Genomic DNA, 89,814 nt, shown 5'->3' with positions numbered 1-89,814 from the left:
AGACACCTCATGCACCGCACAGGAGACGCCAATGGTGACCACAACCAGCTAACCGCCTGACCTCAAACACAGAACTGAATACCGAGCCGAAAGCACAAACGGCTACACCACTACACGGGACTTGACCGTCCATGACAGCAGTAGGAACGAGTGCTGATAACGCCTTGGCAGAATCGTTTAACGCCACTTTAAAGCGGGAAGTGCTGCGTGATAGGAAAGTTTTTGACGATCCGATGACCTGCCGGCAGGATGTCTTCCGGTGGTGCATGCGCTTGTAACACGCGTCGGCGGCACTCCTGGTGCAACCTTGTAGCCCCTGATGTCTTTGAAACCGAGACTTCAGCTACATGGACCAAAGCAGCATAGCTAGCCCCCGATGTGTCCACTTTTCGGGGGTCAGGCCCTTGCTTTAAAGCGAAGAAAGCTGTCGCTTGTGACAAAAACTCATTATCCATCTTGGCTTCTGCAAGCTCACGACGCAGATGAGCATTCTCGGGACGAAGATCCGCCTGGCTGAGCCCATCCGGGGCCCTCGCCGTTCGCGCTCATTTTTTACCCATCGGCCTAAAAGACCAGGTGCGACACCAATTTCTTTCGCTACATGAGCAATCGGGCGCTGCGATTCGATTACTAGGTTAGCCGCTTCACGCCGGTACTCCGGTGTGTACTTCTGGCGTTGTTGACTCATAATGAACATCCTCTCTTACGGACACACGATCCGCACTCATCGGGTGTCCACCAAACGAGGGTAACCTCAGAACTTCTAGATCTGGCCGCCAGGATCAAAGAAAAGCTGGAAGGGGCGAATTCTAGTGTTCAGCCGGCCGCACGCGGGCGACGGCAACGCTTTGGTCAGCGCGGCCCTCGTGTTCGATATTTACTCCAGCGATCTGCTTTCCCGTGGGGCAGACCACCGGGGTAATCAGGTTGATGCCGCGTTCGCGCAGCTTCTCTGCCTCTACCGCGATGATGGGGGTCCCGGCGCGGACGACATCGCCCTTAGCCGCGAGCTTGGTAAAGCCCTCCCCCTTCAGTTCAACGGTATCGATACCGATGTGAATGAGCAGGTCAAGGCCCTCTTCGGTCCGCATGCCGAAGGCATGGCCGGTCTTAAAGACCATGGTGATGGTGCCATCGACCGGGGCGCAGACATCGAAGGCATCGATCACGGTAGGAATAACGGCAAAGCCTTCGCCCACCATGCCCTGGGCAAAGGACTCATCGGGGACCTGAGAAAGCGGCACGACAGCGCCTTCGAACGGTGCATGGAGCTCTATATCGGTGCCGATCTTCTCTGCAGGGCGAACATTCATGCCAGGCTTCGCCGACTTCGTAGCTACCGTTGCGGAGCCGGTGCGCAGCTGGTGGTTGACCTCATCAAACATGAACTGTACGGAGGGCCCCACGATGACCTGCACGTTCTTTTCGGAAGGGTGGATGACGCCGGAAATGCCGGCGCTTTTGATAGTGGGGTCATCGACAAGCGCGCGATCCTTCACGCCCACGCGCAGGCGGGTGGTGCAGTAATCCAGCGAATCGATATTGTCCTTGCCGCCGAGACCCTCGATGATGCAAGCGGCGGAACCGGCGGTCTTATCATCGCCCGTGGCGGCATCGTCTTCTTCAGGCGCGTCCTCGTCCTCACCGCGGCCCGGGGTCTTCAGGTTAAACCAGCCGATGAGGTAGTAGAAGAGGACGAAGTAGAGGGCGAAGAAAATAACGCCCATGAGGAGCAACATGTACCACTTATTGGCCAGCGGGTTTTGCGAGGACAGCAGCATGTCCACAAAACCTGCGGAGAACCCGAAACCCGCGGTCCATTCCAACGCGGCGGCGATAAACACCGAGAGACCGGTCAGCAGCGCGTGCACCACGTAGAGCAGCGGGGCAACGAACATGAAGGAGAACTCCAGCGGCTCAGTCACGCCGGTAAAGAAGGAAGCCAGGGCACCAGCGGCCATGAGGGAGCCGATGACCTTGCGCCGGCCCTTATCCGCGCGCAGGTACATGGCCAGGGCGGCACCTGGCAGGCCGAACATCATGACCGGGAAGAATCCGGCCTGGTAGCGTCCTACCACGCCGTCCACGGTGCACTGTCCGTTCTCCCAGGTGCCGGGGCACTCTGCGGCAGTGGTGGCCGTGGCGGCAGCGTCGAGGGTGGACTGGCCGGATTGGAAGTTACCGATGTCGTTGATGCCGATGACATCAAACCAGAAGACGGAGTTCAGCGCGTGGTGCAGGCCCGTCGGGATGAGCAGGCGGTTGGCCACGCCGTAGATGCCCGCTCCCGCGGCGCCGAGGCCCTGGATGGAGGTACCGAAGTTGAAGAGCGCGTGGTAGATGAAGGGCCATACAAAGTAGAGGATGGCGGAGACCACGATGGCAAAAAGCGCGGTGAGGATGGGAACGAGGCGGCGACCGGAGAAGAAGGCCAGGAAGTCCGGCAGCTTGGTGCCGTGGAAGCGGTTATAGACCATCGCGGCGATGATGCCGGCGAGGATGCCGAAAAGGACGTTGCCGTCACCGACCGCATTCCAGCCCTCGGCGGCCCATTCCACGGCGTCATCGCCAGTAAGCGCTGCGGGGTCTTCGATGCCACGGTAACCGGCAACGGCATCGGGGCCCAAGAGCTTCATGAAGGTGGCATAGGCGAGGAAGCCGGACAGCGCGGAGGCGCCATTAGAGTCCTTGGCCAGGCCGAAGGCAATAGCGACGGCGAAGATCCAGCCCAGGTTATCCAGCACGGCACCGCCGGAGCTAATCAGTAGCTGCGCGACCACGTTATCTTGGCCGGCAACGCTAGCTATCCAGTAGCCAACGCCGCCGAGGATTGCTGCTACAGGCAGAACTGCCACGGCGCCCATCAGCGCCTTTCCGAGCCGCTGCAGCGGGCCCATAATAGAGAGTTTCACGTCAGGAGTCCTCCAAAGGTGTAAAGAAGTAAAGAGCGATTTAGCGCGGGCGATGCTCATCCACGAAGCGGTAGTACTCGTTATCCTCCAGCTGCGAAGCGGCGTCTTCATCGAGAATCACCGTAGCCCGCGGGTGTAGCTGGAGGATCGAGGCCGGGCAGTGTGCAGATAGCGGGCCCTCCACCATGTTGCGGACCGCGGTGGCCTTTCCGGCCCCGGTGGCCAGTAGCAATAAGTGGCGGGCCTCGCTGATGGTGGCGAGCCCCTGGGTCAGCGCATAGCGGGGGACGCTGTCCGTGTTCTCGAAAAAGCGGGCATTATCGTGCACCGTCCGTGGGTGTAGCGTTTGCCGGCGGGTGCGCGATTGTAAGGAACTAGAGGGCTCGTTAAAGCCGATGTGCCCATTGCCTCCGATACCCAGCAACTGGATGTCGATCCCACCGGCATGGCGAATGGCCTGGTCATAGGAGGCTGCGGCACAGTCCGGATCCGCAGCATCGCCCTCTGGGCTCTGCACTAACTCATCGTTGAAGTCGACGTGGCTGGTAAATACGCGCCGGATGGTGGAGTAATACGACTGCTCATGGGTGCGGTCTAGCCCCACATATTCATCCAAGAGAAAGGCGCGGCTGCGAGCAAAACTCACCTCCCCGCGCTCGCAGCGAGCAACAAGTTCTTGATACAGCGGTACCGGAGTAGAACCCGTGGCTAGGCCCAACGTCGCCCCAGCATTGGCATAGCGGACAAAGATATCGGCAGCGGCAGCAGCCACCTCTGCTGGTGTGGAACGGATGAGGATGTCCATACAGTATTTCCTAATGTGAATCAGTGTCTATCGCGGCAGTTATGTCGATACCGTCAGCGATGACGCGCACGGGCTCGAAGTGCGTATTCAAACCCACAAGATTGGCACGCTTGCCGGGAGCCAAACGGCCGACGTCCTTATCGCCCAGCACGTCCGCGGCCGTGGTGGAGGTAAACCGAACGGCCTCCTCTGCGCCATGGCGCGCGGCGAAGCGCGCGAATTGCTGCGCCAAGGTGGAGGTTCCACCGGCGATGGCGCCATTGCCCACCCGCGCCACGCCATCGGTCACGGTAACGGGCAGGGAACCTAGTTCGTAGGAGCCATCGACCATGCCGGCAGCAGCCATTGCATCGGTGACGGCAAACGCGCAGCGGTTATAGGCCATGTCCACGGTGCCATCGGCAAGATGTACGCCATCGGCAATGAGCTCTACTCCCACATCGCCCGCTTTCGCACCGGCAAGCAAAGCAGCCACCGTGCCGGGGGCACGGTGATGGATGGGTGGCATGGCGTTAAAGAGGTGGGTGCCGGTCACGGTGACTCCCAAGTCCTGGGCCTGCCCCATGACCTGCAGCGTGGTCTCATAATCAGCCTCGGTATGGCCCAAGCTGGCGATAATATCGTGCTCAGCGCAGACCTCGAGGAGCTCCGCAGTAGCCCGGGTTTCTGGGGCGAAGGTAATGGAGCGCAGGTGGCCACGAGCGGCATCGATCACCGCGCGGAAAAAGTCAGGGTCCCCCGGCACGATGCGCGATGGATCTTGTGCACCACATTTGGCCGCGGCGATAAACGGACCTTCCATGTGGATGCCGGCAATCTCCCCTTCTTCCGCCAGCGTGGCGAGCAGCTCCGCTCGCGTGCACAGCTCCGCCCGCGTTCCAGAGACCATGCTGGCTATCAGCGTGGTGGTGCCATGGGCGCGATGGAAACGGGCGGCAGCGCGGCACTGGTCATAATCACCATTGGGGAAGCTTCCGCCATAGCCACCGTGGTTGTGCAGGTCCACAAAACCTGGGACCCACAGCAACACGTCTGGATCACCGGATTGCCAGGCCGCCTGCGCTGCGGGGACATCACCACACGAGATGTCTTCAATGCGCCCGCCAAAGTTAAGCGCACCAGCACGCAACTCGACATTTTCGTCGATGTATAGGCCTTCTACACGGCCCTTCGTCTGTGTCTGCATATGTCATTCACTTTTCTTTTGTCCGGGCAGGCACCGTCCCAAAAAGCGCCGATATCCCAGCACAACACTATGTTATAACCTATCGGTACCATAGTTCGGTGTCAACGATGTCACGTTCGCTTTTTTATGTGAGATAGTCGAGTAAGCCGAGCTATCTGCCCCTCGCTGAGGCATAAATCGCGCCACCTTCACTGGACTAGAATGAGCGCAACCCGCACCAGGCCCTGCCTTGGACATGGCGGATCCTCATTTCAAGGAGCACATCGTGACCAGTCGTTTACCCGCACCGCCGCGGCACCGGTCCCAGTACGTTTTCTTGGCCGGCTTAGCCGTCTCGGTGGCCTATGCCGCCGTCCATATCGCGTTTTCTGATCCTGCCCTGATTGAAGGCACTGCCCCAGTGCGCCTGTCTTTGCGCAATTACCTTGGCCCAGTGCTGGGCTCTGGCATGGTGTGGACACTATTTGCCTACCTCATGGGCAAGGCGTGCGCCCACCGGCGAACCACGGCGTCTTTCGCAGGAGCCGGCATACTCCTGCTCATGTTGGCGGTGCACTACGCGCTGCTTTTCGGCTTTGGTATCTACGACTGGCAGACGGCTTTTTCCTCCAATGCCGCGTGGTTCCTCTTTGCCCTTATCGCCGGGCCACTTTTCGGCGTGGCGGGGGCTTTTTCCCACAGGTTCGGCTGGCTAGATTACGTTACCGTGCTCGGTTTCGTGCTGGAGCCACTAGTCACCGGCCTCATCCCTGGCAGCAGTATCGAGCCGCAGACCACAACGACCCCCGGATATTGTGCCGCAGTAACGCTGTGGATGATCGGTGCGGTATTCCTCTACTGCGAACGCCGGGCTCCCATTAAGGCGTAGTTGCACTTTCAGCGGCCCACCATCCGGGCATGCCATGGACGCCGGCTCCGGGCGCGGTGGAACCCGATGCCATGAATATTCCCGGCGCGAGCCGGTGCGGGTGCGCGGAGAGGCACGGGCGCAGCACGGTCTGCAGCCCGGCCATCGCACCACCGGCGATATCGCCACCCACCAGGTTGGGGTTCCAGCGCTCCAGGTCAGCTGGGCTCGTCGCGCGGGTGGCCAGGATGGTATCACGAAAACCTGGCGCGAAACGCTCAATCTGCCGCGCAATGAGGCCGGTCACCTCCCCCGGAAAGCGCTCCTCATAGCCGTGCGGCACATGCGCATAAGCCCATAGCACCAGCCCACGCGATGGGTCGGCCACGTACTGTTGGCACACCATGACCAGGGGACGCTCGGGCATGCGGCGCTTGCCGATGTCCCTTTCCGCCCCACCGATCTCCTCCACGCTGCCGCCCACGTGGACGGTGCCGGCTTGGCCCACGCGAGGGTCGGCCCACGGCACGGGTTCGCTTAAGTGAAAGTCCACCTTGTAGACCGCGCTGCCATAGCGCCAACGCCGCAGGGATCGCCGGGTCCGTGCAGGAAGGTCGAGCCCGCCCAGCCTGAGGATCTGGCGCGGGGTGAGGTTGAGGATAAGGGCATCGGCGCGCGGCAGGGTGCGCACATCGGTGATGTCGGCGCCGGTGTGGATGCTGGCGTTGTGGGAGCGGAGGAGGGAGACTAGGGCATCGGCAAGCGCCTGCGTACCGCCTTCGGCTACTGGCCAGCCGCGGGTCATGCCGAGCGCGCCGAAGAGCAGGCCAAATGCGGAGGTAAATCCCCTGGTAGGTGAGGTGATGGTGTGGACCGCGCTGCCGGCGAATAAGGCGCGGGCCTGCGGGGAAGAAAATGCCGCCCGCGCGAGCGCGCTCGCCGGAAGCATGCCCGGCGCGCCGAACTGCGCCAGGCGGACCGGGTGCTCGGGCCAGCGCACCAGCGGGGTGAGCGCGTTGTTCACGTGTGAGTCGATATTGCGCACCACGTAGCCGTGCAGGCGGGTCCACGCCCGGGCATCGGTGCCAAGCCCCGCGGCGGTCTCCTCTAAGGAATTGTGAAGAATGCCCGCCGGCGCGCCCTCCAGCGGATGGGCCATGGGATACGGCGCATGGCGCCAGCGCAGGCCGTGCGATTCCAGATCGAGCGCGCGGAAGGCCGGGCTCGCGATGCCAAAGGGGTGACCGGCCGCGCCAAGATCGACGATGGTGTCCGGGAAGATCTCCGTCGACGATGCCGCCGCCCCACCGGGATGGGTGGCGCGCTCATACACCTCCACACGCCAGCCGGCAGTGGCGAGGCGGGCCGCGGCGGTGAGCCCATTGGGCCCTGCGCCGACGATCACAGCGTGCGGTTGTTTATCCACAGTCCTCCTTGTGCAGGTCAGTGGCCCTAATCTACCTATTCGCCCACACGATGGGTAGAAAGTTATCCACAGGCTGTGAAAGAAACCTGTGGAGTATTTATTTCACAGACTTATCCCCACCCTGTGGATAACTATTTTCACGGGCTTTCACAGGTGACTTTTCGGCCGTTGATACCGTTATAACCTGCATGATCAGGGAAAACTCCGGAAAAGCGTTCGGTAAATTACAAGAATGTGGTTATCCACAATGTGGATAACTATTGTGGATTTCTTTCGCACACCCATTCCGGTGATTAAATTCCACAGTTATCCCCAAACCCCAGCTCGCAGCCCCAATAACACAATGATGACCGCACCGGTGAGAGCGACACCCACCTAGCGCACGGATTTGTTTCGATAAAAGAGGAAGAAGCTCAAGATGACTCCGGTACACAACCCGCCAAGGTGTCCCCACAGTGAAACCCCTCCGCAACGAAGGTATAGCCCACATTGATCAATACGAGGACGATGGGCGCGCGCAGATCCATCCCGCGTTGCCGGAAGACGCCCACCAGCATGCCCATCAGCGCAAAGATCGCACCGGAGGCCCCTACCGTGGGCGTGCTGCCATCGAACCACAGCACCATAGCGGAAGCACCCAAGCAAGAAACCAGGTAGGCGGCAACATATAAACCAGTATCGAGGGCACGCTCTACTTCCCTACCGATGAGCAGGAGCATCACCATATTGACCGCGAGGTGCCCGCCGTCTAAATGCATAAACTCCGAAGACAGCGCCGTGAGCGGCGCATGGGCGTAGTGCGGGCCCCACAGGGCCCAGTCTTGGCTAAGCGTTGAGAAAAAGAAGGTCTCGCCCAATGTTCGAGCTTGTATCGCGGTAATTGACCAGGCGATGATGCAGATCAAAGCAATGACCGAAGTCACGGGGGCGGTTCGCAAATAATTTTTCACCATGGCCTGAAAGCTGACCCTTTTACTGACAATCGGATAAAACTAAACGAGCCCGGCACCACAGGAAGGAGTGTGGTGCCGGGCACGGAGCGAGGAAAACGCTTAGGCAATATCGATAGACTCGATGACAACGTCCTCATGCGGACGGTCCATGCGGTCAGTGTCGACCTTGCCAATCTTGGAGACGACCTCTTGCGACGCCGGATCCGTAACCTCACCGAAGATGGTGTGGTGGTTGTTTAGATGCGGAGTCGGCGCCACGGTGATGAAGAACTGAGAGCCGTTGGTGCCTGGGCCAGCATTCGCCATGGCCAGCAGGAATGGACGGTCGAACTGCAGCTCTGGGTGGAACTCATCCTGGAACTGGTAGCCTGGGCCACCACGGCCGGTGCCGGTGGGGTCGCCGCCCTGGATCATGAAGTTATCGATGATGCGGTGGAAGATGGCTCCATCGTAGAACGGGCCGGACTGCTCGCCCTGTGCGTTCTGGGTGGAGTAGTCCTTTTCGCCCTTAGCCAGGCCGATGAAGTTTTCAACGGTTACCGGTGCGTGGTTACCAAAGAGATCGATAACAATATCGCCGTAGTTAGTATGCATCGTTGCAGTAGCGGTCTTCTGAGTCATGCCAGCCATTGTAAAGAATTTACTGCCTCTCCGCCGTGCAGGACATAACGCTCTCAGCGATCGCGCTACCATTGTCCCCCCTAATCGGCGGACAGGGGTTGTCCCCCAAAGAGCCAGCTAACCACGAGGGCGCCAGGATCGATGATTCCCTTGCTGCGATCGCCCAGGTAAGACGCGCGCCCTTTCTTAGCCGCGATCTTTCCAGTTTCCTCCACGCCTTCACGCGCGGCCTCATAAAGAGTCTTGAGGGTTTGTTCGTCTGGGTGCTCTGCGCCGATTTCTTGCGCCTTTTCCGCGGCCGGAATGAGCGCATCGAGCATGGTGCAATCCCCGCGCTGCGCGCCGCCCAGTTCTTGAATGAACTCTGCCGCGCTGCTTAAACCTTCCGCTAAGCTCTGTGCACGGGCCATGTCGGTGAAGAAGCTGCCAAAGACCGCGCCCGAAGTGCCGCCCGCCAGGACGAGGAAGCGCTTGGCCAGGCCGTTGAAAATCTCAGCATCCGTTCCGCGCAGCGGCAGTTCGATGCTTTCAAGCGCCGCCTCCATATTGGTACCGAAGTCCCCATCGCCAGCCTTACGGTCGAGCTCAGTCAACTCCTCTATAGAGGATTGCACACGATCGACGAAGTCACTCAACCACTCGTTGTCTTCGCCTTCAACAGGCAGCTCATCCTCGAAGGTAATCCGCGCCGATTCCACCTGCTTTACACCGGCCAAGGCACGGGGCCAAGCGGGGGCTTGGGTTGGGGCATCAATAAGCTCCAGCAGCTCATCATCTGCCTTGAGCAGCGTGATGGAGGCGCCGTGCATATTGACCGCGGTGACAAAATTGCCCACCATGGAACGCACTACGGTAATTCCTTGCTCCGCTAACTGCGCGGAAGCCTCACCGAAGACCAGGCTAAGCTCCAAAAGCGTGGTGCCGCCCAAGCCGTTAACCAGGCACACCACCCTATCGCCGCTGCTGATAACAAGGGCAGCACCCAGCTTTTCTAGCACGGTGGCGACGATGGCATGGGCATCCTTGACCTTTTCCGTATGCGTGCCCGGCTCGCCGTGGATTCCTACACCGACTTCCATATGCCCATCATCCAAATCAAAGGTCTCGCGCCCCGTGGTGGGCAAAAAGCCGGATCCCAGTGCCACGGACATGCTGCGAGAATTATCCGCGGTCCGCTTCGCTAGCTCCGTTACTTGATCCAGATCATCACCGCGATACGCCGCGGCACCGGCGACCTTTTCCACCAAAATCGTGGCGCCGGTACCGCGCCGACCGGGGCCCTCGCCGGTGCCTTCGGTAGCAATATCATCCGCGACCAAGACGAAACGCGTATCTACGGCCTCTGCAGCATTGCGCGCCACGGTGAAATTCATGACATCACCGGTGTAGTTCTTCACAATGTGTAATACTCCCCTGCCCTGGTCGGCCCACTGCGTAGCTTCAGAGACCTGGACCGCATTCGGGGAGGTAAAGAGCAGACCCGGGCAGGCTGCAGCGAGCATGCCTTGCCCGATAAAGCCGGCGTGCATGGGCTCGTGCCCGGATCCACCACCGGAGATTACTGCGACCGCCGGTTTATCATCCGCCGTGCGCAGCGGGGTGCTACGCCCAATGAAACCCGCATCGTGCCAAGCGGCATCGGGATGCTGGGCGATGAAACCAGCCAGGGAATCAGGCAGGAAGGATTCTTGGCTATTGCGAAATGCTGAGTGCTTCATAGCGCCTACGGTAATACGAATCAGGCCACGGCGTCTTGGGTAGGTACATGATCACGAAAACGCTATGCAGACCGGCTGCATAGCGTTTTTAAGAACCCGGAAGTCCTCAAATTCTATTAGAGGGCGTTGCGCACCACATCGCGGGCTTCCACCATATTGCGCAGGGAGGTTTCAGTCTCTTCGTAACCGCGGGTCTTTAGACCGCAGTCCGGGTTAACCCACAGGCGATCCAGCGGCACGTTCTTCAGCGCGGCGCGGATAAGCTCTGCCATTTCCTCCACGGAAGGCACGCGCGGGGAGTGAATATCGTAGATGCCAGGTCCAATCTCAGAGTGGAACGTGTCGTCGATATCCTCCAGCAGTTCCATGCGAGAGCGCGCCGCCTCGATGGAGGTAACATCCGCATCGAGACCGGCGACGGCGTCGATGATCTGGCCAAACTCCGAATAGCACAGGTGGGTATGTATCTGGGTGGTGGGCTTGGCCTCGAGGGCTACTAGGCGGAAAGAACGCACTGCCCAATCCAGATAGGCTTTGCGGTCCTGCTCGCGCAACGGCAGCAGCTCACGCAGGGCCGGCTCATCGATCTGAATGATATCGATGCCAGCTTCCTCCAGGTCGCGGACCTCATCTGCTAATGCGACGCCCAGTTGATCTGCGGATACGGACTGGTGCACGTCATCGCGGACGAAAGACCACGCCAGGATGGTGACCGGGCCGGTCAGCATGCCCTTAACGTGCTTTTCCGAAAGCGACTGTGCAAACTTCGACCATTCGATGGTCATGGCAGCCGGGCGGGAAATGTCACCTACCACGATTGGCGGACGGGTGCAGCGAGAACCGTAGGACTGTACCCAGCCATTTTCAGTGGTAACGAAGCCATCGAGCAACTCAGCGAAGTACTGCACCATGTCATTGCGCTCTGGCTCACCGTGGACCAAGACGTCCAGGCCGAGGCGTTCCTGCAGTTCGATGACGGACTTGACCTCGTCCTTGAGGGCGGAGTTGTAGTCAGCATCAGAAAGCTCGCCCTTGCGGTGTGCGGCACGCGCCTGGCGGATTTCCTTGGTCTGTGGGAAGGAACCGATGGTGGTGGTCGGCAGCTCCGACAGGCCGAGCTCCTTTTGTGCTTCCTTGCGCTCATTGAAGGCCGGCGCGCGCTTAACCTCGCCTTCCGGCAGCTGAGAGATGCGCTCCTGCACGGCGGCGTTGTTGATGCGCTCGGACTCGGCGCGGGTGCGAACTGCGCGGTCGCTGACGCTGTAGGCCTCTTCGGCTGCCTCGGGACCCTGGACTAGGGCGACGACTTCCTTGACCTTTTCATTAGCGAAGGAGAACCACGGCGCGACATCGGCAGGCAGCTTGGATTCTGCCGCCACGGAATGCGGCACGTGCTGCAAGGACACGGAGGTGGATACGGACAGCTCATCGATGCTGCCGGCCAGGTTCTCGTACTTGGAGCGCAGGTCGCGCAGGTTGGCGGCCCAGACATTGCGGCCATCGACGAGGCCGGCAACGACGTGGGTGTTCAGGTTCTTTACACGCTCGAGGTAGCCCTCATCCAGGGCCAGGGTGCCGACAGCGAGGTCTACCTGGACGGCCTCTGGCTTGAGCTCTGCGATCACATCGAGGCCCTTGCGGGCGGAGCCGTACGGGGTGGTTAGGTAAACCTGCGGGCGCTTTTCTGCACCCAAGATGACGGAGTATGCCTGCTGGGTATATGCAGCCAAGTCCTCATCGCTAGCATTGGCCAGATCCGCAACGAGAGCAGGTTCTGCCAACTGGATCCACTCCACGCCGGCCTGGTGCAGCTCCGCCAGGACCTCCTGGTAGGCAGCAACGGCATCATCTAGGCGCTCGAGCGGGGCTTTAGCTGCGCCCTCGGCCTGCTTGGACAGGGCCAACAGGGTGACCGGGCCAACGAGGTACGGACGCACGGTATGGCCTGCTTCGCGGGCTTCTTCTACCAGCTTGATAATGCGCTGTGGGTGTGCCTTAAAAGCGTGTTCATCAGCGATTTCCGGCACAATATAGTGGTAGTTGGTATCGAACCACTTGGTCATCTCTAGCGGTGCGGTGTCCTTATTACCTCGGGCCAGGGTGAACTCATCATCCAGGGTTTCACCGGCAACGGCACCAACGGTCAGTGCAGTTTCGAGAACCTGATCGTAATAAGCGACGTCTGCCGGAATGGCATAGTCCTCGGTGAGTCCGAGGTCACGCAGCCGGTGGTAAGTATCCAGGCGCAGCGAGTGTGCAGCGGACTCGAAGGTTTGCGCATCAATGCGGCCGGCCCAGTAGGACTCAAGAGCGCGCTTCAACTCGCGGTTGGCGCCGATGCGGGGATAGCCCTCAACTGTCGCCTTGGGGAAATTAGCGTTGGTCATTATCTACTCCGATTCGGGTTAGTAGGTCGTGAGTATTGTCGGGGTTATTGTGGGTATATATATGGAGCCCGCTCGCCCCACCAGCCACGATGTCGCGAGCTAGTTCAGCGGTCAGTTCCATGCCGGTTTCGTATTCTTCTTCTGGGGTTGTCGCTGCCGCGAGCGCCGACCGCACCCTTTCGGGCACGGCGAGCCCGGACAGCTCTCCCATTCGCTCCACCCGGCGTAGACTGGTCATGGGCATGATTCCCGGTATGAGGGGAATATGCACCCCGGCTAATCGGGCCTTTTGGGAAAAGCGCAGGAAATCCTGCGCATCGAAAAATAACTGGGTGATGGCGAAGTCCGCGCCGAGGCGTTGCTTTTTCAGCAAGACGTCAAAATCTTCGTCTTCATTTTTGGATTCAACGTGCCCGCTGGGATAGCACGCGACACCGACAGCCAAGCGGCCCGCGGCGAACCGCGCTGCTTGCTGCCTCTCTAATTGCCGGATGAGGCTTATCAATTCATCGGCATGTTGTGGATAGTGCTCCGGCAAACCTTCCTCTGGTAGGTCTCCGCGCAGCGCCAGCAGGCCGCGGACACCGGCATCGACCAAGCGATTGGTCCAGCCGATAAGTTCTGTGCGCGAACCGGCAGTACACGCCAGGTGCGCCAATGGGCGCATCGAGGTGGTGCGCGAAATCCGCTCAATAAAGTTTGTCGTCCCTGCGAGCCAACCGGACCGTTGGGAACTTGTCACGGCAATATAATCCGGATGGTAGCTTTCCAAGGCTTCCAGCAAACGGTCGATTTTAGCTTCATCGGCATCATGCCGCGGCGGAATTACCTCGAAAGACAACGCTAAACGCTCCGGCACCATCAGTTCTTCTTCACTCATGGAATCCAACGGTGCTGACGCTGAAAATCGCGGGCTCATAGTCACCTCCTTTTCCCGATTTCGAATGATCTCTGGGAAAAACGTACCAAGCTGTTCAGTTCGCTGGATAGCGAGCGGTTAATGGTATTACCTTTGCAGGCCCATAAACAGCGCGGTTAGCCAAAAGTGGAGTGAATATTAATCCTCTATTCTGAACCAAGCGGTCTATTTTATGGTTGGTCCCGGCCCCGGATCACCCGCCACAACAGTGGTGGGGTATTAGGCTGGCCACTATGCTGGATGAGAACGAACAGACAAATTATATTTAAGGAGCACCTGCACCCAATGAACCCCATCGCAATCAATATGGCGTTGAAGACCGGTTCCAATCTGTGGAAGCACATTCGCAATCACCGGCAAGAAAAATCCCGCGAATCTTATACTGCCCTCGAAAAGGCTACCCAGCAGATGCAAAAGGAAGACAATAGCACCTTCGACGAAGCCCGCAAGCAAGCAGGCTCCGTTACCCAGGCCGCGCATTCTCGCCTCGAGCGCGCTCTAGAGGAATTCAATAACTACCGCGAAGACGCAGTTGATCGTTTTGATGAGGCCAAGAAGGAAGCCACCACGAAGGCAAAGAAGGCCCGCAAGCAGGCCACGAAGAAGGCCACCAAGGCTACAAAAAAGCAGACCAAGAAGGACAATAAGTCTTCCAAGTTGTGGACCGTTGCAGGAATTATATCCCTGCTCGCTGCGGCAACCGGTGCGATCTATTACTGGCTGCGCTCCAATGACAAGCCCTCCCAGACCCCACCGCGGGTAGATGACTACCGCGGTGGCACCAAGAACACAGCGCCAGAATCGACCTTGGTATACACCTCCACCAGCGAGAATAAGCCCGAATCCGATTCTGATCTTGCTGAAGAGGGTGCCGTGCGCGATGAGGAGCTTTTGGGTTCCATCGATAAACAGCTGGCTAAACACCGCGAGGAAGAAGAGGCTGCTGCTGCTGAAGAAGCAGATACCAGCCGCATCACCGATGACCACCAGAGCGAGGGTAAGCACCGCCTGCAGTCTGACGACCAGTAGTTCCTTTCGCACCCCCGCCGTGGGGGTGCAGTAGGCGTTGTTTAGATCTCATTGCTTTGCCTGTTCAAAAATCTCCTGCTTGAATTCTCTTTTTAAGGCTTTCTATAAGGAGATAAACAATGAGCTTTGAGTCTCTCACCGTCAAGCTCAAAGACGGTTCAACGTACTATTTCCCCGCAGGCCCAGTAACCGGTGATCCTTCCCCGCGCGTGGATAACCTCCGCTTTGCCATCGATAACGGCACCACCTTCCGCTCCGTCGACGAATCCGGTGAAATGCGCGAATTCAACGGCGCGGACGTGCACAACTATCACCTGGCTTAACCAGCCCAACGCATTGTTCATATATCCTGGGGATTATGGAAATTTGCGCGACCCAAGAATCCGATCGCACTTATATAGCTCGCCTTAACTTTCTGACCGATACCTTCGGTGATGAACGGGGCGAGCTTTCTTCCAGTTTTGCTGAAGATTTTTCCTTTTACGTGGAAAATTGGGAGCCTAACCAGGGAGGTTTCATTGCCTGGGAAGACCTCGTGCCCGCCGGCGGGGTATGGCTCAATTGGGGCACCGAGGACAATCACGGTTACGGATTCATCGAACCTGCTATCCCAGAACTTGCCATCGCGGTGGAAGGCCGCTACGCAGGCCAGGGCATTGCCACTGCGCTTATGGATGCCGCCATTTCCCTCGCCCGGACCCTCAAAGCGCCCGGCATTTCCCTGGCCGTCCACCCCGATAATCCGCGTGCGCAGGGGCTGTATGAACGCTTGGGCTTCGAGCATGTAGGTGTGTATGCCGAGCATTACATCATGGTCAAGCGCTTTTCCTAGCCCTATGCATGACTAAAGTCCGGATTCTTTGACCAGAATCCGGACTTTTCCTGTGGAGCATAGGAGAATCGAACTCCTGACCTTCTGCTTGCAAAGCAGATGCTCTACCAATTGAGCTAATGCCCCAGTAGCTCGTACTCTACTACTGCAGTCATGTATTCCAAAAATGCCAAAGAAAACTGCAGCACGGTGATTTACTTCTATCACATTTATCACACGCAATTAATCCCGTCATTCCCGCTGTAGTGGAGTAGGCTGGCTGACTATACCCATCTGTCCTCGTACCTAGGAAAAGTATGCGTCGTCTCCTTACCTCCGCGCTCGCCGTGCTCGCCACCGCTGCCCTTCCTGCCTGCGCCAATGCGCAATTCTTTGAAGGCACCCCGAAAGCAGCCAGGTCCTCAGAACCTAATATCGAATCCGCAGTTTCTGAGATTCAGACCGACATTCAACGGCGCATCGATAGCACCCGTGCCCAAGCACAGGAACTTGTCACCACGATGGTGCCAGGAGACGAACCGCAGAATGAAGCTGCACCCGCACCACAACCAGCCCCGCAGCCCCAGGCCAACGTCCTCGATTGCTCAAATTGTGTGGCCCTTACCTTTGACGATGGCCCCAGCCCTTATACCAACCAGCTCTTGGACACCTTCAAGGCTAAAAACGCCCACGCCAGCTTTATGGTGCTAGCAGATCTTGCCTACCAGTACCCCCAAGCGCTCCAGCGTATGCAGGCAGAAGGTCACACCATTGGTAATCACACCAAGACCCATCGCCAGCTCAACCAATTAGCTTACGGCGATATTGCCCAGGAAATCGACGCTGGCAATGCAGCAATCCGCAATGCCACCGGGCAGAATCCGCAATGGCTGCGCCCGCCCTACGGTGCCACCAACGAGACGGTTGACCAGGTAGTCAGGGATAAGGGCCTGTCGCAAGCACTATGGAACGTGGATACCTTGGATTGGAAGATCCGCGACTCGCAGCACGTCTGCAATGCCGCCGTCCAGGATGCTAACCCAGGCTCTATTGTCTTGATGCACGATATTCACCCGACCACCGTAAACGCCGCCGAGTGCATTATCGATGGCCTGCGGGCCAAAGGCCTAGAGCCGGTCAGTCTTGATGAGTTGCTGCCCACCCCGGAAGATGGAATGCGCTACTACTCCCGTTAATGATTGATTTTTCCCACAGTGCTGATGTTGTAGCCCCGCAACTCCTCGGCTGCATCATCACGCACTCTGGGGTGAGCATTCGCCTCACGGAAGTCGAGGCTTACTTGGGTACAGACGATGCCGCCGCTCACACCTTCCGCGGAAAAACCCCGCGTAATGCCGCCATGTTCGGCCCGCCCGGTCGGCTTTATGTATATGCCTCCTACGGCATCCACCGCAATATCAATATCGTGTGCGCACCCGAAGGCGTGGGCCAAGGGTGCCTACTACGCGGCGGTGAGGTGCTATCCGGGATCGATACCGCCTTCGCGCGTCGCGGCACCAGCGATTTTTACAACCTCGCCCGCGGACCCGGGAACCTCGGAAAAGCTCTGGGAGCAACGCTGGCAGATAACCACCTGCCAGTGCAGCTGTCGAACCGCGACTTTGAACCAGAATGGGTGCGCGGCCCCCGCATTGGCATTTCCAAGAACCAGGAAGCGGCCCTGCGGTTTTGGATTCCCTTCGATAAGACTGTCTCTGGCCGCCGGGGCTATCCCAAAAAGTAATTAATAACGGCCACCGTAGCGCTCATCGGCTTCGATTGCTTTAATGATGCGCTCATTAATTTGGGTCATCTGCTGGATCTGAGCACGAGTCAGGTTATCGATAACGGACCGACGGGCTTGTTTAGCGTGGCCCGGGGCGGTTTCTACTACCTTGTCCCAGCCGCTGTCCGTAAGGTGCGCCATCGTCGTCCGCCCATCATTCGGGCAAGGACGCCGAACGACCCACCCTTGTCGCTCCAGGCGGGTGACAACTTGGCTCAAGCGGGACAGGGAACCATTTGCGGTTATCGCAAGATCCCGCATGCGCATCTCATGGTTCTCTGCCTCTGATAACCGTGAGAGCACCGTATATTCGAAAAAACTTAGCTTGGCATCATCGCGTAACTGCGCGTCCAGAATATTGGTGAGCCGGACATTCACGCTCATCAAGGACATGAATGCTGCTAGTTCATCCTCTTCCAGCCAAAAGTCGTCCCGCTCGGTCATGAGGATAATTTTAGCAACTGGACTTAATTTCTAAAATAACCCCAAGTAGCCGGAGTCCCATACCCGTTATCCAGAATTGGTCTGATCCACCTAGTGGCCGGTCGGTTTCAAGCGCGCTGGGTCCAATTCAATGATGCCCAAATGAGGTTGTGGATGAGCGTATCGAATTGTTTGTGTACAGGATTGAATTATAGGTATTTGTCGAAGCGGTCAGGAACGGCCACGGCCATGTGGCTGATGGCTTGGTTCCAGCCGGATACGCGCGCTCCTTAAACGAGCCTGCTGGCTGTAGCCGAGGCTCGTTTGCCTTGTTTCGCCCGCTTGATAGCTCGTTTGTCTTTAATGTTGCAGATCATCAACCACAACGTTTTGACCCACAGCCGACCCGGTAACAGGCCGACCAGCCTTCTACGACAACGCTATCCCAACCGAATACTCACACTCCATAGGACTCAGAAAAGGACCCATGAAACGACAAAAGGCGCCCAACCGACGACACGCCCACCAGACACACATTTTGCTACTTAACCCTACTTAACCCGCTTAAGCCATATCCCACATATACAAAATCCGGCTCCCTAAGGAAACCGGACTGATGCTGTGGAGCATAGGAGAATCGAACTCCTGACCTTCTGCTTGCAAAGCAGATGCTCTACCAATTGAGCTAATGCCCCATTGTTCCGTGGTGGGCCTAGCTGGAATCGAACCAGCGACCTCATCGTTATCAGCGATGCGCTCTAACCGACTGAGCTATAGGCCCTTTAGCGGAACGAAAAGTAACTTTACATACTATCCCTGAAAGAACACAAATCAGCAGCTCAATGTGGTTTTCAAAGACGTTTTTCGTAGACCTAATAAGTACACCATATAGCGCTGAAGACCAGAAAATGCCGACACTGTTTGCTGCCGGCATTTTCTCCTACTCACAGTGGTCTAGATGTCATTCAAACTAACCTTTAGCCCGCCGACGACATCCACGATGGCGTTATAGATTACGGCCATCAACGGTGCAAGCAAGGTGAACAGAACGGCGAAAATAACGCCAATGACTGCGCTAGCTGCGATCACTACGGGAAAAGTAACCTCAAAGCCACCGCCGATGCCACCAACGAGGCTATTGAAGGACTCCCATATGCCCACCTGGTGCATACCAATGTACAACAGGCACACAGCCAACAACCACGCGATGAGTCCGACGAGTGACAGGGCGAAACCAACGCGAAACGCCGAGGTGGGCGAAATATGATGGATGGATACGTCTCGTCGTTCCACGTCCTACTCCTCGTCCTTGGAGGCATCGCTAGCCTTGTGCTGCTCTTGCTGGACCTCATCGACAGTTTTTTCGCCCTTGGCCACAGCCTGCGCGTCTTCCTCACCATCTTCTTCAACATTGCGGTCAATGGCAAGCAATTGGACATTATCGGCAAGGTCAACCAAGCGCACGCCCATCGTAGCGCGGGAAGAAGGACGAATCTGGTTTACTTCGGTGCGAATAACCCCACCGGCGGAGGTAATGGCGAAGATTTCGTCGTCTTTGTCAACGGAAATGGCGCCAATAAGCTTGCCGCGCTTCGGGGTGTACTTGAAGGTCATCACGCCCAAGCCACCGCGGCCCTGCGGAGTGTATTCCTCAATGGCGGTGCGCTTGCCGTAGCCCCCCGAGGTAGCAACGAGGAGGAATTCGCCGTCGTGGACGACAGACATCGCCAGCAGCTGGTCATCGCCGCGGAAACGCATCCCCTTGACGCCGGCAGTGGCGCGGCCCATGGGGCGCAGCTGGTCGTCATCGGCCGTAAAGCGGATAGCTTGGCCCTGCTCTGAGGTCAGCAGGATGTCATCGCCCTCACAAGCGAGCTGGGCACCGATGAGTGCATCGCCCTCGTTAAGGTTGATGGCGATGAGGCCCGCAGAACGAGCGGACTCGTAATCAGTCAAGCGCGACTTCTTCACGCGGCCTTGCTGGGTGGCCAGCACCAGGTACGGCGCATCCTCGTAGGACTGGATCTGAATGACCTGGGCAATCTTTTCTTCTGGCTGAAATTCCAGCAGGTTGGCCACGTGCTGGCCACGGGCAGCCCGGCCGCTCTCTGGCAGCTCGTAGGCCTTCAGGCGATACACGCGGCCAAAGTTAGTAAAGAACAGGATCCAGTCGTGCGTGGAGCAGACGAAGAAGTTTTTAACAATGTCATCTTGCTTCAACTCTGCACCGCGCACGCCCTTGCCTCCGCGCTTTTGTGACTTGTAGGTATCAACCTTGGTGCGCTTGGCATAACCCGTGGCGGTAATAGTAACCACGACGTTTTCTTGGGCAATGAGATCTTCATCCGTGACCTCGCCGGAGGCAGGCAGAATCTTGGTGCGGCGCTCGTCGCCATACTTGTCGACGATCGCCTCCAGCTCATCGTGGACGATCTGGCGCTGGCGTTCCTCGTGGGAGAGGATATGCTTAAGGTCGGCGATTTCTTCTTCGATTTCTGCCAATTCATCAACAATCTTTTGGCGTTCTAGGGCAGCCAGGCGGCGCAGCTGCATCGCCAAGATAGCATCGGCCTGGATGTCATCGACATCGAGAAGCTCCTTCAAGCCTTCGCGCGCCTCATCAACGGTAGGAGACCGGCGGATCAGGGCGATGACCTCATCTAGCATATCCAGCGCCTTGACCAAGCCACGCAAGATATGCGCGCGCTTTTCGGCCTCATCCAGGCGATACTGGGTGCGGCGAACGATGACCTCGATCTGGTGCGCAACATAATTGTTCAGCATCTGATCTAAACGCAGGGTGCGCGGCACGCCATCAACAATGGAAAGCATGTTGGCGCCGAAAGAGGTCTGCAACTGGGAGTGCTTATACAGGTTATTGAGCACCACGCGGGCGACGGCATCGCGCTTTAGGGTCACAACAATGCGCATACCCACGCGGTCAGAGGACTCATCTTCAATCTTGGAGATACCGGCGATCTTGCCGTTAGCTACGGACTCCGCGATATTAGAAATAAGGTTATCGGGGTTAACCTGGAACGGCAGCTCCGTAATCACGATGGTCTGTCGGGAGCCGGATTCCTCAATGGAGGTCACACCGCGCATGCGGATGGAGCCGCGGCCGGTGGTATATGCATCTTTGATACCCTGATCGCCCACGATAAGGCCCGCAGTGGGGAAATCCGGACCCTTCACGCGTTCCATGCAGGCTGCGAGTGCGGCATCCTCGTCCGCGTCTGGGTTTTCCAAGAGCCAGTAGATGGCCGAGGCCAGCTCATTCAGGTTATGTGGCGGGATATTGGTGGCCATGCCCACGGCAATGCCGCCGGAGCCATTCATCAAAAGGTTGGGCACGCGAGACGGCAGGACATCCGGCTCACTGGTCTTACCATCGTAGTTAGGCGAGAAATCCACGGTATTTTCGCGGATATCGCGAACCATTTCCATGGCCAACGGGGTTAGCTTGCACTCGGTATAACGCATCGCGGCAGGGCCGTCATTACCGCGGGAACCGAAGTTACCCTGGCCATCAACAAGCGGGTAGCGCATGTTCCAGGACTGCGCCAATCGCACCAAGGTGTCATAGATAGCCGAGTCACCATGTGGGTGGAATTGGCCCATGGTGTCAGAAACCGGACGGGCGGACTTCACGTAGCCACGCTCGGGGCGGTAGCCCGAATCGAACATGGCGTAGAGAATGCGACGGTGCACCGGCTTCAGGCCATCGCGCACCTCAGGCAACGCGCGGCCCACAATGACGGACATGGCGTAGTCGATATAACTCGATTCCATCTCCTCATTAATGTCAATGGGAAATATCCGATCAAAAAGATCATCGTTATTATCACTCATGAGGCCAAATTCTACCTTCTCCGGCTCTTAGCGGCTTTATTTGCCATATCGGTGGTATCACTGTGGTATCACAGTGATATGGCTATGACGTTACGGCTAACCGCAGAACAAGATCACGCCCTCACCCTCTTGGCCTCCGCGCAAGGGACCTCGAAGCACGAGGCGGTGGTGCGTGCTATCGTGACGGCGGCCTCGCGCACGCTTGCTGATGCCCACGTGCAATCCACCGCCCGCAAACTTCTCCCCGGCCGCGCAGAGCTGGAGGCCGAAATCCGCAGGACAAGGAAAGCACAGTAATGAGCAGCGAACAGCTGTATATATTGGCCCGAGAATTTTGTGCCCGCTTTAGGCTCCGCATCATCAACTATTCGGCCTTGGTGGCCGCTGCGGCTGCCAGCACTGCGCGACTGGAAGGCATAGTCATTCACGGCGATGAACAGCAGGCAGCTCAAGCTATGGCGGAGGTTTTAGAAAAAGTGCCAGCATTAAATGCTGGAAATCACACTTTTGCACAGTACTGTGCGCACGTCTATATGACCACGAAACTAGCGTAGAGTAGTGACCTATGGTTCATCTTTCTACCTTGATGTCCGGATCCACCCGCACCGAGTTCATTGCTGAATGCGCGGATCTCGTTGAAAAAGTAGCCTCTGTTCAATCCGGCATTTCCGGCATGGCCATTAAAGGCGGATTGGCCGCCGCCAAAAAAGCCGACGCTAACGTGGTCCCCAAAGGGCTAGAGCAGATTATCCCGGATGTTCTCGATGCCCTCGATCCGCGGTGGCAAGACTTTGCAGATAGCGGCGAGGACGATTTCGGTGCTTTCCTTAAACCGCACCAGGATAAGGTCAGCGATGAGATCATGAAAATCGCAGATAAGCACGTGGAAAAGGTGAACTCCGCCGCACTGCGCAAACCCTATAATTCCCTGCGCGGCAAGGCCACCAAAATCTTAAGCCCGGAAGTTCCTGCATTCGGCCGCATAGTACAAAAGCACATGTAAATAAATAGTTTCCACCAGTTTTCCTGCGGTTGAAGGTTGTCTGGGCTGCGGAGTATAAGTGTGGAAGTGACTTATTCCCCGCATCATAAATCGTCGGCATCAGAAGCAAACTGTACCGACTACCCCGCCGGCCAAGACCCCGCCCGCTGGCGGGTTCTTATTATTGTGCTGGTCACGGTGTTTATGTCACTCATTAGCGTGTCCATCGTGAACGTGGCGCTGCCGTCGATCCAGTCTGGGCTTGGTGCCACAGATTCGGATGTGCAATGGGTCCTATCTGGTTATGCGCTTACCTTCGGCGTGGTCCTCGTCGCCGCTGGGCGCGCCGGCGATCTCGTGGGGCGCGGAGGCATCTTTCTCCTCGGCATCGCCGTCTACACCATCAGCGCCACCGTGGCAGGTTTCGCGCCGAATACGCATTCTCTGAACATCGCGCGCTTTGTGCAGGGTGTTGGCGCCGGATTGCTGAACCCTCAGGGCGTGGGAATGGTCCAGCAATACTTCCGCGGGGAAGAGCGTGGCCGCGCCTTTGGATACTTTGGAGCCACCGTGGGAATCGCCGTGGCTATCGGGCCGGTATTGGGAGGCTTCCTCATTAAGATCGGCGGACCTGACCATGGATGGCGGCTGACTATGCTGGTCAATGCCCCTATCGGCCTGCTGGCCATCATCTTAGGCCTCATGTGGTTTCCACGCCCGCTATTTTCCCGCGTCCGCGATGCCGCGGGCAATAAGCTGGGCATCTTCAAGGCGCTGTCCACCCTGGATCCCATCGGCGCACTCATTCTCGGCGCTGCGGTATGGTGCATCCTCTTCCCCTTCATGGACTCCACCGGCTCCCCTGCCGTGTGGTGGCTGCTTCTCGCGGGTGCCGTGCTTATTGGCGTGTGGGTGCTGTGGGAGCGCCACCACAAGTCCACCGGCCACCCGCCAATGGTGGATCTCACAATCTTTGCCACCTCGAGCTTCCGCAACGGCACCATCATCGCCACGTTGTGGTTTATGGGTATGACCAGCATCTGGGTGCTCGTTGCGTTGTACTTCCAAAATGGCCTGGGTTACTCCGCCCTAGCGGCCGGCTCGGTGGGCATCCCTTCCGCACTCCTCAACTCCATTACCGCCACCATCGCTGGCCGCAAGATCTCGCGGTATGGACGCATAGTGGTCATCATCGGCATGCTGACCACTATCTTCGGCCTCTTCACCACGGTCGTCTTTATTTGGGGCACCACCCATTGGGGAATGAGCGAATGGTGGCTCATCCTTTCCTTGGCATTTATCGGGCTGGGCCAGGGTGCCGTGGTCTCCCCAAACCAAACCCTGACCTTGGCACAGGTCCCAGACAACTACGCCGGTTCCTCCGGCGCAGTCCTGCAAACCGGCCAGCGCATCGGCACCGCCATCGGCCTGGCTGTCATTACCGCCATTTTCTTTGCCATGCTCCAAAGCACCTCCGGAGATTGGCCCGTATCCATCATGACCGGTTTCGGTGTCATCATCGCCGTTTGCCTGGTGTCCTTGAGCTTTGGGTTTGCAGATCAGCGCACTTCCCGCAGCTAATACCTCTCCCCATAGTTTGAGCCCACCGTTGAACTATCTACGGTGGGCTCTGACTTTTCCCCAGCCCCTGTACGCAGGGGACTAGGCCAACGGTTTAGATATCCAGGAAGCGGACATCCTTCGCACGGCGGGTGATAAAGGAGCGGCGGGCGGCCACATCATCGCCCATGAGAATGGAAAACAGCTCATCGGCGCGCTGCGCATCTTCCAGATCCACCCGGCGCAGGAGGCGCGTTGCAGGATCCAAGGTGGTCTCCCAGAGCTCGGAGGCGTTCATCTCGCCCAAACCCTTGTAACGCTGGATACCGTCATCCTTGTTAATTTTGCGGTTTTGCTCCAGGCCTTCCGCCAGCAGCTTATCGCGCTCATCATCAGAGAAGGCATAGCCCGGCGTGCCCTTTGACCACTTCAGCTTGTAGAGCGGCGGGTTAGCCAGATACACGTGGCCATCCTCTACCAGCTGTGGCATAAAGCGGAAAAGCAAGGTCAACAACAGCGTGGCGATGTGCTGACCATCGACATCGGCATCAGCCATCAGCACGATCTTGTCGTACCGCAGTTTCTTGATATCGAATTCCTCGTGGATTCCGGTACCCAGTGCGGTGATGATGGCCTGGACCTCGGCGTTTTTTAAGACCTTATCCATGCGGGCCTTTTCCACGTTTAGGATTTTGCCACGCAAGGGCAAGATGGCCTGGAACATGGAATCACGGCCAGCCTTGGCGGAACCGCCTGCGGAGTCACCCTCCACGATATAAAGCTCCGAAATCTTGGGATCCTTGGAGCGACAATCCGCGAGTTTGCCAGGCAACCCGCCCAGATCGGTAGCGGACTTGCGACGCACCATCTCGCGCGCCTTGCGTGCTGCCATGCGGGCGTGCGCTGAGGATACCGCCTTATTGATGATGGCCTTTGCCTCTGCCGGGTTGGCATCAAACCAGTCATTGACGTACTCGTTAACCGAGCGCTGCACAAAGCCCTTTATCTCCGAGTTGCCCAGCTTAGTCTTGGTTTGGCCCTCAAACTGCGGATCGCCCACCTTGACCGAAATGACGGCGGCCAAGCCCTCGCGGCAGTCATCGCCAGACAGGTTGCCGTCCTTGTCCTTGATAAGCTTATGCTCCCTGGCATAGCGGTTCATCAAGGAGGTCAAAGCCGCGCGAAAGCCTTCTTCGTGCGTGCCACCTTCGTGGGTATTGATGGTATTAGCAAAGGTATGCACGGACTGCTTGTAGCCCTGGCTCCACTGCAACGCTACCTCAACTTCGTGTTCCTCACCCTTTGCTTCAAAGGACACGATGGTGGGGTGAATTGTGCTCTTGGACTTATTAAGAAATTTTACGTAGTCAGTCAGACCGTCCGGGTAGTGGAAGGTGATCTTTTTGCGGCGTTTCTTATCGGCCGTGATGGCATTAGTAGAGTCATCTTCCTCGCTAAAGGTATCGCCGGCATCGGGGACATCATCAAAAGACGTTTCATCACCGCGTGATTCGCCGGATTCCGCTTCCGCGATTTCCTCAAGTTCGATCTGCTCTTGGGTCACGCGTTCATCAATAAGCTCGATGGTCAGGCCCTTATTCAAAAAGGCCATTTCCTGCAGACGGCGCGCAATGGTGTCGTAATCGTACTCGGTGGTTTCAAAGATCTCTGGGTCTGCCCAAAAACGAATCTTGGTACCGGTGCCGCGGGCGTTACCACCTTCCACAAGATCATCCGGAATGGCGTTCTGGAAGTTTTGGTACCAATGCTTGCCCTCCCGCTTGATCTCCGCCTCCACGCGGGTAGATAAGGCATTGACCACGGAAATGCCGACTCCGTGCAAACCACCGGAAACGGCATAGGACTCGGAATCAAATTTACCACCGGCGTGCAGCTGTGTCATGACCACCTGGACGGTCGGTGCACCAGAAGCGTGCATTTCCACAGGGATGCCGCGGCCATTATCGATGACTTCGACGCCACCATCTTCCAAAAGCTTAACGGTGACCTTATCCGCAAAGCCTGCCATGGCCTCATCGACGGAGTTATCAACAATCTCCCAAATAAGGTGGTGCAAACCGCGCGATCCGGTAGAACCGATGTACATACCGGGGCGCTTGCGGACGGCATCTAGACCTTCCAGGATCGTAATTGATCCAGCATCATATGCGTGTTCTTCAGCCACGGATTCGTGCTCTCCTTTTGGCTATAACTAATTCTAAGACTTTCGCTATTCTACACGCATACCCCCTACTGAATGACACCCCACACCCGCCAGAAGTAGCTATGTGGCGGGCTGCGTGGTTATGCATCTTTTACAGACCAGGGCTAACCCGCGCTTATCAGCCACTTATCAGCCATAGGTATCTTGCGATCCTTGGGGTTTCACCCACTGCCGCCCCTCGTAATTACGCTGCTGCCGGGGACCTTGGATCCGCAGCTCAGCAATGACATCAGCGCCAAACCGGTCCGCAATTTTTCGCAGGATTTCCCGCTGCAGGTAGCGCAGCTGCGTAGCCCAGGTGGAGTTATCACAAGAAAGGTAGACGATCTTGTCCTTGATTTTTTGGGGCTGCGTATGGGCAGCGATACGCTCGCCTACCAGATTTTCCCAATTTCCCATCACCCAGCCGTGCGCTAATTCATTCTCCCAGCCACGGTGGGAAATCTCCTTTTTAATCTGTGCCCCCAGGCTTGGCACGTCAATCTTTCGCCGCGGCCTCCTACCATCGGCGCCGCTAGGCCTGCCCACCTGGTAACCACGATAGTTTTGTCGCTGGGCATCCGCTAAGGATGGCACCGGCATCTTCGGCACCGGGCGCGTAAGCTTGGGCGGGTTCTTCGAAGTAGAACGCACCAAACGGAAGTATTGGGTGACGGGATCAGTGCGCTCTTTACCGGTTGCGCCTTCTTCCTCACTCATACGTCTTCCTCGCTAATCCCTCGTGTGGCTGCTTCCGTATGCAGGGTAGAGATTCGCCCCTGGTCCGTATCTTTTACTCCCACCCGATAGCGCACGATAGGTTCGAGGTTATCCGGTAAATCTTCATCCACTGCCGCGGTGATGAGCACCTGTTCTGCCGTTGCGGCAAGATGAACCAACTGAGTGCGGCGCTTGGCATCGAGCTCAGCAAAGACATCATCCAAGATGAGGACTGGATCTGATCCTCCCTCTTTTCGCAGGAGCTCAAACTCAGCTAGGCGCAGGGCAATGGCATAAGACCAGGTTTCGCCGTGGCTGGCAAAGCCCTTGGCCGGCTGATCCCCTAGGTAGAGCACGAGATCATCGCGGTGTGGGCCTACTAAAGAGATGCCGCGCTCTATGTCGCGCTGCCGGGAATGGGCCAACGTAGTCAACATGACGGCCTCTAGCACCTCGCGGTCAGAAGTATCAATGGTGGATCTATACTCCACGCGCGCCGGACGCGACTCCGGCGCAAGGCCGGCATAGGCGGTAGGAATGTGGTCCAAAAGGGCATCAACAAGCGCAAGGCGCGCCGTGATAACTTGTGCGCCAAGATGCGCCAGCTGAGCATCCCACGTATCCAGCGTGGACAGCGCCGCAGCTCCGTCGCTATCGCCGTACCCGCGCCGCATGCTTGCCGATGCCGACTTCAATAGCGCATTGCGCTGCTTTAATACCTTGTCATAATCCGCCTTAACCCCAGCAAGTCGCGGGGTTCGTGAGGCGATGATGCTATCGAGATACGATCGGCGCCCCGCCGGTTCACCGCGCACCAGGACCAAATCCTCGGGGGAAAATAACACTGTTTTCACCACGCCGAGCAGCTCGCGCGGGCTGCGCAGCCTAGTGCGGTTAATCTGGGCCTGGTTAGCAGCATGGGGCTTTACCAGCAGGTGGGTAGTTAATTCACGCCCCTGATGTACGGCAGTAAGGGAAATCCGCGCACTCTGCGCGCCCTGGCGCACCAACGGGGAATCATGAGAAACGCGATGAGAAGACAGGTGGGCGGTATAACCTACAGCTTCCACGATATTGGTCTTGCCAAAGCCATTGCGGCCCACAAATAATGTGATCCCCGGGCCTAGTTCAAGTTTTAATTCGGGCCATGAGCGAAAATCCCGAACATCGAGACCCCTTATAAACATTAACCTGGCAGGCGAACCGGCATTAACAGGTAGGTGAAGTTCGTCTGCGGTGTGGGGAAATTACCATCCTCATCAACTTCCGGCAGCTCTTCCGGCTCTGGGATCATGATAGCGGGGCGGGAAGGCTCCGTGAATCCAAACACCACGCGGTCGGTATTAATGACTGCTAGGCCGTCTTTCAAATATCCCGGGTTAAAGGCAATGAGAAATTCATCGCGGCCGTGGAATGCGCACGGCAGCGTTTCGGTGGCATTACCGGCATCGGCGCCGGCGGACAAAGTGACCTGGCCATCGGCGAATTCCATACGGATCTGCGCATTGCGGTCCGTCAACAAAGAGACGCGGCGAATGGCTTCCTGCAGCGGTGCCACCTCAACGGAGGCAATATTCGTGTGCGACTTGGGAAGCAAGGGCTGGACGTTGGGAAAATCCGCATCCAACATGCGCGTCGTCGTTTCGCGGTTATCCGCGTGCAGGCCGAACAGGCCATCGGCGCCGATATTATTGCCGGAGCCTACCGCGATCTCGATAGGGATATTCAAGTGCGGATCCAAGCTACGCCCGGTATCTTGCAATGTCTTTGCCGGAACCAAGAGCTTAGCTTCAACGTCCTCAGTCGCCGGCTCCCACTCTAAGGTGCGCATGGCCAAACGGAAGCGATCAGTTGCCGTCATCTCGATATTCTTGCCATGAATATCCATGTGTACGCCAGTGAGCATGGGCAAGGTGTCATCCTTGCCGGCAGCGGCCGCTACCTGCTGGATTGCCCCTGCGAATAGTTGCGGTTGGATCGTGCCGGTAACCTCAGGCAGGACCGGCAATTGCGGGTAATCATCAAGCGGGATGAGAGGAAGCTCGAAACGGGAGGAACCGCAGGCAACTAGCGCCTTAGAATCTACCTGGGAAATCTCAACTTCTTTATTGGGCAAGGTAGCCACGATGTCAGAGAGCAATTTACCGGCTACGGCGATTTGCCCAGGCTCATCTACCATGCCGGCTATGCGCACCCGGGTTGAGACCTCGTAATCGAAGCCGATGAACTCTAAGCCGTTGTCATCAGCGGTGATAAGCATTGCGCGCAGCACTGGTTGGGTGACTTTGGAAGGCAGACTGCGGGCAACCCACGCTACGGCGTTGGCAAGGTCATCTTTGGCAACGCGAAATGACACAACTTCATCCATGGTGCGAAGAGCTCCTCTGTGGCGGGGTAGGAATGTTTAACTTTTCAAAAACTGGTTTCTAATTTACCGCATCCGATGAACCTTGTAATTTTCCCTCCGCCCTCCCTGCCAGCGGTGTGCGTTGGGGACCCGGCACAATTTCACACATCCCCTTTCTACTTACAAGATCAGAAAAATAATTTAGTAGTAGTAATAAGGGCTGTGGGATCTGTGATCAACCGAGTAAATGACAAGTTCAGCGCGAATATCCGGGGTGTGCCAATTCTTGTGATTGCGGTGTGATCAACTGTCTCGACATGTGGATAGAAAAGCAGGTCATCGTTTTATCCACAGCTTGTCTTAGTTTTCCACGGATCTCCCCACAAAGCTGATCACAAGGGTGTCCGTGCTGGATAGCATCTGTGGAATTTAAAAGTGTGAGCAGAATTAACAAATTACGACTGTGAAATTACACAGGTGTGGATAACTCTGTGGATAGCTGTTTATACGGCTTTACTGGCGCAAAAGGGCTGTTAAGACGTGGTATAAGGTGGGGGACCGAGAGGCGATCCAACTGCCTTAAAGATGGCGCGCCTTCCTGTTGTTTAGGAAGACGTCACTCGGTGATTGTGTTTGCGTTAGCCGCGACCGCGATTCTTGATGCGCTGGGTCAGGGACTGAATCTCGTCGTAGGTATTGCGCTTTTCGGTCATCTCTTTGCGGATCTTGCGATCGGCGTAGATCACCGTGGTGTGGTCCTTGCCGCCGAATTGCTCGCCAATCTTGGGCAGGGATAGCTCGGTCAATTCGCGACAGAGATACATAGCCAGCTGGCGGGCGTGGGCCACCGCGCGCTTCTTGCCGGCCCCGCGCAGGGTTTCAACATCAATGTCGAAGTATTCTGCGGTGACTTCCATGATCGAGGCTGCGGTAATTTGCTGGTTAGCAGAATCCGGCGCGAGATCGCGTAATGCAATTTCTGCCATTTCTACATTGATCGGCTCATTGACCAAGGAAGAGTACGCGGATACCCGAATGAGCGCTCCCTCGAGCTCACGGATGGAGGACTCAAAGCGTGAGGCAATGAGCTCCAGGACGGAGCGATCCACCTCAGTGCCATCGGCGGCGGCTTTCTTCATCAAAATGGCAATGCGGGTTTCCAGGTCAGGCGGTTGAATATCCGTAATTAACCCGCCTTCAAAGCGTGTGCGCAGGCGATCCTCCAGCGTGGTGAGCTGTTTTGGCGGGCGGTCCGAGGATAAAATGATCTGTTTATTGGCCTGGTGCAGCGCATTGAAGGTGTGGAAGAACTCCTCCTGCGTGGATTCTTTGCCCTCTAAGAACTGGATGTCATCCACCATCAAAATATCGAGGTTGCGGTAGCGCCGCTTGAAAGATTCTTGGCGGTCATCGCGCAAGGAATTAATATAATCATTTGTAAATTCTTCCGAGGACACGTATTTCACGCGCAACCCCGGGTGCAGCACCTGTGCGTAGTTACCGGCAGCATGCAAGAGGTGCGTTTTACCCAGTCCTGAACCTCCCCAGATAAACAGCGGGTTATAGGCGCGGGCGGGATTTTCCGCCACCGCTACTGCTGCGCCATTAGCAAAACGGTTTGAAGAACCAATGACGAAGCTTTCAAAAGTGTGCTTCGGGTTCAGGGAGGTTTCCCGGTTGGGATCGTGTGCTGGGGCTTCTCGCGGAATGCGCGCGGCATTCGGCGAACCATTAAAGTCCGGCTGCTGGCGGTTATAGTCTTGCTGGCTGTAATGCTCGGCCAATTCATCTAGGCTTGCCGGGGCATGGCTAGACCGCCAATTTGGCGGAGTCTTACCTGCGGTGGGGTTGTTATTTCCGCTGATCGCCGCTGCATCCATTTGTTGGGGGCGAGAGACGTAATTTTGAGCGAACGAAGAATCGACCTGCGTCGGCGGGTTGGAGTGGGAAAAAGGAGCCTGAGTGCTCGCTGATGTCTCCCCTGGCGCCGGTTGCGAATTCGACTCGCTAGCGGGCGGTTGGGGCTCCTGCGGGGTAACCAAGGTAACGGCGAAGGAACACGGACGGCCCAGGTGGCGAGTAAGTGCCTTGGAGATGTATCCGCCTAGCTCATTTTCTACGATGTCTTTGGCATTCGAATTTTCCGCGGCGACCAGCGCGTACCCTTCCACCATCATGATGGGGCGAACTAACTGCAGGTAGAGTCGTTGCGTGTGCGAGAAGCTCGGGACCTCAGAGTTGGGTTGCTCTGATTGTGCAAGCAGATCATCGACGATCGCGCGCCAGATAGCTTCCAGGTTCGCTTGCGGTTTAGTCACAACGGGCTACCTTCAATAATTATCTCGGGGACGGGTGGACGGTTAATAACAAATTCCACGGTGGATTCCACCGTGATTTCCACAGTGGTTTTTATCGAGTCACCTCGATCTCCACAGAGTTATCCACAGGTGTGGAAGAAACAGTTATTCACAGTTTAGTGCATGGCTGTGGATAACTTGCGTTAGGCCACTTTATAGCGTTGTACTGCGAAAACAATAAAACTCTCAAGTGAATATTTAGGGTTATCCACAGTGGTGCACGCACTGTGGAATTCGATTCCTTAGTTTTACCGCCACACAGGCGGGTGTGTCTAACGCGGGATTAATTCTTCAAATGCAGGCGACTATGAATACTTGCGGAGCTAAGGATTAGCTGCAGCATGAGGGTGAAAACTGGCCCTTTAGCTGCAAGAAAAAACAGTTATGTAATTTCGGGTGTACCCGGGCGTCGATTTGTTTCCAGAGGTTTAAATCACGTAATCTGGCATGGTCTATTGCAACAGAGAGTTGCGCGTGAACAGGACAGCGTCGCTTCGCATTGGCTGGGCTAACAGAGCTCGCCGAGCATTGGGTCAAAGGTGACGCGTCAGGTTTATGGAATCCATTCAGCAGTGGATGCGCTGCCGTTTTGTGGCGGCAGTGTGTCCACGTACAACTTCAAGGAGAATTGACGTGGCAAAGGGTAAGCGCACGTTTCAGCCGAACAACCGTCGCCGTGCACGTAAGCACGGTTTTCGTACTCGCATGAGCACCCGTTCGGGTCGCGCAATCGTGGCCGCTCGGCGCAAGAAGGGCCGCGCAAAGCTGACCGCGTAAGTCATGCTGCCAGCCCATCACAAGCTCACATCACCCCCGCAATTTCGGCGGACGATGAGGGGTAGTCGTCGGCAGGGCACTCGTACCGTTGTCGTTCATGCGCGCGACACCATGAGTGCGAATTCCAATGGCCGCATGGGCAATCCGGCCGAGATCGCGGCCACTGGGCCGCGCTTCGGCCTTATTGTTTCTAAAGCCGTCGGGAATGCAGTGGTACGCCACCGCACCTCCCGGCGGCTTCGCCATGTATGCATGTCACTCATCCCCAAACTCCCACCGGGCGTGGATGTGGTGATTCGTGCGCTACCTGCAAGTGCGACCGCCACTAGCGAGCAATTAGAAAAAGATATTACTAAGGCGCTGCGCAAGCAATGGGATATTTAAATACCCGCGGGAAAGAAATTCCAGCAGCCTCCGGACTGGCCGCACCGCTGGTTAAAGCGGTTCGTTTCTACCAAAAGCATGTCTCGGGCCTTAAAATGGTATCGACCTGTCGGTTCGAACCGACATGCAGTGCTTATGCTTTAGAGGCGTTGTCCAGACACGGCGCCCTTAAAGGTACGGCGATGGCAATGGCTAGGGTGTGCAAATGTGGGCCCTGGCATCCGGGCGGATTTGATCCAGTCCCGGTACCGGTCACCAACAACAATTGAGGATTCAACACTCGTGCTTAATTTCATTTACTGGCCAATTTCGGCCGTTTTATGGTTCTGGCACTGGCTGTTATCTTTCGTAATGGATCCCGCATGGGGCATTACGTGGATTTTGGCCATCGTGCTGCTGACTTGGACACTGAAGGCACTCATGGTTAAGCCCACCGTGAGCCAGATTCGATCTTCACGCCAGATGCAAGAGATCCAGCCCAAGATGCAAGAAATCCGAGCGAAGTACAGCAAAGATCAGGCTCGGGCCGCGCAGGAGATGCAAAAAGTCTATAAGGAAGCTGGCGTTCGCCCTATGGCCGGCTGCCTCCCGGTCTTGGTGCAGATTCCCATGTTTATTGGTCTTTTTCACGTGCTGCGCTCATTTGACCGCACGGTTTCTGTAGCCGGCGGCATTGGCCACCCCAGCGGTAATCCGATGTCCATTGAGGCCAACGCCAATACCGCGAACTATATTTTTAAACCGGAGCTAGTCCAGCAGTTCTTGGACGCCAAGATCTTTGGTGTTCCGCTGGTTACGAACCTGCGCCTGAACTCGCCCTTGGTGGAAGGCGTTACCACCACCACGCAGGCGGCGTTCATCATCGTGCCAATGATTGCCATCATCGTGGTGTTGATGCACTTTAACGCGCGCATGAGCCTGAACCGCCAGGAAAAGCGTCGCGCCCAGGGTAAGACTTCCGCTCCGCAAGGACAGAATGCGGAAATGATGCAGCAGCAGATGGCTATGATGTCCAAGATGATGCTCTGGGTAATGCCTGCAATGTTGATCTTTTCCGGCTTTATTTGGCCCATCGGTTTGCTGTTTTACATGCTGTCCAACACCGTGTGGACTTTCTTCCAGACCCGCATCATCTACAGCAAGATGGACCGCGAAGAAGAAGAGGAAGAGGCCGCTAAGATTGAGGCCAAGCGCACTACCGCTCCGAAGCCGGGTGCTCGCAAGATAGACAACCGCACGAAGAAACAGCGGAAGAAAAACAATTAAACAGCTACTGAGGAGATTCTCATAGTGTCCGAGATGGACCCGTCTGCAGTATTTGGCTCTCGCCTGCCGCTTGCGCAGGAATATCACGATTCGCTCGCTACAGACGGGTCCACTCGTGGTTTTATCGGCCCGCGTGAGGTACCGCGGCTGTGGGAGCGCCACATTTTAAACTGCGCAGTTATTGAACACGTAATTCCGAAAGGCGCTACGGTTATCGATGTCGGCTCTGGTGCAGGGTTGCCCGGAATCCCTCTGGCCATCGCTCGCCCCGACCTGGCCATCACGCTCATCGAGCCACTTTTAAAGCGCTATAACTACCTCAATGAGGTTACTGAAAAGCTAGGGTTAGATAATGTCACCGTGCTGCGCGGGCGCGCCGAAGAAGGTCCGATTAAAAAGGCAGTGGCTGGCGCGGATGTGGTCACCTCCCGCGCGGTAGCACCCCTGGGAAAGCTGGCAAAGTGGTCTCTTCCCCTAGTGCGCAAAGGCGGAGAAATGATTGCGTTAAAAGGTTCTTCTGCCCATGAAGAGTTGGAGCGCGATGCCGCGGATATTAAGAGAGCCGGCGGCGGAAAAGCCGAGGTCACAACCGTTCACGGAACCACGATTATCCGTGTCCGGCGCGTGAACTAAAGTAGACGGCATGACTAATCCGCGCCTTATCACCATTGCTAACCAGAAAGGCGGCGTAGGTAAAACCACCTCCGCCACCAACTTGGCCGCAGCCCTTGCTACTGAAGGCAAGAAGGTATTGGTCATTGACCTTGATCCGCAGGGAAATGCCTCGACCGCCATGGGCGCGGAACACAGCTCAGGAACCGATTCCAGCTATGAATTGCTCTTGGGCGAATGTACTGCGGACAAAGCCATGCAGGCTTCTCCGCATAATTCCAACCTCTATTGCATCCCTGCGACTATTGATCTGGCCGGTGCGGAAATAGAGATGGTGTCTCTTGTGCGCCGCGAATTTCGCCTTTACGATGCTCTCCATAAGGGATTCTTAGAAGAACACGGTTTTGAATACGTCTTTATTGATTGCCCGCCATCTTTGGGCTTACTGACGATCAATGCCATGGCGTGTGCGGAGGAAGTGATTATTCCTATCCAGTGCGAGTACTACGCACTGGAAGGCGTGGGCCAGTTATTGGGAAATATCACGATGATTCGCGAGCACCTCAATGAAGATCTGCATATTTCTGCGGTGCTCCTTACCATGTATGATGCACGTACACGGTTGGCCGAGGAGGTGGCCGATAACGTCCGCGAGCAATTTGGCGCTGTCGTCATGGGCAACGTCATTCCGCGGTCAGTGCGCGTCTCAGAGGCGCCGGGTTACGGGACCACGGTGATTGATTACGACCCTTCGTCCACCGGCGCCCGGGCATACCTCGCGGCGGCTCGCGAGCTGGATAGGCGCGGTGATTATCGCCCGCATCCCACGACGGGAGCAATTGGCGTGAGCCCCGAAATTTATGCGGAACTGGAAGGATAGGATTTCATGGCAGAACAAAGGCAAGGTGGCCTAGGCAAAGGCTTGGCCGCTCTCATCCCTTCCGGCCCCGATGCACCCACCCGTAAACCACGGCTGGGTGATTCCGCCGCAGATATTATCCTGGGGAAATCCACAGGTAATAGTGAGCGCAAGGCACGTGGCGAGAAGCGCGTCAAAGGCGCTCCCACGATTCAACAAAGTTCCGGGTCCAAGGCCTCCGCAAAGCGGCAGGTTCCTCCGGCAGCAATCGGCGCAACCTACCGCGAGATTTCTGTGGGGGAAATCGTCCCTAACCCCAAGCAACCGCGTACTGTTTTTGATGAGGATGAACTCACCGAGCTAGTTCACTCCATCCGCGAGTTTGGTCTTTTGCAGCCGGTCGTAGTTCGCCCCTCCGAGCAGGGTGGATTCGAGCTCATCATGGGCGAGCGTCGTTGGCGCGCGTCCTCCAAGGCTGGTTTGGCCACCATCCCTGCTATCGTGCGCGATACCAAAGATGACAATCTGCTTCGGGATGCCTTATTGGAAAACATCCACCGTGTCCAGCTCAACCCTTTGGAAGAGGCACACGCTTATCAGCAGCTTTTGGAAGAGTTTGGAGTCACTCAAAACGAACTAGCGGATCGCATTGGCCGTTCTCGCCCACAGGTGACCAATACGCTCCGCCTGCTACGGTTGCCGGTAGCTGTGCAGAAGAGGGTTGCGGCAGGCACTCTTTCGGCCGGTCACGCCCGCGCTATTTTGGGACTCGATGACCAAGAAGCGATGGATTACATTGCGGACCGGGTTATTTCGGAGGGGCTGTCCGTGCGTGCTACTGAAGAAGCAGTGACGCTATATAAGCGCGACGGGAAGCCGGCAGGGAACAAAAAGAAGTCTCAGGTCCCGCAGCCGCAGTTTTTCACCGACTCGGCTGAGCGCCTCTCGGATCGTTTCGATACCAAGGTCACCGTGACCATGGGTAAGCGGAAAGGCAAGATGGTCGTAGAATTCGGCGACCAGGAAGATTTCGAGCGGATCATGGCGCTGATGGAGCGGGTTAAATAACTGGCTCCTGCGGCTGTGTCGTCGAGACGCTAGCTAAAGATCATAAATTAGTGCCCTCCCTCTAAAAAGGGGGGGGCACTAATTTTAGGAAAAGATGAAGTGGCCCTTGGACTGTTCTTCTTCGTGTTCGGGACCAAGTGGAATGCCTTTGCGTTCGCGCAGTAGCAGGGCCGCGAAAAATCCGACGATGCTTGCGGATACCAGATAGACGGATACCGCAAAGGTGGTGCCCGTTGCTTTTACTAAGGCCGCTGCGATCATCGGGGCGAACGCACCGCCAAGAATAGAACCGATGGCGTAGGTAATTGATACGCCCGAAGCACGAATGGACGCAGGGAAGAGCTCAGTGTACATAGCAGACTGAGCACCGTAGGTTAAACCCAGTCCCACCGTCAAGAAGATGAGGGCGGCATAGAGCATTCCCAGCGATGCTGTGTTTACTAGCGGGAAAAGGGCTGCAGCGCCAATTGCTTGAATAACAAATCCGATGAGGTATGTTGTGCGGCGGCCGATATAGTCCGATAACCAACCGGCGAAAAGCGTGAAAATGAGCCATGTGACGGCGGACAGCGTTACCGCATTAAGGACTTCGCCGCGTGAAAGGGCCACGGGTCCCTCGGGGTTCGTTGCGTAATTTTGGATATAACCACCGGTGGTCATATAGCCCAAGGCGTTGTTAGCTGCAAAAACTAGGGCTGCGACAAAGACAAGCGGGAAGTACCGCTTGAACAGGATACCTATGGGGTTTGCCGCCTCACGTTTCTTATTATTCGAGATTTCCTGAAAGACAGGTGACTCATCCACACCAACGCGGACGGCGTAGCCGATAATAACCAATACGAAGGACAGCAAGAAGGGAATACGCCAGCCCCATTCAAGGAAGGCATCCCCTGGTGCGATTATATTCATGATGGATAACATGCCAGAGGACATCAGCAAGCCGATGGGGACTCCGATTTGTGGACCAGCGCCGAAGAGACCGCGCTTATCTTTGGGAGCGTGTTCAACTGCAAGGAGCACCGCAGAGCCCCACTCTCCTCCGGCGGAGATACCTTGAATAATGCGGAGGAAAATTAATAGGATGGGCGCCCATACACCCGCCGTATCGTAGGTAGGCAGAACGCCGATGAGCGTGGTGGCCCCACCCATTGCAAAAAGGGTGACTACGAGGACGATACGGCGACCAAGGCGGTCACCATAATGGCCCGCTAAGAATGCGCCAAGGGGCCGAAAAAGGAAAGACAGCCCTACGGAAGCGAAGGAAACGATGCTGGCTACCCCACCTTCTAAGGAGCCGAACATCACCTGGTTGAACACCAAGCCGGCGACGGCGGCGTAGAGAAAGTAGTCGTACCATTCAATCGCCGTTCCGATTGTGGTGGCCGCTACTACGCGGCGCGTTTCTCGCCGAGAAATCGGCGCGGCGGTCGATCTGTCCATATAGAAATCCAATCAGTAAGTAGATATCAAAATGTTAAAACGATACTAGACGACTGAATTCTATTGGTACAAAACGATGCCGTTAATTGTGCACGGCAACTAGCGATGTTGTCGGTTCCGTGTGCTCTAGCATGCGCCGTCTAAGCCTGCTCTGCCTGCAAAAGTTCGGAGAATTTGTAGGTGCCGGTAATGGCGGTGTCTTGCTCCATCAGGTACATGCGTTTCACGGCGATGACGATTGCTTCTGCAATATCGTCACGACGCTTCGGGTTGGTTAGGATTTTGACGTCCTCCGGGTTGCTGAGATAACCCAAAAATATTTGTACCACCGGCATTTGCGTCAGGCGCAAAAGATCCCAAGTGCGGCCGTGGTTAGAACAGTCCTGTAGATCTGTACGGGCGACGATTTCACGCTGAATGAAGCCAGAAAGGGCCTCACCAATGAGTGAAGAGTTTCCGGATTCGGAACCGAAGTAGAACGTGGCGACACCGTGAGCCTTGTCATTGGGATAGGAATCGCATGCCAAAGAGATGACCATATCGGCATCAAAAGCATTGGCCAGCTCCGCACGAGATTGCACGTCCGCATCATCGGTGCGGGGGCGGGAAATAATGGTTTCCATGCCAGCGGCGATCATGCGGCCTTCGATGCGTTGGGTGAGATCCCAAAGGATTTCTTGCTCAGAAATATCACCGAAGCGGCCTTTGACCGTGAAGCCGGAATCCCGGCCGCTGAGCGCGGGGTCAATGACGACGCGCTTGCCTGCCAACTTCGGCCCGGCATTGCGCACGCGCTCGCGCTCTAAAATATTGTGCGCCGAACCGCCAGTGATGCGGCGGCCAAGCAAGCTGAGCGCGCGAATAGTGGCGGGGCCACATACGCCATCTTCCTGCAGCCCGCAATTGTGTTGGTACTCGGTTAAGGCAGCGTGGGTATTGCGTCCAAAATGACCATCGACGCGATCTTGATAAAAACCCAGTTCTTGGAGTTGTTGCTGCAACTGCGAAATGTCATCGCCCACCAATGCATTGGTGGGCTCGTAGCTTAATACCCGGCTACCTAGGGTATAAGAGGCTTGGCGCAACTCGCGCAGAGTCAGATCGTCGATCTCTCCCGTGGGAAGGATGCCGCGCGATTGCTGGAATGCCTTGAGCACCTCAGCGAGTTCGGCATCAAAGGTCGTATCAGTCTCGGAATACTTCTGTTTTTTCCAGTCAGATAGTTCACCCGGGAAATCTGATAAGAGGCCAAGGCGAGCCAAGGTTGCGCGAGCTTCAGCCACGCGCACGCTTGAATCACCAACCTGAAGAACACGATTCACGCCTTTCACCCTTTCCACGGCCCGAGGACTTTGAGCCGCATGGCTTATTCTCTACACGATAACTCTAGTAACAAGATTAACAGCTACAAATGTTTTTTCACTTGCGCCACGATGTCATCTTTAGAACGTAGGCCGACGAACTCGTCGACCTTCTCGCCATGGTTGAAAATCAATACGTTTGGGATGGACATGATTTGAAACATGGCACCAAGGTTTCGCTCTTCATCGACGTTGACCTGGGCGATAGTGACTTCACCGGCGAGCTCATCTGCGACCTCTTCCAAGATCGGAGATAGTTTTTTGCATGGCCCGCACCATTCCGCCCAGAAGTCCACGACGACGGGCTTATCCGCCTCGATGACATCGGAACGGAATGTTTCAGTGGTTACCTTTTTGACATTGCTCATAGTGGATCTAACGGTTTGCAGCCAAGAATTGTTCCGCATCGATGGCTGCGCGGCAGCCAGATCCCGCGGCGGTAATGGCCTGCTGATAATGGTCATCTACCAAGTCACCACAGGCGAAAACGCCAGGCAGAGAGGTCTTGGTGGAGGGCTGATCCACCTTGACGTAGCCGTTTTCATCAAGCTTTACCTGGCCGTTGAGGAAGGACGAACGCGGATCGTGACCAATGGCAACGAACATGGCGGTTACGTCCAAGGTAGAGGTTTCTCCAGTCTCAACGTCCTTGAGTTGGAGCCCGCCGACCTTGCCGTTATCTTCGAGTACGCGCTCGACAACCTTATTGGTTTCCCACTTGATCTGCTCGTTTTCCCGGGCGCGCTCCAACATGATCTTGGAAGCGCGGAACTTTTCGGAGCGATTCACAATGGTGACAGATTCCGCAAACTTGGTCAGGAAGGTAGCTTCCTCCATGGCGGAATCGCCGCCGCCGATCACGGCGATATTGTGCCCCTTGAAGAAGAAGCCATCGCACGTAGCGCAGGTAGAAACACCCCGGCCGGAAAGCTCTTCTTCGCCAGGAACGCCAAGATGGCGTGGTGCGGCACCAGTAGCGAGGATTACCGTGCGGGCTTCGAAAACCTCGTCCCCGACGTGGAGTTTTTTAATTTCGCCCTCCAACTCAACGGAGTCGACGACTTCCATACGCAGATCGGCGCCAAAGCGGATTGATTGTGCGCGCATTTCTTCCATGAGCTCTGGGCCCATGATCCCCTTTTGGAAGCCGGGGTAGTTCTCCACCTCGGTGGTATTCATTAATTCACCACCGTATTCAAATCCCTCAAACACAATGGGGCTGAGTTCAGCACGAGCGGCATAAAGCGCGGCAGTATAACCGGCGGGTCCGGAACCTACGATGGCAACATCGTGGACGGTCATTGCTAACTCCCTAGAATCACAGTGTCATTTTGCGTAACAGCATGAGTCTACCCGCCAGATTGTGAATCCTTCATATTAGAAAGGCTCGCCGCAGCGAAATTGATGCAAGAATGATGCAATATTGAAATGTAATTTAGCGCCAACGCCTCCTGCCACCGCCCATGTACTTAACCAATTGCTTCGCGCAAGACCTCCCGCGCGCGTGCCCGGCGAGATTTAATGGTGCCAGGCTTTACTCCCTGCGCGATGGCGACTTCGTTGACGCGGAACCCGGCGATATCGGTAAGCATGAGGGCTTCGCGCTGATCTTGTCTTAAAAGCTCCATGGCCTCGCGGACGACGAGCTGCTCGGCCAAGGTTTCAGATGGGTTATGTGCCAGCAGTGGATTGCGGTCATCGCTAAAATCATCGGTATCAAGTGACGCGTTTTCCCTATTAGCCCGGTGATTTAAATAGTCGTAGCCGGTGTTTTTAACGAGGCGGTGCAGCCACGTGCTTAAGGCCGATTCCCGCCGGTAGGTATGGAGATTGCAGCTAGCGCGCAGGAAGGCTTCTTGCACGACATCTTGTGCGTCGTACTCATTCCTTGTATATTGCCGAGCCACAGTGGTGAGCCGCTTGCGGTGGCGTTCCACGATGGCCGAAAAAGCCTTATTATCTCCCTGGATAAAAGCATCCACTAATTCTTCGTCGCTGTGGTCAGGACTTAATGGCATCTGTAGATTCCCCCCGGATCAACAAGTGTTAGAGCAATTGTGACCCGAGGAGAAGTGTGGCGCGAGCCGACGGCAGTACAGTCTATTGACCGTCTACTGCTGGGCGCGCACGCGCAGAGTGCGCCGCAGGTTATCGCGGCACTCTAAGAGCACGCGGCGTAGCGCACCAGGCAAATCCTTGCGGAGGAGATCTGTGGTGGCGGACTCGGCCATGGAAGATTCCGGATAGAGGCCACGGACCAGCCGGTTGGCTATCTCAATGGGGTGGTTATTCCATATGTCTTCGACACGGCGGAAGAACTCTTCGGCGAATTCTTCCTGCAGCTCCGCCGAGCGTGGGGCGTTGAAACCGACCAGCAAGGCATCGACCTCCGCATTGGAATACTCCCCCGGTATCAGTGCGCTATTGAAGGCGGCTCGCTTAGTCTTCGAATTGGGGAATGCGTGGCTAGCGCCCAAGAATTCGGCGGCGCCGGTCAGCGTGTTATCGCGCTGCTTTTCTGCCTCCAGCTCATCCAGTGCCACGTCATCGCGGGCGGCAAGGGCGCGCAGAATGGACCAGCGGATCTGCGGATCGAGACGCAGGCCCTCCACCGTGCCGGCGAGCAGGTCACGCAGACGATCGGTACCGGAGGTCTCCGGCGTGGCGGCGAATGCGACAATGGCGGTCCGGGCCAGAATGAGTTGCGCATCGGAGCCTGGATCTGCGGCGCTGAGTTGTTCCCACAACGCGTTGGCGAATTCGGCGCACACCTCTTCGCGGCGATCGTGGGCCACATAGTGCTGGATGGCAAAGTGCGCATTGCTGTAGGCAGTCGTCAGCAGCGTCGCATTGGTCTCTACGGGAGCGTGTTTGGTGACGACCCTCACGTACTCCTCCGCCTTCCATTCTCCGTCTCTGGTGAGATTCCACAGCGAGGTCCAGATGACCGCGCGGCTGAGCCCATCTTGGACTTCGGATAGGTGATCGCTGAGGGTGGCAAGTGAAGCATCATCGAAGCGGACCTTGGTGTAGGTGTGGTCGGCATCGTTAAGCAGTAGCAATGCCGGGGCCTTCTCCCCCGCTGCCTCATCCACGATGGTGCGCTGCCCACTGGCTGGAAGGTCGATGTCGAACTCGCGGTACTTGTTCAAGGAGGCATCAAAAAGCGCCACGCTTAGGCGGTGTGGGCGGGTTATATCCTCGGCCTCGGCGATGATCGCGAGCTCGGTGATCTTATCGCCCTCTGTGTGCAGTTCCGGGGTAAGGGTGTCCGGCCCCCAGGTGCGCAGCCACGCCTTCGACCAGGAATCGAGGTCGCGTTCAGTGTGTTTCTTCAGGGCCCTAAGCAGGTCATCTAAGGTGGCCGCGGCGAATGCATGCTCTTGGAAGTAATCCCGCGCACCCGCGTAGAAATTATCGCGGCCGACGTAGTGCACGAGTTGCTTGAGCACCGCCGCGCCCTTGGCATAGGTAATGCCATCGAAGTTCTGGCGTGCAGCATCCACGTCTGGAATATCTGCCTTAATCGGGTGTGTGGTGGGAAGTTGATCCTGGAGATAAGCCCAATTTTTGCGCTGGCCGGCGAAGTTGATCCACGCCTCTTTATAGGCGGTGGCGTGCACGGAGGCATCGGCACCCATGAACTCGGCGAAGGACTCCTTGAGCCAAAGATCGTCCCACCACTGCGGAGTGACAAGATCGCCGAACCACATGTGCGACATCTCGTGCAGAATAGTATTGGCGCGAGCGGCCTTCTGGTTACGCGTAGCCTTAGAGCGGAAGATATAGCTTTCCGTGAAGGTCACCAGGCCTGGGTTTTCCATTGCGCCGAGGTTATATTCCGGCACGAAGATGGAATCGTACTTGCCCCATGGGTAGGCAAAGCCGAAGTTCTCGTGGAAATAGTCCATGCCCTGCGCGGTAAGCTCTAGGTTTTCCTCGTCCAAATATTCAAACATGGAGGCGCGGGCAAACGCACGCAGCTGCGCGGAGTGAGCGCCATCCGGTGAGGTCCAGGTGCGCTCCCGATACCTATAAGGCCCAGCGGCAAAGGAAGTGAGGTACGTCGAGAGCGGTGGGGTGGGCGCGAAACGAACCGTGGCGAGATCTCCGTGCTCCTCGCGGTCAGTCTCTGGCTGGTTGGACAGGATCTGCCAATCCTTTGGCGCGGTGATTGTGATATGGAACGGCGCCTTGAGGTCTGGCTGCTCAAAACAGGGGAAGATGCGGCGGGCATCAGAAGGCTCGAGGTGCGAGTACAGATAGGTCGCGTTATCGGCTTGGTCGTGCATACGGTGTAGACCCTGACCCGTGCGTGAGTAGCGCGAGGTGCCGGTGACCTCGATGGTCAGCTCCTCTCCCACCGGTAGCTCGTGGAGGCAGATAAGGCTGCTATCAAAATCGACGTCGTGCGCCCGACCGTTAACCGTTACCTGTTCTACCGATTCTCCCAGGTAATCCAGGAAAAGCTTAGGCTTGGTGGTGGTGAGCTCTATGCGGCTCGTTGCGCCGAACGTGGGGCTTTCTTTCACCTGAGACAAATTGAGATGCACATGGTATGCCCGCAGGTCTAACGCTGCAGAGCGCTCTTGGAGCAGCTCATGCTGGGTTTTAACGCGTTGTGTCGTCATAGCTAGAAACTATAGTTACCGCAGTCTTAGATTTAACACGATATCGGAATTGAAAACAATAAATGGAGTGTCGCGATGCCGAGCTCAGATTTCACTTTCCCGCGATTTGATAATCGCGATAGCAGCGAAAACAAGGAATATGATCAATCCGCCAGCCGTGGCAAAGCCAAACGATGCCATTGCGGAATTTGAAAAGTTCTCTCGGACCGCAAAGCCCACAGCTGAGACAAACCCCGCGGCTATCGCGATGGAATTTACGGCAAGTGGAATCGTCGCCTTATAGTCATGAATTTGCCAGGCGGTGACTGCCGTTCCCAAAAGCAGCCCAATAACCGTAAATGCATTGTCTTGCATGTACATAGCCCACAGAGACGAGGAGACCGCTAAAATTCCCAGCGATGCGTAGGTGAGGCCTCGTGAAGTAGTGGCTTTTTTCATGGTGTTCTCCTTGCGTCTCATCACGGCAATTCTGTCGGTGATTCCTAGGGAGGAAACCACGTCCAGCTTTGTCACGCCGTCAATACGAATCACGAGATCAGGGTTTGTGTTTGGACAATCAAGATCCGTCTGATTATTTGCGTAGGCGCAGATGCATGCATCGAATCCACCCACCTCAAGGACGTGTACACGATCATTAAGGGCGGATGTGACGTTTGTCAACCTTCAATGGCTACGGTACTGCATCCTAGGAGTGAAGGAAGGGTGAGTTTTTACAGTAGAAGCCTCGGTGGTTGTACATCGGCGCTCTGGTATGGGCGCGGTGCCACGCTAGCGTGGGCGCAATGTATCTCCAGCCAGCATAAGTTGTGTGCAGTTGTTTCGAGCGAGCCGGGAAGCTGCTGGGCTGGGGGTCGAGCCTGTGAGGTATGACCAAAAAACGGCTAAAGCCCGCGGCCGAGTAGGTACCCGGCACGGGCTTTGGTCGTTGGTAACCAGGAGGGTGTAAAAGCTCAAGGTTTTTGAGGAAGTGCGATTACTGCTTGATGGCAGAAATTTCGAGCTCGATCTTGATGTCTTCTGAAACGAGGACGCCGCCGGTCTTGAGCGGAGCATTGAAATCAATGCCGAAGTCCTTGCGATTGATTTTGGTCTGTGCTTCGAAGCCCAAGCGGAAGTTGCCGAATGGGTCTTCTGCGGTAGCGACCTCTTCAACCTTGAGGTCGACGGACTTGGTGGTGCCCTTGATGGTGAGGTCACCAGTGACGGTGCCGTTGCCGTCCTCGTCAACGTTGATGTTGGTGGTGGTGAAGGAAAGTTCTGGATATTCCTCTACGTTAAAGAAATCTTCGTTCTTTACGTGGCCGTCGCGGTCCTCGTTGCCGGTGGAGATAGAAGCAGCCTTAATGGTGGCCTCTGCAGTGGAGTCGGCGATGTTCTCGGAGACGTTGATGGTGCCTTTGAATTCACCGAAGTTGCCGCGCACCTTGGTGACCATGGCGTGCTTGGTAACGAAGCCGATAACGGTGTGCTCTTTGTCGATGGTGTAGCTACCTGCTGCAAGGGACATAGTTGATTCTCCTAACGTCATTGTTGACTTAACATCAACCACGATACCAAGCCGGGCAATTTAGTCAAGCGTTGAAGTAAATTTCTTTCCCAGCCCGGTGGCCGCGGTATTAAGGATGGCCTACAAGCTGAATTTCTCCCAACGTAACCTCTTTCGATTTAGGTAGTTCCGAAAAGATTATGAGCGCGGCATCGAATTGCTGGGGCGTTTCTTTTAGCTCCAGGTTTTCGTCTGCATGCTTGAACTTCCCCTCCGCCAATTTTGGAAGGGAATTTAACTGCGGGTGCTCCGGATCGAAATCACCTTTATTGACGCCGTAAATTTCGTAATGTGCGCCATTCGACCTGGTGTGAGTTACGGTCATGACCGAAAGGTGGGCCGGGTTATGCAGGGTGACTAAGGCGCCGGAACCGGATTCCTTCGTAGACCAGGTGGTGATCGTCTTGCCATCAATAAGCTGCTCGTTATCCTCGCCGTCTGGCACTGTGATGACGGATGATTCCTTGAGGTGTACCGGTGGGGTATCCGGTATCATCGTGGAATCCTGTACGGTTTCAGTAACAGAACCGGACTTTTCTACATCGCTGAGCAGGGACATGACCCACGTCGTCAGCGCTGCCATGCCCACGACAAAGATGGTGGCGAAAATGCCGATGACCACGACGCCGGAGCCGGAGTAACCGCGACCGCCAAAGCCGGGTTCTTGCTGAGGATCCTCTTCCTGCGAGGGTTCATCGTCAACGACCATGGGGAGGGCCTCCGTTTTTTCTTCTTGCTCTTCCGGTGCGAATTCACGCAGGCGCTTGGCGATGCCCGCCGAGGTCAACCCTTCCGCCTTCTGTAGCGCTACCAGTTTTTCTTCGCGCGTTTCAGCATCCGCGGCATTAAAGGCCAGCCGTGCCGTTTCCAGGCGTTCTGCGGCTTCATCGGCGGTGAGATTGGCGTCATCGGAAATATCGCGCAGCTTCTTCGGCGATGGTTCGGTGGATTCGACTAGCAGGTTTAGTGCGGAGCTTAGGGCCTCGCGGTCACTTTCCGCAGACGTACCATCCAGCACCGCGGGGAAGGCAACCTTTACGATGCCGGATACGGATACGCGGAAGCGGTCGCGGTGTTCTACACCGAGGATCAGGCCAGCTTCGTGGGCCGTGGCGGCATCGGCAAAGAGCGGCGCGGTAGCGCGGGCAACGGAATTGGGATCGAGGTTATCTGCCTCTGCCACTTGCTTGAGGGAGGTGCCCTCAAACCAATCAGCCACCACCAGGCAGCCGGTGCGATAGGACAAAATCTCGATATTGTCCGGCATGGTCTCGAGGTGGAGCTCGGCCAAGCGCCGGGTATTGCGGGAGATTTCGGCGGACCGGCGGGCAGAGACCGTGGGCGTCGACGGCGCGATGGGCGCCTGGGTATTAGTATCAACGAACGTCAGCGCCACGAGACGGCCGGTGGATTGTTCGCGGGCCTGCCAGAATCGAGCGCCGGAGACCGCGCCGTGGTCCTGCAGGAGGCGGAAGCGACCGTCCGAGACTGGGGCGCCAGGCACTAAGCGCGGACCGCGGACGATTCCGGCGGACATCGGTGGTGGAACCAAGGTGGCGGTGAAGGAATCCTGTGTGTAGACCGGCTGAATTTCCTGCAGGCCGGGTTGCTCAACCTCGATGGCCTTGGACTTGTCCACCGTGATGAACCGGGACATTCCCGGTATGCGCTGGAGGGCGCGGGCCAGATTTTGGACCTCAGGCAGGGAAGACTTGGACAAGACCAGCCCGGTGATAATCACAAAGACGATGCCTAGTATGACGACTTTGACCAGCGACACGATCGAAGGCAGTTGCGCCGGCAAGACCAGTTTCATGAGCCAGTACAGCGCCCACGACACCGCCAGGCCTATCGCGCCGGCGCCAGAGGACCAAACGACCGTCTGGGTTACGGCCTTGCCACCCAGGCTGCCCAGCTTGCGCTTGAGCAGGAAGCCGCCGATGACCGCACCGGAGACAAAGCCAAAGCCGTTGGCGGTACCGAGAAGCATGACCACCCGGTCCGAGTTGCTGGTCATCAGCGGGGCCAGCAAGGTCAGCACGATCTTGGTCAAGGTAATGCCGGCAATAATAAACGTGGGTGTCCACGCTTCTTCCCTAGCGTAGAAAACGCGCAGGTGCAGCAGCACCAATGCATAAGGGATCAGGGTAAAGGCGGAAAAACTGATGGTTAGACCGAGCTGCTCCGCGCTGTCCGCGCCGTAGGCGCCGTACTGGAATAGCGCGCGGGCGATAGGGACGCCGAAACCAGTCATGAAAATGACGATGGGGATAAGTGCGATGAAGGTCAGCTTGGTACCTAAGGTGAGGTCGCGTACCACGGCATCGACATCGCCATCGGCGGCATTGCGCGAAAGCCGCGGCATGATGGCGGTCAACAAGGTCACGCCGATAACGCCATACGGTACCTGTAGCATCAGCCACGCGTTCTGGTAAACCAGCGGTGCGCCTGCATCGGCATATGCCGCCACGCGAGAGGTGACCACGTAACCTAGCTGAGAGATGGCTACATAGGTGATAATCGCTAGCGCCATGCCGCCGAATTGCTTGATGCGGGCATCTAGGCCCCACTTCGGGCGCAGGTTGATGCCGACCTTCTTCAGGTACGGCACCAGGATTAAGCACTGCACAATCACCGCAGTGGTGGTGCCCAGACCCAACAACATGATGTGTGGATCCGCCACCGGCGTAGGATCGTGTGGGTCGAGGCGGCCTGGCAAAAAGCGATATGCCAATAGGACGCTGATGGAAATGATGTTATTGATCACCGGCGCCCAGGCACCAGGGCCGAAGATATTCTTGGTATTCAATACCGCCTGGAAAAGGGCGAAAAGGCCGTAGAACAGGATCTGCGGTAAGAGCAAGAAGGCCAACGATGTTGCCTGTACGGCATTGGCCTTGGAATCTTCAGGCAGCATCATCCTCGTCAAGAATGGTGCGAAGATTACGGAGAGGATTGTGACAATGCCCAGGATGGAAAACGCCAGGGTAAAAAGTCGGCGGACGAAGGTTTCGCCGCGGTCCGAGTCTTCCTTTTCTGCGCGGACCAAAACCGGAACCACCAATGAGGTCAGTACCGCACCCAGCACGATTTCGGTGACCAGGTTGGGGATCTGGTTGGCGCTACTGAAGGCCGTACCCACCGTGGCACCAAGGGTGGCGCCAATGAGCATCTGCCGCAGGAAGCCGGTGATGCGCGAGAGCAGCGTGGCGATGGCCATCGTCCCCGTCGCGCGGATGACATCCTGATTAGATGCCTCTACCCCCGCATTGCGGCCAGTCAGCGCAGACTTGTCTTCCTCAGGGGGCACAGTAGCGTTTTGCGCTGAGGACGTGGGCCGCTTTTCTGGTACCGGTGCGGGTGGAGAAGCGCGTACGATGCGGCCGCGTGCGCCGGCGGTAACCGATACACGGCTCTTTTCCGCATTGAGGGCGGTGTCCGTGGGGTCTACTGCGCCTGCAGGGGCCTTCTCCGCGGGGTGGGCCTGGTGGCCATCTTTTTCGGTCATAGGGGATACAACTTCAACTTTTATTTTTCAGCCTTGTGATTTTTGCGTCGGTGACGGCCAAGCCGAAAGAGCGTAGCCAAAACCAGCGCGAGAGCGCCGGCTATGCCGGCTGCGTATAAGGTTACGATACCGGCACGTGTCTGCACCGAGATAGTGATGGGCTGCGAAATGGTCTGATTTTCAGGAGTGGCCAGCCACAGCCCGATATCCGTGCGATCCGCGTCCTTTGGCATATCAGCGGTCATGGATAAAGTAATAGAACCTTTAGCGGGAATTCGGACGCTTTTGGGCGTGTTGAGTCGCGTGTCATCGGGGGCGTCGTATTGCAGCTTCGCCTCGACCGGCAATGGCAGTCCATTTTGGGCGACGAAGAGCAGGGGTGATGACTCAGACACGCGGGTATAAACGTTGCCTGGTGGGATGAGGGAGACGGAATCGCGCAGATCTCGCAGCGTATTGGAGTGCATCTCCATGGTGCGGGAAAAGGACTGGCGCGCTGCAGCGTGGGTGCCCAGGCTATCGCGATTATTTAATGATAAGGAATTGAGCAGATCGCGGCGCAGCGGCAGCACGAATTCAGAGCGCGTCAAGGTGATATCAGGGTCATCGACGACGATATTCATTAGTTCATCGGTATAACGCGCCTGTTGCTCAACGCGTGCCATTTCGGGTTCTGAGAACACTGCCGGATCAACAAAGGGACTGCCGGTGGGGGCGTTGGGGTTGCCCTGCTGTAATTCCACCGCACTGATCGCACGGGGCCGGGAGTGGCCGGACGCGAGGAGGTTGTGCGCGGCGGTGAGTGCACGCTCGGCCGCGCTTGGGTCGAGGTAGTTGGGAAGCTTGGCCACGGTATCTTGCCCGCCCGCGAGGCTGAGAGCCGCCGCGCCTGTGATGGCGCGGGACAGAGCAGAATCTTTGGTGTAGTCATAGCGCAGCTCCGGATTGGAATAGCCAACCGTTTGTGGCTTGGAACCGGTTTGGGATAGCAGGGCGCCAAGTGAGGCATCGAAAGTCGCGGCCTCCCCGGACCAGTTTGAATTATCCGCAACCAGGGATGGAACCGGTAATTTTTGGTCAATATAGCCGGAACCTACCGCCAAAATATTGCTGGCCGGCGCCTTGCCCAGGATGCGCTCGATGGTCTGGTTGCCGCGCTCCAAACCTTCAAAGAGAAGGGCGGGATTATTGGCTCTTGCTACTGCAGAGGCATTTGCATTGGCCCAAGGCATGGCGATGAAACAATCTAATTGGCGCAGGCGCTCCAGCCACCGCTCGGCGTCATTTTTTGCGGCACCTGGCTCGCCCTTGTCATTATCACTGCTGCGCGACCAAGAATCGCGCAGGCGTTTGGGGCGATCGCCTTGCGCGGGACGAGTAGAATTGACCGTATAGCCTTGTGACATGCGGTCGACGGTATCGAGTAACGCGGGGTCGATGGCCACGCAGCCCGCCCCCTGCAAGTCATGCTCCTCGTAGGTAGAAACCAACCTATCGAGCCGGCCGCCTTGGTGCAGCTCGTGCCCTAAATCATCGGAGGATAAGATGAGCTCTTCTCCGCCAAGTCCGCCGGGCACGATGTTGAGGTCTGCGCTAATGGGATAGACCACCGTGAGATCGGGCGGTTGGGAATCTTCGGGTTCGCCGTTTTCTTGTGCCGGTGCCGTGGCCGCATCGGCAGCTGTGGCGTCCGTAGAGCCCTGGTCAGAGAAGTGGGCTATAAAGCGTTCTTCAGCTAGGCTCACCGGATCACCCTCGAGAGTGCCGGTCAAGGTAAATAGCAGCGGATAGGCACCCGGTTCACTAATTGCTAAGGTGCGTTCGGCATTTAAATCACTGGGTACGGTGAAACTTATCTCCCGGGTTTCACCTGGTTGCAGTGGTGCTGTGGTCATAGCCGGGCCATAATAAGGAAAATCACCGGTGGCCATTTCCGTCCGGGCTTCTGCCGCATTAGCCACGCTGTCGCTGCGGCGGCTAGTTACCTGCAGATCTTCCAAGGGCTGATCGGTGGGGTTATGCACGCGGAAGCGCAGCCGCAGGTCTGTGCCTACGGTAAAGGGCGGGGCCTCGATAAGATCAAGATCAGCGCGCTCTGGGCCGCGCGCACCCAGCCAGGCTTGGATATCCGTTAGCCCATCCGGGACAGAGTCCATTTCGGCCGCCGCGTTCGGTAGGAATACTCCCCAAGCGGCGAGTACCGCGCAACCGCCAGCTGCGGCGAATGATTTGAGGCGCTGGTGCATTAGCGTGGGGTCGCTTTCCCTGCGGCGGCTTCCTTTCGTGCAAGATCAGGGAGGAGATCGTGCGCGATGCGTGCGAGCTTGCGTTCATCCGCGTACGCTAAGTGCTCGATGAGTTGAGAAACGGGAATCCAAGAAACCTCGGTCACCTCTGGATCTTCATCGTTCATGATGCCGTCCACATAGCGCAGCAGGTGGTGGTGCACCGTCTTGTGAATGCGGATGCCATCAGAGACGAACCAATAATCGATCACGCCGAGGTCAGCAAAGACCTCGCCGAAAATGCCGGTTTCTTCCCATACCTCGCGCTCTGCAGTGACCCCTTTGGCCTCGCCATTTTCCACGTGGCCTTTGGGCATGGACCACAATAGACGGCCGCGGCGATCTAAGCGCCCAATCAACGCCACGTAGACGCGGGACAGGTCTACCTTTCCGTTGCCGTCGACGCACTCGGCTAGCCCGGAGATTACGAGACCGCCCGCAGATGTCTCATCGCGGGTCTCCATGATGGTGGAGGTGCCGTGGTTATTGCCACCGCGTTGCTGCCTACGCTGCTGGTTATTGCGGCGCGTGCGGTTATCCGGCCGCCGCCGACGCCGCCGCCGGTTACGGCCGCCTCCTTTGGAAGGGCCTTGCGCGGAGCCTTGTTCTTGGTTAGTCATCCCTGCCAATCGTAGTAGACTCTCACCCGTGAATTTTCAGGACACTCAGTTGATTGGCGTTCTCGCGCGCGCGGAGGCTTCCGTGAACTCGCTTAGTGGCTTATTGAGCGGGCTGGTAGAGAAATTTAGCGAGCGCGGACATGCCCTCTACCTCGTGGGCGGCTCGGTGCGTGATGCCCTTCTCGGCCGCTTGGGAAATGACCTGGACTTTACCACCCCAGCGCGCCCGGAGGTGGTTAAGGAAATCATGGATGAGTGGGCCGAAACGGTATGGGATACCGGTATCGCCTATGGCACTGTATCCGCTGTGTACAAGGGCCAACAGATAGAAATAACCACCTTCCGCTCCGATTCCTATGATGGACAGTCGCGCAACCCCGAGGTCCTCTACGGCGACAGCCTGGAAGGCGATTTGGTGCGGCGCGATTTCAAGGTCAATGCCATGGCTATTGAGCTGCTTGCCGATGCCACCTTTAAGTTCCACGATCCCCTCGGCGGCCTTCACGAGGTGGCCAACAAGGTGCTCGACACCCCGGATAAACCAGAAATTTCCTTCCATGATGACCCGCTGCGGATGTTGCGCGCCGCACGCTTCGTGTCCCAATTAGAGTTTCACGTGGCAGACCGCGTGGTAGCGGCCATGCGCGATATGGCGGCAGAGATTCAGCGCATCACGGTGGAGCGCGTCCAGGTGGAGCTGGATAAGCTCATATGCGGTAAAGCGCCGTGGGATGGCATCGACCTGCTGGTGAATACCGGAATTGCGGACTATATCTTCCCGGAGATCCCCGCCCTGCGGATGACCAGGGATGAGCATGCCCAGCATAAGGACGTGTACGCGCACTCACTGAAGGTGCTACGCCAAGCAATGGATCAAGAAGAAGACGGCCCGGACCTGGTATTGCGGTGGGCGGCGCTGTTGCACGACATCGGCAAGCCCGATACCTTCGATAACACTGACGGTAAAGTCTCTTTCCACCACCACGAGGTAGTGGGAGCCAAGCTGACGCGCAGGCGGCTGCGGAAATTGAAATATCCCAAGGCCACGACGGAGGATATTGGCCAGTTGGTGTATCTGCACATGCGCTTCCATGGATTCGGGGAGAATCAATGGACCGATTCGGCCGTGCGGCGCTACGTCAATGATGCGGGTGAACTTCTTCCCCGACTGCACAAACTGGTGCGCGCCGATTGCACTACCCGCAATGCGAAGAAGGCGCGCCGCTTGCAGCGCACCTACGACCAATTGGAAGAGCGAATTGCGGAAATCGGCCGCAAGGAAGACCTTGCGCGGGTGCGCCCAGATCTAGATGGCAACGAGATCATGGAGATCCTGGGTCTCTCCCCTGGGCCCGAAGTTGGCCAGGCGTGGTCCTACTTGAAAGACATGCGCTTGGAATTTGGTCCCCTCGAGCGGGATGAAGCTATTGCGAAGTTGCGCCAGTGGTGGGAGTCTAAACAGTAATGTTTGCCGATAGATTATTTAATGCCCTCGAGCGCAACGATCCCGCCCCCGGGCAGTTGCTCGTGTCCGCACCAGGGATGCTGTCGCCGGAATTCGCCCGTTCCGTCATCTTGTTGGTGGAGCACAATGACATGATGACCTTCGGCGTGGACCTTACCAAGCGCTCAGAAGTGGCCATTTTTAACGTGCTTCCAGAATGGATGCCTGTCATTGCCAAACCGCAGGCACTGTATATCGGTGGTCCGCTCAACCAGCAATCCGTCGTGGGTTTGGCGCAGGTCAAGCAAGGAGTCGACCCGGATAAAGAAGATCAGCTCAGTCGCCTTGCACCGCGCCTAGCGCACGTGGATTTGCGCTCTAATCCGGAAGATATCGAGCCACTGGTCACCGGCATGCGCATGTTTGCCGGTTACGCCGAGTGGGGTCCCGGGCAGTTGGAGGAAGAAATCGAGGCCGGTGAATGGTTCGTGGCACCCGCCCTAGCGCAGGATGTGGTGGCGCCAGGCGCGGCTGATTTATGGGCCGATGTCATGAAACGTCAGCCTATGCCCCTTCCTCTGTATTCCACCTATCCCGTGAATGTGGATGATAATTAATTCCTAGGCGCTGGTAAGTGATCGGTTACACTGACCCGTATGCGCGAGGAAATCCACAAGGGCATTAAGGACACGTGGGCGGCGGCTCTCGGGCTAATTCCATTGGGCTTGGCTTTTGGTCTCCTGATGGTCCAAGCCGGGTTTAGCTGGTGGTGGACGCCCATATTTTCCATCATCATCTACGCCGGCTCTATGGAGTTTCTCGCCATTTCCATGGTTACTGGCGGTGTATCCGTGTTCTCCTCCCTTCTTACCGGTTTCATGGTGAATTTCCGCCATATCTTCTATGGGCTGACTTTTCCACGCACGCGGATTATTTCCCCCGTGGGCAAGGCCTATTCCACCTATGCCCTCACGGACGAAAGTTACGCAATCGTCTCGGCGCTGCCGACCGAGGAACGGTTAAGTGGCCCGCGTATTCTCAGCATACAAATCTTTTGCCAAATACTTTGGGTGGGTTGCGGATTCGTTGGTGCGCTTACCGGCCTGGTAATCCCCTCCTCCGTCGAGGGAATGGAATTTGCTCTTGTTGCGCTCTTCGTCGTGCTGGCGATGGATTCCTTTCGCAACAATCAGGATCTGTCCCTCCCGCTATCGGCCGCAGCCTTGGGCATTCTCGCTGCGTTCATAACCCCCGGGCAGCTGCTGATGGTTTCCTTGAGCGCTTATTTCTTATTGCTTATTATTCGCTACCTATTGCCTCGCGTGGATGATTTGCTCTCCTGGCGGCTTGATCCCCTTTCCTCTACGACCGTGAAAGATTAGAAATAAATGCCGGCCGGAGTCAGTTTAGGCGCGATTGCTGCTGTGCTTATCCCCGTAGGCATCGTGACCGTGTTGTTGCGGGAGCTTCCTTTCTCTGCGCAGAAGTGGATGAAAGATAGCGAGTTCTTTTCGCTGCTGGGTTTGATGATGCCCGTTGGTGTCATGACCATCCTGGTGGTTTATGCCGTTGCCGGACAGGCGGACGGCACAGGTGGTTTATGGCCGGTGTTACTGGGCGTGTTGGTCACCGCAGGGCTGCACTGGTGGAAACGGCATTTCGGCGTGTCCGTCCTCGGTGGTACCGCGTTCTACATGCTGTTGGTGAATGTAGTGCTTTAGACCGCTCTTAGCTAAAGCCAAACTTGGTAGTGGCTTCCGTCCACAGCGCCTCAAACTTTTCTTGGTTCATGTAGCTGGCACTGATATCAGGGTACTGACCGTAGGTATCGGGGTGTGGAACTACTTCTTGCGGCTTATCCACGTTTCCCGTGTAACTACTCGGGGTCGCTATCCCGACGATCGAGGCTGTAGCATCTAGAGCGATCAAACGGTGCATGCGGCAGCGCTGAGTATCCTGTTCTTCTAATTCTGCGAGGTGGATTGCTGATCCCACTCCAGGGACACTGAGTTCGGTGCGCACATATAGGTAATTAGCCATGGGCACCTAGTGTAGTTGTTCCTCGTCCTGGTGCGCGTACCGGGAGGCTAGCAGAGAACAAATCATTAGCTGCACTTGGTGGTAAATCATTAACGGGAGAATCAACAGTCCGAGCGACGTAGAGCCTGAGGCAAAGATGACTGAGGCCATGGGAAGGCCGGTAGTCAGGGATTTTTTAGATCCGCAAAATTGGATTGCGATGATATCGCCGCGAGAGAATCTTAGCTTCCCGGAGATAAACCGCGTCAGCCACAACATAAAGATGACGAATAGTGCAGCAAAAAAGACGAGGAAGATGATCTCCCAGACAGAAATGAAGGACCAGATTCCATCAACCACGCCCTTGGAAAAGGCGGAATAAACCACCATGGCAATGGAGCCGCGGTCAACCATTTTCGTATACTTGCTTTTGGCGAGTCCGGCTACCCAACGCCGGGTTATTTGGCCCACCACGAATGGCGCCACAAGCAAGAGAGAAATCTCCCCAAAGACCGAGGTATCGATGTGTAGGCCGGAACCGGTACCCATGAGTAACATCACCAGAATGGGCGTGATGAAGACGCCGACCAAGTTCGAGGTGGAGGCGGAGACGATTGCTCCGAATACATTCCCCTTCGCAATGGAGGTAAACGCCACCGACGACTGCACCGTGGATGGAACCAGCGTCAAGAATAGGATCCCCATGTACATATCGGCCGCAATGAAGCCCGTTAGTGGTCGGAGGGCTAGGCCGATGAGGGGATAAATGGCAAAGGTGAACGCGAGAATGATCACGTGGAGCCGCCAATGCTTAAGTCCACTCACGGCCTCTTGGGTGGATAATCGCGCACCGTAGAGAAAGAACAACAGCGCGATCGCCGCATTTGTCAGATTTCCAAAGACATCGGCGAAGGTGCCACGGGCCGGGGCAATGATGGCGATTGCCACGGCCGTAAGAATGAGGACGATGAGCGGGTCCGGGCTTTTGAGTCTGTGCAGCATGACCCAAAGTGTAAACCGTCTTGCTTGTTTCCCCGGAAAGTGGGGTGGATAAATTTCTTCCCTATGTACCCTGCAAGGACCTGGTTTCACGTGAAACTATGCGGGGGGAGGGTGGTGTTCCGGCGTGGTTTAGCCGGTAGTGACCGTCGATCCGTCCTGGGTTACCTCGTACTCTTTGAGTGGGTCTCGGCCGGGGCCTTCGATGACTGAGCCGTCCTGCAGGTTATAAGACGTACGATGCGCAGGGCAAGTCGCAATCATCCCTTCGATTTCCGTGATGAGGTTTTGTTGGTGTGGGCAAGTTTGGGAGTACGCCTTAAACTCCCCCTCTTTCGGTTGTGTGAAAATAACCCCATCAACGATTACGCCGGAGCCTATGGGAACGTCTGTTGCCGCGATTTCGGCGGCTGGTTTTGAGCCGCAGGCGGCGAGATACGCTCCCGCGAAAGTCGTAGCAGATCCGAGCAAGAACAAGCGGCGCGAGCAGATAGTCATAATCCCTACTGTATCCTGAATGGCTCGAGATCGGGAGGATATTGCTGTATTGGACGGTGAACCCTGCGTGGACGCCGTAAAAGTTGAATTGCTAGGCTCAGGTTTCACGTGAAACATGCAATGAGGAAAGGTTTCCTTTTCGGGTGGAGTAAGAAGATGCTAGATAATACTTACTTTAGATGAGTGCAATGAAGCCTGCCGCCATAATTTAGTTGTGATGAAAAGGTGGGCATATCTCGGGGCTAGACCTATAAAGTCACTGTGCCAAAAAACTCCCGTACCCATCCCCCGCGTGTGCCAATTTCCATAGAAGGTTCGCACGGGGAAAGGGAGGGAGAAGAGAGCTAGAAAATCACTTATTTAATTATCCGAGTGCCGGGCGGCCTGACGGAGGGCACCCAGATCTACCTCGTGTTGGATGCTGGAATCGGGGTCGACCTCTTCCTCACCGCGAACGCCTGACCCACAATTGCAGCTATCGCCACAACCATCTTCTCCGGCACGCGCTTGCTCATAAAGGAATGCCGCGCGCGAGGCAAGGTTTGAACCGATGGAAAGTGCGAGGACGGAAATCACAAATGTGGTGACCGGGATCAACCACATCCAGCCTTCCGCGCGAAATGCTACGACGCCTCCGAAAAGTAGGGCGACCCCGCTTAGGGCCCAAAAAGGACCTGCAACGGCATGGGCATTATTCCAGGCTTCGCGTGACTTCCGGATTTCTTGTAAACGCAAGCCAATGTATTTATTGCCAGGCAACCGCTTGGTGGCGGCGAGGGCGCCTACGGCGACAAGGAAAACGGCAAAGATTAAAAATATAATTCCCACTGCGACCATGTCCACAGTCTAATCCCGCGGCGTGCGATTGGAAATTAAGTTACAGGGCTGGTGTCTTATATATCAATTGTCTCGGGTAATATTCATTTTAGATCGATCGATAGGTATTCGCTCGATTTTGGACCTGCACCGCGTTGTCTCTCCTTCCGTTGGACCGTACCCACGTAAGTTCTCGGAGGTGGAACACCTAACCTGATTGTGATTGCATGAATCTCAAGAAAATAGCGGACTCTCTCCTATTCCGCATAGTTATTGCCATTGTGCTCGGCATAGTTGTCAGCCTCTTTGCCCCGGAATGGTTCGGTCGAGCCTTTGCCACCTTTAACGGGTTATTCGGTAACTTCCTCAATTTCTTCATTCCCGTTTTAATTTTTGCGCTGGTTGCCCCTGCTATCGCCGGACTTGGTAAGGGCGCAGGGAAATGGTTGGGATTTACCGCAGGCGTCGCCTATGGCTCCACCGTTCTTGCGGGTTTGATCGCCTACGGTTTGGCAAAGTGGCTCTATCCCTGGATGTTGGCGGGCCAAACCTTAGTGACCAACGTCTCCGACGTGGATGAAGGCTCCCTCTCCCCTTATTTCGAAGTGAAGATGGCACCACCGTTCGAGGTTATGACGGCACTGTTGCTATCGTTCTGCATTGGTGTCGCCATGACGATGGTCAAGTCCGATACGCTCTACACCGTCACTAAGGAATTGGAAAATGTGGTTGTTAAGGTCATATGGGGATTCGTTATCCCTATCTTGCCCTTCTACATCTTCGGTATGTTCCTCGGCTTGGGCATGAATGGCAATATTGGCGATGTCCTCTCCGCTTTTGCAAAGGTCTTGATACTGGCAGTGGTCATGACCCTGGTGTACCTCGTGCTTCAGTATGTGGTCGCCGGGGCAATCACAGGAAAGAATCCTTTTAAGGCGCTGCGGAATATGCTTCCGGCATATTTCACGGCATTGGGTACCTCCTCCTCTGCGGCAACCATTCCGGTGTCCTTGGAGTCCAGTTTGCGCAATGGGATTTCGAAACCGGTGGCGAGCTTCGTGATACCGCTATGCGCGACTATTCACCTGTCGGGCTCTATGATGAAGCTGACTCTTTACGCCTTCGCCATCATCTTTATGGCGAACATGGATATTAGTACAGGCACCGGCCTCGGCTTTGTCTTCTTGTTGGGGATCATGATGATCGCCGCTCCGGGCGTGCCGGGTGGCGCCGTTATGGTGGCAGTTGGTCTGTTGGCCGATATGATGGGCTTCGATGACGGAATGGTTGCTCTGATGATCGCCGCTTATATCGCGATTGACTCCGTCGGTACTGCAGCAAACGTTACCGGCGATGGTGCTATTGCGATGGTTGTCGATAAGTTTGCCCGCGACAAGGTCGATACGCTCAATGAAGAAGAAGTAGGCACTGCGGCCTAGTTCCCCGTGAAATATGTGAGCCCCCTGCATCATCCCATAAGATTCATGGGAGGATGCGAGGGGGCTCTTTCGCGTGGTGCTGCGGAAGGAAGGCCCTATTTTTTGGTCGCTTCTTTCATCGTGGAGATGAATTCAGTCAGTTCCGCATGCAAGGCCTCCACATTATCGATCTTCCCAGCGCAGCTTGTTTCACGTGAAACATGCCGGTCGATGATTGTGGTGATTGCGGACCCTGTAATGGCGCCTGCAGCGTTAGCGGCGATGGCATCTGCGACGTGCTGCGGCGAAGAAATTCCGAAACCTACCAACACCGGTGGACCATCAAAGCGCCGAATGCTGGTGACTACCTCCTTGAGTCCGGTGGTTTCGGATTCCTTCTCGGTCCCCGTCACACCGTCGCGAGAAATCGCGTAGACATATCCCTGCGAGTGCTTGGCGACGCCGGCAAGAGTTCGCTCTGCGGCCCGCGCGGGCGCGATGAAGATAGGGTCGATGCCGGCCTCTTTTGCCGCGGCGACGAAGGGGGCACCTTCGCGCACCGGGACATCGGGAAGCAAAATGCTATCGGCGCCGGCATCTGCGAACTCCGCATAAAATCGCTGCAACCCGCGGGCGAAGGCAACATTGCCATAGATCAACATACCAATGGGTAAATTCGGGAATTCGGCGCGAATCCTCCGCACCTGATCCACGGCACTATCCAGAGTCGTTCCGCCATCGAGGGCGCGGATGTGTGAAGTCTGGATGGTGGGACCATCCGCCACTGGGTCCGAGAAGGGTACGCCCAGTTCGAGGGCATCTGCCCCGGCGGCAACGGCAGTGCGGATGATATTCAGACTGGCCGCAGGTGTCGGATCGCCCAACATGAAAAATGGGACGAACGCGCCCTCGTTCTTCTCATTCAACCTGGCAAAAAGTTTATCGTAACGGCTGCCCATGATTAGTTCTCCTTCAGGTGCAGTTCGGGTTGAGATTCTAGGGTGTGGCGGACATGGTCGATGTCCTTATCCCCGCGGCCGGACAGGGAGACAAGGATGGTGATGTCTTCGTCCTTGCGTTTCAGGGCATAAGCCAGTGCGTGGGAGGACTCGAGAGCGGGGATGATGCCTTCTTTCTTAGACAAAAGTTGGAATGCCTCTAAGGCTTCGGCGTCCGTGATTCCCACGTAAGTGGCGCGACCAGTCGCGTGAAGGTGTGCATGTTGTGGCCCCACGCCGGGGTAATCTAAGCCGGCGGAGATGGAATAGGACTCTTCTACCTGACCTTCAGAATTTCGCATGAGGTAACTGCGTGCACCATGGAGGATGCCCACGGTGCCGTTATTGATGGTCGCGCCATGTTCCCCAGAATCTAGGCCTGCTCCGCCTGGCTCAGCACCCACCAATTCCACCGTATCTTCGTCGATGAAATCTGCGAACATGCCAATGGCGTTAGAGCCGCCGCCCACGCAGGCAACGACGAGATCGGGCAGGGCGCCCGTCTTCTCGATCAACTGCGCCTTGGCCTCCGTAGAAATGACACGATGGAATTCCCGCACGATGGTGGGAAAAGGGTGTGGTCCAGCCGCGGTCCCGAGCAGGTAGTGTGATTCATGGAACGTAGCGGTCCAATCGCGCAGTGCCTCATTAACGGCATCTTTCAACGTTCCGGATCCGGTCTCAACCGCGATGACCTTTGCGCCCATCAACTCCATGCGGAAGACATTGGGTTGCTGGCGCTGGACATCCTTGGCTCCCATGTAGACTACGCAATCCAGGTCGAGCAGTGCACATGCCAATGCCGTAGCCGTGCCGTGCTGGCCGGCGCCGGTCTCGGCGATAATTCTTGTCTTGCCCATTCGTTTGGCCAAAAGGGCTTGGCCGAGCACCTGATTGGTTTTATGTGCTCCGCCGTGGACGAGGTCTTCGCGCTTTAAGAAAATCCGCGCCTTTCCGCCGAGCTTCTTTACCTCGGTAACGGGAGTCGGGCGTCCCAGATAATCGCGCAGCAGCGAGGCAAGTTCTTCGTGGAACGTGGGATCATTCTGCGCATCCACAAACGCCTGCTCCAATTGGTCCAATGCGGGGATGAGGGATTCCGGAACGTATTGACCGCCGAATTCCCCGAAGTATGCGGGAAGAAGTGTTTCACGTGATTCGGGCATGGTTAATCTTTCTTGTGAGGTAGGTGGAATAAGTGGATGGTGCGGAACGCTTGCGAAATAAGGGCGGGATCCTTGTGCCCGGGGCGCGTCTCTAATCCAGAGTTTAGGTCGAGCCCTCCGGTTCCTACGCGGAGCGCGCTGTTAAGGTTCTTGAGGTCGAGGCCGCCGGCCAAGAGGCTGTGGGCTTTGATGTCTTCCGGGATGGCAGTCCAGTCGAAGCTGCGGCCGGTACCTCCCCTACCCGAGTCGAGCACGAGGCGGTCCGCGTGGGTGGCAAGTTGTGGCGCCATCTCTCCCCACTGGGGATCGTGCATGTCGATTGCACGCCAGACCAATTTAGCGTCGGTGTCCGCGAGGGCGGTACGTGCGCTTTCGATCAGTGCTAACTCTGCATCTACACTGCTTTGGAATGGTGCGTGCAATTGGATTCCGGACAGCCCACGGATCGTTGCTATCTTCCGTAATTCCGCGGGGTCGTCGGCGCGGCTTACGGCTACATAGTCCAATCCGGGTTCGGCGGCGATGATTTTCTCCGCGGTTTCACGTGAAACATTGCGCGGAGAATCAGGAACAAATATGAGCCCTCCATAGATGGCACCGGCGGCACGTGCGGCCTGGGCGGTGGAGGCGGCGGTGAGCCCGCACACCTTATTCGTACCGAAGAGGAGTTCGCGGGCGGCACGGTCGATGTCCTCGTGGGAGGTGAGATGAGAGCCGACGAGGAATGCATTGGCGTGGGCACCCAGGCGCCGGATGGTGTTGTTATCGCGGATGCCAGATTCCGAGACAACGACCTTATCGTCCGGCACGTACCCGGCCAGTCTTTCGGTACGTGAAAGGTCGATGCTTAAGTCATGGAGATTGCGGTTATTAATACCGATAATCTCTACCCCGAAGGACAGCGCCCGCTCCACTTCCTCCTTAGTAATAGCTTCAGTCAAAACATCGAGTCCCAATCCATCCGCGACGGACTTCAACTGGCAAAAGGTGTCATCATCCACGATGGACATCATGAGCAATATTGCATCCGCACCATAGTAACGCGCGGCATAGACTTGAATCGGATCAATAATGAAATCTTTGCACAAAACCGGCAGGTGCGTGGATTGCGCTACGGTCTGCAGGTGATCGTAATCCCCGCCGAACCACTCTGGTTCGCACAGCACGGAAATGGCATCCGCATAGCGTGAATAGACGCGCGCTATATCGCCTGGGTGGTAATCCTTGCGAATCATCCCGAGCGAAGGCGACGCGGATTTACACTCCATGATGAGCCGATTGGTGCCATTGAGCGCAGCGAATAGCGAACGCCGAGACGGCTGAAGCTTTTCTACATCTACGTGCGTGATGCGCTCGCGTATGCCGGGTAGGTGTGTACGGCGTCTAGCGACAATCCCCTCGAGCACCGTCGGCAGGTTCTTTTCTGTCATTTCTTTACTTCCTAGGGCGGTCTGTTTAGTATTCGGCTTGCTCGTGGGTGCGCAGCCAGTGGTCCACTCTCCCGCTATCGATGAGTTCCTTGGCGTGTGTGACGCCTTCTGCAATCGATGTCGTGGTGTTATTCAGATAAAACATCGCCCCAGCTGATGCCGCGACTGCGTCGTAATGCGCTGGTTGGCCCGAGCCTTTAAATATGGCACGTATGAGCGCGGCGTTGCTCTGACCATCGCTGCCGGCCAGCTCACTGAGCTCATGCTTGGCGATGCCGAGATCTTCCGGCCTTAGCTCATAGTGTGTAACCTCGCCATCATTTAGCTCCCACACCTGTGTGGTGCCGTGGGTCGCGATTTCGTCGGTGCCGGCGCCGTGGACGACGAGCGCCCGCGTGCGCCCCAGTTCCCGAAAAACTTCCGCGATCATGAGGCCTTGGGCGGGGTTAGCGATTCCCATGATCTGAAGCTCAGGCCGACCTGGGGAGAGCAAAGGACCCAAGGTATTGAAAATGGTGGAGACTCCGAGTGCCTTGCGCACAGGCTGCACGTGGGCCACCGCAGGGTTATAGGACGGAGCGAACAGGAAGGTGAAGTTGGATGCTTCGAATTGCCGGACGGCGCGGCCCACGTCGAGGTCCAGCGGAATATTCAGCGCCTCGAGCACGTCGGCGGAACCAGACTTGGATGAGACGGATCGGTTGCCGTGTTTGACCATCTTTACTTCTCCGGCGGCGGCGACTAAGGACGCAGCCGTCGTAATATTGATGGTATTCGCGCCATCGCCGCCGGTTCCCGCAGAGTCCATAAGACCCTTACCGGTAATGGGGAATGGGTGGCCTACCTTCAAGAACGCCTTGGCGGCACCGGTGATATCCGCAAGGGTCTCGCCGCGGGTGCGGATATGCGTAAGCAGCGCGGAGATGTGGATATCGTCGTAATCGCCTACGGCAACTGGGGTGAAGACCTCGGTGGCCTCCTCTACGGTGGGCGCGGGATTATCCAGGAAGGCTTGCAGAGCTTTTAGTGGTTTTTGGTGAGCCATTAGTGCTTCAGCTCCATAGTGGGATGGGTGGATAGACGGTGTATACAACGGTCCAGCATGTCCGGGCCTCGGGGCGAAAGAATCGACTCGGGGTGGAATTGCATACCGAACGCCATTCCATCGTCCGTTTCGGCCGCCATGGCGATGGTGCCGATATCCGTCTCTGTCTCCGCGAGCACCCGTATGCCGGGTGGTACGTGGGTGCAGCCCAAGGAGTGATACCGGGCCACTGGAACTTGGGTGCCGGGGAAACCGGGTTGGGTGGGAACGGAGTCGGTGGCCAAGCCGGCGAATACCGGGTGGGCAGTACCCACCTTGGTGAGCGTGATAGGCATCGACTTACCATGCACAGGTCCGCAGGGTCCTACTTCCCCACCGTGGTACTCCAATAATGCCTGGAATCCCAAGCAGACGCCGAGGATAGGAATGGTGCCCAAGGTGGCATCGATAAGCTCCATCATGCAGCCTGCATCGCGCGGGTGCCCAGGGCCCGGAGAAAGGACAATAATATCGGGTTCGACAACGAGCACCTCTTCGACGGAGACGCTGTTGCGGTAGATGGTGGTGCGGTAACCGGCGAGGGCGTCGACGAGGTTATAAACAAAGGAATCGCGGTTATCGAGCAGAACCACGTGCGGCGAATTCATCTCTGTACCTCCAAGGTGGCGTTGTGCGCGAGGGAAATCGCGTGGAGAACGGCATAGGCCTTGTGTAGGGTTTCATCGGCTTCGGATTGCGGGATGGAATCGTGCACTACCCCGGCACCGGCTTGAACGGCAGCTGTGCCGCGGTGTACGAAGGCGGAGCGAATGACGATGCACGTATCCATGGCGCCGTCGCCGCGCAGGTATCCAACCGCGCCGCCGTAGGAGCCCCGGCGCTGCTGTTCAGTCTGCCGGATGAGCTCGCTCGCACGCAGCTTGGGCGCGCCGGTCAACGTTCCCATGTTCATGCAGGCGCGGTAAGCATCGAGGGCATCGAAGTCTTCGTGCAAGGTGGCGGTCACCCGGGAGACCAGGTGCATGACCCGGGAATAGCGATCCACTTGGAGCAGGTCTGCCACTCGCCGGGTGCCGGGCTCAGCGACGCGGGCGAGATCATTGCGTGCGAGATCCACCAGCATGATGTGTTCGGTGAGCTCCTTGGTATCCGTGCGCATGTCCAGCTCGTTGCGGATATCCAATTCATGGTTAATGGTGCCGTCCGGATAGAGGCCCCGCGGCCTGGTCCCGGCGATGGGATAGAGTTCCACCTGCCGCGTCGCGGGGTTGAACTTCAAATTGGATTCTGGTGATGCGCCAAAAATCTCAAAATCCTCTCCCCGGATATAGAACATATAGGGCGAAGGGTTGGTCTCCCGAAGCTGACGGTAAGCCGCAAAGGCATCGGGGCAGTCCACTGTAAACGTGCGAGCGGGAACGACTTGATAAATATCGCCGGAGCCAATATGTCCCTGGAGTTGCGTTACCTGCTCACGAAACGTGGCATCATCAATATCGGCGATCGCCGTCAGCACCTCTGTGGGCTGGCTGGATAGGGGTTCGTCTATCGCGGCGATGGGTGCGGCGGCAAGCGCGTCGAGCGTGTTCAGCAAGCGGGCTTGGTCGGTATCCCAGCTCTCCAACAGCGCTGTCTGCGTGAGGTGATCCACCGAGAGGACGGTCTGTGCGACGAGAAACTCATAATCGGGAAACTTATTGTGCCCCTCGCCTACCTCGGGGAGTGTTTCAAAAGTGGCTAAATAGTCATAGGCAAAACCACCGGCGATGAATGGCAACAGGTGTGAGCAGTAGGAATCATCCCGCTGTAGCGCGCGGAGGACATCGGCTGTCGATTCAGCGAGTAGTCGCCGCCTTTCTTCGGATTCAGTGGAGGGCGAGAATTCGAAAACAATCTCAGTGGTTTCACGTGAAACAATCTTGTCTGCGAAGCACGATTGCAGCATGGAGATAAGCTGCTCTCCCGCCGGGCTGAGGGCGAGTACGCGAACCCGCTGGCCCGTGCAAGTCACTTTGGCCGCAGCGTCAAGTACGGCGAGGCAGGTCAGTTTTTTCTTGGTTTCAATATCCGCGCTTTCCAATAATAAAGAATTGCTCGGTTGCGCCAAGCTACGAAAAAGCGCGGAAGCATCCCGGCAATAGGCAATATCGCGGGTGGCGATGTATGTCATTGCAGTGCCCTTTCGGGAGTAACTGGAACAGAGTGCTAGGGACCCGGAGTGTCCGCGAGCACGAGGCACTGAAAACGCCAAAAGGCCCGCAGAAAGCGAGCCTAGAATGGGTTGCGAAGAAAGGCCCGCGAGTTACGCGCGCCACCACTGACGAGTAGTTATTTTCTTCATGAGACCTAGCCTAGCCTAAATATCTATAGTGTGGAAGAAAAGAGATAAAAATATTCAATTGTTAAATAATGTGTGGTCTTAGCGTTTAGTGGGGGTAGTGTCGGGTAGGTCAATATCTGCAAGAAAGATGACAATAAATGAGTACGAATATCGAAGAGATAATTGCAAAGGTCCCTACCCAATTGCTTATTGGTGGTCAGTGGCGCGCTTCCACCTCCGGGGAGACTTTTGACGTAGAAAACCCGGCGACGGGTGAGAAACTCGCGACGCTTTCTTCCGCAAACTCGGATGATGCGATTGCTGCCCTCGACGCCGCCTGCGCTGTACAGGATGAATGGGCGCGCACCACGCCGCGCGAGCGCGCGGAGATTCTGCGCCGAGCATTCGATTTAGTACAGGAGCGGGCGGATGAATTCGCAACCCTGATGACGCTAGAGATGGGTAAGCCCTTTGCGGAAGCTCAAGGTGAGGTTACTTACGGCGGCGAGTTCCTGCGTTGGTTCAGTGAGGAAGCGGTGCGCGATTACGGTCGCGCTGCAATTGTTCCCGAAGGCACGCTGCGGATGATCACTCGCCGCAAGCCGGTGGGTCCCTGCCTGTTGATCACCCCGTCGAACTTTCCGCTGGCGATGGCGACGCGCAAGGTAGCCCCCGCGGTTGCAGCGGGTTGCACAATCGTGCTCAAGCCGGCCAAGCTGACTCCTTTGACAGCGCAGTATTTTGCCCAAACCATGATCGATGCTGGGCTTCCACAGGGGGTGCTTAACGTCGTAGCCGGTAAGTCTGCATCTGCGATTTCTGAGCCATTGCTTGCCGATGATCGCTTGCGCAAGCTTTCTTTCACCGGTTCTACCTCGGTGGGCCGGACTCTTTTGAAAGGCGCGGCCGATAATGTGCTGCGAACCTCCATGGAACTGGGCGGCAATGCCCCATTCATCGTCTTTGAGGACGCTGATATCGACCAAGCAGTCCAGGGCGCGATGGGCGCTAAGATGCGCAATATTGGCGAGGCCTGCACTGCAGCCAACCGCTTCTTGGTTCACGAGTCTGTTGCCGAGGAATTCTCCGAGAAGCTCGTCGCCGAATTCGAGAAGCTCAAGCTGGGCAATGGCATGGACGAAGGAATTACCTGCGGGCCTCTCATTGAGTCCAAGGCTGTGGAGCACGTTGCCTCATTGGTGGATGATGCTGCACAGAAGGGCGCTACCATTGCCACGGGCGGTAAGCGTAGGGATGGCGTCGGCTACTTCTACGAACCTACGGTGATTACTAATGTTTCACGTGAAACACGCGTCGCGCAAGAAGAAATCTTTGGCCCAGTCGCCCCGATTATTACATTCAGTACCGAGGAAGAGGCGCTCGAGATCGCTAACGATACTGAGTACGGGCTCGCATCCTACGTATACACTGAAAACTCTGACCGCTTGTGGCGCATCGCTGACGGCCTTGAGTTCGGCCTGATGGGCTTCAATGCAGGCGTCATCTCAAACGCCGCCACCCCATTCGGTGGCGTTAAGCAATCCGGAATGGGCCGCGAGGGTGGCGCGGAAGGTATCGAGGAATACACCTCGGTGCAGTACCTGGGCATCCGCGACCCCTATGCCAATGCTTAGGCCTCAAGTTGGTACCGCAATCACTGTTTAAGGCGCGCTTATAACCGTTTAGGATTAAGCATTTGAGTGCTTGCGTGCCAATGGTCGTTGCAACGGCGACTGTTACTTTGGTGTCATACTATGGGCTTGGCCGAAACGTTTAACGCTACGTTCGAGCGGGCAGTACTACGAGAGCGAAAGGTATTTGACAGTCCGATCGCCGCCGGTAGAAAGTCTTCTGTGGCCAGGCCCTAGCTAAGATGACTCCACTCGCCAGACACAGTCGACATGCCAGAGAAGCCACCTAGCTGTTAACCGGCGCCATTGAGAGGAAGTGTTCATGCGAAGAAAATTATTCGTCTCGTCTCTATTCGTCTTGATCGTTAGTTGTTTATTGATCGCTTATTCTGAGCGTGCTACTGATATGACCGCAGTTATAGGTTACGCAGGCCTTGTCGCTACGCTTGTTTTGATAATGATCGGCCTGTTTTTCAGAGATAAAAAGGCTCTTCCGTTAGAACTCGGAATTGAAGAAAAACTAGCCCTGCGCGCAGAATTTCGCAGAAATGGCGAGGTCAGCGCTATTAAAATGCTTCGTGAAAACCACCCGAATCTAAGTATCAAGGATGCTCGTCACGCAATAAACACCCTCATGAAGTAAATTGCCGATACTAGGGTGCCCGGCGAAAGTGCGCGACAAACGTTCTTTCGTTTACCGGCGTAGTTTGATGAGAAAAGCCCGCTTTCAAGCGGCGCACTGCGCTCCACCCTAACGCGGCGCCTATTGGTATCTTCATGCTCCTGGTGTGCATTGGCCACTCCAGCCAGTCAGGCCATCTAAGTGAGTTTAGTATCGATCACTCGGATCCGGCCTGCGTAGGGCCACGCTAGTGAGGCCACGTTAGTGAAAATGACCTGCCTTTTAGGCGCGATAGTTCCGGGTAAGAGCCTCCGCAGTGAGAATATCTCGGTAAAATAGCTCCGGAGCTAGCGAGACCGCCTCCGCGAGCTGCGGGAGGGCGTTGTCCAGCGCGGAGGCCACGGCAGCATCCGATAGCTTTCCGTTGGCCACCCCACGTGCGGCAATGGCAAAAACATAGGAAATAAACGGCATCCAGGCAGAGCCACCAAGTTCCGTGTTCCCCTCTCCAAAGGCGTTGAGGGCGAGCAGCGTGTGCAATACCGATTTATCTACGCCCAATTGCTGCAGCGTCACCCGCAATTGCAACGCGGTAGTGCGCAGGTTAGGCATGGTTCCAAGGCGGGTCAGGGCCAAGTCATTGGCAAAGCACTCGCGCAGCGCGGCGATACGGTGGGCGTCATCGCAGAGCTGCGCGTTATCCGTGGCGGGCGTTGGAGCCTCGCCGGTGGCGCTCATGAGCAGCATGGGGCGGGTGACATCGTCTATTCCCGTAATGGCCGTCCGCCATAGCGAAGCGGAGCCGGACTGTTCCACGTGGGCCTGGTTGGCATCGGCAAGCGCGGCGAGCACGGAAGAAGGATCCGTCGCCTCTTTACCATTGCGGCTAAAGGAACGGGAGATCAAGCCTGTGCGCACTAACGCGCGCATGCGCTGGCCACACTCGAAATCGACCTGCATGAGCGCATCGAGGCTGGCGCGCGGATCGGTTTCGATATCTTTGATAACGTCTTCGAAAGTTTCCTTAACCTTGGGGGCGAGGCACCGTAGGGCGGCATAGGTTTCCCAGGTGCCAGCGGTATTCTCGCTTTCGCCTTCATGGAAGATGATGAGTGAGCTTGCCGGTGGGTACTGCGGGGCGGCGAGATCGCTGGCCGGTTCATCCTCACGGAAGTCCACGATGAGATGACCAGCTTCGTGCAATTCCTCCGGTAGCTCGAAGCCCTCTTCTACCGGCTCCAAGGGCAGTGGCTCGCTGGCGGGGTTGCCCAGCGGCCATGCCCACGCCAAGAGTTCCATCTCCTCTTCGTGGGTTTGCTCGGGTATCAAGATGCCATCTTCGATGGTGGCGCGGGCCACCAGCGGGGCCTTGCGCACCGTGGCGATGGCGGCATAGATCAGATCGCTTGCCGCGGTTGCCTCGTATTCCATCACGCGGCGGTCCATGCTGCGCTTGAGGTGTGCCGCGCGCTCCTTATCCGGCAGGCCCTCTAGGTACTCCTCGTAGGACAGCGTGGACCACAGGAGGTAGAGCTCCAGCGAGGACTTCTTGGTCAGCGCGGCCTTGAGGGCGCGATTCGGCACGGAGAGCGTGGTTGTCGCTTCCGTTGAGCCGTTAGTGGTAACGAGATCCCGGATCTTCTGGTTCTTATCAATGACCACGAATTTTGCCAGCGGCAGCGGCTCCGGCGAGTGCACCGTAAACAGCGCATCCGCATCCAGCTGATCTGCCAGAATGACTTGTTTATCCATATAATCCACAGGTTCGGCCGCGGTGCGTTTCACGCGCGTGCGGATGGTCGCCGGAATGACCTCAAAGGTCAACTCGTAGCCAGCCTCACTACTGATGGTTTCCTCCCGCACCGACTCGTCTGCACTAAACACGCGCTGGCCTTTTTCCATCTGAATGGGCTTATCGGGAGACGAGGCAAGGGCGTAGCTAAACGGTGACAGGTTACCCAGGGCGTCGATGAAGCGGAAGTTGGTGCCGCGGGGTCCCTCATTCTTGGAGCGCATGTGGAGCGTCTCAGCAAAGTTGAGATAGTGGACATCGACAAGCTCCTCGCCCTTGTACAGGCTAAAGCGGTACCGGCCCACCCAAGGGTCTTCGAAGGCGTCACCAGGTAGAACTTCATGGATTCCCTCCGGCAGCTCATCTTCTAGGATTTCTTCCTCTTCTCCGCCGATGGGAACATAGGTAAGCTGTAGGTGCAATGGGGTATTGACCAAGAGGCGCGGGGATTTCGTATACACCAACTCGCCGTCCAGACCGCGGGCATTGGGCAAGGACTTGACCGCCATATCCCACGAAAAATCCGCAGTCTCTGCGACCGTGATGGTGGCCTTGTGCTGGCGCGGCACCGTGACGGTAAATGAGTCTTCTGCCACTATCTCAAAAATGGTCCAGCCTTCCCACGAGCCATGAGGCCGCAACTGGCTACCCGGGACGGGGCTTAGCTGCGTGCCGGTCGGTGCGATAAACGTATAGGTGCCCCGCGGTATGGGCTGGGTGGTATCGACGGGGCGGTGCGTGGAATTGAGCAGCAGGCCGCCATTGGCAATACCCGCAAACTCGAGCGTCTGTTCCGCAAAAGTGAGGGACAGGTGGGTAAAGGGCTGGGGTATGGAAACCCACAAGCCAGGTTCTTCACCGGAGACATAATAAAACTTGCGGGTAACTTCCGTGCCATCCAGCAACTGCGTGGTCACGGTCCATTGGGGGTCTTCCGGTTCATAAGCCGCGCTCACGGCTGGCAGGTAAAGCTCTACAGTATCGGTATCCGGCGAGAGGCGAAGATGCGGTACCCCCTGGAAAACCGCCGCGTCTAGCAAAGATGATAGCTGGCTATGAAACTTCTCCTGGCTCATTTACACCAGCCTAGATCATTTTTGAAAAGATGTGGATTCTGCAGGCAGAGGGCAAAAAGAAGGCTTTCACCACCGAGGGAGATGAAAGCCTTTGCGCACGACTAATCGCGTGGATTAGTGGAAGAAGTTCCGCCACGCGTGCGGGTTGATGGTGATGATACCCAGCTGCTGCGCCAAGAAGGCAATGGCGGCGATAGTTAGGGAAGCGATGCCGGCACCCGCGATGCCGGCAAAGAGCCCGCTCGTGGAAGAGCCTTCACCGGCACCGACACCGGCGTCGTTGTTATCGGGCTGCTCGGATGCAGATTCGTCTGCTTGGTCTTTGCCACCCTGGTCATCGCGCTTGATCCACCATTCATTCAAAGTCAGCTTGGCTAGGGTGGTGTTATCAATGTAGTCACCGCGCACAGGGTCGGTGTTGGTGGCCTTCGCGCGAATAGCCTCGGAGCCAGCGCCCTTGAAGAAGAATGGGACGACTTGGTTGGTGTGCTGCGTGGAGTACCACTGGTGGTCAGAGGGCAGGGTGTTATTACCGCCACCGTTCATGGAGTTGAACTTGCCCTCAGCGCGCTCGTTAGCACCGGAGAGGTATCCAGTTTCGTGGTCAGCGGTAACGACCAGCAGGGTCTCGTCCCAGGAGGAGTTTTCTTCCACCCAGTCAATGGCCGCATCGACGGACTTATTGAAGTCCTGTACCTCTTCGATATCGCGGGCGGATTCGTTGCCGTGGCCGCTCCAGTCGATGGCACCGCCTTCAATCATGACGTGGAAGCCCTTGTCATTTTGGCCCAGTGCGTTGAGGGCGCCGGTGGTCATGGTGGAAAGATCCACGACATCATTGCGCGGAATATCATAAGGCCCTGTGGATTCGCCGGAACGTTTTTGCTGCAAAGTGGAGGCTACGGGGGCGAGGCCGAAGTATTTCTGCCCTGCTGCGACATTGCCTTGGGCTAGGGCTTCAAATTGTTCCTTGGTTTCGACGTAGTTCCAGTCAGATGCGCCGGAAGATAGCTTGTTGTAGACCTCTTCGGACACGTATTTGTACTTGGCCTCATCCTGCTTGATGTTGTCATCGTCATAGAACGGGTGTCCGGCACCCATGATGACATCGAGGTCGGAGTTGAACATTTCATCCGCGATCGCCAGGTAATTATTGCGGGAAATGTTGTGTGCGGCCCAGGCAGCCGGGGTGGCGTGGCTAAATGGCACGGAGGACACCACACCCGCGGACTTTCCGGCCTTCTTGGCGCGTTCGGAGGTGTTTTCCAGCTTATGACCGTATTCATTAATGCCCAGCTTGCCGTTATCGGTTTTAACACCGGTGGACATGGCGGTGCCGGCAGCAGAGGAATCGGTGTATCCCTTATCTACGTACTCGTGGCTAGCCCACGCCTTGTGCGGGTCATAGGAAGAGTTATTTGGGTAGGTGGTCATGGACAAGCGGTTGAAGTCTTCGAAGCGCTGCACGGATTCGCCATCGAGTTCCTCCGGTCCTTCGGCACTAAATGCGCCATCGACCAGGTATTTGGATTGACCCGTTTCGTAGAGGTTATTGAATGCCACGTGGCCATAGCCCATGCCATCACCAATCATGTAGATGATGTTCTTTGGCCCCTGAGATTCGGCGGCAGTGGCCGGGGCAATTGCGCCAGCGGTAGCCACGGTAGCGGCTACGGCAGCGGCGCCAATGCGGAGAGTAGTGCGCATGAATTGTCCTTGGTGGAAATGATATACGGAGGGATAGCGGCCCTGCGAGCAAGAAAAATGACCCAGACATGGCTGGGCGCAAAGCCTTGAGTTGAAAAATAAACGCTTGATTTAACCGCGAAAGAAACTGCGCGTTAATAGATCCTAAACACTGCCCGAACATACCGTGGCATGCCGTAGTCCTTGTCCTGGTGCTCCACCTCCACCGCAGGAGCCAGGGCAAAGAACTGCTGCCGCCTACTAGTCCGGTGCCGAATGAGTAGAGCAAAACACACCTCTGCCTACCCGCCGCCGGACGGGGACTATTACACTGTGTGTCTATGACTAAACCGAGCGATTCCATGTCGTACCGCTACACCCCTGAACTGGCGAACCAGATTGAAAAGACTTGGCAGCAGTATTGGAAGGACCACGAGACCTTTAACACGCCGAACCCGGTCGGTTCGCTGGCTACGGATACTGGCGAGTTGCCCAAGGAAAAGCTCAACGTGCAAGACATGTTCCCCTACCCTTCCGGTGCGGGCCTGCACGTGGGACACCCGTTTGGTTATATAGCCACCGATACTTATGCCCGCTACAACCGCATGCTGGGCAAGAACGTGCTGCACACCATGGGCTACGATGCCTTCGGCTTGCCGGCAGAGCAGTACGCCATCCAGACAGGTACGCACCCGCGGACCACCACGATGACCAATATCGACAATATGCGCCGCCAGTTGGGCATGCTGGGCTTGGGCCATGATCCGCGCCGCTCGGTAGAATCCACGGATCCTGAGTTCTTTAAGTGGACCCAGTGGATTTTCCTGCAGATTTATAACTCCTGGTTCGATGAGGAGCAGCAAAAAGCTCGACCCATTGCAGAGCTCATCGAGGAACTGCAGGCCCAGCAGCGCACCACCAAGGACGGGCGCTATTACGAGGACTTGTCCCCGCAGGAGAAGGCCCAGGCAGTCGATGAGTTCCGCCTGGTGTATCTGTCCAACTCCACGGTAAACTGGTGTCCGGGTTTGGGTACTGTATTGGCCAATGAGGAGGTCACTGCGGAGGGTAAGTCCGAGCGCGGCAACTTCCCGGTATTCCGCAAGAACCTGTCCCAGTGGATGATGCGTATTACCGCCTATTCGGATCGCTTGCTTGAAGATCTGGAGCTACTGGATTGGCCGGAGAAGGTCAAGTCCATGCAGCGTAACTGGATCGGTCGTTCCCGCGGCGCGGAGGTAACTTTTCCCGCGGAAGGCTATGGCATCGACGTGTTTACCACGCGCCCTGATACGCTCTTTGGCGCGGAATACGTGGTCTTGGCCCCAGAGCATGAGCTTGTTGATGCCCTCTTGTCCCCCATCCCCTACGGCGATGACGTGGACGAGCGGTGGACCTATGGCAACGATGATCCGAAAGAAGCCGTTGAGTCCTACCGTGCGGATATAGCGGCGAAGTCGGACCTGGAGCGACAGGAAAACAAGGAAAAGACCGGCGTATTCTTGGGCACTTATGCCACCAACCCAGTCTCTGGCAAGCGCATTCCTATCTTCATCGCGGACTACGTGCTGACCGGGTACGGTACCGGTGCCATTATGGCGGTACCCGCGCACGATACGCGAGACTATGAGTTTGCCCAAGCTTTTGGACTGCCGATTACGGAGGTCGTTTCCGGCGGCAATATCGAGGAGGAAGCTTGGACCGAAGATGGCGCGTTGGTAAACTCCGCCAACGATAAGGGCCTGGATCTCAATGGTCTGAATAAGGCTCAGGCCATCGTTCAGGCCATTGAATGGTTGGAAAAGGACGGGTCTGGCCGCGGTAAAATTCAATACAAGCTGCGCGACTGGCTCTTCGCCCGCCAGCGCTACTGGGGCGAGCCCTTCCCCATCGTCTATGACAAGGATGGCATGGTCCACCCGCTGCCCGAGGCGATGCTGCCGGTTGAGCTGCCCGAGGTGGAAGATTATAAGCCTGCCTCTTTCGACCCAGAAGATGAGAACTCAGAGCCACAACCGCCGCTAGCCAAGGTCCGCGACTGGGTAGAAGTAGAGCTGGACTTGGGCGATGGCCCGCAAACCTACTACCGCGATACCAACGTTATGCCCCAATGGGCGGGTTCTTCCTGGTACCAACTGCGCTATATCGATCCCCGTAATGGCGAGGCCTTCTGCGATATCGAAAATGAGCGCTATTGGACCGGCCCGCGCCCAGAGGAGCACGGTGAGAACGATCCGGGCGGTGTGGATCTGTATGTTGGCGGCGTTGAGCACGCCGTACTGCACCTGCTTTACGCCCGTTTCTGGCACAAGGTGCTCTTTGACTTAGGCTTTGTCAGCTCCCAGGAGCCGTATCGCCGACTTTTCAACCAGGGCTACATTCAGGCCTACGCTTATACCGATTCCCGCGGCGTGTATGTTCCTGCCGCAGAGGTAGAGGAAAAAGACGGCAAGTTCTACTACAACGGCGAAGAGGTCAATCAGGAGTACGGCAAGATGGGCAAGTCCCTGAAAAATGCCGTGGCCCCGGATGATATTTGCCGTGACTTCGGCGCCGATACCTTGCGCGTATATGAAATGTCCATGGGCCCGTTGGATACCTCCCGCCCCTGGGCAACCAAGGATGTTATCGGATCGCAGCGTTTCCTGCAGCGCCTATGGCGCCTAGCCATCAATGAAGACACCGGTGAATTGGCTACTACCAATTCCGAGCTCACCCAGGATGATCTGAAACAGCTGCACCGCACCATTGCTGGCGTGCGCGATGATTATGAGAACCTGCGCCTCAACACGGTCGTGGCGAAGCTCATCGAGTACGTCAACTACCTCACTAAGACCTACCGCACCGAAGCACCGCGCGCGGCGGTGGAGCCCCTCGTGCAGCTGGTCTCCCCCATCGCCCCGCACATTGCGGAGGAACTGTGGCAGCGCTTTGGCCACGATGAGACCATCACCTACGAGCCACTCCCCTGCTTTGAGGAGAAATACCTGGTAGATGATGAGATTCAGGTACCAGTCCAGATCAACGGCAAGGTCAAGTCCCGCATCAATGTCCCGGCCGATGCTGACCAAAACGCCGTATTCGAGGCCGCTTTTGCTGATGCCAAGGTGGCTGACCTTACCTCCGGCAAGAACGTAGTGAAGAAGATTTACGTTCCCGGCCGGATGGTAAACCTGGTGGTTAAGTAACCAATGAGCGTAGACGTCTCGGGCCTCTCGCCGTCCAATCAGGACTACCTCAAGGCCCTGTTTAAGCTGGGCGAATGGCACGACGAGCCCGTGACGGTGAAGATGCTCGCCCAGCACATAGGCGTTCGGCTCTCCAGCGCGTCAGATGCGGTGCGGCGGCTGGAGAAAAAGGGCCTCGTCACTCATACGCCTTATGGTGCCATCGGGCTGAGCACCGAGGGGCGTGCCTTTGCCCTTGCCATGGTGCGGCGGCACCGCCTCATCGAGACCTTTCTGGTGGAATCCCTCCACTACCGCTGGGACCAGGTCCACGCGGAAGCCGAGCAATTAGAGCACTGCGTCTCCGATTTCTTCCTGGAGCGCATAGACGCTGAACTGGGTTTTCCGCGCCGCGATCCGCATGGAGACCCCATCCCCAGCGCCGCGGGCGACTACCCCGCGGACTATGCCGCGCCCCCGGCGTCCGAGCCAGGGGATCTGCGTAAACTCAGCGATCTGGAGCCCGGTGAGGCGGGCATAGTCGATCGCATCAGTGATGCAGACGCCGATCTGCTGCGCTTTTTCAGCGAGAATAACCTGACTATCGGCGCTGCCGTGAGCGTGCAAGACAGCCAACCTTATTCCGGCGGAATGGCCGTGTGCGTAGAGGGTAACCACAACGAGAATGCCCAGAACGAATACTCCGCGGCGTTTACCCTGAGCTCCCATGCAGCCCGCGCTGTGTGGGTGCGCATGTAACTTTCCTGCCCTCCTCTTTTTTGAAAGGTGGGTTATTTGCGCATGTCAATGGAGGTTAGTTGCGACGTAGTTGAAAGTACGTTAGATCTGTAGTTGAAGCAGAAATTGCGCTTCGGCGCAGCCACTAAGGAGCGAGATGACTACAGCCTCGACGCCACCCTGCGGCATTAATACCGCCGCTAATCTTGTGTATTTTTCTTCGGTCAGTGAAAATACCCACCGTTTCGTCCACAAGCTGGGCTTTCCAGCAGCACGCATTCCTCTGCGTCCGAAGCGTGAAGGAATGCTCTATGTCACCGAGCCTTTTGTGCTCATCGTCCCCACCTACGGCGGCGGCAATATCAAGGCGGCAATTCCGGTGCAGGTGCGCCAATTCCTCAACGTTCCGGAAAACCGTGCACTCTTGCGCGGCGTCATTACCTCAGGAAACACCAATTTTGGCGAGGCCTTTTGCTGCGCCGGGCCACAGATAGCCCGAAAGTGCGGCGTGCCTGAGCTTTACCGTTTTGAGTTGCTCGGCACCGACCGCGATGTTGCCCGCGTACGGGAGGGGTTGCAGGACTTCTTTGCGCACCACCTCTACCCCACCGCACACGCGTCCATTGCCTGACGGCCAGGGCCGCGAAGACAAAGAAAAGAGAGAACACCGATGAAATATCAAGAGCTCATTGAGCGATCCCAAACCCCGCCGCATTTTCGCCACGATGCCTCCACCCCGTTGCGCCCAGTGAACTGGAATCGCATCTGGGATGATAAGGATTTAGAGGTGTGGAACCGCCTGACCTCGAATTTCTGGCTGCCGGAGAAGGTTCCGCTTTCCAATGATTGCAATGACTGGTCGCGCATGGATCCAGCTGAACGCGATCTCACCATTCGCGTTTTTACCGGCCTGACGCTACTGGATACCGTGCAGGCCACCGTGGGGGAAATCAGCCAGATTCAAGATGCCCGGACTGAGCATGAGGAGGCCGTTTATACCAATATCGCCTTCATGCAGGCGGTGCACGCGCGGAGTTATTCCTCCATTTTTTCTACCCTGGCCAGCACCGAAGAGATCGAGAAATCCTATGCGTGGGCCGTGGATAACCCAGTGCTGCAACAGCGTGCGACCAGTGTCATGGTGCATTACTATGGCGATGACCCACTAAAGCGCAAGGTTGCTTCTACCCTCTTGTCCTCGTTGCTGCTGTATGCCGGTTTCTATCTGCCACTGCACTTTAGCGTGCACGGAAAGCTGACCAATACGGCAGACATGATCAGGCTCATCCTGCGAGATAAGGCGGTCCACGGCTACTACTCCGGATACAAGTTCCAGCGGGGATTGGACCACGCCACGGAAGCTCGCCGCGAGGGCATGCGGGAATTTACCTTTGAACTGGTGCGCAAGCTCTATGACCTGGAGATGCGCTATTCCGGCGAGCTCTATGAACCATACGGGCTCATGGATGATGTCGCTACGTTCGTGCGCTACAACGCCAATAAAGCCCTGATGAATCTGGGCTATCCCAACCTCTTCCCGTACGAGGAATGCCAGGTCAACCCGAAGATTCTCGCGGCACTCACGCCAGGATCGGATGAAAACCACGACTTCTTTTCGGGTTCGGGGTCCTCTTATATCATCGGCAAAGCCGTAGAGACCTCCGATGCCGACTGGGATTTCTAAACGCTAACAAGCCTCCACACGAAAGGACACACATCATGAAACTTCTTGTACTCGTCGGCAGCCTGCGGCGGGAAAGTATTGCGAAAAAGATCGCCAACCATGCCATCGAACTCGTTCCTGAGCACGTAGAGTGCCAGCGCTATGACCTGCGCAGACTCCCGCTTTATGATTTTGACTACGACGATCCTGGCGTGGCGGATAAACCCACGCCGGAAGCGTACACCGATTTCCGCAATGCAATTAAGGATGCGGACGCGATTTTGTTCGTCACCAGCGAAAACAACCGGACCATCCCGGCGTGCTTAAAAAATGCCATCGATATCGGATCCAAACCCAATTCCGATGTGGCCTGGAAGAATAAGCCGGCTGGCATCATCAGTCACTCCGTGGGCCGCATGGGTGGCTATTCTTCCCACAAGAACGTGCGCCTAGCCCTGTCCTACTTCGACATGCCGATGCCCGGTCAGCCGGAGGTATTCTTGGGCAATTCACCCGAGCTCATTGGTGAAGACGGAAAGATCGAGCCGTCCAGCACCATCGATTTCGTGCGGGACTACCTCGAGCGCCTTGTAGCGCTGGTACCTGCATCTTCGCAACACTAGGAGCTACCTATTCCTAGCAGCGAGGCGGCTAATCCCAGTACTCCGTGGCGCAGAGCGCGATGCCGTGCGCCCGGACTCCCTGGCCCGCCTCAACTGGGGCATCAACAATGAGCGGGAGCCCGTTTATTTCGCATACCCAGAACTCCCCTCCCCCAAACTCATTGGTCTTTTTCTCCACGTTATTCACGGTTCCCGCAAGCTCCACCTGCGGATTGAGCAGGCTGGGCTTGTAGTTTTGGTAGAACCGTTCCGTCGCTGGAGATCGCAGCGAAAACGCCGCCGTTTCCGTTACTTCATATTCCAACGCAACGACTGCGGGCCGCACGCGGCCACGCAGTTTTTCGCCGCCTACGGGGTTGCCGGTGGGAAGCGTAAAGGGGGCATCGCTCAGCACCGCCAACCGGAGACTTTCCACTTCTAGAATGCCAATAAATGGCATGGCCCGATAAAGCGTCGCCTCTGAGTCCTCCCCGCCTCGGAATGACGGCACTATGGTCCACTCCCCTTCGTACTCCATCGCCGTTACGGCGATGCCGGAAGGATCCGCGTAGTAGAGCACTCGATCGAAAGCCGGTGCATCCCACAAGGTCTGCTCGGCGGGTAGCTCCGCGATGAGTTCTTCTGGGTGTAGAAAATTGAATCCGCAGGTGCTAAAAAGTTTATCCATGCCCGTCATCATAGACAGCCGACAGGCTGATTTGAGTCGCAGGCAGTCCGTACAGGAGAGGCACCCCGCCATACCCGGCGGGGTGCCTGCCTAGACGTAAGTCCTAACAGGCCGAGGCCTTAGGAAATCTTCAGCACCGTGCGGCCGTGATGGCTACCATTGATGAGCGACTGGGCTTCCTCGACCGCATCTTCCAGCGGCAGGGTGTTGGTCATGGAATCTAGGATGGATAAGTCCAGGGTGCGGGCGAGGAGCTGCCAAGCATTTTCCCGGTAGTGCAGTGGCGCGTCGACGGAGTTCACGCCGGCCAGGTGCACGTTGCGCAGGATGAAGGGCATGACGGTGGTGGGAAGGTCGGCGCCGCTTGCCATACCGGTGGCGGCAACGGTGCCGCCCCACTTGGTGCGGGCCAAAACGTTGGCCAGCTCCTGGGAACCGGAGGTGTCCACGGCACCTGCGTAGATGGCCTTTTGCAAGGGCTTTCCCCGCTCGGTGAATTCGGAGCGGTCAATGATCTCGTGCGCGCCGAGTTCGTGGAGGTAATTGGCGTATTCATCCGGGCGGCCGGTCATGGCGTGGACCTCGTATCCGGCGTTCCGCAAGAGGTTGACGGCAATAGAGCCAACGCCACCGGTGGCACCGGTGACGAGGACTGGGCCCTCAGGAAGATCGCGCAGTGAGTTAACGCACAGCGCCGCAGTGTAACCTGCGGTACCAACGGCAGCGGCCTGTTCTGCGGTGAAATCTGCGGGCAGAGCTACGGTGGCGCGGGAGTTAACGCGTTGCTTCGGGGTGTAGCCGCCGTGGCGGAATTCGCCAAGGCCGTCGCCAAAGGAGGCAACGAGGGTGCCTACCGGCAGGCGCTGAATATTGGACTCAGATACGGTTCCAACGACGTCGATGCCGGGAACCAGTGGATTGGTGCGGACCACGCCGGGATTGCCGGAAATCGCCATCGCGTCCTTGTAGTTCAGCGAAGAATAAGAGACATCAACGGTCAGGTCACCCTCGCCGAGGAATTCTCCATCCTCAAAGGAAGTGGTGACGGATTTGTCTTCGTTACGGGTAACAAGTAGCGTGCTCATGCTCACCAATATACGTCAATTGCGATGCACCCATTCTTGAGCCGCTAAACGCTAGGGCAGCAAAGCTTGGTAATCTCCGCTGCGGCCTGCTTGGCAAAGGGGCTCACCCCGGTAATAGTTGCTGACCCAGGGCCCGTCCAGGTTCCGTACCCGACAAGGAAAAGGCCCTTGACGGTGGGGGTGCGCCCATTGAGGAGCGTGCGGAAAGGGCCGAGCGCGGGGCGGAACCCGGTACACCAGATGAGGTGTTTTGCCTCCACGTCATCGAGGCTGCAGAACATGGGGGAGGCCTCGAGCAAGCCCTCATCGCGGGCGCGTTGGACGGGAGGAACGACGACGATATCGCCCAAGTTGGTACCAGCGCCGGGGTCGGGCTCGCCGCGCATTATGGCGATCAGGCGGGCGTGGTTGTGTTGAAAGAGCACGCGGCCGTCGACATTATCGGGCATCCATCGCGGTGGCTTCGCCGTGAACCACGTAGTGTCCACGCCGGATAGCACGAGCTCTGCGGCTATTTGCGCCCCTGAGTTTCCCGCACCGACAACGGCGACGGATTCGCCGCGGAAAGGATCGGGTCCGGGGTAGACCGCTGAGTGCCATTGGCGTCCGGAAAAAGAACCCGGGTAGAAGGGAATAAACGGTGCGGACCACGTGCCCGTGGCCGCTACTACCGTGCGCGCGGTGAGACACTCGTCATTGGTGGTGACATGAAAGTTCTCGCCATCGTGGGTGACTTCCTGCACCCGCACTGGTCGGCGTACGGGCAGGTCATAGCGCTGCTCGTAGCAGGTGAAATATTCGATGACGTGGCTGGCGGGCGGGAAACCCTCGTGGTGGGGCATCGGCCAGCCAGGCAGGTTGGAAGAGGCGCTATTGCTAAACAGCGTCAGTGACGGCCACGCGTGGCGCCAGGCCGCGCCGGGGGAGGGCTCGGCATCGAGGATTTGGAAATTGAGCCCCCATTTGTGCAGGTAATAGCTGGTGGCCAGGCCCGCTTGCCCGGCACCGATAACGATGCTGTCTAGCATTAAATGAGCTTTCGCTCGCGGGCTACCGCCACCGCGGCCGGGATATCGGCTTGGGTGTTATGGGTGGTCAGTATAAGCATGACGTTAACCATGGGGCTGCTCCTTGCGGGGATTCTGATGGCAAGCGCGGGGCCTCAACTACAACGTGCCCATTATCCACGAAGTCCAGGGTGACCGCATTCTCAAAAGGTCCAGGATGACTTCCCAGCGGGAGGTACGCGTGTGCTTCATCACGTTATTAAGGCCTTCATGTGCGGCGCGCACGACTACTTGATTGATACCGCTGGGAACGGCGCCCTTGCCAGAAGCGACGAGCTCGAAGGTGGCGTTCTCGCTAAAGCCAGGTGGGCAGCCAGCGCGCGGCCGTGTGAGCAGGCAGGACGTTAACGGTGCATGACGAGCAGGCGCGCGATGGACTGCGGGATCGCCGCGGCAATCTGGGAAGCAGAGCAAATGCCAAAACCATCGGTGGTATGTGCCGCGATGGCTGCGGCGTGTTGGTGCAGGGCGGCGGCGTGGAGGATCTCCATGATGATGTATTCCGCATCGGTTTTTTCGTGGTCTACCTGCGCGATGGTGGCGCCGAGTATGCCCGATAAAACATCGCCGGAGCCGGCGGTAGCCGCATAAGAGTGGCCGGCATTCATTCCGTATATGGGCTGGTTGGGCGCGGTGACCGTAGTGATCCGGCCCTTATGCAGTAGGAAACAGTCCAAGTCCTCGGCCAGCTCGTGCTGGCGCGGTCCCACGCCCTCGCTGAGGTCGAGCTTGCGGCCAAAAGTGGCCTCGTAAAGGCGGCGGAATTCGCCGGCGTGTGGGGTAAGAATGATCCGCGGGTGGGCGCGGACGCGATCGCGCAGCTCAGCGCTCTGGGCGAGCAGGGTCAGGGCATCGGCATCCAGGATGGTGGGCAGTTCGCGATCTAAGACGGCCTGAAGTTCGCGGGCCGCGGCCTCATCGGTACCGCGTCCGGGGCCAACCACCCAGGCTTGGGTATGCACCTTGTCCTCGGCGCTCGGGTGGGCAACCACCTCGGGCAGGTGAGGGACCACGGCATCGTTATCTATCACCCGCACCATGGACGGTGTGGCGCGCACCGCGCCGGTAGCAGCCAAGATGCCCGCGCCGGGATAGGCACTGCTACCAGCACAAATAGCGGTGACCCCGCCGGTGTATTTCGTGCTTGAGGCGTGGGGAGTGGGGTCCACGATGGGCCCTGTGCAGCCCACGGGCTTGGGGGCGGTGACGTGGCCGAGGTGGGCATCGGCAAGCACGGGCTCCGTCGGCCACTGGAAGGGGAGATCGATGGTGGGCTCGTTGGCGATATAGCCCGCCGGCTCAGCCGTGGCCGTTAGTTCCTCCGCAAAGGACCGCGGCGCGTGGGGCAGGTGCAGATCGCACAGGACCACCGTGCCGCATTCCGGGGCGAAGATATGGCCGGCGCGCGCCCAACCAAAGCTCACGGTAACCGTTGCCGCGACGGCGTTATCCGCGGCCACGCCCGTATCTGCGTTGATGCCAGAGGGGATATCCACCGAAAGTATTGGGATATCGTGTTGCTTAGCCGCGCGATACGCGGCAAGACTGGCACCGCTGAGGCCGCGGGTGGAGTTGAGGCCGGCAACGGCATCAATAAGCAGGCCTGTAGACTCCACACGCGGTTGCTTTGTAATGGTCCCGCCAGCGGCGGTAAAGGCCTGCAGCGCCGGGTCGTGCGCAGTATCGGCGACGAGGATAGCATCGACACCATACCCCTCCGCGGCGAGGAAAGCACCTGCATAAAGGCCGTCACCACCATTGCCGCCGGGCCCGGCGAGGATGGTGATGCGGCGAGGATTAGGACCCGGCAGCATGGATTTCGCGGTGGCGGCAACACCCCGGGCAGCCAGGCGCATGAGCTCATCATCGTGGCTCTGCTGCGCGAGGAGCGCGGATTCGGCGGAACGAACGGCGGATACACTAAAGGCAGGTCGCATGCCCGCTACTATAGGCTTTAAGCAGCTGATTGGCAGGTAGGGCACCAGAAGAGGTTTCTGCCCTCCATGACCTGCTCTGCAATCGGCGTGTCGCAGACATAGCAGGGTAGGCCCGCGCGCCGGTAGACGTAGACTTCGCCGCCGTGATCATCTTTGCGCGGCTCGCGATTCATAGCTTCCGGGGAGTGCTCGGCGCGCACGGTATCAATGCGGCCGTGCTCCACGCCGTAGTCCATGAGCTCTACCAGGTCTTTCCAGACGGAGAAGAATGTGTCACGGGAAACCTGCTTGCCGGGCGTGAAGGGGGAGAGGCCGGCGCGGAAGAGAGTCTCCGCGCGGTAGATATTGCCCACCCCGGCATACAGATGTTGATCCATCATGAGTGAACCTATGCTGCGGCGGGATTTGTGCACCTTAGCCCACAGCGCATGGGGGTCAGCATCGGCGCGGAGCGGATCCTGGCCCACCGTGGCTAGCCTCGTTTGATATTCCTCCTCTGTAAGCAGCATGCAAAACTGGGGACCGCGCAGGTGAGCAGCCTGCGTTCCATTGTCTATGCGTATGCGGATTTGTCCGCGGGTTTCCTCGCGCGGCTCGAAGCTGAGCTTTCCGATGAGCCCCAGGTGAATATAGAGAATATGCGCCGGGGCGCCGGCGGTGAAATGTACGAAGAGATGTTTGCCAAAGGCCTCTGCATGGTCGATTTCTTCCCCGTCGAGAATGGCCGCCTCGGCGGCGAAGCGGCCTTGTGGGCTGGTCACGCTCAGTGGCATCCCGCGATAGTCCGCGTTGAGTGTGAGAGCGAGGCGGTGGATAACGTGACCTTCAGGCATGGTTTTAGTGTAGTGAGATCGTTGGTAGCCCCCAACTAGCGCGCGTAGCGCCCGAGGATGAAAAAGAGTAAGCTCGAAGTGCGGAATGATTTCATTTCTATTGAAGGGTCGATAAATCATGACGCACCAAATCGGTTTTGACCGAGAAAAATACATTGAGCTGCAGTCAAAGCACATCCAGGCCCGCCGCGAAGAAATCGGCGGAAAGCTCTATCTGGAAATGGGCGGCAAGCTTTTTGATGATATGCATGCCTCCCGCGTGCTGCCGGGCTTTACCCCGGATAACAAGATAGCCATGTTGGAGCGCATCAAAGAGGAAATTGAAATCCTTCTGTGCATCAACGCCAAAGACATTGCCCGCCACAAGGTACGCGCTGATTTAGACATCCTGTATGAAGACGATCTCCTGCGTTTGGTAGACGTATTTCGCAGTCGCGGCTTCTTGGTTGAAAACATCGTGATGACCCAGGTAGAAGACGGGAATGCGCAAGCAGAAGCTTTCATCGAAAAGCTCGAGCGCCTTGGTCTCAAGGTAGCCCGACACCGCGTTATCCCTGGTTATCCTACAAATACAGACCTCATTGTGTCTGAGGATGGCCTGGGTAAAAACGAGTTCGCGGAAACCTCCCGGGACTTGGTCGTTGTGACCGCCCCTGGCCCTGGTTCCGGCAAGCTCGCCACTGCCCTATCGCAGGTTTACCACGAACATCAGCGCGGCAATAACGCTGGTTACGCTAAGTTTGAGACCTTCCCCATTTGGAATCTTCCCCTCGAGCACCCGGTCAACCTCGCTTATGAGGCCGCCACGGTGGACCTTAATGATTCCAATATTATTGATCACTTCCACTTGAGTGCCTACGGCGAATCCACGGTGAACTACAACCGCGATGTTGAAGCCTTCCCGTTGCTGCGGACCCTACTGGAAAAACTCACCGGCAGCATGCCGTATGAATCTCCCACGGACATGGGCGTGAATATGGCAGGCTACTGCATTACCGATGATGCGGTTTGCCGCGCTGCCGCGCAGCAGGAAATCATCCGCCGCTACTTCAAAGCCAAGGTAGAAGAAGCTCGCGCCGGGTTGGGCGATGAGCAGTCTGAGCGCGCCGTCGTCGTTATGGCCAAAGCTGGTATCAAGGTCGATGACCGTCCGGTCGTTGGTCCGGCCCGCAAGCGCGCGGAGGACACCGATGGCCCCGCCTCCGCGATGCAGCTTCACGATGGCACCATTATCACCGGGCGTACCTCGCCGCTGCTGGGCTGCTCCGCGGCGATGCTGCTCAATGCCCTTAAATACTTGGCCGGAATCGATGACGATACCCACCTGCTATCGCCGGAATCGATAGAGCCGATTCAAACGCTCAAGACGAAGCACCTGGGATCGTCTAATCCTCGCCTGCACACCGATGAAGTGCTCATCGCACTGTCTGTATCCGCCGCGAAGGACGAGGATGCGCGCAAGGCACTGGAACAGATCAAGGAACTCGCTGGTTGCGATGTCCACACGACCACCATCCTGGGCTCGGTGGATGAAGGAATCTTCCGCAACCTTGGCGTCCTCGTGACCTCCGATCCGGTCTTCGCCCGCAAGAAAGCGCTTTACCAGAAGCGATAAGGAATTGGGGATCTTGCCGGTAGCGGGCCTAAGATTATGGATGTGACTATCGGCAAAGTTCTCCTCTACTACTGCTTTACCCCTATCAAGGATCCCACCTCCGTCATGCTGTGGCAGCGCACCCTGTGTGATTCCTTGGGTTTGAAGGGGCGCATCCTTATCTCGGAACACGGCATTAATGGCACCGTCGGTGGCGATATGGATGCGTGCAAGCGCTACGTGCGCCAAACCCGTGAATACCCGGGCTTTAAGCGTATGCAGTTCAAGTGGTCCGAAGGCGGCGCTGATGATTTCCCGCGCCTATCGGTCAAGGTGCGTGATGAAATCGTGGCCTTTGGCGCGCCGGGCGAGCTCAAGGTGGATGAAAACGGCGTCGTCGGCGGTGGTACGCACCTTAAGCCGGAAGAGGTCAACCAGCTGGTAGAAGAGCGCGGCGATGAGGTCGTCTTCTTCGATGGCCGCAATGCGATGGAAGCAGAGATTGGCAAGTTCAAAAACGCCGTCGTGCCAGATGTGCGTACCACCCATGACTTCATTGCAGAGCTAGAATCCGGCAAATACGACTGGATGAAGGACAAGCCGGTCGTCTCCTATTGCACCGGTGGCATCCGGTGCGAAGTCCTTTCTTCCTTGATGAAGAATCGCGGCTTTAACGAGATTTACCAGATCGATGGTGGCATCGTGCGCTATGGCGAGAAGTACGGCAATGATGGGCTGTGGGAAGGCTCCATGTACGTTTTTGACAAACGCATGCACCAGGAGTTTGGCCAAGGCCTAGAGGATCCGGGCTTTATCCAATTGGGCCACTGCGTGCACTGCGGGAAGGGCACCAATACTTTTCACAACTGCATTAATGAGGACACGTGCCGCCAGCAGGTGCTCATTTGTGATGACTGCGTCGAGAATGCGGAAACCCAACACTGTGGGAGGTCGGATTGCGCCGAGATAGCAGCGAATCTCGTCGATCACAATTCGAAGTCTTGATTATGGATTGTTAGAAGCTGTTGAAACAGGCCCGGCCTACTGGATGGGCCCGACCCCCGATGTGTCTGCTTTTTCGGGGGTCGGGCCCTACTGACCAAAGCAGCATAGCTAGCCCCCGATGTGTCCACTTTTCGGGGGTCGGGCCCTTGTGCGGCACGACGAGATCTAGGATCTGACCGCCGACGAGTCTAATTTCGGGGGTCAGCTCGTTCGATATTTTATGAGGCAGCTGAGTCAACCGAGAGTGTCTAATGGTTTGTGTGTAGGTTCCCAACCTGCATAAGGAGATAGGGCCCGACCCCCGGTGTGTTCACTTTTCGGGGGTCGGGCCCAGCATATCCTATTTTGTAATACATAACATTCATAGCTTGTTGGAGTGGTATATGACATATATGTTCAAGAAAAGAACCCTTTCTACCATTTTGGCACTTTCAATCTCCCTATATGGAGTGAACGTAGCGCATGCGGAAGAGACAAAGGAGATCGCGTACCGGGATCTCGTAACAGCCGAGTCAGTCCTAGATCTGGAACTGGAGGAAGCACTCTCCGGTACTGACATTGACTATAGAATGGTTGGCCCGGCTCCCCGCGCGCTTCCTGCGGTAGCAGCCGCCGCAGTTGCCGTAGTTGGATGGTGTGTAAATGGGGCGCTAACTTCCGTTCCTGCATCTGCGGTACATGACGCAGCTTCACGAGCAACCAATGTATCAGTCCCCCACCGGACTATATGATGAATGCTATCTTTGGGTGCGCTGGTGGGCCCGTTGTTGGCGCTCTCACCACCCAGGCAATGCGAGTAAAGTTCGCAGGGGCGGTTTTGGCTTTCGTGACTAAAATAAGGAATTTTGGCTAAGTGATATTCCCGATAGTTATACTATTTTTCGCAACAGCACTTTCGATATTTCTATCTTTTGCAACTTTTTCTGGAAAAAAGTTTGAGCCTTTTTCGAGTGGTGTAGATTTAGTAAGTTCGATGCTTTATGCCTCGGCGTCTATTTTTTACGGATTGGCAATATATCTTATAATTGAATTGCAAATATCACTCGGTGCTTTTTCATCGTTTTTCGCGCTCTTTCTATTCTTTTTGGGCTATTTGCGACAGAACCGGAAAATCACAAAGCGGGATGTCCGGTAATTTTTATGTTACGTGGTATTTAGGTGCTGTTCAGCGTACTGCACGTTTATCTGTTGCAGGCTAAATAGCGCAGACCCTTCCATGCGCGACGCTCACACCGCCCCCACGCACCGGGTTGTGGGTGTCGTGTTTTGCTGTCTTTGTGCTAGCGCTAACGTTGTAATCATGGAAGATTGCCTGTTCCCAGTGGCCCATGCCGCTGAGGTCTATGGGGTCGCGAAGTCCACCATCGTGTGCGCAAAAGTTTTTTAATCGTTTGTGTGTAGGTTTTCGATTTGCATAAGGAGATAAGCCAGAATGACTAGTGTGGCACGACGAGATCTAAGCTGATAAGGCCACAATTTGATGCGATTGAATAAGGAAGCTTCTTGCTAACCCTGAGATGGCGAAACTTATTGACGAGCTAGGCACGTCCACCACGGATGCCAACGACCTGGTTCGGGGCATGTTGCAAGCCTCGATCACTAGGGGTTTGAATGCTGAGATGGATGCCCACCTTGGCTACAAGTCTGGCGACAGGAGTGCTAAAGCTGCTGCTGGGACAAACAATCACCGCAACGGTTCGTATCCAAAGACCGTGGATTCTAACTACGGGCCAGTGACCGTTGATGTGCCTAGGGATCGGGCTGGAACATTCTCGCCGACTATGGCCCCTCAAAGGCTCGAGGAGATTGACCGACGTTGAGTGAGACGATCGTCAGCTTGTATGCCGGTGGAATGACCATTCGGGATATCCAGCATCATATGGCAACTGCGATGCGGGTAGATATCTCTCATGAAACAATTTCCGCGGTCACTGATGCCGTTCTCGGTGAGGTCATGGTCTGGCACAACCGCCAGTGAGATGAGTTCTACCCCGTTATCTTCTTGGATGCGCTGGGTATTAAAGTCCGCGACGGTGGCCGAGTCGTCAACAAGTCTGCCTATATGGCTATCGGCGTGGACCTCGATGGAATCAAGCATATTTTGGGGTTGTGGATTGCTAAAGAAGAAGGCGCTTCATTGTGGGCACTGAAGTGCCCCGAGTTTTGTTCCTAGGCATTTGCCTTGATTTCTATTATTCCCTGTTGCGGGGTCTTCTTCCAAAATTCGGTTTCCACCTCGACCGGGGTTCGATATCCCAGGCTTTGGTGGAGCCT

Annotated in this window: 76 protein-coding genes, 3 tRNA genes and 4 pseudogenes; 33 read left to right on the top strand and 50 right to left on the bottom strand. The window is 56.8% G+C overall.

Annotated features, from left to right (window positions below; translation table 11 throughout):
• Positions 1-128 precede the first annotated feature (128 nt).
• Positions 129-366, top strand: a pseudogene (locus tag D9V82_RS12650) (integrase core domain-containing protein); the annotation flags it as partial.
• A 43-nt stretch (positions 367-409) separates the two neighbouring features.
• Here D9V82_RS12650 and D9V82_RS07620 read toward each other — a convergent pair.
• The 4 genes from D9V82_RS07620 to D9V82_RS07605 all read right to left on the bottom strand — a co-directional run bounded on the left by D9V82_RS07620 (position 410) and on the right by D9V82_RS07605 (position 4,903).
• Positions 410-688 carry a transposase gene (locus D9V82_RS07620; protein WP_183122484.1) on the bottom strand — a complete coding sequence of 93 codons (279 nt, stop codon included), beginning with the start codon at positions 686-688 and terminating at the stop codon, positions 410-412.
• A gap of 121 nt (positions 689-809) precedes the next feature.
• A complete protein-coding gene (gene nagE / locus D9V82_RS07615) occupies positions 810-2,897 on the bottom strand; it encodes an N-acetylglucosamine-specific PTS transporter subunit IIBC (RefSeq protein ID WP_121911817.1) in 2,088 nt (695 codons plus the stop codon).
• 55 nt (positions 2,898-2,952) lie between these two features.
• The gene (nagB, locus tag D9V82_RS07610) at positions 2,953-3,717 is read right to left on the bottom strand and encodes a glucosamine-6-phosphate deaminase (RefSeq protein WP_121911809.1); all 765 of its coding nucleotides are present in this window, start codon (positions 3,715-3,717) and stop codon (positions 2,953-2,955) included.
• Between the two features lie 10 nt (positions 3,718-3,727).
• The gene (locus D9V82_RS07605) at positions 3,728-4,903 is read right to left on the bottom strand and encodes an N-acetylglucosamine-6-phosphate deacetylase (RefSeq protein ID WP_121911808.1); all 1,176 of its coding nucleotides are present in this window, start codon (positions 4,901-4,903) and stop codon (positions 3,728-3,730) included.
• Between the two features lie 265 nt (positions 4,904-5,168).
• Between D9V82_RS07605 and D9V82_RS07600 the strand changes: the two genes are divergently transcribed.
• Positions 5,169-5,771, top strand: coding sequence for a DUF6518 family protein (locus tag D9V82_RS07600; RefSeq protein WP_121911807.1), 603 nt, complete (start codon positions 5,169-5,171; stop codon positions 5,769-5,771).
• Here the strand turns inward: D9V82_RS07600 and D9V82_RS07595 are convergent.
• The 6 genes from D9V82_RS07595 to D9V82_RS07570 all read right to left on the bottom strand — a co-directional run bounded on the left by D9V82_RS07595 (position 5,761) and on the right by D9V82_RS07570 (position 13,774).
• Positions 5,761-7,176, bottom strand: coding sequence for a phytoene desaturase family protein (locus D9V82_RS07595; protein WP_121911806.1), 1,416 nt, complete (start codon positions 7,174-7,176; stop codon positions 5,761-5,763). The genes D9V82_RS07600 and D9V82_RS07595 overlap by 11 nt on opposite strands.
• A 413-nt stretch (positions 7,177-7,589) precedes the next feature.
• The gene (locus D9V82_RS07590) at positions 7,590-8,129 is read right to left on the bottom strand and encodes a rhomboid family intramembrane serine protease (protein ID WP_239088615.1); all 540 of its coding nucleotides are present in this window, start codon (positions 8,127-8,129) and stop codon (positions 7,590-7,592) included.
• A gap of 99 nt (positions 8,130-8,228) precedes the next feature.
• Positions 8,229-8,759 (bottom strand): peptidylprolyl isomerase, encoded by a 531-nt coding sequence (locus D9V82_RS07585; RefSeq protein ID WP_121911805.1) that lies wholly within the window; start codon positions 8,757-8,759, stop codon positions 8,229-8,231.
• Positions 8,760-8,830: 71 nt separating this feature from the next.
• Positions 8,831-10,468: a dihydroxyacetone kinase family protein gene (locus tag D9V82_RS07580; protein ID WP_121911804.1), complete on the bottom strand. Its 1,638-nt coding sequence runs from the start codon at positions 10,466-10,468 to the stop codon at positions 8,831-8,833.
• A gap of 116 nt (positions 10,469-10,584) precedes the next feature.
• The gene (gene metE, locus D9V82_RS07575) at positions 10,585-12,855 is read right to left on the bottom strand and encodes a 5-methyltetrahydropteroyltriglutamate--homocysteine S-methyltransferase (RefSeq protein ID WP_121911803.1); all 2,271 of its coding nucleotides are present in this window, start codon (positions 12,853-12,855) and stop codon (positions 10,585-10,587) included.
• Positions 12,842-13,774 (bottom strand): methylenetetrahydrofolate reductase, encoded by a 933-nt coding sequence (locus tag D9V82_RS07570; RefSeq protein ID WP_167449753.1) that lies wholly within the window; start codon positions 13,772-13,774, stop codon positions 12,842-12,844. Before D9V82_RS07570 ends, metE begins: the two co-directional genes overlap by 14 nt.
• A 285-nt stretch (positions 13,775-14,059) precedes the next feature.
• On the opposite strand from D9V82_RS07570, the gene D9V82_RS07565 reads away from it, so the two are divergent.
• The 3 genes from D9V82_RS07565 (at position 14,060) to D9V82_RS07555 (ending at position 15,635) form a co-directional block, all read left to right on the top strand.
• Complete coding sequence (locus D9V82_RS07565; protein WP_121911802.1) at positions 14,060-14,803, top strand: hypothetical protein; 744 nt, start codon at positions 14,060-14,062, stop codon at positions 14,801-14,803.
• Between the two features lie 119 nt (positions 14,804-14,922).
• Positions 14,923-15,126: a hypothetical protein gene (locus D9V82_RS07560; RefSeq protein WP_121911801.1), complete on the top strand. Its 204-nt coding sequence runs from the start codon at positions 14,923-14,925 to the stop codon at positions 15,124-15,126.
• Between the two features lie 35 nt (positions 15,127-15,161).
• A complete protein-coding gene (locus tag D9V82_RS07555; protein ID WP_121911800.1) occupies positions 15,162-15,635 on the top strand; it encodes a GNAT family N-acetyltransferase in 474 nt (157 codons plus the stop codon).
• Between the two features lie 53 nt (positions 15,636-15,688).
• Here D9V82_RS07555 and D9V82_RS07550 read toward each other — a convergent pair.
• Positions 15,689-15,761 (bottom strand) — tRNA-Ala (locus D9V82_RS07550).
• Positions 15,762-15,931: 170 nt separating this feature from the next.
• On the opposite strand from D9V82_RS07550, the gene D9V82_RS07545 reads away from it, so the two are divergent.
• Complete coding sequence (locus D9V82_RS07545; protein ID WP_121911799.1) at positions 15,932-16,810, top strand: polysaccharide deacetylase family protein; 879 nt, start codon at positions 15,932-15,934, stop codon at positions 16,808-16,810.
• Complete coding sequence (locus D9V82_RS07540) at positions 16,810-17,358, top strand: DNA-3-methyladenine glycosylase (protein WP_121911798.1); 549 nt, start codon at positions 16,810-16,812, stop codon at positions 17,356-17,358. The genes D9V82_RS07545 and D9V82_RS07540 overlap by 1 nt, the downstream gene beginning before the upstream one ends.
• Here the strand turns inward: D9V82_RS07540 and D9V82_RS07535 are convergent, their stop codons facing one another.
• The 6 genes and pseudogenes from D9V82_RS07535 to gyrA form a co-directional block, all read right to left on the bottom strand.
• Positions 17,359-17,844, bottom strand: coding sequence for a MarR family winged helix-turn-helix transcriptional regulator (locus D9V82_RS07535; RefSeq protein WP_121911797.1), 486 nt, complete (start codon positions 17,842-17,844; stop codon positions 17,359-17,361).
• 188 nt (positions 17,845-18,032) lie between these two features.
• A pseudogene (locus tag D9V82_RS12645) lies at positions 18,033-18,218 on the bottom strand (IS256 family transposase); the annotation flags it as partial.
• A 227-nt stretch (positions 18,219-18,445) separates the two neighbouring features.
• Positions 18,446-18,518: transfer RNA gene (locus tag D9V82_RS07525), tRNA-Ala, on the bottom strand.
• 9 nt (positions 18,519-18,527) lie between these two features.
• Positions 18,528-18,604: transfer RNA gene (locus tag D9V82_RS07520), tRNA-Ile, on the bottom strand.
• A 173-nt stretch (positions 18,605-18,777) separates the two neighbouring features.
• On the bottom strand, positions 18,778-19,116 hold the full coding sequence (locus tag D9V82_RS07515) for a DUF3566 domain-containing protein (RefSeq protein ID WP_121911796.1): 339 nt from the start codon (positions 19,114-19,116) through the stop codon (positions 18,778-18,780).
• Between the two features lie 3 nt (positions 19,117-19,119).
• Positions 19,120-21,675, bottom strand: a complete 2,556-nt coding sequence (gene gyrA, locus D9V82_RS07510) for a DNA gyrase subunit A (RefSeq protein ID WP_121911795.1) — start codon at positions 21,673-21,675, stop codon at positions 19,120-19,122.
• A 78-nt stretch (positions 21,676-21,753) separates the two neighbouring features.
• Between gyrA and D9V82_RS07505 the strand changes: the two genes are divergently transcribed.
• The 4 genes from D9V82_RS07505 to D9V82_RS07490 are packed head-to-tail and all read left to right on the top strand — an operon-like array spanning position 21,754 to position 24,238.
• Positions 21,754-21,972 carry a CopG family transcriptional regulator gene (locus tag D9V82_RS07505; RefSeq protein ID WP_121911794.1) on the top strand — a complete coding sequence of 73 codons (219 nt, stop codon included), beginning with the start codon at positions 21,754-21,756 and terminating at the stop codon, positions 21,970-21,972.
• Positions 21,972-22,229: a cell filamentation protein Fic gene (locus tag D9V82_RS07500; RefSeq protein WP_121911793.1), complete on the top strand. Its 258-nt coding sequence runs from the start codon at positions 21,972-21,974 to the stop codon at positions 22,227-22,229. Before D9V82_RS07505 ends, D9V82_RS07500 begins: the two co-directional genes overlap by 1 nt.
• An 11-nt stretch (positions 22,230-22,240) precedes the next feature.
• The gene (locus D9V82_RS07495; RefSeq protein WP_121911792.1) at positions 22,241-22,678 is read left to right on the top strand and encodes a DUF6918 family protein; all 438 of its coding nucleotides are present in this window, start codon (positions 22,241-22,243) and stop codon (positions 22,676-22,678) included.
• Between the two features lie 60 nt (positions 22,679-22,738).
• Positions 22,739-24,238 (top strand): MFS transporter, encoded by a 1,500-nt coding sequence (locus tag D9V82_RS07490; protein ID WP_121911791.1) that lies wholly within the window; start codon positions 22,739-22,741, stop codon positions 24,236-24,238.
• A gap of 94 nt (positions 24,239-24,332) precedes the next feature.
• Here D9V82_RS07490 and gyrB read toward each other — a convergent pair whose 3' ends face one another.
• The 5 genes from gyrB to dnaA all read right to left on the bottom strand — a co-directional run bounded on the left by gyrB (position 24,333) and on the right by dnaA (position 31,805).
• The gene (gyrB, locus tag D9V82_RS07485) at positions 24,333-26,402 is read right to left on the bottom strand and encodes a DNA topoisomerase (ATP-hydrolyzing) subunit B (protein WP_121911790.1); all 2,070 of its coding nucleotides are present in this window, start codon (positions 26,400-26,402) and stop codon (positions 24,333-24,335) included.
• Between the two features lie 168 nt (positions 26,403-26,570).
• Entirely contained in the window at positions 26,571-27,140 is a 570-nt protein-coding gene (locus D9V82_RS07480; RefSeq protein ID WP_121911789.1) for a DciA family protein, read from the bottom strand.
• On the bottom strand, positions 27,137-28,327 hold the full coding sequence (gene recF / locus D9V82_RS07475) for a DNA replication/repair protein RecF (RefSeq protein ID WP_121911788.1): 1,191 nt from the start codon (positions 28,325-28,327) through the stop codon (positions 27,137-27,139). Before recF ends, D9V82_RS07480 begins: the two co-directional genes overlap by 4 nt.
• The gene (gene dnaN, locus D9V82_RS07470) at positions 28,327-29,508 is read right to left on the bottom strand and encodes a DNA polymerase III subunit beta (protein WP_121911787.1); all 1,182 of its coding nucleotides are present in this window, start codon (positions 29,506-29,508) and stop codon (positions 28,327-28,329) included. Before dnaN ends, recF begins: the two co-directional genes overlap by 1 nt.
• Before the next feature lie 617 nt (positions 29,509-30,125).
• Positions 30,126-31,805 carry a chromosomal replication initiator protein DnaA gene (gene dnaA, locus D9V82_RS07465; RefSeq protein ID WP_121911786.1) on the bottom strand — a complete coding sequence of 560 codons (1,680 nt, stop codon included), beginning with the start codon at positions 31,803-31,805 and terminating at the stop codon, positions 30,126-30,128.
• 672 nt (positions 31,806-32,477) lie between these two features.
• Here dnaA and rpmH point away from each other — a divergent pair.
• From rpmH to D9V82_RS07430, 7 genes are read left to right on the top strand one after another with little or no spacing between them, the layout of a single operon-like run.
• Positions 32,478-32,621, top strand: coding sequence for a 50S ribosomal protein L34 (gene rpmH / locus D9V82_RS07460; protein WP_121911785.1), 144 nt, complete (start codon positions 32,478-32,480; stop codon positions 32,619-32,621).
• 3 nt (positions 32,622-32,624) lie between these two features.
• Positions 32,625-33,005 carry a ribonuclease P protein component gene (gene rnpA / locus D9V82_RS07455; RefSeq protein WP_121911784.1) on the top strand — a complete coding sequence of 127 codons (381 nt, stop codon included), beginning with the start codon at positions 32,625-32,627 and terminating at the stop codon, positions 33,003-33,005.
• Positions 32,993-33,274: a membrane protein insertion efficiency factor YidD gene (yidD, locus tag D9V82_RS07450; RefSeq protein WP_183122483.1), complete on the top strand. Its 282-nt coding sequence runs from the start codon at positions 32,993-32,995 to the stop codon at positions 33,272-33,274. Before rnpA ends, yidD begins: the two co-directional genes overlap by 13 nt.
• Before the next feature lie 13 nt (positions 33,275-33,287).
• Entirely contained in the window at positions 33,288-34,271 is a 984-nt protein-coding gene (gene yidC / locus D9V82_RS07445; protein WP_121911783.1) for a membrane protein insertase YidC, read from the top strand.
• A 33-nt stretch (positions 34,272-34,304) separates the two neighbouring features.
• Positions 34,305-34,904 carry a 16S rRNA (guanine(527)-N(7))-methyltransferase RsmG gene (rsmG, locus tag D9V82_RS07440; RefSeq protein WP_167449755.1) on the top strand — a complete coding sequence of 200 codons (600 nt, stop codon included), beginning with the start codon at positions 34,305-34,307 and terminating at the stop codon, positions 34,902-34,904.
• 10 nt (positions 34,905-34,914) lie between these two features.
• Positions 34,915-35,763, top strand: coding sequence for a ParA family protein (locus D9V82_RS07435; protein WP_121911781.1), 849 nt, complete (start codon positions 34,915-34,917; stop codon positions 35,761-35,763).
• A gap of 6 nt (positions 35,764-35,769) precedes the next feature.
• Entirely contained in the window at positions 35,770-36,810 is a 1,041-nt protein-coding gene (locus tag D9V82_RS07430; RefSeq protein WP_121911780.1) for a ParB/RepB/Spo0J family partition protein, read from the top strand.
• An 84-nt stretch (positions 36,811-36,894) separates the two neighbouring features.
• Here D9V82_RS07430 and D9V82_RS07425 read toward each other — a convergent pair whose 3' ends face one another.
• From D9V82_RS07425 to D9V82_RS07375, 11 genes and pseudogenes are all read right to left on the bottom strand, one after another.
• Positions 36,895-38,250: an MFS transporter gene (locus D9V82_RS07425; protein WP_121911779.1), complete on the bottom strand. Its 1,356-nt coding sequence runs from the start codon at positions 38,248-38,250 to the stop codon at positions 36,895-36,897.
• 140 nt (positions 38,251-38,390) lie between these two features.
• A complete protein-coding gene (locus tag D9V82_RS07420; RefSeq protein ID WP_167449752.1) occupies positions 38,391-39,572 on the bottom strand; it encodes an N-acetylmuramoyl-L-alanine amidase in 1,182 nt (393 codons plus the stop codon).
• 83 nt (positions 39,573-39,655) lie between these two features.
• A complete protein-coding gene (trxA, locus tag D9V82_RS07415; RefSeq protein WP_121911778.1) occupies positions 39,656-39,979 on the bottom strand; it encodes a thioredoxin in 324 nt (107 codons plus the stop codon).
• Between the two features lie 7 nt (positions 39,980-39,986).
• Complete coding sequence (trxB, locus tag D9V82_RS07410) at positions 39,987-40,913, bottom strand: thioredoxin-disulfide reductase (RefSeq protein ID WP_121911777.1); 927 nt, start codon at positions 40,911-40,913, stop codon at positions 39,987-39,989.
• A 167-nt stretch (positions 40,914-41,080) separates the two neighbouring features.
• Positions 41,081-41,629 carry an RNA polymerase sigma factor gene (locus D9V82_RS07405; protein WP_121911776.1) on the bottom strand — a complete coding sequence of 183 codons (549 nt, stop codon included), beginning with the start codon at positions 41,627-41,629 and terminating at the stop codon, positions 41,081-41,083.
• Positions 41,630-41,722: 93 nt separating this feature from the next.
• On the bottom strand, positions 41,723-44,242 hold the full coding sequence (gene pepN / locus D9V82_RS07400) for an aminopeptidase N (RefSeq protein WP_121911775.1): 2,520 nt from the start codon (positions 44,240-44,242) through the stop codon (positions 41,723-41,725).
• A gap of 84 nt (positions 44,243-44,326) precedes the next feature.
• The gene (locus tag D9V82_RS07395) at positions 44,327-44,773 is read right to left on the bottom strand and encodes a hypothetical protein (protein WP_234456992.1); all 447 of its coding nucleotides are present in this window, start codon (positions 44,771-44,773) and stop codon (positions 44,327-44,329) included.
• A 442-nt stretch (positions 44,774-45,215) separates the two neighbouring features.
• The gene (locus D9V82_RS07390) at positions 45,216-45,749 is read right to left on the bottom strand and encodes a YceI family protein (RefSeq protein WP_121911774.1); all 534 of its coding nucleotides are present in this window, start codon (positions 45,747-45,749) and stop codon (positions 45,216-45,218) included.
• Positions 45,750-45,858: 109 nt separating this feature from the next.
• Entirely contained in the window at positions 45,859-49,296 is a 3,438-nt protein-coding gene (gene murJ / locus D9V82_RS07385) for a murein biosynthesis integral membrane protein MurJ (RefSeq protein WP_121911773.1), read from the bottom strand.
• A 20-nt stretch (positions 49,297-49,316) separates the two neighbouring features.
• On the bottom strand, positions 49,317-51,542 hold the full coding sequence (locus D9V82_RS07380; protein ID WP_121911772.1) for a hypothetical protein: 2,226 nt from the start codon (positions 51,540-51,542) through the stop codon (positions 49,317-49,319).
• Positions 51,542-52,141: pseudogene (locus tag D9V82_RS07375) on the bottom strand (NUDIX hydrolase); the annotation flags it as partial. The pseudogene D9V82_RS07375 and the gene D9V82_RS07380, both read right to left, overlap by 1 nt.
• 88 nt (positions 52,142-52,229) lie before the next feature.
• Here D9V82_RS07375 and D9V82_RS07370 point away from each other — a divergent pair.
• Genes D9V82_RS07370 through D9V82_RS07355 form a run of 4 tightly spaced genes read left to right on the top strand, consistent with a single transcriptional unit; the run spans position 52,230 to position 55,366 of the window.
• A complete protein-coding gene (locus D9V82_RS07370) occupies positions 52,230-53,666 on the top strand; it encodes a CCA tRNA nucleotidyltransferase (RefSeq protein WP_121911770.1) in 1,437 nt (478 codons plus the stop codon).
• The gene (locus D9V82_RS07365; RefSeq protein WP_121911769.1) at positions 53,666-54,262 is read left to right on the top strand and encodes a YqgE/AlgH family protein; all 597 of its coding nucleotides are present in this window, start codon (positions 53,666-53,668) and stop codon (positions 54,260-54,262) included. The genes D9V82_RS07370 and D9V82_RS07365 overlap by 1 nt, the downstream gene beginning before the upstream one ends.
• A 39-nt stretch (positions 54,263-54,301) precedes the next feature.
• Entirely contained in the window at positions 54,302-55,027 is a 726-nt protein-coding gene (locus D9V82_RS07360) for an AzlC family ABC transporter permease (protein WP_121911768.1), read from the top strand.
• A gap of 6 nt (positions 55,028-55,033) precedes the next feature.
• On the top strand, positions 55,034-55,366 hold the full coding sequence (locus tag D9V82_RS07355; protein WP_121911767.1) for a branched-chain amino acid transporter permease: 333 nt from the start codon (positions 55,034-55,036) through the stop codon (positions 55,364-55,366).
• A 7-nt stretch (positions 55,367-55,373) separates the two neighbouring features.
• Here D9V82_RS07355 and D9V82_RS07350 read toward each other — a convergent pair whose 3' ends face one another.
• The 4 genes from D9V82_RS07350 to D9V82_RS07335 all read right to left on the bottom strand — a co-directional run bounded on the left by D9V82_RS07350 (position 55,374) and on the right by D9V82_RS07335 (position 57,998).
• Positions 55,374-55,685: a hypothetical protein gene (locus D9V82_RS07350; RefSeq protein WP_121911813.1), complete on the bottom strand. Its 312-nt coding sequence runs from the start codon at positions 55,683-55,685 to the stop codon at positions 55,374-55,376.
• A 6-nt stretch (positions 55,686-55,691) separates the two neighbouring features.
• A complete protein-coding gene (locus D9V82_RS07345; RefSeq protein WP_121911766.1) occupies positions 55,692-56,666 on the bottom strand; it encodes a bile acid:sodium symporter family protein in 975 nt (324 codons plus the stop codon).
• A gap of 129 nt (positions 56,667-56,795) precedes the next feature.
• On the bottom strand, positions 56,796-57,161 hold the full coding sequence (locus D9V82_RS07340) for a Rieske (2Fe-2S) protein (RefSeq protein ID WP_121911765.1): 366 nt from the start codon (positions 57,159-57,161) through the stop codon (positions 56,796-56,798).
• Between the two features lie 360 nt (positions 57,162-57,521).
• Positions 57,522-57,998 (bottom strand): SdpI family protein, encoded by a 477-nt coding sequence (locus tag D9V82_RS07335; RefSeq protein ID WP_121911764.1) that lies wholly within the window; start codon positions 57,996-57,998, stop codon positions 57,522-57,524.
• Between the two features lie 206 nt (positions 57,999-58,204).
• Between D9V82_RS07335 and D9V82_RS07330 the strand changes: the two genes are divergently transcribed.
• Positions 58,205-59,416, top strand: a complete 1,212-nt coding sequence (locus D9V82_RS07330) for a dicarboxylate/amino acid:cation symporter (protein WP_121911763.1) — start codon at positions 58,205-58,207, stop codon at positions 59,414-59,416.
• A gap of 95 nt (positions 59,417-59,511) precedes the next feature.
• Here the strand turns inward: D9V82_RS07330 and trpA are convergent, their stop codons facing one another.
• The 6 genes from trpA to D9V82_RS07300 are packed head-to-tail and all read right to left on the bottom strand — an operon-like array spanning position 59,512 to position 66,204.
• Positions 59,512-60,354: a tryptophan synthase subunit alpha gene (trpA, locus tag D9V82_RS07325; protein WP_121911762.1), complete on the bottom strand. Its 843-nt coding sequence runs from the start codon at positions 60,352-60,354 to the stop codon at positions 59,512-59,514.
• Between the two features lie 2 nt (positions 60,355-60,356).
• Entirely contained in the window at positions 60,357-61,559 is a 1,203-nt protein-coding gene (gene trpB / locus D9V82_RS07320) for a tryptophan synthase subunit beta (protein WP_121911761.1), read from the bottom strand.
• A gap of 2 nt (positions 61,560-61,561) precedes the next feature.
• Positions 61,562-62,989 carry a bifunctional indole-3-glycerol-phosphate synthase TrpC/phosphoribosylanthranilate isomerase TrpF gene (gene trpCF, locus D9V82_RS07315; protein ID WP_121911760.1) on the bottom strand — a complete coding sequence of 476 codons (1,428 nt, stop codon included), beginning with the start codon at positions 62,987-62,989 and terminating at the stop codon, positions 61,562-61,564.
• Positions 62,990-63,014: 25 nt separating this feature from the next.
• Positions 63,015-64,034, bottom strand: coding sequence for an anthranilate phosphoribosyltransferase (trpD, locus tag D9V82_RS07310; RefSeq protein WP_121911759.1), 1,020 nt, complete (start codon positions 64,032-64,034; stop codon positions 63,015-63,017).
• Positions 64,034-64,681, bottom strand: a complete 648-nt coding sequence (locus D9V82_RS07305) for an anthranilate synthase component II (RefSeq protein WP_121911758.1) — start codon at positions 64,679-64,681, stop codon at positions 64,034-64,036. Before D9V82_RS07305 ends, trpD begins: the two co-directional genes overlap by 1 nt.
• Positions 64,678-66,204: an anthranilate synthase component 1 gene (locus D9V82_RS07300; RefSeq protein ID WP_121911757.1), complete on the bottom strand. Its 1,527-nt coding sequence runs from the start codon at positions 66,202-66,204 to the stop codon at positions 64,678-64,680. Before D9V82_RS07300 ends, D9V82_RS07305 begins: the two co-directional genes overlap by 4 nt.
• Before the next feature lie 308 nt (positions 66,205-66,512).
• On the opposite strand from D9V82_RS07300, the gene D9V82_RS07295 reads away from it, so the two are divergent.
• The gene (locus D9V82_RS07295) at positions 66,513-67,988 is read left to right on the top strand and encodes an NAD-dependent succinate-semialdehyde dehydrogenase (RefSeq protein ID WP_121911756.1); all 1,476 of its coding nucleotides are present in this window, start codon (positions 66,513-66,515) and stop codon (positions 67,986-67,988) included.
• 319 nt (positions 67,989-68,307) lie between these two features.
• Positions 68,308-68,628, top strand: a complete 321-nt coding sequence (locus D9V82_RS07290; RefSeq protein ID WP_121911755.1) for a hypothetical protein — start codon at positions 68,308-68,310, stop codon at positions 68,626-68,628.
• A 261-nt stretch (positions 68,629-68,889) separates the two neighbouring features.
• Here D9V82_RS07290 and D9V82_RS07285 read toward each other — a convergent pair whose 3' ends face one another.
• A complete protein-coding gene (locus D9V82_RS07285) occupies positions 68,890-71,475 on the bottom strand; it encodes a hypothetical protein (protein ID WP_121911754.1) in 2,586 nt (861 codons plus the stop codon).
• A gap of 114 nt (positions 71,476-71,589) precedes the next feature.
• The gene (locus D9V82_RS07280) at positions 71,590-73,182 is read right to left on the bottom strand and encodes an alkaline phosphatase (RefSeq protein WP_239088614.1); all 1,593 of its coding nucleotides are present in this window, start codon (positions 73,180-73,182) and stop codon (positions 71,590-71,592) included.
• Between the two features lie 320 nt (positions 73,183-73,502).
• On the opposite strand from D9V82_RS07280, the gene leuS reads away from it, so the two are divergent.
• From leuS to D9V82_RS07255, 5 genes are all read left to right on the top strand, one after another.
• A complete protein-coding gene (gene leuS / locus D9V82_RS07275; protein WP_121911752.1) occupies positions 73,503-76,349 on the top strand; it encodes a leucine--tRNA ligase in 2,847 nt (948 codons plus the stop codon).
• Between the two features lie 3 nt (positions 76,350-76,352).
• Positions 76,353-77,087: a metal-dependent transcriptional regulator gene (locus D9V82_RS07270; RefSeq protein ID WP_121911751.1), complete on the top strand. Its 735-nt coding sequence runs from the start codon at positions 76,353-76,355 to the stop codon at positions 77,085-77,087.
• A 136-nt stretch (positions 77,088-77,223) separates the two neighbouring features.
• Positions 77,224-77,697 carry a class Ib ribonucleoside-diphosphate reductase assembly flavoprotein NrdI gene (gene nrdI, locus D9V82_RS07265; RefSeq protein WP_167449751.1) on the top strand — a complete coding sequence of 158 codons (474 nt, stop codon included), beginning with the start codon at positions 77,224-77,226 and terminating at the stop codon, positions 77,695-77,697.
• Between the two features lie 39 nt (positions 77,698-77,736).
• Positions 77,737-78,750: a class 1b ribonucleoside-diphosphate reductase subunit beta gene (gene nrdF, locus D9V82_RS07260; protein ID WP_121911750.1), complete on the top strand. Its 1,014-nt coding sequence runs from the start codon at positions 77,737-77,739 to the stop codon at positions 78,748-78,750.
• 35 nt (positions 78,751-78,785) lie between these two features.
• Complete coding sequence (locus tag D9V82_RS07255) at positions 78,786-79,352, top strand: NADPH-dependent FMN reductase (protein ID WP_121911749.1); 567 nt, start codon at positions 78,786-78,788, stop codon at positions 79,350-79,352.
• 28 nt (positions 79,353-79,380) lie between these two features.
• Here the strand turns inward: D9V82_RS07255 and D9V82_RS07250 are convergent, their stop codons facing one another.
• The 5 genes from D9V82_RS07250 to D9V82_RS07230 form a co-directional block, all read right to left on the bottom strand.
• The gene (locus D9V82_RS07250; RefSeq protein WP_239088613.1) at positions 79,381-80,019 is read right to left on the bottom strand and encodes a hypothetical protein; all 639 of its coding nucleotides are present in this window, start codon (positions 80,017-80,019) and stop codon (positions 79,381-79,383) included.
• Between the two features lie 119 nt (positions 80,020-80,138).
• Positions 80,139-81,104 carry an MDR family oxidoreductase gene (locus D9V82_RS07245; protein ID WP_167449750.1) on the bottom strand — a complete coding sequence of 322 codons (966 nt, stop codon included), beginning with the start codon at positions 81,102-81,104 and terminating at the stop codon, positions 80,139-80,141.
• 44 nt (positions 81,105-81,148) lie between these two features.
• Positions 81,149-82,132 (bottom strand): NAD(P)-binding domain-containing protein, encoded by a 984-nt coding sequence (locus tag D9V82_RS07240; protein ID WP_121911746.1) that lies wholly within the window; start codon positions 82,130-82,132, stop codon positions 81,149-81,151.
• 383 nt (positions 82,133-82,515) lie between these two features.
• Positions 82,516-84,108 (bottom strand): bifunctional ADP-dependent NAD(P)H-hydrate dehydratase/NAD(P)H-hydrate epimerase, encoded by a 1,593-nt coding sequence (locus tag D9V82_RS07235; protein ID WP_121911745.1) that lies wholly within the window; start codon positions 84,106-84,108, stop codon positions 82,516-82,518.
• Between the two features lie 17 nt (positions 84,109-84,125).
• Positions 84,126-84,941: an Fpg/Nei family DNA glycosylase gene (locus D9V82_RS07230; protein WP_121911744.1), complete on the bottom strand. Its 816-nt coding sequence runs from the start codon at positions 84,939-84,941 to the stop codon at positions 84,126-84,128.
• A 118-nt stretch (positions 84,942-85,059) separates the two neighbouring features.
• On the opposite strand from D9V82_RS07230, the gene D9V82_RS07225 reads away from it, so the two are divergent.
• The 3 genes and pseudogenes from D9V82_RS07225 to D9V82_RS07210 form a co-directional block, all read left to right on the top strand.
• Complete coding sequence (locus D9V82_RS07225; RefSeq protein WP_121911743.1) at positions 85,060-86,556, top strand: DUF1846 domain-containing protein; 1,497 nt, start codon at positions 85,060-85,062, stop codon at positions 86,554-86,556.
• 42 nt (positions 86,557-86,598) lie between these two features.
• Positions 86,599-87,540 carry an oxygen-dependent tRNA uridine(34) hydroxylase TrhO gene (gene trhO / locus D9V82_RS07220; protein WP_121911811.1) on the top strand — a complete coding sequence of 314 codons (942 nt, stop codon included), beginning with the start codon at positions 86,599-86,601 and terminating at the stop codon, positions 87,538-87,540.
• Positions 87,541-89,030: 1,490 nt separating this feature from the next.
• Positions 89,031-89,710, top strand: a pseudogene (locus D9V82_RS07210) (IS256 family transposase); the annotation flags it as partial.
• Positions 89,711-89,814 lie beyond the last annotated feature (104 nt).

Origin of the sequence: Corynebacterium macginleyi (assembly GCF_003688935.1) — a bacterium.
GTDB classification, from domain to species: Bacteria; Actinomycetota; Actinomycetes; order Mycobacteriales; family Mycobacteriaceae; genus Corynebacterium; species Corynebacterium macginleyi.
This window is presented reverse-complemented; position numbering and strand designations above follow the sequence as displayed.

Excerpts from the sequence above, each read along its gene's own strand:
- pepN (WP_121911775.1), bottom strand. The coding sequence starts at position 44,242 with ATGACGACACAACGCGTTAAAACCCAGCATGAGCTGCTCCAAGAGCGC.
- D9V82_RS07540 (WP_121911798.1), top strand. The coding sequence starts at position 16,810 with ATGATTGATTTTTCCCACAGTGCTGATGTTGTAGCCCCGCAACTCCTC.
- D9V82_RS07495 (WP_121911792.1), top strand. The coding sequence starts at position 22,241 with ATGGTTCATCTTTCTACCTTGATGTCCGGATCCACCCGCACCGAGTTC.
- D9V82_RS07340 (WP_121911765.1), bottom strand. The coding sequence starts at position 57,161 with ATGACTATCTGCTCGCGCCGCTTGTTCTTGCTCGGATCTGCTACGACT.
- trpB (WP_121911761.1), bottom strand. The coding sequence starts at position 61,559 with ATGCCCGAATCACGTGAAACACTTCTTCCCGCATACTTCGGGGAATTC.
- D9V82_RS07580 (WP_121911804.1), bottom strand. The coding sequence starts at position 10,468 with ATGAAGCACTCAGCATTTCGCAATAGCCAAGAATCCTTCCTGCCTGAT.
- D9V82_RS07355 (WP_121911767.1), top strand. The coding sequence starts at position 55,034 with ATGCCGGCCGGAGTCAGTTTAGGCGCGATTGCTGCTGTGCTTATCCCC.
- nagB (WP_121911809.1), bottom strand. The coding sequence starts at position 3,717 with ATGGACATCCTCATCCGTTCCACACCAGCAGAGGTGGCTGCTGCCGCT.
- trpA (WP_121911762.1), bottom strand. The coding sequence starts at position 60,354 with ATGGGCAGCCGTTACGATAAACTTTTTGCCAGGTTGAATGAGAAGAAC.
- D9V82_RS07295 (WP_121911756.1), top strand. The coding sequence starts at position 66,513 with ATGAGTACGAATATCGAAGAGATAATTGCAAAGGTCCCTACCCAATTG.
- D9V82_RS07565 (WP_121911802.1), top strand. The coding sequence starts at position 14,060 with ATGAACCCCATCGCAATCAATATGGCGTTGAAGACCGGTTCCAATCTG.
- D9V82_RS07330 (WP_121911763.1), top strand. The coding sequence starts at position 58,205 with ATGAATCTCAAGAAAATAGCGGACTCTCTCCTATTCCGCATAGTTATT.
- D9V82_RS07300 (WP_121911757.1), bottom strand. The coding sequence starts at position 66,204 with ATGACATACATCGCCACCCGCGATATTGCCTATTGCCGGGATGCTTCC.
- D9V82_RS07285 (WP_121911754.1), bottom strand. The coding sequence starts at position 71,475 with ATGAGCCAGGAGAAGTTTCATAGCCAGCTATCATCTTTGCTAGACGCG.
- D9V82_RS07480 (WP_121911789.1), bottom strand. The coding sequence starts at position 27,140 with ATGAGTGAGGAAGAAGGCGCAACCGGTAAAGAGCGCACTGATCCCGTC.
- metE (WP_121911803.1), bottom strand. The coding sequence starts at position 12,855 with ATGACCAACGCTAATTTCCCCAAGGCGACAGTTGAGGGCTATCCCCGC.
- D9V82_RS07230 (WP_121911744.1), bottom strand. The coding sequence starts at position 84,941 with ATGCCTGAAGGTCACGTTATCCACCGCCTCGCTCTCACACTCAACGCG.
- D9V82_RS07405 (WP_121911776.1), bottom strand. The coding sequence starts at position 41,629 with ATGCCATTAAGTCCTGACCACAGCGACGAAGAATTAGTGGATGCTTTT.
- D9V82_RS07350 (WP_121911813.1), bottom strand. The coding sequence starts at position 55,685 with ATGGCTAATTACCTATATGTGCGCACCGAACTCAGTGTCCCTGGAGTG.
- D9V82_RS07240 (WP_121911746.1), bottom strand. The coding sequence starts at position 82,132 with ATGCTAGACAGCATCGTTATCGGTGCCGGGCAAGCGGGCCTGGCCACC.
- D9V82_RS07255 (WP_121911749.1), top strand. The coding sequence starts at position 78,786 with ATGAAACTTCTTGTACTCGTCGGCAGCCTGCGGCGGGAAAGTATTGCG.
- D9V82_RS07250 (WP_239088613.1), bottom strand. The coding sequence starts at position 80,019 with ATGGATAAACTTTTTAGCACCTGCGGATTCAATTTTCTACACCCAGAA.
- D9V82_RS07425 (WP_121911779.1), bottom strand. The coding sequence starts at position 38,250 with ATGGACAGATCGACCGCCGCGCCGATTTCTCGGCGAGAAACGCGCCGC.
- D9V82_RS07390 (WP_121911774.1), bottom strand. The coding sequence starts at position 45,749 with ATGTCCCTTGCAGCAGGTAGCTACACCATCGACAAAGAGCACACCGTT.
- D9V82_RS07365 (WP_121911769.1), top strand. The coding sequence starts at position 53,666 with ATGTTTGCCGATAGATTATTTAATGCCCTCGAGCGCAACGATCCCGCC.
- rnpA (WP_121911784.1), top strand. The coding sequence starts at position 32,625 with ATGCTGCCAGCCCATCACAAGCTCACATCACCCCCGCAATTTCGGCGG.
- trpD (WP_121911759.1), bottom strand. The coding sequence starts at position 64,034 with ATGGCTCACCAAAAACCACTAAAAGCTCTGCAAGCCTTCCTGGATAAT.
- D9V82_RS07380 (WP_121911772.1), bottom strand. The coding sequence starts at position 51,542 with ATGCACCAGCGCCTCAAATCATTCGCCGCAGCTGGCGGTTGCGCGGTA.
- D9V82_RS07620 (WP_183122484.1), bottom strand. The coding sequence starts at position 688 with ATGAGTCAACAACGCCAGAAGTACACACCGGAGTACCGGCGTGAAGCG.
- yidD (WP_183122483.1), top strand. The coding sequence starts at position 32,993 with ATGGGATATTTAAATACCCGCGGGAAAGAAATTCCAGCAGCCTCCGGA.
- nrdI (WP_167449751.1), top strand. The coding sequence starts at position 77,224 with ATGACTACAGCCTCGACGCCACCCTGCGGCATTAATACCGCCGCTAAT.
- D9V82_RS07435 (WP_121911781.1), top strand. The coding sequence starts at position 34,915 with ATGACTAATCCGCGCCTTATCACCATTGCTAACCAGAAAGGCGGCGTA.
- murJ (WP_121911773.1), bottom strand. The coding sequence starts at position 49,296 with ATGACCGAAAAAGATGGCCACCAGGCCCACCCCGCGGAGAAGGCCCCT.
- D9V82_RS07500 (WP_121911793.1), top strand. The coding sequence starts at position 21,972 with ATGAGCAGCGAACAGCTGTATATATTGGCCCGAGAATTTTGTGCCCGC.
- D9V82_RS07305 (WP_121911758.1), bottom strand. The coding sequence starts at position 64,681 with ATGAATTCGCCGCACGTGGTTCTGCTCGATAACCGCGATTCCTTTGTT.
- D9V82_RS07555 (WP_121911800.1), top strand. The coding sequence starts at position 15,162 with ATGGAAATTTGCGCGACCCAAGAATCCGATCGCACTTATATAGCTCGC.
- D9V82_RS07245 (WP_167449750.1), bottom strand. The coding sequence starts at position 81,104 with ATGAGCACGCTACTTGTTACCCGTAACGAAGACAAATCCGTCACCACT.
- D9V82_RS07605 (WP_121911808.1), bottom strand. The coding sequence starts at position 4,903 with ATGCAGACACAGACGAAGGGCCGTGTAGAAGGCCTATACATCGACGAA.
- nagE (WP_121911817.1), bottom strand. The coding sequence starts at position 2,897 with ATGGGCCCGCTGCAGCGGCTCGGAAAGGCGCTGATGGGCGCCGTGGCA.
- D9V82_RS07505 (WP_121911794.1), top strand. The coding sequence starts at position 21,754 with ATGGCTATGACGTTACGGCTAACCGCAGAACAAGATCACGCCCTCACC.
- leuS (WP_121911752.1), top strand. The coding sequence starts at position 73,503 with ATGACTAAACCGAGCGATTCCATGTCGTACCGCTACACCCCTGAACTG.
- D9V82_RS07360 (WP_121911768.1), top strand. The coding sequence starts at position 54,302 with ATGCGCGAGGAAATCCACAAGGGCATTAAGGACACGTGGGCGGCGGCT.
- trpCF (WP_121911760.1), bottom strand. The coding sequence starts at position 62,989 with ATGACAGAAAAGAACCTGCCGACGGTGCTCGAGGGGATTGTCGCTAGA.
- dnaN (WP_121911787.1), bottom strand. The coding sequence starts at position 29,508 with ATGGATGAAGTTGTGTCATTTCGCGTTGCCAAAGATGACCTTGCCAAC.
- D9V82_RS07235 (WP_121911745.1), bottom strand. The coding sequence starts at position 84,108 with ATGCGACCTGCCTTTAGTGTATCCGCCGTTCGTTCCGCCGAATCCGCG.
- D9V82_RS07280 (WP_239088614.1), bottom strand. The coding sequence starts at position 73,182 with ATGCGCACTACTCTCCGCATTGGCGCCGCTGCCGTAGCCGCTACCGTG.
- trxB (WP_121911777.1), bottom strand. The coding sequence starts at position 40,913 with ATGACCGTCCACGATGTTGCCATCGTAGGTTCCGGACCCGCCGGTTAT.
- D9V82_RS07590 (WP_239088615.1), bottom strand. The coding sequence starts at position 8,129 with ATGGTGAAAAATTATTTGCGAACCGCCCCCGTGACTTCGGTCATTGCT.
- D9V82_RS07570 (WP_167449753.1), bottom strand. The coding sequence starts at position 13,774 with ATGAGCCCGCGATTTTCAGCGTCAGCACCGTTGGATTCCATGAGTGAA.
- gyrA (WP_121911795.1), bottom strand. The coding sequence starts at position 21,675 with ATGAGTGATAATAACGATGATCTTTTTGATCGGATATTTCCCATTGAC.
- D9V82_RS07225 (WP_121911743.1), top strand. The coding sequence starts at position 85,060 with ATGACGCACCAAATCGGTTTTGACCGAGAAAAATACATTGAGCTGCAG.
- D9V82_RS07545 (WP_121911799.1), top strand. The coding sequence starts at position 15,932 with ATGCGTCGTCTCCTTACCTCCGCGCTCGCCGTGCTCGCCACCGCTGCC.
- D9V82_RS07270 (WP_121911751.1), top strand. The coding sequence starts at position 76,353 with ATGAGCGTAGACGTCTCGGGCCTCTCGCCGTCCAATCAGGACTACCTC.
- D9V82_RS07430 (WP_121911780.1), top strand. The coding sequence starts at position 35,770 with ATGGCAGAACAAAGGCAAGGTGGCCTAGGCAAAGGCTTGGCCGCTCTC.
- rsmG (WP_167449755.1), top strand. The coding sequence starts at position 34,305 with ATGGACCCGTCTGCAGTATTTGGCTCTCGCCTGCCGCTTGCGCAGGAA.
- recF (WP_121911788.1), bottom strand. The coding sequence starts at position 28,327 with ATGTTTATAAGGGGTCTCGATGTTCGGGATTTTCGCTCATGGCCCGAA.
- D9V82_RS07535 (WP_121911797.1), bottom strand. The coding sequence starts at position 17,844 with ATGACCGAGCGGGACGACTTTTGGCTGGAAGAGGATGAACTAGCAGCA.
- nrdF (WP_121911750.1), top strand. The coding sequence starts at position 77,737 with ATGAAATATCAAGAGCTCATTGAGCGATCCCAAACCCCGCCGCATTTT.
- D9V82_RS07335 (WP_121911764.1), bottom strand. The coding sequence starts at position 57,998 with ATGGTCGCAGTGGGAATTATATTTTTAATCTTTGCCGTTTTCCTTGTC.
- D9V82_RS07560 (WP_121911801.1), top strand. The coding sequence starts at position 14,923 with ATGAGCTTTGAGTCTCTCACCGTCAAGCTCAAAGACGGTTCAACGTAC.
- D9V82_RS07585 (WP_121911805.1), bottom strand. The coding sequence starts at position 8,759 with ATGGCTGGCATGACTCAGAAGACCGCTACTGCAACGATGCATACTAAC.
- D9V82_RS07290 (WP_121911755.1), top strand. The coding sequence starts at position 68,308 with ATGCGAAGAAAATTATTCGTCTCGTCTCTATTCGTCTTGATCGTTAGT.
- trxA (WP_121911778.1), bottom strand. The coding sequence starts at position 39,979 with ATGAGCAATGTCAAAAAGGTAACCACTGAAACATTCCGTTCCGATGTC.
- D9V82_RS07345 (WP_121911766.1), bottom strand. The coding sequence starts at position 56,666 with ATGCTGCACAGACTCAAAAGCCCGGACCCGCTCATCGTCCTCATTCTT.